This is a genomic window from Microbacterium sp. K27 (genome assembly GCF_004794435.1).
In the GTDB taxonomy this organism is placed as follows: Bacteria; Actinomycetota; Actinomycetes; order Actinomycetales; family Microbacteriaceae; genus Microbacterium; species Microbacterium maritypicum_A.
Map to the genome: position 1 here is coordinate 1 of NZ_SSDK01000047.1, position 113,402 is coordinate 113,402.

Here is a 113,402-nt window from a genome sequence, read left to right on the forward strand (position 1 = left end):
TCCACCGAGCCCACGCCTGCGCCGGAGCCCACGCCTGCGCCGGAGCCGACGCCATCCCCGTCGCCCGAGCCGACGGCCTCGCCGACTCCGGCTCCTACGCCGAGTCCGACGCCGACGCCGACGCCGACGCCGACTCCGACTCCGACTCCGACACCGGTGCCCGAGCCCGAGCCGGTGCCGCCGGGAACGCCGGAGGGCGTGCGCGGGACTCCCGGTGCCCATGCGCCCGGAACGCTCGCCTACGACGCCCCGGCGACGGCGGTCTATGTCGCTCCCTCGGGAGTCGACGGAGCCTCGGGAACCAAGAACTCGCCCGTCAAGACGGTCGCTGCCGCGCTGCGCGTCGTTCCGAACGGAGGGACGATCGTCCTGCGCGGCGGTTCCTACCACGAGGAGATCGTGGTGCCCGCGCAGAAGCGGGTCACGATCCAACCGGCACCGAACGAGTCGGTCTGGCTCGACGGTGCGAAGCCGGTCACGGGGTGGAAGGCCTCGGGACGCACATGGGTCGTCGAGGGCTGGAACACGGCTCTCGACGCCAGTCCGACCTACACCAAGGGGGCGCCGGACAACACTCAGGCCGAGTGGCGCTTCGTCGATCCGGCCCACCCGATGGCCGCACACCCCGACCAGGTCTGGGTCGCCGGGGTGCAGCTGCGGGAGGTGGCCTCTGCATCGCAGGTCTCGGACGGCACCTTCTTCGTCGATGATGCGGCCAAGCGCCTGGTGATCGGAACGAACCCCACGGGCGCATCCGTCGAGGCGAGCGTGCTCACGCAGGCTCTGTCGATCCGCTCGGCAGGCAGCGAGGTGCGTGGAATCGGCGTGCGCCGCTACGCCACCAGCGTTCCGCAGATGGGCACCGTGATCGCGGCAGCCCCGAACGTCGCGCTCACCGACGTGACCATCCGCGACAACTCGACGACGGGCTTCTACTCGTGGGCCCCCGGGACGACGCTGACCCGCGTGTCGTTGATCGGGAACGGCCTGCTCGGAGGAGGAGCTTCGCAGGCGGATGGGCTCAGAGTGGCCCAGATGCTCTCGGTGGGCAACAACATGGAGCACTTCAACGATTCCCCGGTCTCCGGCGCCTTCAAGGTCACGCGGACTCGCGGGGTGACGGTGACGGACAGCGCATTCACCGGCAACGACGGACGAGGACCGTGGTTCGACGAATCGGTGCTCGACATCGCGTTCACAGGCAACGACGTGATCGGCAACACCGGCCACGGCGTCATGGTCGAACTGTCGGAGCGGGCCGTGGTGGCCGACAATGTCATTGCCCGAAACGGCGAGTTCGGGCTGTTCGTGCTCAATTCCGGCAATGTGAAGATCTGGAACAACACCTTCGTCGGCAACGGCAACCGGAACATCAGCATCGGGATGGATGCCCGACGCGCGTCCGACCCGAACACGCCTGGCCACGACCCGCGCACACGGTACGCGCCGCAGGCCTCCTGGATCGTGCGCAACGTCGTGATGTCGAACAACGTCATGGCAGAGAGCGCCGGAAACTGCCTGGTCTGCGTGCAGGACTTCTCCATGCAGTACACCGGGTCCCAGATGGTGTCGAGCGTCAACGGGAACCTCTACCAGCGCACATCGCCGGGGACGCCCCGATGGTTCTCCGCGTGGTCGAAGGGATCGGTCTCCAGGGACCCCGCCGTGAGCGATACGCTCGCCGGGTTCACGGCCACGACGGGTCAGGACCGTCGTTCGCAGTTCATCGAGGGTGCTCCGGTCGTCGATGGCTCCTTCGCGCTGCTTCCGCCGTTCGCCGCCGCCCAGGGCTCAGTTGCCGTCCCGGTGCCGTCTGATATCGCCTCAGTATCACGACTCCCCGGCAGCAGCACGACGCTGGGGGCCCTGCCCCGGTGACGATGTAAGCATGGGCTCTCTTCTCGCCGTCGGCGCGCGTGCGCTGACGATGGTCATCGCGCTGGTCTGTGGCGTCCTCACGACCCGGATGATCATCGGCGGTGCCGGCGTCGACAGCTTCGCCCTGTACACGCTGCTGACGACGATCCCCTCTCTGCTCACGTTCACCGACCTCGGCAGCGGGGCGGTTCTGGTCAACGCGGTCGCGACGAGCGAGAACGTGCGTACAGACGAGAAGCTGCGATATCAGCTCACATCGGTCGGCCGCGTTCTGCTGATGTTCGCGGCGACGGCGATGGCGATCAACACGATCCTCGTGCTCACCGGAGCCTGGGAGCTGGTGTTCGGCGAAGCAGGCGGTCGCCCCGGCGCTTCGCTGGCCGCGTTCTACTGCGTCACCATCTTCTGCCTCGGCATCCCCCTCGGGGTCTGGGCGCGGATCATGCTGGGGCAGCGCCGCAACCACATCGTCATCCTCCTCCAGGGCCTGATCTCACCCCTGACCATGACCGGTGTCTGGCTGATGCTGACGTTCGGCGGTGAGAACCTTCACTCCTTCGTCGCCATCGCCTCTTTCGCGGCCTCCTTCATCGTCTCGCTGCTCGGCATCCTCATCACGGCGCGCACGACGTCCCCCCTGATTCCCGCGGCTGCGCGGATGGTCCTGCGCCCTCGGCGGTATCCGGGAGTCCGGGTGATGGACGTGGGGTGGCCGATGCTGGCGCAGATGGTGACCTATCCCATCGCCGTGGGTTCCCAGCGGTACGTGATCGCCCAGCTCGGTGGTCCCACCGATGTGGCGGAGTACGGAGTGGCGGGACAGGTCTTCTTCGCGCTCAACGGACTGGTGATGGCGGGTGGTCTCGCGCTCTGGCCCCATTTCGCGAAGAGTCGCCACGACGGCGATCTCCGGCGCGGACCGTTCCTGCTGTCGGTCCTGTTCGCGTCCGCCATCGCCGTCGCGACCGTGATGGTGTGGCTCGTCGGTCCGTGGCTGTTCGGCTTCATCACGCAGGGTGAGCTCACCGTGCGGCCGAGCACGATCTTCGCGTTCGGTCTGATGATCATGATGACCGCGGCGGTGTACCCCCTGGGCATGTTCATCATGGACAAGCCGGGCATCCGCTTCCAGGTGATCCCCACGCTGAGCATGGCCGCCGTCGGCATCACGCTCTCGTTCGTGCTGACCCCGGTGCTGGGGATCGCCGGACCGTTGATCGGCGTCGCCTTCGCGCTCGTCGTCTGCCAGCTGATCCCGTTCTCGATCTACATCGTCCGGAACAAGAAGCGGCTGACGGTCGGAGATCTCGACCCGGTGTAGTCCGATCCGGGCGGATCGACGCCGGAGACAGTGTGTCGGCGGCCGTCAGCTCAGGACGTGCGCTGTGATGCTCGAGCGATAGACAGCGGGAGCGTGTCGACGGAGTGCCTCTGCGCGGCTGTCCGCGACGCTCGAGACCATCTCGTCCCAGCGGGTGTCGATATCGGTCAGGGCCGTTGCGATGGAGTCGGGGTCGCCCGCGGTGACGAGCTGCGCAGTGCCGTAGCCGCCTGCTGCTTCCCGAAGACCGCTGCTGTCGCTGGCGATCACGGGGCGCAGGGCGAGGATCCCCTCGACGGCGGTGTTCCCGAAGGGCTCGTCGATCCGCGAGGGGACGAGGAGCACATCGGTCTTCTCCAGGAACGGCCAGATGTCGGTGTGGAACCCGGCGAAGTCGACGGAGACCCCGGCATCGGCTGCCTGTGCCCGCAACTCGGCCTCGAACCACTCGTAGCCTTCGAAGACTGCGCCGAGAAGGGTCACGTCCACAGCGCGTCCGGCGGCGTGCAGTCGGGAAGCCGCCTCGATCACGAGATCGGGCCCCTTGCGAGGGGAGAGACGTCCGATGTAGAGCACACGGAGCGGCCCGTCGGTGTGGGGGCGGGGCGATACCGGATGCGGGGGAGAGGCGACACCGTTGTAGACGACGTGTGAGCGCCGGGCGAGGGCGGGCAGCGCGGCGTGGATCGTGTCCAGACTGAATCGGCTGTTCACCAGGGTGCGGTGGGAGGCCAGGTGTGGGGAGTAGAGGATGCCGTTGACGAGCCGGTTTCCCGAAGCCTCGGCCTCATGGACGTGGCTCACCGTTCGGATGCCCCGCAGTCGGGCGATCAGCGGCCATTCGGGGATGATGATCGTCGACACGTAGACGACGTCCGGGCGTAGGCGTCCGAGCAGGCGCCACGCGGCACCGAGGCCACGGAAGGTGTCACGGAAGAGTTTGGGCAGCCCTCGGGGCGTCAGGAGGACTTTGCGCAGCACGAGCATCGGGACGATGACGACCTCGACCCCGGCAGCACGCAGTTCCTTCACGAGGAGCCCGGAGCTCGGAAGGGCGACGACGACGCGCGCCCCGGACTCGACCAGGCCGATCGCGCTCTCCAGGAGCATGCGGTCGGAACCGAACAGCTCGGCACCCGGATGCACGAGCAGGACGGTGCGCTGCCCTCCGTTGCCGCTCATGAGCCGTCCGCTCCGGCGTCCGCCGCGGCGGGAGCGGGGGCCCAGTCCGTCTGTCGGCGACGTGCTCGTCGCGCCGATGGGTGGATGGTCGCACGCTCGGCGATCCGATGCGCGAGCGTTTCGTACTCGTCCGCGACGTCGTCCCAGCGGAACCGGGTGCGGGCGATCTCCCGCACCGCCGTGCCCCGTGCCGCGGCGAACGCCGGATCGGCCTCGGCCGCCACGACGTGCGCAGCGACATCGGCGGCGTCGGCGAAGAACCACCCGTTGCCGTCGAGTACTTCGCGGTTGAAGGGAACGTCGAAGCCGATCACGGCGGTCCCGGCCCCCATGGCCCGAAGGAGCGAGGGATTGGTCCCGCCCACGGAATGTCCGTGTACGTAGGTGAGCGCATTCGCGTACAGTGCGTCGAGCAGTTCCTGGTCGTACACGCCACCGACGAGGCGGATCCGTTCGTCGCCATCGGCCACGCGCTGTATCTCCTGGGTGTATCCCGCGCTGTACGGCGCGGAGCCCACGACCACGAGAGGGAGCTTCGCGTCGCTGTCGCGGTAGCCCTCCACGATCTCCAGCACGTGATTCTCCGGCTCGAACCGCGCCACGACGAGGTGATAGCCCTTCGTGCTGAGCCCCATCTCGGCCACGCCGCGTTCGGGAAGCTCGTCGAGGATGGGGGCGCCGTAGCGGATGAGTTCGGTGGGCACATCGAACTGGTGCCGGTAATAGTCGGCGATCCCCGGCGCATCGGCGATCAGAGCGTCTGCCGTGCGTACCCCGAACTGCTCGGCCCAGCGGTAGTACGCCTTGCCTCGTGGCCCCCATTTGGAGCGTCGCCATTCGAGACCGTCCATGTGCAGCGCGACCGGTGCACGACGCAGCCGGAAGAGGGGCAGGAACGGCGAGTTGGCCGCGTTGAAGACGAACGTCGCGTCGGGACGCCGGCGGAACACGAGGTGCAACGCCGACAGCCCGGTGTGGCTCAGCGTCTCGATCTGCTTCACGGGGACGGCAGGAAGATGCACGACCCTCATGCCGAGGTACTCCTTCTCACGCCGCTCGGAGCCGCGGGTGTACACGACGACATCGTGTCCGCGGTCCGCGAGTCGGCGTCCGACCTCTTCGATGGCGGTTTCGAAACCGCCGTAGGCCGCGGGCACTCCTCGGGTCCCCACCATCGCGATGGTGAGGCGGTTCGAATTGCTCATCCGATCAGTATGCCCCGCTGGGCTGCACCATGACCTTGGCGGTACGCCACATGATCTGCAGGTCGTTCATCACGGACCAGTTCTCGACGTACCGCAGGTCGAGGCGGACGCTCTCATCCCAGGAGAGGTCGCTTCGCCCGGAGACCTGCCACAGACCGGTGATGCCGGGCTTGATGTAGAGGCGCCGGAAGACGGTGCCGTCGTAGTCGGTGACCTCGCTGGGCAGCGGCGGGCGCGGCCCGACCACACTCATGTCGCCGATGAGGACGTTCCAGAACTGCGGCAGCTCATCGAGAGAGAGTTTGCGCAGAACCTTGCCGACGCGGGTGACGCGCGGGTCGTCCTTCATCTTGAAGAGGAGCCCGGCGCCCTGGTTCTGTTCCTTGAGGGCGGCGAGCTGCTTCTCGGCATCCGTCTTCATCGATCGGAACTTGACCATCTTGAAGCGGCGACCGTCACGGCCGACGCGCTCCTGGAAGAAGAAGACCGGACCGGGGGAGTCCAGTTTGATGAGCACGGCGAGCACGGGAGCCAGCAGACCGATCGGGATCAGCGCCAGCGTCGCCACGGCGACGTCCAGTGCACGCTTCAGGAGGTGCTGGCCGCCTTCGTAGGTGGGGATCTGCACCTGGATCAGCGGCAGGCCCTCCACCGGGGCGAAGGAGATGCGGGGACCCGCCACATCGGTGAGTCGGCTGGACAGCACGAGTTCGGCAGCGGTCCCTTCGAGCTGCCAGCTCAGCTGCTTGACGAACTCGGGCTCACCCTCGGGGCGGCTCGCCACGATGATCGTGTCTGCACCGACTTCGGCCGCGACCGACGACACGGAGTTCACGTTCCCCAGAACCGGGAACCTCGTGTCGTCGATCACGATGTCGCGCGCGTTGCCGTCGAGCAGCGTCGCGCCGACCACCTTGTAGCCGGATGCGCCGATCGGGTGCAGCGTCCGGACCACATACTCCACGTCGTCCCTGTTGCCGACGACGAGAGTGCGGGAGGCGAACCTCCCCTGGGAGCGCTGCTTCTGCAGCCAGTGGCGCCACAGCCACCTGGTCACCAGAAGAGTCAGCACACCGACGGGCAGCCCCAGCAGCAGCGTCAGTTGCATCGACTTCCATGCGAGCAGGACCGCCACGATGGCGATGATCCCGAAGGCGAGTCCCGAGGCGTGCACGACGCCCCGATACTCGGTGGCACTAGCGCGGAACAACGCGGCGTCCCGCGTGTGCATCGCGCTGAGCATGAGGTACCACAGCGCGGCGAGCGGAATGCCGTCGCGCATGACCTCGAGCCCGGAGACGCCGGAGGCCAGCTGGACCGCTGCCGTCAGACCGAGCGCGAACAGGATGACAGCTGCATCCGTCGTCCGCAGACGCATCCGATAGCGCCGCTCCCACTGACGGCGTCTTTCCAGAGTCGCCGAAGCACGCGGTGTGACCACCGTGCGCGTCACCGACTTGGCAGCTCGCGGAGCCGCGACCGGCACGAAGCCCGTCCGAGCGATGCTCAGAGCATCCTCGACGGAAGTCATGCCGAGGCCTCGTGAGCCGTGAATGTACGCAAAAATCCCCAGTGCGACATGTGTTTCCCCAGTTTCCCCAGACCATGAACCCCACGTTCACGGCATTCGTCTGCGTCCCGACCCCTCGGGTCCTGCTGAAACTCTCCGTGATTCCCACATCACGGAGTGCGTTCTCACCGTCCCACACGGTGAGCGCTGACAGCAGGCACTGCAGACCTGATCCACTGTAGCGGAACATCGTCGCCACGGGAAGGTAATTCTGGTGAATGGACGAACGGAGGGGGCGAGGAGCGCCTGGTCGGGGGCTATCCTGTCGCGGTGACCGCGAACACCGACACTCCACGCTTCCAGCTCCGAACGATGCTGCCGCGCGACCCTTCTCAGCCGCATCGCACCGCGAGCCCGCTCGAGCTCTTCTTCGATCTGGTCTTCGTCGTGGCGGTGAGCATCGCCTCCGCACAGCTGCACCATGCCCTCAGCGAAGGGGATTTCCTGCACGGGGTCACCTCCTACGCGATGCTGTTCTTCGCGATCTGGTGGGCCTGGATGAACTTCACCTGGTTCGCCACGTCGTTCGACACCGATGACTGGCTCTATCGCGTCACGACGTTCGTGCAGATGGGAGGAGTCCTCGTCTTCGCCGCCGGCATCCCCGCGGCGTTCAATGAGAGCGACTTCACCATCCCGGTACTCGGGTATGTCGTGATGCGCGTGGCGATGGTGGCGCAATGGCTGCGAGCGTCACGATCGGCCGGTGAACTGCGTTCGGCGACGCGCCGGTACGCGTTCGGCATCGCCGCGGTCCAGGTGCTGTGGATCCTGTTCCTCCTGATCCCGGCGGGACCGCTGCAGTTCGCCGCCTTCGTGGTCTTCGCCCTCATCGAGATCAGTGTTCCGGTGTTCGCCGAATACCGGAGGCAGACGCCGTGGCATCCGCACCACATCACCGAGCGCTACGGGCTGTTCACGTTGATCGTGCTCGGTGAGAGCCTTCTCGCATCCGCGAACGCCATCATCGATGCGCTTCACGAGGTCGAGAGTCTCGGCCCGCTGATCGCGATCTCCGTCCTCACGCTCGTGGTCACGGCGTCGTTGTGGTGGATCTATTTCTGGCCCCCGCATCACCGTGCGATCACGAGCTTCGGCCGCTCGCTGCGCTACGGCTATACGCACTATTTCGTCTTCGCCGCCGCGGCGGCCTTCTCGGCCGGGATCGAGGTCGAGATCGACGTGCTGACCGGCAAGAGCCACCTGTCGAACCTCGCGGCCTCGTTCACGGTGACGATCCCGATCGCGATCTTCCTCGTGGGCATCTGGTGGATCGCGATCCGCCAGAACGCCGATCGCGTGGTGAACACGGTCGTTCCTCTCGGCGCCCTGCTGGTGCTGCTCGATCCGGTGCTGCCCATCCCCGTCACCCTCACCGCGCTCGTCCTTGTCGTGGTCGTGGTGGTGCTGGTGCTTCATCCTCCCGTGGAGTCCACGCGCATGGACCCCACGCGCATAGACAGGGCATAGCGCCGGCAGAGGGTTCTGATCGGAAGCTCCGCGACGCTGGGGGACACGCACCAGACGACCGTCGACGAGGAGACAGATCATGAGCATCCCGGAACCCACCCAGACCCCTGACGGTCCCGCCTACGAGGGGCGTCTGCTCGACCGTGCGGACGAGGAGGTGGTCGATCAGGGGGCAGCCTTCGACATCCGTACGCTGCTGAGCCGGCGCGGGGTGCTCGGACTCGCGGGGATCGGGCTCGGCGCCGTCGTCCTCGCGGCCTGCGCGCCGGCGGCATCGGGCGGATCGACGCGCGCCGCCACGCCGAGCGCGACCGCGGGGACTTCCAGCGGCGATGTCGCGGGCGTGGGTGAGATCCCCGACGAGACGGCGGGCCCCTACCCCGGCGACGGCTCGAACGGCCCCGACGTGCTGGAGGACGCGGGGATCGTCCGTCAGGACATCCGGTCGTCGATCGACGGCGGGGCGACGGCAGACGGCGTTCCGCTCACGTTCGAGTTGCAGGTGCTCGATCTCGCGAACGGGGGAGTGCCCTTCGCCGGAGTCGCGGTGTACGCGTGGCACTGCACGGCGCAGGGTGGGTACTCGATGTACTCCTCCGGCCTGGAGGACGTGACGTACCTGCGCGGCGTGCAGGTGGCGGATGCGGACGGCAGGGTCTCGTTCACCTCGGTGTTCCCGGGATGCTACTCGGGGCGCTGGCCCCACATCCACTTCGAGGTGTATCCGGACGTCGGGTCGATCACCGATTCGACCGCGGCCATCGCCACGTCGCAGCTGGCGCTCCCCGAGGCGGCATGCACGGATGTCTACGCCGAGGCCGCTTACGACGGATCCGCGAGGAACCTCGCGCAGATCACGTTGGCGAGCGACAACGTCTTCGGTGACGATTCCGCTGCGCTGCAGCTGGCCGCGGTCACCGGAAGCGTGCGGGATGGGTATGCGGGCACCCTCGTGGTGGGTGTCGACACCGCGACTGCTCCGGCGACGAGCGGAGGGCAGGGTGGTCCCGGCGGTGGGGGACAGCCGCCGTCGAACTGAGCAGCGAACGGCGATGAGAGGCCCGTGGCATCGATCTGCTATAGTTATCGTGCAGCGTGTGTGCATCGCCCCTCTCGGCCGCCACGTCGCCACTGATCAGGGCCATTACGGACCGCGCACATCGATGCGTGCGGAATCCGCCCTCGGTCTCACATCTTGCGGAGCGCCCACGCGTGTCCGCCACACAGCAATGAGCATCACCATGAGCACCACCACCTTTCCCCCGTCCGACCCGTTGACCTGGAAGCAGGCCGACACCGATGTGCACGTCGCGACGCGCGACGGCGAGTTCGCCGGCTTCGTCGAGTTCGATGGCACTGCGCACCTCGTGCGCGACAACCACGGCGCCGAGCTCGGCGTCTTCGACACGCTCGACGACGCCTTCCGCGCGCTCGAAGACGCGGTCCGTTCCGAGCGGCGCGGATCCGTCTTCCCGACGATCGTGCCGCGCGCCTGGCGTCGCCGGACCCGCCGCGCTCGCGCCTGAGCGTGGCGGGAACCCCTGCACGCCCGCCCGTGACTGGGGGCTCGGCGAGAGGTTCCGATGTATTCCCTGACGCGTATAGAGCTAGGGCTACTGTGAGGTAAGCGTTGGGCAGCTGCCTTGGGCTTTCACAGCTCAAGGGCTCCGATCGTCAGGAGAAGATCATCTCCATCACACAGATCGAACCGACCGCGGCAACGCTGGGTCCGATTCGTCAGACATATTCCGGCAACGCGGACTTCCCTCCCATGGCGAAGGCGTACAAGCAGGTTTCGCAGGTCGTCAAGGAGACCGGGCTGCTTCAGCGCACCCAGTGGTTCTACATCTTCGTGGCCACCGGTATCGCTGTGGCGCTCGGCGGCCTCATCACCGGCTTCATCCTGCTCGGTGACAGCTGGTTCCAGTTGCTCATCGCCGCGGGCCTCGGCATCGTCCTCACGCAGATCGCGTTCCTCGGCCACGAAGCCGCCCACCGTCAGATCCTCTCCACGGGGCCGGCGAACTTCAAGCTCGCCCGCATCGTGATCGCCAGCATCGGCATGAGCTACTCCTGGTGGGATTCGAAGCACACCAAGCACCACGGCAACCCGAACCAGGTCGGCAAGGACCCCGACATCGAGGTCGACACGATCTCGTTCCTCGAAGAAGACGCCGCGAAGGCGAAGGGCCTGATCAAACTGATCACCCGCAAGCAGGGGTGGCTGTTCTTCCCGCTCCTGACGCTCGAGGGGCTGAACCTCCACTTCCTCGGGCTGAAGTACCTCACGACGACGAAGAACGTCAAGGGACGCTGGACCGAGCTCGGCATCATCGCGCTGCGGTTCGCCCTCATCCTGGTGCCCGTGTTCATGATGCTCCCGCTCGGAATGGCCTTCGCCTTCATGGGCGTGCAGTTCGCGGTGTTCGGCGTCTACATGGGCGCCGCGTTCGCGCCGAACCACAAGGGCATGCCGATCATCGAGCCCGGCGCCCGTCTCGACTTCTTCACCAAGCAGGTGCGCACCTCCCGCAACATCAGCGGCGGATGGTGGACGACCTGGCTCATGGGCGGGCTGAACTACCAGGTGGAGCACCACCTCTTCCCGAGCATGCCGCGACCGCACCTGGCGAAGGCGCGCGAGATCGTGCGCGACTACTGCGCGGCGAATGACGTGCCGTACACGGAGACCAGCCTCGGCCGCTCGTACATGATCGTGATCGAGTACCTGAACCGCGTCGGACTGTCTGCCGGCGCCGATCCCTTCGACTGCCCGGCAGTCGCACAGTTCGGCCGGGCATAGCCCCCGCCCGATCTCACCGGGCCCTGATCAGCCCGGGGACGACAGAGGCGCGAGCAGGAATTCCTGCTCGCGCCTCTGTCGTGTGTGCGTCTACTTGGAGGACTTCTTCTTGGTCTCCACCACGTCGATCGTGATCTTCTCGAGAGGGCGATCGTCGTCGAGCTCGTCTTCGAGCACCTCGTCACCGAGGAAGGTCTCCTCCGGCGTCTCGGCTGCGGCGACCTGGTCGGCGACCTCGGCAGGCGCTGCGGTGACGGGTGCATCCGCTCCGGTGAGCTCCGTCGGCAGTGCCTCGTCGGAGAAGATGCCGTCGGGGCGGATCAGCTCGCGCACCTCGGCCATGAAGCTCGACAGCTGCTGCTGCTGCCACCGCAGCTGACGGGTGCGGTCCTCTGCGTCGTGCAGTACCGCCGTGGTGTGGCCGGTGACCGAGTCGACGATCTTCTGCGCCTTCGCGCGAGCGCGCTCGAGGGTCTCGCGCGCACGGACCTGGGCTTCGGCCTCGATCGCCTGCGCCTGCGAGCGGGTCAGACGCTCGTAGTCCTCGGCGCGTGCCGAGATGCGCTGGGCATGCTCGAGCGATGCGGTGACCTGCTCGTTCGCGTCATTGGTGATGCGCTCGGCGTGGGCCACAGCCTGATTGTGCAGCACGAGGAACTCCTGCTGCGCGTCGTCTTGACGGCGGGTGAGGGTCTCCTCGAATTCCAGCACGCGCGCGTTCATGTCGCGGACGTCGCGCTCGGCGTCGGCACGCAGCTGGGTGGTCTCGCGCGTGACGAGGGAGCGCAGCGCGGCCGCGCCCTTCTCGGCTTCCGTGCGGATCGCCGTGGCCTCCTGCGCCGCCTGGTTCACCTTCTCCGCTGCGTGTGCGGCTTCGCGCTCGATGCGCGCTTCGTGTGCCGTGTACTCGGTGTCCATCTTCAGGCGCACCTGGTCGGCGTCGCGCTGCGCCTGGGCGGTGATCCGCTCGGCGTCGGCCTCGGCTTCGGCACGCTGCGCGGCCACCTCCTCACGGGCGGAGGTCATCAGGCGGTCGGCCTGCACCGCCGCGTTCTGGATGAGGACGTTCGCCTGCTCTTCGGCGACCCGCAGGATCGCCTCGAACTGCTGACGGGACGGTGCCTCTTCCCCGTCGGGCTGCGGGGCATCGACGAGCTCGGACGTCAGCGTCGCGACCTGCTGCTCGGCGTCCAACGCCTTGACCTTGGCGGCAGTCAGCTCACTTTCGAGGGCCTCACGGGCCTTGCGCTCCTCTTCACGCACGGCTTCGACGGCGTCCTCTTCACGGGCCTGCGCCTCGGCGACGTCGGCGGCGGCCTGCTTGAGCTGATTGCGAAGGGTCGCCAGCGCGGCGTCGACCTCTGCCTTGTCATAGCCGCGGAAGCCGACGGTGAAGGCGCCCTGCTGGTCGCGCGGGGTGGTCTCGATCAGCTGATCGAAGAAGTCCGGGGAGCGCTCGCCATCGCGGTCGGCGGTTCCGGGGGATTCGCTCATGGTTCTAGCCTTTCTGGCGTGGTCACACCGGGAGCGGCGGCTCCGTCCCGACAGTCGGGACCGTGTGGACCGGAGGAGGTCGTCAGGGCGCACGCCACCACCATGACCCGGCGGAGCCCGGCGGGCAGGGCGCGCTCCCCAGCCTAGTTGCGTCGGCTGTGAGTTGCGCGCCCGTCTTCTGCTCCCGCGGGCGGAGACGGAGATCGCGGTGCCGGGCAGGTCACGTGTCGCGCATCCAGCGCGCGTTCCGGTCGTCGAGAGGGTCGCCGCGTGTGTACCGGACAGGTGGTCCGTCTGCGACCGAGATCCCCTGGGCTCGTGCCGCGGACGCGATGCGCTCCCGCAGATCGACCCAGGGCTGCACCGTCTGCGGAAAACCGAAGTACTCACGGAACGTCTCGATCTGCAGCCGGGTGCCTTCGGCGACGGGGATGAGGCGCACGACGGTGTCGTCCGGCTCGACGAACCGGATGCCGTAGGCGCCGTCATCGCGGATGACGTACTCCCGCTCCTTCTCCACCATCGCCGACGCCACGATCTCGCGAGCTCGACCTTCGGGCGCCTGGATCACCAGCGTGGTGCCGAGCACGCCGAGGGCTGTGTCGAGCCGGTCCGAGGCGAACTGCTTCCCCGCTCTCGCACCGGCTTCGGAGGCACCCCGGCTGAAGCGTTTCCTCAGGAGCGGGCCGCCGACGATCAACGCGAGGATCGGCAGGCCGAGAAGGAGGTAGGGGGCGGGGTCCACGGGCACAGCGTATCCGGATGCGCGTGCGCTCCGGTGCGGTCGGGGAGCGACGTCAGACGGGGGTGACCAGGTGGTCGAGGACCAGCTCGCCCGAGGCGTTGAGGGCCTGCATCATCTCCGCGATCAGCCGGGGGTCGATGGGCGGCTGCTCCGCCGCGTCGTACCCGAACTGGAGTGGGATCGCCGGGTGGATCCAGACGGTGGCGCGCTTGTCGACGCCGTCGGTGACGGGTCGCCACGTCATCATGAAGCTCTCCTGGCGGCGGAGCTTCGTCGAGATGACGATCTTCAGGTGCGCCAGCGTCGCGTCCTCGATGAGGATCGGATCGGAAGTCCCGTCGTAGCGCAGTCTGCCCATGAGAGCACGCTACACCGCGCGCGTACTGCCTCTTCTGAGGTCTGTGCGCAACCCCCTCTGCGAGAGGTGATCCCCTCGATACCGTCGCAGCATGACGACAGCGGAGTGACAACGAGTGGAGGGCAAGGTGCAGACGATGGCGCGGACGCGGATTGCGCTCAACGAATCGGAATTCTTCCTGGCCCAGGGTCAGGACGTCGCCGAGCTGAGAGGGCGCATGGAAGAGGCGATGCGCGCCGGAGGAGGGTTCGTCGAATTCGTCGTGGTGGGCAATCGATCGGTCAGCGTGCTCATCACCGCGGCGACCCAGGTCGTGATCTCGGTCGAGACGGTGGAGTTCGACGCGCGCGACACCGGCGACAGCGCGGTGCCGTACGGCGGCGAGTACGACCTGCTGTGAGCGTGGGGTGAGCACTCCTGGGGCGGATGTGAGGGAGTCCCGGCCGCGCTCGGCGAGGGAACGCCGTGCCCTGCTACGGTGACGACGGTGGGCATCGCGCCCCTGGGGCCGTCGAGCAAGAGGAACTTCGAGATGAAGGGTGTGTCCCGCCTGCGTCTTGGCCGCATCGGGATCGCCACCGTGCTCGTGCTGGTGACCGGGGCGCTTGTGTCCTCACTCGCAGCGGGCGCTCCGGCGACGGCGGCCACCGACGGCCAGATGGTCTACCCTGCTTCGGGAAACATCCAGTCGAAGGTCGGGGATGGCTGTCGCGGAAACTATCGCGCGCATGACGGCATCGATATCTCCGGCGCGGGTGGCACGCCGATCCTCGCCGCATACAGCGGAGTCATCAAGTCGCGAACGGTGAACAGCGGATACGGGAACTACACCGACGTCGAGCACCCGGGCGGTTACGTCACGCGCTACGCGCACATGGCATCGCCCGGTACGTATGCGCCGGGGACCAGGGTGGAGCGCGGACAGCAGATCGGTGTCGTGGGCAACACCGGGAACTCGCCGGCCTACCACCTGCACTTCGAGCTGCGTCTGAACGGAGCGGTGTACACCGCGATCAACGACGGCTTCACCTGCCTCTCGAACATCACACGCGGAGGCCTGCTCCCCTTGCATGTTCCTGGTCTGGGCACGGGCGCGGTGCCTGCGCCGTCGTCCGCAGATTACACGGGTGACAAGAAGGCAGACCTTCTCATCATTGCGGGAAACGGGGATCTCCGGCTTCGCGCAGGCAGCGGAACCGGGGGATTCCAGTCCCCCACCACGGTGGCCAGCGGGTGGGGTGGGATTCGGAGGCACATCACCCACAGCGACTTCAACGGCGACGGCAAGGGGGACATGCTCGCGGCCCGATCCGACGGCACACTCGAGTTCTACGCGGGGCTCGGGAACGGGACTTTCGCCGCACGGGCGGATATCGGTGGTGGCTGGTACGAGTTGCTGCATGTGACTTCCGGGGCCGACTACACCGGTGATGGGAAGCAGGACCTGATAGGCGTCTCGGCGACCGGGTTCCTGACCATCTACCAGGGCAACGGAGCGGGAGGGTTCGGGTCATCGCACCTCACACTGTCATCGGGCGGCTGGGGCGGATTCCACTTCCTCGTCGGCGGCGACTTCGACAACGATGGCCGAGGCGACCTGATGGCGGTCGGCGACGATGGACATCTCTATTTTTATCCCGGATTCTCGTATGGGTTCGGCCAGTGGCGACGCGTCGGCGGGGGGTGGATGGAATTCACCGCCGTTACCGGCGGCGTCGACTACGACGGCGACGGTCGTGCGGATCTTCTGGGAAGGACGTCCGCTGGCGAGCTGTATTTCTATCCCGGTCTCGGCAACGGCACCTTCGGCCAGAACAACAAAGTCGGTGCCGACTGGGCGGAGCACCTCGACCTCGAGTGACGCGGCGTATCGTGGGCGCATGGTCGGCACCACGTTCGAGGAGATCGCGGCCGGGCTGTACTCCGGCCGTCCGGATGCGTTCGTGTCATCGCGCAAGGCTCGAGCCGCAGAGGTCGATGCGGAGCTCGCTCCACGGATCCTCGCCCTGCGGAAGCCGTCGATCGCGGCCTGGGTGGTGAACGTGTTCGCGCAGGAGCGGGCTGGTCAGCTCGGGGAGGCATTGGAGCTGGCGCGAGAGCTTCGCGAGGCACAGGATGATCTCGACGCCTCGGCACTGGCGAAACTCGGCCGAGAGCGTCGCGCGCTGACGAGGAAGCTCGCCCAAGCCGCAGGCGAGTTGGCCGCGGCGAGGGGAGAGCGCGTCACCGCCTCCACGCTCGAGGCGGTCGAGCAGAGCATCTCTGCGGCCTTCTACGACCCGGCAGCGGCCGCGGCCGTCGCCTCCGGACGACTGTCACGTGCTCTGGACCCGTCAGCGACGCCGAGCGACATCCGCGACGCCGTGGCGGGGGACGTGCCCGAACTCATCTCTGCCTCTGCGCCGCCAGCGGACGAACTGCAGGCCCGTCGCGCACGACGGGAGGCCGAGCGCGCGATCGCTTCGGCGGAGAAGGAACAGGCATCCGCCGAACGCGAGCTGACACAGCGAGAGGCGGCGTGGACGGAACTGCGGGCCCGCCGGGACGTGCTCACCGAGCATGTGTCCGAGCTCGAGGCCCAATTGGCTCGAGCTCGCATCGACCTCGTCGAGGTCGAGCGTGAGATTCCGGAGGCGGAGCGGGGTCACACCGACGCGGCAGCGCGGGCGGGAGCCGCTGCAGATGCTCTGGACCGCGCCCGGAAGGCGAAGGACGCGCTCTGAGCAACCGCGTCCTCTGGTCGGGACGCAGCGTCGGGATGTGCCGATCGCTCGGCGGCCGGGCCGGAACACCCCCAGGGAGCGGCGCAGAACCGTGCCTCACCGGGGCAAAGCAAAACCCCCGCCATGTAGAAGCTAGGCGAGGGTTTCTGGGCTGATTGTAATGATCAGCCGTGTGGCTCCGACCGGCATCGATCCGGTGACCTTTCGATTTTCAGTCGAACGCTCTACCAACTGAGCTACAGAGCCGCGCGACCGGCGAACCTGTCGCGTCCTAGACGAAGAGCCCTCTCCGAAGAAAGAGCTCATCGCACGGAGCGACCCTGACGGGACTTGAACCCGCGACCTCCGCCGTGACAGGGCGGCACGCTAACCAACTGCGCTACAGGGCCATACTTGTTTTCAATTATATCGGAAGGTGTGACCCCAACGGGATTCGAACCCGTGCTACCGCCGTGAAAGGGCGGCGTCCTAGGCCGCTAAACGATGGGGCCGAGTCAGTCCCGGGGGACTTCCTTGCCGACGCTCAAGCATAAGGGATGTTTCGGGCAAATCGCGAATCGAGGGCGCGGCGCCGCAACCCGGGCGTGTTCCGGGGGCACGATCGACGTGTCGGGAGTGGACGAAGACGCCGCCATGCCCCCTGGTGCGGATGTGAAGGTTGTTGTTAGTGTGGCAACTGTGAAACCGGCGGAAGGGGCCGTGTGAACGACAAGATCACGCTGGACGCTGCAGTTGCTGCGGCGTCCGAGGACTGCGGCTGCGCGCCCAGCCCGACCGAACGCCGTGCGTTCGGCAAGAACGGCATCAGCCGTCGTGGAGCCCTCGGCATCGGCGCGCTCGGTGTCGTCGCGCTGAGCGCGTTCGGCATCACCAACGGCGTCTCCGCCGCCTATGCCGCCACGTACCCGAGCTGGGACGACGTGCAGCGCGCGAAGAGCAATGAAGCGGCCAAGGCCGCGGAGGTCTCGCGCATCGAGGGACTGATCCAGTCGCTCACGCAGAAGGTGGCCGAGACCCAGGCCGCGGCCAAGGTCGCGTCCCAGGAGTTCTACGACGCGCAGCAGGCTTACTTCGCTGCGGCCACCGAGGCCGACTCCATGCAGGCGAAGGCCGACGAACAGGCGGGGGTCGCCGACAGCTCGGCGCGCAAGGCGGGCCAGGTGGCCGCCCAGCTCTACCGCAACGGCGGCGACGACACGTCGATGGAGCTGTTCTTCGCCGGGTCGGCGAGCAACGCCGATGAGCTGCTCGCGCGCCTGGGCACGATGGACAAGCTCCTCGAGTACAACCAGTCGGTCTACGACAAGGCTGTCGCGGCGCGCAACTCCGCGCAGTCCCTCAGCGATCAGGCCGTCGTCGCGCGGAACGAGCGCGACCGGTTGCAGAAGGTCGCCGAAGAGAAGATGGTCGCGGCTCAGCAGGCGGCGGATGCGGCTCAGGCCGCTCTGGACGAGCAGTCGGCCAACCTCGCCACGATGCAGGCGCAGCTCGCCGCTCTCAAGGACGCGACCACCCAGACGGTCGCCGGCTACCAAGCCGGTGTCGAAGCCGAGGCGAAGGCTCGTCGCGAACGCGAAGCCGCCGAGCGCGCAGCGGCTGCGGCCGCAGCAGCTGCGGGTGGTGGCGGTGGCGGTGGCGGAAGCCAGGGCAGCGGTGGCTGGTGCCGCCCGCACGGCGGAGGAAAGAGTTCGGGATACGGACCCCGTTCCGTGCAGTGCGGCTCTCAGGGCTGCTCCTCGTCGTTCCACTACGGCACCGACTTCGCCAACGGCTGCGGCTCGCCCATCTACGCTGCGAATTCGGGCACGGTCGACTACGCGGGCCCCAACGACGGCTATGGCAACTACATCCGCATCCAGCACGGCGGCGGTGTCGGAACCGGTTATGCCCACATCCGTGACGGCGGCATCCTCGTCCGCAGGGGGCAGAGCGTCAGTTCCGGTCAGGTCATCGCCTACGCGGGGAACACGGGCCGCTCGTTCGGTTGCCACCTGCACTTCGAGGTCTACGTCAACGGTGGCCCCGTGAACCCCGTGGCCTTCCTCGGGGCACGCGGAGTCTCCGCCTGACCAGCTCTCACCTCTGCACGAAGAAGACCCCCGGCCGCTGAGCGGAACCGGGGGTCTTCTTCGTGCAGGCGGAGGGTCAGTGACCCTGCTCGCCGAAGCGGACGATGGCCTCGTCGAGGATGCGCTGCGCCTCGGCGGCGTTGCCCCACTCGTCGACCTTGACCCACTTGTTGGGCTCGAGGTCCTTATAGTGCTCGAAGAAGTGCGAGATCTCCTTCTTCGTGTACTCGGCGATGTCGTCGATGTCCTGGATGTGCGCCCAGCGCGGGTCCTTCGAGAGCACGGCGACGAGCTTGTCGTCTCCGCCGGCCTCATCGCTCATCTTCAGCACGGCCACGGGACGGACCTCGACGACGACACCGGGGTAGATGGCGTGGTCGAGCAGCACGAGCACGTCGAGCGGGTCGCCGTCCTCGCCGAGGGTGTTGTCGAAGTAGCCGTAGTCGGCCGGGTAGCCGAAGGTCGTGTAGAGCACGCGGTCGAGGTGCACTCGTCCGGTCTCGTGGTCGACCTCATACTTCACGCGGCTGCCGCGCGGAATCTCGATGACGGCGTCGTGTGCGCCCATGCGTGTGCTCCTCAGGAAAAGTTCGGTTGGATGCCGCGGACTAGCCTACCCGCGGCGCTCGCGCGCCCGGGGGCCGGCGTGCTCAGGACCCGGCGTGCTCAGGACCCGGCGTCGACGGTCGGCACGTCGTCGTCATTCGATCGTCTGCGGAACAGACGATTCAGCAGTCGGCTCATCGGGTCGCTCAGGAGCAGCAGGAAGAGACCGGCGTATCCGTTCGGCGAGGCGGCGACCGCGATGACGAGTGCGGCGGCGAACAGGATGATCGCCGCGAGGTCGCCGATCGCCCCCAACCGGATGGTCTCGGTCGACACCTCGCCGAGTTCGGGATGACGCGCCAGATAGAGCCAGCCGGCGAGGGTGGTGACCTGGGTCATGATCAGCGTGCCGATGTACACCACGGCCTGCAGCGCGTCGGTGTCCATCTGGCCGATCATCGCGGTGGGGACCGGCAACCAGACGATCGTGGCCATCCACGCCACGTTGATCCACAGCAGTGGTCCGGTGATCCGCTCCACGTCCCGGTACTGGCGGTGGTGCCCCATCCAGAACGTGGCGATGAGGAGGAAGCTCAGCCCGAAGCTCAGCAGCTGCCCCGAATGCTCGTCCAGGAACTCGGCCGTGCTCGTGTGGCCGGATGCGGCCTCGGAGACCGACTCCATGAGGGGCAGGATGAGCAGTGTCATGGCGATCGCCACGACGGCGTCGACGAATGCCTTGAACCTCTCGGTCCGGAACGGACGTGTACGCGTGTTGTCGGTCACGGCGTCAGGATAGCCCCGCCACAGCGCCGCACCGTCGTGCGCGCGCGGATCGGAAGAGCGCCGAGCAGGGGAGTGCCCTAGCGTGGACGGGTGCCGTCACTTCCTCCCGCCATCGCCGAGATCCGCCTCGCCGTGCGCACCGCGCTCGCCGAACTCCCCGAAGGATCGACGGTCATCGTCGCCCTCTCCGGAGGCGCGGACTCGCTCGCGCTCGCCGCGGCCACCGCCTTCGAAGCACCCAAGCTCGGTGTCCGTGCGGCGTCGTTGACGGTCGATCACGGCCTGCAGGACGACTCCGCGGAGGTCGCCTCCGGCGCGGCGCGCACGGCCGCCGAGCTGGGTCTCGACCCCCTGCTCGTGCGCGTCGACGTCGCGGGCGAGGGAGGGCCCGAAGCCGCTGCTCGTGATGCCCGCTACGGCGTTCTTCGCGATGCGGCCATCGATGTCGGTGCCGCCGCGGTGCTGCTCGGGCACACCCTCGACGACCAGGCGGAGACAGTGCTCCTCGGACTCGCCCGCGGCTCCGGCGCCGCGAGCCTGCAGGGGATGGCGCCGGTGCGGGAGGACGACGACGGCGTGCGGTGGGTACGCCCCTTGCTCGGGGTGCGCCGGGAGACGACGCGGGCATTCTGCGCGGCATCGGCCCTCGACCCCTGGGATGACCCGCACAACATCGATGGCCGCTACGCGAGGGTCCGGGTGCGCGAGCGCGTGCTCCCCGTGATCGAGGCAGAGCTCGGTCCCGGCATCGCCGAGGCCCTCGCCCGCACGGCAGAGCAGCTGCGGGAGGACGCGGAGGCGTTCGACGAGATGATCCACGAGACCATCGAGGACATCGTCGAGCATGCGGAGGCGGGGATCTCGGTCAGCGTGGCGGCGCTCGCCGCGAACCCGGCGGCGCTGCGCAACAGGATCATCCGCCTCGTCGTCGACAGCGAGTTCGGGGTGAGCTTGACGCGGGTGCAGACCATCGAGGTCGCGCGACTGGTGACCGACTGGAGCGGCCAGGGACCGATCGACCTCCCCGAGTGCTCGGTCGTGCGACAGGGCGGCCGCATCGTCTTCACGGCATCCGGTCGCTGAGCGCGTTTCGTCCCGGGCGCCTGTGGCGTCTTCGCGAGACGGAACGCGCTCAGCGCGGAAGCTCTACTTCTTGCCGCCGAAGAGGCCGCCGAGGATCCCTCCGAGGTCGATGCCACCGCCGGATGCGCCGTTGCTGCCACCGCCCAGCAGCCCGCCGATCACGTCACCGATGCCGCCGCCGGCGGAGCCGCCCTTGTCGCCGCCACCGAGGATGCCTCCGATGAGGTCACCGATGCCTCCAGAGCTCTCCGCGCCGGCATCCGCCTTCGCGGCCTTGTCCTTGCTCGCGTTCGCGATGAGGCCCATCACGATGGGAGCGAGGATCGGCAGCAGCTTGCCGAAGTCGATGCCGGGGGTCGCCTTCGACTCGGTGAGCTCCTTCGTGACCTCCTTCTCCTTCGAACCGAGGATGTGCGCGACGATCTTGCCGCCGTCGGCCTGATCGATGTCGTCGACCTTCGCGGCGCCGGCGCTGCCCTCGTGCTTCTTCAGTGCGTTCTGGATCGCGGCGGAGCCCTCGTCAGTCTTGGCGTTCTGCGCGAGCCCGCCGAGCAGCACCGCACCGCCCTGCTCGACAGCGACCTTGGCCTCGTCCCGCGAGACGCCCAGCTTCTCGGCGATGTCGTCGATCGGCACCTGCCTGAGGATGTCGTCAAGAGCCATGGTGAATCCTTCCGTCGGGGCGTCCGCCCACATCACCGCTCACAGTAGTGCGGATGGCGCGGGAGGGGGAGATGCCTTCCCGGCCGACCCACCGGGACCGAGCATCCGATCGCGTCGCCTAAAATCGATCCATGCGCGCCGCGGAAATCCAGGACGACCTCACCAGCATTCTCGTCACAGAGGAGCAGATCCTCGCCAAGCTCGATGAACTCGCGGCACAGGTCGCAGAGGATTATGCGGGCAAGGACCTCGTCCTCGTCGGCGTCCTCAAGGGCGCGGTGATGGTGATGGCCGACTTCGCCAGGGCATTGCCCTTCCACGCACCGATGGACTGGATGGCGGTCTCGAGCTACGGTGCGAGCACCAAGTCCAGCGGTGTCGTGCAGATCCGCAAGGACCTCGACACCGACCTGAACGGCAAGCACGTGCTGATCGTCGAGGACGTCATCGATTCGGGCCTGACCCTCAGCTGGCTGCTGGAGAATTTCGGATCCCGCGGAGCCGAGTCGATCGAGGTGCTCGCCCTCCTGCGCAAGCCCGAGGCCGCGAAGGTCGTCATCGACTGCAAGTACGTCGGGTTCGACATCCCGACCGATTTCGTCGTCGGATACGGCCTCGACTACGACGAGCGCTACCGCAACCTGCGCGACGTCGCGGTGCTCGCTCCGCACGTCTACAGCTGACGACCGCGACGCGCTACGCCGTGGGTGAACGCACAGCGACCCCCTAGGGCGCGCGCGATACGCTGATCCGATCATGGATGTGAAGAAGCTCACCCGGAATCCGCTGATCTACGTCGCGCTGATCGGCGTGCTCCTGTTCGGCGGTTTCCTGCTGATCTCGAATCTGGGCGCGCCCAAGCAGATCACGACGCAGGAGGGGCTCAAGCTGCTCTCCGGCACGACGGTCACCGAGGTCGTGAACACCGACGGCGACCAGCGCGTGGACATGACGCTCTCGAAGCCCTTCAAGGGCTCGGAGGACGTGCAGTTCTACTACGTCGACGCCCGCGCCGACGAGGTGGTCAGCGCGATCAACGAGGCGGCTCCGAAGGACGGCTTCAACGACGCCGTTCCTCGTGCGACCTGGTTCGACGGCTTCCTCTCGCTCCTTCTTCCGCTGGTGCTGCTCGGCCTGCTGTTCTGGTGGCTCCTGTCGTCCATGCAGGGTGGTGGCGGCAAGGTCATGCAGTTCGGCAAGTCCAAGGCCAAGCTCGTCAACAAGGAGACCCCCACCGTCACCTTCGCCGATGTCGCCGGTGCCGACGAGGCCATCGAAGAACTCCATGAGATCAAAGAGTTCCTCCAGGACCCCGCGAAGTTCCAGGCCATCGGCGCCCGCATCCCGAAGGGCGTGCTGCTGTACGGCCCTCCCGGAACCGGCAAGACGCTCCTCGCCCGCGCCGTCGCCGGAGAGGCAGGCGCCCCGTTCTACTCCATCTCCGGTTCCGACTTCGTCGAGATGTTCGTCGGCGTCGGCGCCTCCCGCGTGCGCGACCTCTTCGGCCAGGCCAAGGAGAATGCGCCCGCCATCATCTTCATCGACGAGATCGACGCCGTCGGCCGTCACCGCGGCGCCGGTATGGGCGGCGGCAATGATGAGCGCGAGCAGACCCTCAACCAGATGCTGGTCGAGATGGACGGCTTCGACCCGAACGCGAACGTCATCGTGATCGCGGCGACCAACCGCCCCGACATCCTCGATCCCGCGCTGCTGCGCCCCGGTCGCTTCGACCGTCAGATCGGCGTGGACGCGCCCGACCTCAAGGGCCGACAGAAGATCCTCGAGGTGCACAGCAAGGGCAAGCCCCTCGCGAAGAGCGTCGACCTCGAAGTCGTCGCCCGCAAGACCCCCGGTTTCACCGGCGCGGATCTGGCCAACGTGCTCAACGAGGCCGCGCTGCTCACCGCGCGCTCGAACGCGCAGCTGGTCGACAACCGTGCTCTCGACGAGGCCATCGACCGCGTGATCGCCGGTCCGCAGCGACGCACCCGTGTGATGCGCGACAAGGAGAAGCTGATCACGGCTTACCACGAGGGCGGCCACGCGCTCGCGGCGGCGGCGATGAACTACACCGACCCCGTGACCAAGATCACGATCCTGCCCCGTGGCAAGGCTCTCGGCTACACGATGGTGCTGCCGCTGGACGACAAGTACTCGGTCACCCGAAACGAGCTCCAGGACCAGCTGACCTACGCCATGGGTGGCCGCGTCGCGGAGGAGATCGTGTTCCACGACCCCACCACAGGTGCCTCGAACGACATCGAGAAGGCGACCTCGATCGCGCGCAAGATGGTCATCGAGTACGGCATGACCACGCAGGTCGGACCGGTCAAGCTGGGCACCGAGGGCGGCGACATGTTCGTCGCACGCGACATGGGACGCGGTCGCGAGTATTCGGAGAAGGTCGCGGAGCGGGTCGACGCCGAGGTGCGTGCCCTCATCGAACAGGCGCACAACGAGGCGTACGAGGTCATCAGCGAGAACCGCGACATCCTCGACAAGCTCGCTTTGGCGCTGCTCGAGGAGGAGACCCTCGACCACAACCAGATCGCGGAGATCTTCACCGAGATCAAGAAGCTTCCCGAGCGCCCGCTGTGGCTGTCGAGCGAAGGGCGCCCGGTGTCCGAGCGTCCTCCGATCGAGGTGCCGAAGAAGGACGTCTCGCTTGCGGCATCCGTGGAGGCTCCGGCCGGAACGCCGCGCACGCAGCAGGGTTCGGCGGGAGCCGGGCACCCGCGGCCCGCGACGGCGTGACGTGACCGTCGACAGGCAGCGCGTCGAGCGGCTCACGAAGGAGCTGCTCGAAGCGATCGGCGAGGACCCGGACCGGCCAGGGCTGAAACAGACCCCGATGCGGATGGGCGAGCTGTACTCCGAGTTCTTCTCGGGCGTCGGCGAAGACCCGGCCGAGCCGCTCGCGCGCACCATCAGCGTCTCCCGCGGCCCCGCACCGGATACCCTGCCCTCCGGCGCCGTGCTGCTGCGCGACATCCGCTTCCGCTCCGTCTGCGAGCACCATCTGCTGCCCTTCGCCGGTCATGCGCATATCGCCTACCTCCCCGGGGAGCAGGTCGTGGGGCTCGGAGCGCTGGTGCGCGTCGTCGAGATCCTCGCGGCGCGTCCTCAAGTGCAGGAGCGCCTCGGGGAGCAGATCGCCGACACGATCGCAGAGCACCTCGACACCCGCGGGGTGCTGGTCGTGCTCGATGCGGCACACGGGTGCGTCACGATGCGCGGCGGGCGGCAGACCGAGGCATCGACGCTCACCATCGCGGCGCGCGGAGAGTACACGGACGCCGTCGCCCGAGCGGAGCTCATCACCCTGATCGGCGCGTCGGTGCTTCTCGGGGGTGCGGCGCGCTGATGACCGGGATCTGGGGCATCGTCAACGTGACGCCCGATTCGTTCAGCGATGGCGGACGCTATCTCGACGTCGATCGCGCGGTCGCCCACGGACTGCGACTGCGAGCCGAGGGTGCGGCTGTGCTCGATGTGGGCGGAGAATCGACCAGGCCGGGCGCCGACCGCGTCGGCGACGAGGTCGAACAGCGGCGCGTCATCCCCGTGATCGAACAGCTCGCTGCCGCGGGTGTTCCCGTGAGTATCGACACGCTCAGCGCATCGACGGCGGCTGCGGCCGTGCGGGCGGGCGCCAGGATCGTGAACGACGTCTCCGGAGGGCTCGCCGATCCCGAGATGCGCGCGGCTGTCGCGGAGTCCGGGGCCGATTTCGCGATCGGTCATTGGCGTGGCTTCTCCGCCGACATGTACGCGAACGCCGAGTACCGTCGCGTCGCCCGCGAGGTCGCGGGGGAGCTGCAGGAGCGCATCGGCGAGGCGGCGGCCTCCGGAATCGCCCCATCGCGCCTGATCGTCGACCCGGGTATCGGGTTCGCCAAGGCGGGCGCGCAGAACTGGGAGGTGCTGCGGGGGCTCGACGAGATCGTCGCCCTCGGGCCGCGCGTGCTCATCGGCACATCGCGCAAGCGGTTCCTCGCCGAAGCACTGCGCCAGGAAGCCGAGAGCGACGGTGACGTGTCGGAGTCTCGACGCGACCTCGCTACCGCTGTGACCAGTGCTCTCGCGGTCAGGGCCGGAGCCTGGGCCGTGCGTGTGCATGATGTGGCGAGCACGCGCGACGCCCTCGCGATCGCGCACGCCTGGGAAGGCTGAGGGCGCATCGGGGTGGCCCCGTACGCTAGAAGCATGGAGTCCCTCGACGAGATCGTCCTCACCGGTCTGACCGTCTTCGGTCGTCATGGTGTCTTCGAGCACGAACGCCGCGACGGGCAGGAGTTCACGATCGATCTTCGTCTGCGGTTGTCGCTCGCGCAGGCTGCCGTCTCCGACGACGTGAGGGACACCGTGCACTACGGAGAGCTCGCCGAGAAGGTGGCCGCGGTCGTGGCCGGGGAACCGGTGAACCTGATCGAGACGCTCGCCGAGAGGATCGCCGCCGTCGGTCTCGAAGACCGTCGGGTGCAGGACGTCGTCGTGACCGTGCACAAGCCGCATGCGCCGATCGCGCTGGACTTCACCGATGTGGCGGTCACCGTGCATCGCCGCCGAACGCCTGACGCGCTGGAGGACACGACCGTATGAGCCGCAACCTCGCGAACCCGCCCGACATGCCCGCGCCTCGTCCCGGACGTCCGGAGACCACCGCGGTCGTCGCCCTCGGCGCGAACCTCGGCGACCGCCACGACACGATCAGGGCGGCCGCCGAGAGGATCGCGCGGCTCCCGCTGGTCAGCGAGGTGCGCCTCTCCCGGTTGTTCGAGACCGTCGCCCTCCGGCTCGACGGGCCCGATCCCGAGGCACCCGGCTACGTCAACGCCGTGGCTCTGGTGACCACGCGCCTCGCTCCCGAGATCCTTCTCGGGATGCTGCACGCCATCGAGGACGAGAACGGCCGAGAGCGACGGGAGCGCTGGGGCGACCGCACGCTCGACCTCGACCTGATCGCGTACGGCGACGTCATCTCCGACGAACCGCGTCTGCAGCTGCCGCATCCGCGCGCTGCCGAACGCCTCTTCGTGCTCGAACCGTGGCTGGATGTCGACCAGGACGCGGTGCTGCTCGGCCGGGGCAGAGTCGCCGACCTCGTGGCGGAACTGCGGGCCCGGAGCGAGGGATGAGACGCACCTCTGCGGGCGTGCTCGTCGTCCTCGCACTGCTCGCCGGCGGAGGCGGGTTCCTGCTCGATCACCTGTTGACGGCATCGGGACGTGTCACGTTCACCCCCTCGCTCCTGCTTCCGGTGCTCCTCCTGCTGATCGCCGCAGCCTCCCTCGGGGTCGCATGGCCGGTGCGGCGCAGCGTGCGGTCGGGCATCCGCATCGATCCCTTCCGCGCACTCAGAGCGGCGACACTCGCGCGGGCCTCGAGTCTGCTCGGCGCCATCATGGCGGGGTTCGGAGCCGGGCTGCTCGTGTTCCTCCTGTCACGTCCCGTCATTCCGCAGGTAGGGTCGACTGTGGCCATGCTGGCCCTGATCGGAAGCGCGATCGTCCTCGTGATCGCCGCGCTCGTCGCCGAGCAGTTCTGCACCCTGCCGAAGGATCCTGATGACTCAGAACCCAGAGACCGCGCCCCTGAACCCGGCGGAGGGCACTGACCTCGACGCCCTCGACAGGGGGACGTACACCCAGCTGCGCACGGCACGCAACGAGGCCCGCCTCGAACTCGACGGGACGTGGCACCAGATCTCGCCGCGCTATGTCGTGTCGCAGATCGTGCAGAACGTGATCTTCATCGCGATCGTCGCGATCGCCGCCGTCGTGCTGAACGTGGTGCTGAATCAGCAGTGGGTGTGGATCCCCGCCGGGATCATCCTGCTCATCACCGTGTTCGCCCTCATCATCCTCCCGCGCCAGGCGAAGGCGATCGGCTACATGCTCCGCGCCGACGACATCGTCTTCCGCAAGGGCATCCTGTGGCAGCGCATGATCGCCGTCCCCTACGGTCGCATGCAGCTGGTCGACATCACGCAGGGGCCGCTCGACCGCGCGTTCGGCATCGCCCAACTCAAGATGGTCACGGCCGCCGCGACGACCGGCGTGCAGATCCCCGGTCTGACGCAGGGCGCGGCCGAGGCGCTGCGCGACACCCTCATCCAGGTCGCCGAGACCCGTCGGACCGGCCTGTGAGCGAGCAGCAGCCCCCTTTCGCGCCGAGCGCGCCGCTGCCCGTCGAGGAGGGTTCCGCGACGCTCGCGAACGGTGAGTGGCACCGCATGCACCCCCTCACCCCGCTCTTCAAGGGCGGGCTCGCGCTGATCATCATCGCGGGTATCGTCATCGCGAACATGCGGGATCGCCTGATCACCTGGGCCGTGGGCATCTTCACGCCCGAAGAAGCGCACTACGGCGACTACGCCGGTGCCGATCCTGTCGACTGGGTGCTCTCGAACAACCTGATCCTGGTCGCGCTCCTCAGCGTGCTCGGGCTCGTGATCGTGCTGGTGCTGATCTTCTGGTTCGTCTGGCGCTTCCAGCAGTTCCGGATCACCGGCGATCACGTCGAGGTCCGCAAGGGAATCATCTTCCGCTCGCACCGCCGCGCACCTCTCGACCGCGTGCAGGGCGTGAACCTGACACGCCCGTTCCCCGCCCGCATCATCGGTCTCGCGAAGCTCGAGGTGGTCGGAGCCGGCAACGACGCGAACGTCGAGCTCGAATACCTCGCGACGCCCCGCGCAGAGTCGGTGCGTGCCGACATCCTGCGTCTGGCATCCGGTGCTCGTGCGGCGCGCGACGCCGCGCTGAACCCGGCGGCAACGTCGGCCGCACCCGGTCCGACATCCGCCCGGGCGCAGCTGGTCGGTTCGATGAACGCGGGCGTCAACGGCCTCATCTCCGGCGTCGACCTCGCCGATGTCGTCCCCGAGAGCGTCGTGAAGATCCCGACCGGCCGGCTTGTGGGCTCGCAGTTGATCTCCGGGCTGCTGTGGTTCGTCTTCTTCGGAGCGATCTTCGCGATCGCGATCGGCAGCGCGTTGATCGGGATGCTGGCCGATGGCAACTCGGATGGAGGTTTCGTCCTCCTCGGGCTGGGTCTCGGCATGGGCGTCCCCATGGTCATCGCCGTGGTCGGTATCACCTGGGCGCAGATCTCGAAGTCGCTGCGCTACTCGATCGCTCCGACTCCTGACGGCGTGCGCATCACCTACGGTCTTCTCACGACCGTGACCGAGACGCTCCCGCCGGGACGTATCTTCGCGGTGGAGGTGTCGCAGTCGCTGCTGTGGCGCCCATTCGGGTGGTGGACGATCAAGATCAACCGTATGAGCGGCAAGAGCGCAGCCCAGCAGTCGTCGGGGAGCGGACAGCAGTTCAACGTGGTGCTGCCCGTCGGCAAACGCGCCGATGTCGAACGCGTGCTCGCGCTGGTGCTCCCCGACGTTCCTGGGGAGAGCATCCCGTTCCTCTGGGATCAGGGCGTCGTTGGTCCCGCCGATGGCGACACGTATCGGACGATGCCACGGCGTGCAGCGTGGCGGCGTCCGTTCTCCTGGAAGCGACACGGCTACCTCGTCGCCGACTTCGGTCTGCTGCTGCGCCGCGGAAACGTATGGCGCAAGCTCGCCGTGTTCCCGCTGGCACGTCTGCAGGGGGTCTCGCTCAGCCAGGGGCCGATCGACCGGCACCAGCGGGTTTCCGGCGCACAGGTGCACACGGTCCCCGGGCCGATCACCGGGTACCTCTCGGGTCTCGAACGTGCCGATGCGCTGGCTCTGGTCGACGAGGTCAGCCGTGCGGCAGCGGAGGCGGCGTCTCGCGACACCACCCACCGCTGGAGTGCGCACGCGACGGAGATTCCCGTCGCAGCGCCTCCGGCCCCGCCGGCGTACACCGGCCCGCCGCCGGTCTTCCCCGTCCCCGGACAGGCAGGGCCGCCCGCCCCGCCCGTATCGCCGCCTGCACCACCGGTCGCTCCGCCGTCGCCCCCGGTGCTTCCGGTGCTTCCGCCGGCATCTCCGGTGGGACCGCCTTCGGGTGTACCGGCTGCTCCGCCGGCGCCCCCGGTGCTTCCGCCGGTCGGACCGCCCGCGGCTCCACCGGCAGCACCCGCGGAGAACGCTCCGGAGGGTCCACAGGTGCCTCCGAACGTCCCGGCTGCTCCGCCGGCAGCTCCTCCCGCACCCCCGCTGCTCCGGCGGACGAGGCGCGACGATGGCGCGTGACGGACGCCTCGGCGTCGGCATCATCGGGGCAGGGCGCGTAGGGCCGGTCGTCGGGGCGGCGCTCGGCGGTGCAGGACATGCCGTGATCGGGATCACCAGCGGATCCGACGACGAACGCGCCTCGGCCGTGCTGCCGGACGTGCCGGTTCTCGATGCCCTGGAGGTCGTGCGTCGCGCCGAGCTCGTGATCATCGCGGTACCCAGCGAGCAGCTGCCGTCGCTCGTCGCGGGCATCGCCGAGGTGGGCGGCTGGCAGATCGGCCAGCTCGTGCTGCACACCGACCCCGGCTACGGCATCGACGTGCTGCGCCCGGCAGCCGAACGCGGGGCGATCCCCCTCGCCGTGCATCCCGCGATCACCTTCACAGGGACGTCGATCGACCTTCGGCAGCTGCATGCCGGGTTCGCCGCGGTGACCGCTCCGGTCGCCGTGCTGCCGATCGCCCAGGCCCTCGCCGTGGAGATGGGGTGCGAGCCCATCGTGATCGCGGAGGCGGATCGCGCGGCCTACGCCGATGCGATCGCGACAGCCACCGAGTTCTCGCGGTCGATCATCGGACAGTCGACCGCGCGACTACGGGAGATCGGCGTGGAGAACCCCGGCGGCTACCTCTCGGCGTTGGTGCAGTCGACCGTCGAGCGTGCGCTGCGCGAAGCCTCCGACGCGCCCCCGCTGATCTGAACCTTTCGCGGCGGTACCCCGGATGCGGGCGCCAGCGGGACTCACCGTCCGCCGGAGAAGCCGCCGCCTCCGCCGCCTCCGGAGAACCCGCCGCCGAATGACCCTCCGGCACTCGACGAAGAGCCCGCCGAGGGGGCCGAGTACGTCGCGGCTGAGTGCGACGATGCCACGAACGAGGCGAGCTGCGTCCGGAGTGCGAACGATGCCGGGTCGCCGATCCAGGATGCGCCGCGCTTCGCGCTCGCGTAGGCCTTCTCGAGCACATCACCCCACTCGCGTTCCATCCCGAACAGGATCGCGTAGGGGAGAAGCCGTTCGTAGACGTGGATGACATCGGCGGTGCCGTCGGCGCGACGTTCGGCTCCGGTGTACGACTGGAGCATGCGCAGGCGATCGGCGTCGGCGACCCGGATGAACTCCTTCACTCCCTGCAGATACTCGTAGGTGCGTGCGCCTTCGGCGGTGAGCACCGTGTGCTTCGAGAACGGATACACGCTGGAGAGCAGCACGAGGAAAGTCCCGATGGAGATCACGACGAGTGCAGGAATCGCGGACAGGCGTCCGCTGGCGGCGCTCCAGATCCCGAACGCCAAGCCGGCGACGGCGAGGCCGATCGCACACCACTGCAGGATCACAGCACTTCGACTGCGTGCCTTTTCGGTGAGTCCGCGGCTCTGCGCCTCGGTCGTGCCTCTGTGCTGGAGCGCCGTCATCCGCGCGGCGAAGGCTTCGTCGGCGGCGGGGAGATCGACCACCCCGTCGGCGTCCGCATCGAGGAAGAGCGCTTCGAGGGCGTCGACGTCGAGCTGGTCGGGGCTGTGTGCCTCGCCGAGACGACGAACGCGCGGCTCGTCTTCCTCCGTCCCCTCTTCGATGCGCAGCATGCCGCGGACGGCGAGGTGCACGATCTCGGACGGGATCACGTCTTCTGCCCCGGGAACGACGGCGGCGGCGAGCAGCGGGGGCAGCGAGTCCGGCACGTCGTACTGGGCGACCACGATGCCGGTAGCGGCTCGCCGTCTGCGCGCGAAGGCCGACACCGCCACCCAGCTGCCGGCGGCGAGTCCGAGAGCGCCGACCGCGGCGGCGATCGGTGCGACGTCGGCGACCGGATCCGGTGTGCGGGCGAGCGGCTGCGTGGCGGTGCCCGGTTCGAAACCGATGGCCACCGTGACCCCGTCACCGGCGGGACGAGACCCCGATTCGACACGGAAGGTCGCGCTGCGGCCGTCGGTGGTCGGACCCTCCAGCTCGCACTCCTCCTTCGAGCCGGAAGGGCCGGAGTAGCAGCGGGTGGCACCGTCGAGTGCGTTGCTCATCGCAGGATCGAACACGATCTCGGCGCGGAACCGGTCGATGGGCTGCGTGCTGTCGAGGGGGAGCAGGTCCCAGTAGAACTCGTCTGCCGGGGGAGCGGACGAATCCTCGGAACGATCGGTCGCGAGGATCACGTCGCGCATCTCGTACTCGATGACGTAGGTGGTGAGACCCCGCACGAAGTCGTCGTCGTTACCCGTCAGCACGTAGAGGAGCCCGTCCTCCTCGTCCGTCTCGTAGGGCACGTCCGCCCCGTTGCCGTCGGTGACGGACAGGATCGTCGTCTCGATGCTCGCCCCTTCGTATGAAGTCGCGAGTCCGCGGACGATGCCGCGATTCTGGTTGACGTCGGGGAAGCGGGCCACGATGGTCTCCGTCACGCGCATGCGGGCGCGGCCCTCGTCGTCGAGACCGATCTCGTAGACGGCATCCCACGAGCTGTAGGAGAAATCGTCGACATCGGTGGGGACGTCCGCGGGCCGGGGCGCAGCCAGGTGCGACGCGGGCCCGTCGGACGCGGCCTGCGCGGCGGCAGGGGCGAGGACCGCCACCATCGCGAGGGAGAGAGCAGCGAACGCGCGGAGGATCCGTGTGTGGGCCATTCTTCGAGGCTACCCAGCGTGCGCCAAGCAGCGGGATGCCGCCTCGGTAAACTGGGAGGGACTTCCAAGGAGCCCCCCACATGACTGACGCGTCCGCCGCGCCCGAATCGGCCTCGACCGACCCTTCCCTCGAAGAGGACGTCCACGAGCAGAAGGCCGTGCGCCTCGCCAAGCGCGAGCGCCTGATCGAGAAGCGGGCGGATGCGGGCGGCGGGGCGTTCCCGGTCGCCGTTCCCGTCACGCACACGATTCCCGCGCTGCGCGCCGAGTACGGCGAGCTCGAGGCCGGTGCCGAAACCGGTGTCATCGTCGGAGTCGCGGGTCGTGTGGTGTTCAGTCGCAACACCGGCAAGCTCTGCTTCGCCACTCTGCAGGCGGGTGACGGCTCGCGCATCCAGGCCATGATCTCCCTGGCGAACGTCGGCGAGGAGTCGCTGGCCGACTGGAAGGAGTACGTCGATCTGGGGGACCACGTCTTCGTGCACGGTGAAGTCATCTCCAGTCGCCGCGGCGAGCTGTCGATCATGGCGGACGACTGGACGATCGCGGCGAAGGCGATCCTGCCGCTCCCCAATGCCTACTCCGAACTCAGCGAGGAGGGCCGCGTACGCAGCCGCTACCTCGACCTGATCGTGCGCGAGCAGGCGCGCACGACGGTCCGCGCGCGCGCCGCCGTGAATGCGAGCCTGCGTTCGACCTTCACCAGCCATGACTACCTCGAGGTGGAGACCCCGATGCTGCAGGTGCAGCACGGCGGGGCCTCTGCCCGCCCGTTCATCACGCACTCGAACGCGTTCGACACCGAGCTGTACCTGCGCATCGCACCCGAGCTGTACCTCAAGCGCGCTGTCGTCGGCGGGATCGAGCGCGTCTACGAGATCAACCGGAACTTCCGCAACGAGGGAGCCGACTCTACACACAGCCCCGAGTTCGCGATGCTCGAGGCCTACCAGGCGTACGGCGACTACAACCAGATGGCCGCCCTCACACAGGAGCTCGTGCAGAACGCGGCGATCGCGGTCGCCGGCTCCACGACCGTGACCTGGGCCGACGGTACCGAGTATGAGCTCGGCGGCGAGTGGGACCGCATCTCGATGTACGAGTCGCTGTCGGCCGCATCCGGGCGCACCACCACTCCGCAGGACTCGGTCGAAGACCTGATCGCGTTCGCCGAGGCCAACGACGTCGATCTGCCTCCGCAGGCCACTCACGGCAAGCTCGTCGAGGAGCTGTGGGAGCATTTCGTGAAGGGCGACCTCGTCCGCCCCACGTTCGTGATGGATTTCCCCGTCGATACGTCGCCCCTGGTCCGTGAACACCGCTCGATCGCGGGTGTCGTGGAGAAGTGGGATCTGTACATCCGTGGCTTCGAGCTGGCGACCGGGTACTCCGAACTGGTCGACCCCGTGATCCAACGCGAGCGCTTCGTGGAACAGGCCAAACTCGCCGCACGCGGTGACGTCGAGGCGATGCCGGTCGACGAAGAGTTCCTGCGGGCCCTCGAGCACGGCATGCCGCCGTCCGGAGGAATGGGCATGGGGATCGACCGCCTGCTGATGGCGATCACCGGCCTGGGCATTCGTGAGACCATCCTGTTCCCCCTGGTCAAGTAACACGATCACCGACGGTCACTGCGCCGAGTGGCGACGGAACGCCCACTCCGGGAGCATCGCTCCGCCGATCATGGTCTCCAGGAGCGCGGCCAGTGAATAGTGCGGGTCGATCTCTCGCACCATCTCGAGGTATCGGCCCGCGTGGCTGGCGCGTCCCAGAGCCCATGACAACCACGCCGCCACGGTGAGGGGTGCGGATCGCGAGAGCCTCGGAGCCCGTGCCGCCGCTTCGCGTGCGGCGGTGAGGGCGCGTCGGAGGCGGTCGGTGTCGGGAGTGGGGCCGCGCCCGAGGAACACCTCGCCCACCTCGTCGGGGATCATCACCCCGGATTCGGCGTACGCGGTCTGTGCAGCGAGGGTGCGCACGCCGCCTGCCAGGTCGGTCGCCCACTGAGCGATGGCGACGTCCCGCAAAAGGGGCTGCCCGAGGCACCACAGCAGCGTGGCCGTCGCGAACGGGGGCAGAGCCTCGGGTGCCGCCAGCACCGACTCGTAGAAGGCCGGAACGTCGTCGAGCAGGACGAGCGCGGCGATGAGCCGCGGATCATCCCGACTCGTCAGTCGACCTCGACCCTTCCGATCGAGGAACGCCGCGAGTTCGACCGACGCGGTCCCCACACGTTCCTTCTCGGCGAGGTCGACGTGCGGGAGATCCGCCCCGACGCTCTGGTCTCCGGACACGTCGGTCGACAGCGGTAGATCGGCGGGAGTGCGGATCTGCGCCAACGGCCCCAGCTCGGGCTCCTCGTCGAGGTAGCTCGACCACCCGGAGGGGGTCACGCAGAGAGCGTCGACGATGCGGAGGCCCGCCTCCTCTGCGCACCCCAACAGCTCGTCGACGGCGACCGCGTGGGGGAGGACGAGACCGTCTCGCGTCGGGTGCGACTCCTCATCGGTGTAGACGACGACCGCGACGGCATCCGTCGCTGTGACGCGGGCGACGAGGCCGACGGCGGCGTCGGCATAGACCTCGAGGTCAGCCTTCTCCTGCGGGAGATCGAGACGCATGGCTCCGTCGGTGCGGCTGCCTCGGAAAGGGAGGAGCACGATGCTCCGACGGGGCGTGAAGCCCGCGAGGGACGGGACGATGCCGAGGAAAGCGGCGGAATCGGAGGCTCGGAGAACTGTTGTCATCCCGAGAGTGTCGTCGAGGGCGAAGCCCGCCGAGCGCGAAAGAGGAACCTGTGGACGGAGTTCCTGTGAACGCCGAAATGTGCACGAACAGTGGCTCGCGTACCATGGGGTGATGGACAACTTCTGGCTCGCCGCGGCATGGTCGCTTCTGCCGACCGTCGGAGTGAGCATCGTGTTCTTCCTCGTGGTCCGCGGCATTCTCCGCTTCGACCGGACCGAGCGCAAGGTGCACGCGCAGATCGAGGCTGAGGAGCGCGCCGCGCGAGGCCTCCCGCCGCGCGCCTGAGTCCGACCCATCGGCTACTGTGAAGCCAGCGCACCTGTTCGGGTGCGCCTCGGCTGTGATGGTCACTGCGGTGGCGAGGGGGCACGATGACTGCGGAGACCTGGGGATGGTGGATCGCCGCCTTCCTCGTGGTGCTCGACATCATCATCCGCGTCACGGCCATCATCGTCATCCCCCGCAACAGGCGTCCCACGGCGGCGATGGCATGGCTGCTGGCCGTGTTCTTCATACCGTTCGTCGGTGTCTTCCTGTTCCTCGTGATCGGCAACCCGCGCCTTCCCCGCGCGCGTCGGCGCAAACAGGATCAGATCAACGAGTACATCGCCGAGACCAGCGAGCACCTGCATTTCGGCACGCTCCGCCCGAACGCACCCGCGTGGTTCGGGCCGATCGTGCAGATGAATCAGAAGCTCGGCGCCCTCCCGCTCTCGGGCGACAACGGCGCCCACCTCATCTCGGACTACCAGGAGTCCCTCGATGAGATGGCGCAGGCGATCCGCACGGCGCAGGAGTATGTGCACGTCGAGTTCTACATCCTGCAGTCCGACACGTCGACCGACAACTTCTTCCGGGCGCTGGAAGAGGTCTGCGCCCGTGGTGTCGAGGTCCGCGTGCTCCTGGACCACTGGGCCAACCGCGGCAAGCCCCGCTACAAGCAGACCATCGCGCGCCTCAATGCGATGGGCGCCGACTGGCATCTGATGCTCCCGGTGCAGCCGCTCAAGGGCAAGATGCAGCGCCCCGATCTGCGCAACCACCGCAAGCTCCTCGTCGTCGACGGCAACATCGCGTTCCTCGGATCGCAGAACATCACCGATTCGACCTACAACCTGCCGAAGAACATCAAGCGCGGTCTGCACTGGGTCGACCTGATGGTGCGTCTGGACGGCCCGGTCGTGCTGAGCGTGAACGCGATCTTCGTCGCGGACTGGTACAGCGAGACCGACACCGTCCTCGAGGGCATCGACATCGCTCACGCGAACATCGGCTCCGGTGACCTCGACTGCCAGGTCGTCCCGTCCGGTCCCGGTTTCGAGGTCGAGAACAACCTCCGGCTCTTCCTCAGCCTGCTCTATGCGGCGAAGAAGAAGATCATGATCGTCAGCCCCTACTTCGTCCCGGACGAGGCGCTGCTGCTCGCGGTCACCGCGGCCGTGGACCGCGGCGTGCACGTCGAGCTGTTCGTGTCGGAAGAGGGCGACCAGGCGATGGTGTACCACGCCCAGCGCAGCTACTACGAGGTGCTGCTCAAGGCCGGAGTCCGCATCTGGATGTATCGCAAGCCCTACATCCTGCACACCAAGACGCTGACCATCGACGATGAGGTCGCCGTGATCGGATCGAGCAACATGGACATGCGCTCCTTCGGTCTGAACCTCGAGGTCTCGATGCTGGTGCGAGGCGAGGAGTTCGTCGCCGAGATGCGCGAGGTCGAAGACAAGTACCGCTCGCTCAGCCGAGAGCTGACGCTGGAGGAGTGGATGCAGCAGCCGCTTCGTTCGACGGTGCTCGACAACCTCGCCCGCCTCACCTCCGCGCTGCAGTAGGCGACGCAGGCTATCCGCACGAACTTCGTGAGGGCTACCCTGTGACCATGACCTCCGCACTTCGTCCTCTCGTTTCCGTCATGGGCGTCGTCGCCGCTGCGCTCCTCATCGCAGGGTGCACTGCCGGTCCGGGCGCGCAGACGCCGACCAGCTCTCCAGCCCCGAGCGCCGGCGGCATCGACGATCAGAACGACGTCGAGGGTGCACTGCTCGACGAAGGACGCATGTTCGCCGTCATCACGGTGGGCTCCTCCACCTGCGTGCCGCAGGTCGACCAGGTCACCGCGGAAGGACAGACCGTGACCTTCACCCTCGTCGACGCGGAGGGCGAGGCTTCGAAGCCCTGCACGAAGGATCTCGCGCCGCGCGCGAGCCTGGGCACGCTGCCGGAAGGCGTGGACCCGAAGGCCGACATCACCATGAACGTCACCTACGGTGACATCACCGACGATGTGGACCTCGACGGCGATCCGGCGGCGACGGGTACGCCGGGTACGCCCACCGAGTATCTGCCATCGGCCGGCTGGTTCGACGACCGCGGCCTCGTTCTGCTGACCTGGGGATCCTCGTCCTGCCCGCCGGTCGTCGACACACTGGAGGGCTCGGGGAATGCCGGGACCGCGACGTTCGTGACCGACGCGAACCAGGTGTGCACGATGGACATGGGACCGCGTGCGACCATCCTCTCGTTCGGCGATGACACGGTCGACGACGAGGCGGCCTTCACTCTGACCCTCGTCGGCGGCGGGCTCGACGGCACGGTCGAGGTCCGCTGAGCGTCCGGGGTCGCGGCTCTCAGAGGATGTGCACCGGGTGGCCTGACGGCAGTGCCAGGAGCAGAGCCCCAGGATCAGCCCAGCAGGTGATGCGCACCGCTTCACCGAACTCGTCGCCGTCGAGTTCGATCGGGATGGGCTCGGGTGCTGCGGCTTCGGCGGCGGCACCGTGGAAGTAGTGCACCGAGGCGTTCTTGCCGCGGTGCTCGAGTACTCGGCGTCCGGCGCGGAAGCGGCGGAGCACGGAGTTGTCCCACCAGATCTTCCGCCAGACCCCGAACCAGCCGAACATGCCGGTCGGCTGGATGACGGCGACGTCGAGGGCGGCGTCGGTGATCGATGCGTCGGGGATCAGGGAGATGCCGGCGGGGAGAGTGCCGCAGTTCGCGAAGAGCAGGCTGTACGCGCGGTGCGAGTGCAGGCGTCCGTCATCGACCTGGTAGACGGCCCGGAACGGCTTCGCGCGCGGCAGTGAGCGGGCGGCACCGTCGACGTACGCGATCCATCCCACGGACTTCTTCAGGTCGGATCGGGTGTTCGCGATCATGTCGGCGTCGAGCCCCATGCCCGCCAGCACCACGAAGGCGTGTTGGGCCTCCTCGCCGTCTTCTCGTGTGAGGCGGGCCCAGCCGATGTCGATCGGATGCCGGAAGTCGCCGAGCGCGGCGCGGATCATCTCGGTCGGGTCACCGAGGGGGAGGCCGAGATTGCGGGCCAGCAGGTTTCCGGTGCCGCTGGGCAGGATCGCCAACGGCACCCCGCTGTTCGCGATCGCCTCGGACACCGCCCGCACCGTGCCATCGCCGCCGGCGACCAGCACGACGTCCACCCCGCGCTCCAGAGCCTGCGCAGTGGCGAGCTGCCCGGCATCCTCGATCGTCGTGGGATAGAACGCCGGATGCGCCCATCCTGCTTCGCGCGAGAGGTCGCGCACTGTGGCGCGGAGATGCTTGCCGTCGACCTTGATGGGGTTGTAGACGAGCGCCGCCTGTCGCTGGACGGGTGCGCTGGATGTCATGGCGCTACTCTAAACCGGGAAAGACCCGCCCCGTCGATCCGGAGCAGGTGACTCCTGGCGGTCCGCGCATCCGGCGCGCCCGGGCGTTCACCGTAGACTTGGTGGATGATCGACCTCGCACTCCTCCGCGAAAACCCGGAGATCGTCCGCCGTTCGCAGACTGCTCGTGGAAACGACCAGAGCACCGTCGACGTCGCTCTCGAGGCCGATCGATCGCGCAGGTCCGCGCTGTCCGCTTTCGAAGAGCTGCGCGCCGAGCAGAACGCCTTCGGCAAGCAGGTCGCGAAGGCCCCCAAGGAGGATAAGGCGGCGCTGGTCGCGCAGGCGAAAGACCTCGCGGAGCGTGTCAAGCAGGCTCAGCATGCGGCGAACGAGGCTGCGGACGCAGCGGCAGCCGCACTCGCTCGAATCGAGAACGTGGTGATCGACGGTGTCCCCGCCGGCGGCGAGGCGGACTTCGTCGAGCTGCGTCGTGTCGGCGACGTGCCGGCTTTCGATTTCGAGCCGAAGGACCACCTCGAGCTCGGTGAACTCCTCGGTGCGATCGATATGGAACGCGGCGCCAAGGTATCGGGCGCCCGTTTCTACTTCCTGCGCGGCATCGGCGCGCGCCTCGAGATCGCGTTGATGAACCTGGCGCTCGACAAAGCGCTGCAGAACGGATTCGTGCCGCTGATCACCCCGACGCTCGTTCGTCCGGAGATCATGCAGGGCACCGGGTTCCTCGGCGAGCACGCCGACGAGGTCTACCACCTCGACAAGGATGACGACCTGTACCTGGTGGGCACCAGCGAGGTCGCCCTCGCCGGCTACCACAAAGACGAGATCGTCGACCTGTCCGATGGTGCCCTCCGTTATGCCGGCTGGTCGACCTGCTACCGGCGAGAGGCCGGATCGCATGGCAAGGACACCCGCGGCATCATCCGCGTGCACCAGTTCAACAAGCTCGAGATGTTCGTCTACACGACCGCGGAAGAGGCGGAAGCCGAGCACCTGCGCCTCGTCGCGCTGCAGGAGGAGATGCTGACCTCGCTCGGCCTCGCCTATCGCGTGATCGACGTCGCGGCCGGAGACCTCGGATCGAGCGCGGCACGCAAGTACGACATCGAGGCGTGGGTCCCCACGCAGGGCGCGTTCCGTGAACTCACCTCGACCTCGAACTGCACGACCTATCAGGCGCGACGGCTCGACGTGCGTCACCGCCCGGCCGTCGACGCGGCCGATCCCGCGGGCCAGGGCACGGCCAAGACGCAGCACGTGGCCACCCTGAACGGCACTCTCGCCACCACCCGCTGGATCGTCGCCCTGCTCGAGACGCACCAGCAGGCCGACGGCTCGGTGCGCGTGCCGGAGGTTCTGCGGCCGTATCTCGGCGGCCTCGAAGTGATCGAGCCCCTCGCGGCCGGGCGGGCCGCCCGATGACAGGACCCTGGCTGGTCGGCCTCGACGTCGACGGGACGATCCTGCTGCAGGACGAGACGATGAGCCCCGGCGTTCCGGAAGCCATCGCTCGGGTGCGCGACGGAGGGAACGTCGTCACCATCGCGACCGGGCGCAGTTGGATGGCCACACGACGCTATGTCGAGGAGCTCGGCCTGACCGCCGACTACGTGGTGTGCTCCAACGGCGCGGTGACGATGCGGCGCTCCGGCGACGACTGGGAGCGCTGGAACGTCGAGACCTTCGATCCGACCCCGGTCCTCGGTCTGCTGCGCGAGCGTCTTCCCGATGCCCGATACATGGTCGAACTCGCCTCGGGCCAGCGACTGTTCACCGAGCAGCTCGACGACTGGACTCTCGACGGCGGCCGGCAGGTCGACTTCGACGAGCTCGGGGAGCTCCCCGTCTCGCGCATCGTCGTCGTCTCTCCCGGTCACGACGAAGAGGACTTCCACCGTCTGGTGGCGGATGCCGGTCTCAACGAGGTGTCCTACGCGATCGGGTGGACCGCGTGGCTCGACATCGCACCGCAGGGTGTCGACAAGGGCACGGCGTTGGAACAGGTGCGCACGGAACTCGGGCTCGACGAGGGCCGCATCTTCGTCGCCGGCGACGGACGCAACGACATCGGGATGTTCGGCTGGGCCCGCTCGCTCGGCGGACGAGCGGTGGCGATGGGGCAGGCCCCCGACGTGGTGAAGGAAGCGGCGGGCGAGGTCACCGCAGATGTCGTCGACGGCGGCCTCGCGCGGGCTCTCGACACGCTTCCAGCCCCCGCCCAGGTCAGCGCAGGAGAATAGAACTCGGCTAGACTCACGCCTGGTCGACAGAAGCATCTGTCGGGAGGGTTGTCCGAGCGGCCGATGGAGCTGGTCTTGAAAACCAGTGGGCAGAGATGTCTCGTGGGTTCGAATCCCACACCCTCCGCATGTGAGCACGGTGCCCCCGCACCGGCGCTTGATCCGAAAGGACCCGAGTGAGCCAGAACACCCGACGCCGTCACACGATCGCGCGCCATGGTCAGCTGGGCACTCCTGGCACCGTCGGCCAGCTGTTGAAGTTCATCGCGATCGGTCTCGCGGTGGTGCTGGTGAGCGGACTCGGGGTCGGTGCCTACGTCTTCTACGATCTCACGAGCACGGTCTCGGCGAACGCGGTCGAGATCGAGGGTCAGGACCCCATCCCACCGGACATCGGCGAGTACGAGGGCGGCTTCAACATGGTCCTCACAGGCGTCGACACCTGTGAGGAGAAGTACAAGGACCTCTTCGGCGAACGCTGCACCGGAGCGGATTCCGAGGGAACGCTCAACGACGTGAACCTGCTCGTCCACGTCTCGCAGGAACCGCGCCGCATCACGGTCGTCAGTTTCCCTCGTGACCTGATGGTGCCGATCCCCTCGTGCACCGACAAGAACGGCAACGCCACCTCCGCGATGAGCAAGCAGCCGCTCAACACCGCCTACACCGACGGCGGTCTGAACTGCGTCGTGAAGACGATCTCCGAGCTCACCGACCAGGAGATCCAGTTCGCGGCCGGCGTCACCTTCGGCGGCGTGATCGAGATCACCAATGCGATCGGCGGCGTCGACGTCTGCCTCGCCAACCCGATCAAGGACCGCTACACCGGACTGGACATGGCTGCGGGAACCCACACGGTCGAGGGTCTGCAGGCGCTGCAGTTCCTGCGCACGCGTCACGGTGTCGGTGACGGCAGCGACCTGGGCCGCATCGGCAACCAGCAGCAGTACATGTCGAGCCTGGCACGCAAGATGATCAGCGGGGAAGTGCTCGGCAACGTCCCCGTGATGCTGAAGCTCGCGAACACCGCGATCCAGAATCTCGAGCCGAGTGAGTCGCTCACGAACCCGATGACGCTCGTGCAGATCGCCCTCGCGGTCAAGTCGGTGCCGTTCGAGGACATCGTCTTCGTGCAGTACCCGAACGGGACGGACTCGGCCAACCCCAACAAGGTCGTTCCCAACTACACCGCCGCCTCGGCGCTCTGGGACGCACTCGCTGCGAACGCACAGCTGCAGATCACGCACGAGAACAACAAGAACGACGGCGTGGTCGTGCAGGAGCCGACGGCGCCAGTCGAGCAGCCGGCAACGGATCCGGCAGCGACTCCCGACCCGGCAGCGACGCCTGACAACGTCGTGGCGCTGCCCGATTCGATCAAGGGCAACTCCGCGGCGCAGCAGACCTGCTCCAACGGCAACGTCCGCTGAGTCCTTCGCGAGAACGCGCAAACTGCTTGCGCGTTCTTGCAAGGATTTGCGTACACTGACTGCATGTCGAAGCGACTGGCAGAGGTGGCCCGCAAGGTCGGTGTGAGCGAGGCAACGGTCAGCCGCGTGCTGAACGAGAAGCCGGGGGTCTCCGACGCCACCCGGCAGGCGGTCCTCACCGCCCTCGACGTGCTCGGCTACGAGCGGCCGACCAAGCTCCGGGGCGAGCGTGCCCGCCTCGTCGGACTCGTGCTCCCCGAACTGCAGAACCCGATCTTCCCCGCGTTCGCCGAGATCGTCGGAGGCGCACTCACCCAGAACGGCTACACGCCTCTGCTGTGCACCCAGAACGCCGGCGGAGTGACCGAGTCGGACTACGTCGATCTGCTCCTGGCGCAGCAGGTCTCGGGTGTGATCTTCCTCGGGGGAAACTACACGCAGGCGGACGCCGCACACGAGCACTACGAGCGGCTGCGCCAGGTGAACCTGCCGACCGTGCTCGTCAACGCCCGCGTCGCCGAGCTGCACTTCGCGACGGTGTCGACCGACGACGCGGCCGCGGCGGAACAGGCCGTGCTGCACGTGCACCAGCTCGGACATCGGAAGATCGGCCTGCTCCTGGGGCCGGAGGATCACGTCCCCTCCCGCCGCAAGCTCGATTCGGCGCGCCGTCTGCTGGATGCGCTCGGGGCGCCGCTGTCCGACGAGCTCGTGGTGCGCGGCATGTACTCGCTCGAGTCCGGGCAGGCAGGGGCCTCGCGCCTCTTCGCTGCCGGCGCGACCGCGATCGTGTGCGCGAGCGACCCGATGGCACTCGGGGCCGTACGCGCGGCGCGGCGGGCCGGCCTTTCCGTGCCGGGGGACGTGAGCATCGTCGGGTTCGACGACTCGGCTCTGATGAGTTGCACCGAACCTCCGCTGACGACGGTGCGACAGCCGATCGAGTCCATGGGGCGCGCCGTGATCGCCCTGCTGCTCGCGCAGATCGCCGGCACAGCCCAGCCGAGCGACGAACTGCTGTTCGAGCCCGAGCTGGTGCTGCGAGCCTCGACGGGCCCGCTGCGCTGATCTGATCTGCGGACGGCCCCGAGCCGTCCTTGTGCGCGCATGTCAGCCATCGCAATTTTCCAACATTCTGTTTAGTTCTTGCATGGAACGCGCGGAAAAGCTACATTCGACTCATCGCCATCGACGACGAGGAGATCTGTGGACACTGACGTTCTGCGCACGGCGGCACCGGCCCGCACCCGGACGATGCCCGTGGGCGAGGGGTGGTGGCGCACCGCCGTCATCTACCAGGTGTACGTGCGCAGCTTCGCGGACGGCAACGGTGACGGCATCGGCGATCTCGCCGGCGTCCGCTCACGGCTGCCCTACCTGAAGAGCCTCGGCGTCGACGCGCTCTGGTTCACCCCCTGGTACCTGAGCCCGCTTGCGGACGGCGGATACGACGTACAGGACTATCGCCGCATCGACCCCCGCTTCGGCACCCTCGAAGAGGCGGAGCAGCTGATCGCGGAGGCGCTCGAACTCGGCATCCGCACGATCGTCGACATCGTGCCCAACCACATCTCCGATCAGCATGAGTGGTTCCGACAGGCGCTGGCGGCCGGCCCCGGCAGCCCGGAGCGCGAGCGCTTCTGGTTCCACTCCGGTCGGGGCGAGCGCGGTGACGGCATCCCGACCAACTGGGTCTCGAGCTTTCAGGGCGAGACCTGGTCGCGCACTCAGAACCCCGACGGCTCCGACGGCGAGTGGTATCTGCACCTGTTCACCCCCGAACAGCCGGACCTGAACTGGAACCACCCGGATGTGCGGCGTGAGCACGAGGACGTCCTGCGATTCTGGTTCGACCGAGGCGTCGCGGGCGTCCGCATCGACTCCGCGGCGCTCCCGGTCAAGGACCCGACTCTTCCCGACCTTCCGCCGGGCTCCGCTCCCACGGTCGGCCACCCGCACATCGACCGCGACGAGCTGCACGACATCTACCGCCACTGGCGGTCCGTCGCGGATGAGTACGACGGCGAAAGGGTGCTCGTCGGCGAGGTGTGGCTCGACGACGCCGAGCGCTTCGCCCGCTATCTGCGCCCCGGCGAGATGCACACGGCTTTCAACTTCGGATTCATGACGCAGCCGTGGAGCGCCAGGGCGATGCGCGACTCCATCACCCGCACGCTCGCCGAACACGCGCCGGTCGGCGCGCCGGCGACCTGGGTGCTCTCGAACCACGACGTCACGCGTCCGGTCACCCGGTACGGACAGGCCGATTCCTCTTTCGCGTTCGAGCGCAAGCGCTTCGGCACCGCGACGGATGCCGTACGCGGCGCGAGCCGCGCTCGCGCCGCGGCGCTGCTCGTCGCGGCGCTGCCGGGCAGTCTCTACATCTACCAGGGCGACGAGCTCGGCCTTCCCGAAGTGGAACTGCCGCTCGACGCGATCGAGGACCCCATGCACTTCCGCTCTGGCGGGGTCGACCCGGGGCGCGACGGATGCCGTGTGCCGCTGCCGTGGTCCGGAGCGGTGACCCCGTACGGCTTCGGCGGCGCCCCGTGGCTTCCGCAGCCCGAGGACTGGGCGGCGCTCACGGTGGACGCGCAGCACAGGGACCCCGACTCGACCCTCAACCTGTACCGCGCGACGATCGCGCTGCGCCGTCGACTCGACGACCTCGCCGGAGACGACCTGGAGTGGCTCGAGCTCGGCGCCGACGTGCTGGCGTTCCGCAGGGGGGACGGCACGCTCAGCATCACGAACCTCGGATCCGTGCCCGTGCCGCTGCCGGCCCACCACGAGGTACTTCTCGCCAGCGCGCCACTCGACGGTGCGCTCCCTCCCGATTCCACAGCCTGGCTCGCCCTCCGAGCCGTTCCCGCGCACTCGCACCGAGCGCCGAAGTAGCCCTGCACCACCCGATCAGCACCACATGGAAGGACAGACAATGAAGTCATCAACGAAGGCCATGGTCGCCGGCATCGCCGTGCTCGCGACAGTCGGCGCGCTCGCCGGCTGCACGTCCAGCGGCGACGGCGACAGCGGCGACGGACGCCTCGAGCTGCGTGTCGCGACGTTCCCCCCGGGAGCGGACGCTGCCGCCTACGATGCGTTCGCCGCTCAGGAGAAGCAGTTCGAGAAGGAACACCCCGACATCGACATCATCGGCGTCGAGTACGAGTGGGAAGGCCCGACCTTCGCCGTGCAGCTCGCCGGCGGAAGCCTGCCCGACGTCTTCACAGTGCCGTTCACCGACTCCAAGACGCTGCTCGAGAACGGGCAGCTGATGGACGTGACCGACGCGATCGAGAAGCTCGGCTACACCGACAAGTTCAACCCGATCATCCTCGACGGTGTCACCGGCGCCGACGGCAAGATCTACGGCTTCCCGCGCCAGGCGTACGCCGCCGCGCTGCACTACAACCGCGACCTGTTCGAGCAGGCCGGGCTCGACCCCGACAACCCGCCGGAGACGTGGGACGAGATCCGCGAGGCCGCCAGGAAGATCACGGATGCCACGGGCAAGGCCGGGTACGCGCAGATGGCCATCAACAACACCGGCGGGTGGCAGCTCACCTCGCAGACCGTCGCCCGCGGCGGGCGCACCCAGACCGACAACGGGGATGGCACGGCCGAGTCGACGATCGACAACGATGCGACGAAGGCGTCGCTGCAGTTCCTGCACGACGTGAAGTGGGAGGACGGCTCGTTCGGATCGAAGGTCGACCTCGACTGGGGAACGATCAACCAGGAGTTCGCCGCCGGCAACATCGGAATGTACACGTCGGGTTCCGACATCTACACCGCCCTCGTGCGCGACTTCGGCATGGATTCGGACATCTACGGCATGACCGTCGTGCCCATGGAAGGCGACGACCCCGGCACGCTCGGCGGCGGTGACATCGCGGTGATCAGCCCCACGGTCGACGACGCGACGAAGGAGGCGGCGGTCACGTGGATCGACTGGTACTACATGCAGAAGCTGATGGACGAGGACGCGGCGGTGCTCGATGCGAAGACCCTGAACGAGTCCGGCCAGGCGGTGGGCACCCCGCTGCTCCCGGTGCTCAGCCGTGAGCTGTACGACGAGTCGCAGGTGTGGATCGCCGACTACATCAACGTCCCGGTCGAGCAGATGGCGCCGTTCAGCGACCGCATCTGGGACCAGACGCCGGTGGGTGAGCCGAAGGTGAAGACGCAGGAGGTGTATGCCCTCCTCGACGCCGTGGTGCAGAAGGTCCTGACCGACGAGAACGCCGACATCGATGCCCTCCTGGCCCAGGCGCAGACCGACGCGCAGGCGAAGCTCGACGAGTAACGCTTCATGACGATGACGCTGTCTGAGCAGCGGGCGGCGGTGGAGGACTCTCCGCCGCCCGCTGTGCGCCCCTCCCGCCGCCGCTCGCCCCTCACCTGGTTCCGCGGCGGCGGGCTCGCGAACCTCCTGTTCGTGCTCCCCATGCTGTTCGTGTTCGTGTTCTTCTCCTGGTCCCCGATCGTGCAGTCGGTGATCATGAGCCTGCAGAAGACGAACCTGATCGTCTCCGAGTGGGTCGGATTCGACAACTACCTCGCCGTGATCGGTGACCCCGAGCTCGGCCGCGCCGTGATCAACACGCTGTGGTTCGCCGTGCTCGCCCTGCTCTTCGGGTTCCCGCTGCCGCTTCTGATGGCCGTGCTGATGAGCGAGGTGCGCCGCGGCAAGGGCATCTACTCGGCGCTCGCCTACCTGCCCGTCGTGATCCCGCCGGTCGTCGCGGTGCTGCTGTGGAAGTTCTTCTACAGCGCCGACCCCTCGGGGGTGTTCAACACCGTCCTCGGATTCGTCGGCATCCCTCCACAGCCGTGGATCCAGGACGCCGTGCAGGCGATGCCCTCGCTCGTGCTCGAGGCCACGTGGGCAGGCGCCGGTGGGTCGATCATCATCTACCTCGCCGCGCTCCTGGGTGTACCGCCCGAGCTCTACGACGCCGCGGAGGTCGACGGCGCCGGCATCTGGAAGAAGATCTGGCACGTCACGCTGCCCCAGCTGCGCGCCATCCTCTTCATCATGCTGATCCTGCAGGTGATCGCCACCGCGCAGGTCTTCCTCGAGCCGTTCCTGTTCACCGGCGGTGGACCGGCCGGAGCAACCAAGACCGTGCTGCTGTACATCTACGACAAGGCCTTCCGCAACAGCCTGGGCGGCGATTACGGCGAAGCCACGGCCGTCTCGGTGCTGCTCGCGATCGTCCTCGCCCTCCTCTCCTGGCTGTACTTCAAGCTGACCGACCGTTGGAGCACGACGTGAGCCTCACCACCCGCCTCTCGACCCGTGCCGCGGAGAAGGCGGCGGAGAAGGCCGCCGATCGCGTCGGCGACCGCACCGTCATCTCCGACTCCGAACGTCGGCGGCCCGGCATCCGCATCGGGATGTCGCTCACGCATGTCTTCCTCGCCGTCGGACTGGTGGTCGCCGGGCTCGGGCCGATCCTGTGGCTCGCGAAGTCGGCGATCACCCCCACCCAGGACACGCTGCAGCAGCCGTTCGCCCTGTGGCCGAACGGCATGGATTGGGAGAACCTGTCGACCGCGTGGAACGACATCCACATCGACCAGTACTTCTTCAACACGGTGATCATCGCCCTCGGCGCCTGGTTCGTGCAGCTGCTCATCGCGACGACCGGGGGCTACGCGCTGTCGGTGCCGCGCCCGAAGTACGCGCCGATCCTGAACGCCCTGGTGCTGGCGACGCTGTTCATCCCGGGCATCGTGCTGCTGGTGCCGCTCTACCTGACGATCGTGCATCCGCCGCTTCTCGGAGACGTGAGCCTGCTCAACAACTACCTCGCGGTCTGGTTGCCGATGGGCGCGAACGCGTTCAACATCCTGCTCGTGAAGCGGTTCTTCGATTCGCTCCCGCGGGAGGTGTTCGAGGCAGCGCGCACCGATGGCGCCGGACCTTTCCGGCTGTTCTGGTCGATCGTGCTGCCGATGTCGAAGCCGATCCTCGGCGTGGTCTCGGTGTTCGCGATCATCGCCGCGTGGAAGGACTACCTGTGGCCGATGCTCGTGCTGCCCGACCCTGCGGTGCAACCGTTGTCGGTGCGTCTCCCCGCCGTGCAGTCGCAGACCGAGCTCGACGTGTTCCTGGCGGCGCTGGCGATCGCGACCCTGATCCCGATCGCGATGTTCCTGATCTTCCAGTCGGTGTTCCTGCGCTCGGCCGGACTCGGGGGTGCCGTGAAGGGCTAGTCGACGGTCGGCGGCACTGGCGGATGCAGGGCGTCGATCAGGGCACCCATGATGCCGGGCATATCGACGGTCGGGTCGATCATCCATTGCAGCTGGAGCCCGTCGGACGCCGCCTGGATCACCCGCGCGAGCGTGTCCGGGTCGAGAGTGGAGCGTCTGCCGTCGGCGCCGAAGTTGTCGGCGATGGAGTCGCGCAGGCGCGCGCTGCGATCCAGGAAGTAGTCGTGGGCGGGGTGTTCCGGGTCGGCGGCGTCCACGGAGAGGCGTGAGAACAGGGCGACGAGACCCGGGACCTCGGTGTTGTGGCGGATCACGCCGATGAACGCGGCTCTGGCCTCGGCGTCGCTGAGCCCGGCGGGATCGAGGCCGTCGTGCTCGTCGCGCTTGCGGAGCACCTCGGTGAAGAGCTCCTCCTTCGATCCGAAATAGTGCAGGAGAGCAGCGGGGGTGACGCCGACGACTTCGGCGATCTCCTTGAGGGACGCGTTCTGGTAACCCTTGCGTCCGATCACGTCGAGGGCGCTCTCGAGGATCTCCTCGCGTCGCGCCACGCCCTTCGCATACGAACCCCGTCGTGCCATGCTTCGACCCTAATCCTGAATGCCGTTTGAAATCTAATACTGAAGGGCATATGGTTTTCGCAAGGACATCGACGTCGCCCGCGAAAGGAACACCATGACCGAGATCTCGGCTTCCGACCTCACCCTCGAGGAGAAGGCGTCGCTCACCAGCGGTGCGGACTTCTGGACCACGAAGGCCATCGACCGCGCGGGCATCCCGTCGGTGATGATGACCGACGGTCCGCACGGCCTGCGCAAGCAGTCCGGTGCCACCGACCACCTCGGTCTCGCGAGCAGCGTCCCCGCCACCTGCTTCCCACCCGCCGTCGGCATCGGCTCGTCGTGGGATCCGGAGATCATCGAGCGCGTGGGCGCGGCGATCGGCGTGGAAGCCGCGATCGAGAACGTCGCCGTCGTGCTCGGCCCCGGCATCAACATCAAGCGCTCGCCGCTGTGCGGCCGCAACTTCGAGTACTTCTCGGAGGACCCGATCGTGTCCGGCGTCCTCGGCGCCGCCTCGGTCCGCGGTATCCAGTCGAAGGGCGTCGGCACCTCGCTCAAGCACTTCGCCGCGAACAACCAGGAGTTCGACCGCATGCGTGCGAGCTCCGACGTCGATCCCCGCCCGCTGCGTGAGATCTACCTGCGCGGGTTCGAACGCGTCGTGAAGGACGCCTCTCCGTGGACCGTCATGTGCTCGTACAACAAGCTCAACGGCGTCTGGACCTCGGAGGACCCGTGGCTGCTCACCAGCGTGCTGCGCGACGACTGGGGCTTCGACGGTCTCGTCGTGTCGGACTGGGGCGCCGTCAATGACCGCGTCGCCGGCGTCGCTGCAGGCCTCGACCTGGAGATGCCGGCGTCGGGAGGGCGCACGGATGCGCAGCTCGTCGCCGCCGTGCGTGCGGGAACGCTCGAGGAGAGCGTGCTCGACACCGCCGCGGGCCGCGCCATCGAGCTCGTGCGCACGGCCGGGGAGCGCCCGGCCGTGGCAGGCCCGCTCGATGTCGATGCCCACCACGCACTCGCCCGCGAGGCGGCCGGTCGTTCCATCGTGCTGCTGAAGAACGAGGCTGCCCTGCTCCCGCTCGCCGTCGACCAGAAGATCGCCGTGATCGGCGCGTTCGCGACCGAGCCGCGGTTCCAGGGCGCGGGGTCTTCGCTGATCAACCCCACCCGCGTCGACAAGGCGCTCGATGAACTGCGTGCCGTGGGCGGCGAGAACGTCTCCTACGCTGCGGGCTTCGCCGTCGAAGGCGGCGCCATCGCGACATCCGGTCGGACTGCCGACGACCTGCGGGCAGAGGCCGTCGGTGTCGCCGAGGCGGCAGACGTGGCCGTGGTCTTCCTCGGCCTCCCCGCTGCCGAGGAGTCGGAAGGCTTCGACCGCGATCACATCGACCTGCCGGCGCCGCAGCTCGCCCTGCTCGACGCCGTGCTCGAGGTCAATCCCCGCGTCGTGGTCGTGCTGTCCAACGGTGGCGTGGTGGCCCTGCCCTTCGCCGATCGTGTGCCGGCCATCGTCGAGAGCTGGCTGCTCGGTCAGGCCGGCGGCAGCGCGGTGGCCGACGTGCTCTACGGTGCGGTGAACCCCTCGGGAAAGCTCACCGAGACCGTGCCGGTCCGGCTCGAGGACAACCCGTCATTCGGCAATTTCCCCGGCGAGTTCGGACACGTGCGCTACGGCGAGGGTCTGCTGGTCGGCTACCGCTGGTACGACGCGAAGGGTCTCGACGTGACCTTCCCGTTCGGCCACGGACTCTCGTACACGACGTTCGAATACGGTCGAGCGACAGCCGATGTCGGTGCCGACGGCGACATCGTCGTGCGCGTCGACGTCACCAACACCGGTGACCGCGACGGGCGCGAGGTCGTACAGGTCTACGTCGCCCCGGCCGCGTCGATCGTGCAGCGCGCACCTCGTGAGCTCAAGGCCTTCTCCTCGGTCGCGCTCGCTGCCGGGGAGACGCGCACGGTCGAGCTCGTCGTGCGGCGCGAAGACCTCGCCTACTGGGACATCCGCGTCGACCGCTGGGTGGTCGAGGGCGGCGCCTATGCCGTCGATGTGGCCGCCTCCAGTCGCGACATCCGCTCGACCGCGGCGGTCGAGGTCTCGGGTGACGAGGTGCACCAGGAACTGACCATGAACTCCTCCATCGGCGACCTGATCGCGCACCCCGTCGCCGGCCCCCTCGTGCAGCAGGCGCTGGGCGGCCTGATGGGCGGACTCGGCGGCGACGCGGCTGCGGCGTCGATGATGCCGAACGACGAGGCGATGCAGAAGATGATGGCCTCCTTCCCGATCGGACGTCTGGCCGGATTCCCGGGGCTCCCGGTCGACTTCGAGCAGATCGAGCAGCTGATCGCCGCAGCGAACACGGGCGGTCCCGCCGCCGGCTGACTCGTCAGGAATGCAGGGGCACGGCGCGCGCGTGCGCGCCGTGCCCGAGCTCCTCACGGACCGCGCCGGGCAGGTCGAGCTCGGCCGTCGCGCCGACCGGGACCACGAGGTCGACATGCAGCTCGCCCTCGTCGACGCGCCACGCGATCGAGGCGTCACCGTAGGGCGTGCGCTGCATCGCCGAGGCATGGGTGAGCCCGCCACCGGGACGCGGTGCGAAGCGGATGCGGCGGTATCCGGGCTCCGCGGGTGCGAGCCCGGCGACGCTGCGGTGCAACCAGTCCGCGACCGCTCCCAGCGCGTAGTGATTGAACGAGGTCATGGTCCCGGGGTTCACGGTGCCGTCGGGGAGCATCGCATCCCACCGCTCCCAGACCGTGGTCGCGCCCTGCACGACCTGGTACAGCCAGGACGGGCAGCCCTGCTCGAGAAGAAGGTCGTAGGCGGCATCCGCGTGGCCGGTCAGGGTGAGCGCGTCGCAGACGAGCGGCGTGCCCACGAAGCCGGTCGCGATGCGGTTGTCCGCGGCATGCACGAGCGCGGCGAGGCGTGCCCCCGCGATCGCACGCTGCGTCTCGTCGGCGAGCAGGTCGAAGACGATGGCCAGGGCGTACGCAGTCTGGGCGTCGGAAGTCATCGTGCCGTCGGGTTTCACATACGCACCCCGGAAAGCGGCAGCGACCTCGGTGGCGAGCGTGCCGTAACGATCCGCGTCGGCGGAGCGTCCGAGCACACGAGCCATATCGGCGACCGCTCGCGCCGACCGGGCGAAGTACGCCGTGGCGACGAGATACCGATCGGTGCGGGCATCGCCCGGATCCTGCGGGGGCGCCGCGGGATCGAGCCAGTCGCCGAGCTGGAACCCCTCGTTCCACAGGCGGTCGGGTCCGGCCAGTGATTCCACCTTGTCGACCCATCGGCGTGCGCTCTCGAACTGCGTCGCCAGAACGCCCTCGTCTCCGAAGCGCTGGTACAGGGTCCACGGCAGCAGCGTCGCCACATCTCCCCAGGCGGCGCCGGCGCGGATCGGAGACCACACCCTGTGCGACGGGATCACGGGCACGAACCACGGGACCGTGCCGTCGGGCAGCTGGTCGGCCTCCACGTCACGGAGCCATCCCGACAGCATCCCCGAGACGTCGAACAGCGTCGACGCGGTCGGGCCGAACACCTGCACGTCGCCCGTCCACCCCACGCGCTCATCACGCTGCGGGCAGTCGGTGGGGATGTCGACGAAGTTGCCGCGCATGCCCCAGACCACGTTGCGGTGCAACTGCTCGACCAGGGGATCGGAGCAGGTGAACCACCCGGTGCGCTCGAGGTCGGTGTGCAGCACACGGGCGATCAGAGCGCCGGCCGCGACATCCGCATCGAGGTCGCCCGGCCAGCCGGAGACCTCGGCGTATCGGAAGCCGTGGAATGTGAACCGCGGCTCCCATTCCTCGCCGCCGGTGCGTCCGGCGAGTGTGTAGGAGTCGCTGGAGCGTGCGCTGCGCAGCGGCCGCGTGTAGATCTCCCCCTCCTGCAGAACCTCCGCAGTGCGCAGCGTGACGGTCGTGCCGCGCGGACCGGTCACGCTGATGCGCACCCTTCCCACGAGGTTCTGCCCGAAGTCGAGGATGTGGGCGCCGCCGGGTGACGTGAGCACGGCGACGGGGGCGATCTCCTCGGTCACCCTGACAGGTGGCGCCGTCGGTGCGACCAGGGTGCGCGGATCGCGATCGCGCACCGCGACAGGCAGCCACTGCGCGTCATCGAAGGCGGCGGTCGTCCACTCCGAGAGCTCCTCGCGCGCGTCGTAGTCCTCCCCGTCGTAGATGCCGGAGCGGAGGATGGGGGAGAGTGCGCCCTTCCATGAGTCGTCGGTCACGATCGTCTCGCGTCGTCCGTCGACATAGGTGATCTCCAGCTGGCCGAGGAACGAGAGATCGCTTCCGAACACGTTGCGGTACCCGCCGCGCCAGCCGAGACGTCCGCGGTACCAGCCGTCGCCGAGCCAGGCGCCGAGCGCGTTCTCTCCGTCGACGAGCAGGGCGGTCACGTCGTAGGTGTAGTACCGCAGCCGTTCGCGATAGACCGTCCACCCCGGCGACAGCGTGTCGGAGCCGACGCGCCCGCCGTTGATCTCGGGTTCGTACAGCCCGTGCGCGGTGGCGTAGAGCCGGGCGCGGGAGATCTCCCCGTCGAGCCGGAAGCTCCGCCGCACCAGGGTGGCGCGGCGGGCGTCGCTCTCCGGGTCCTCATCGAGGTCGAGCCCGACCGGCCGCGCCGACCAGTCGTCGGGGTGGAGGAGGCCGGCTTCCACCCAGGTCTGCGGGCTCTCGGCCGACCAGCGGCCGTCCGCACCCTGCACCGCCACGCGCACACCCACCCGCTCGCGGGAGTCGAGCGCACGAGTCGGCCAGGGAACCAGGACCTGCTCGGCGGACGTGACCTCGACGGTCTCCTCGGCGTCGTCGCGCACCACCGTGACGGCGTAGCGCTCCTGGCGCCAGCCGGCAGGTGCATCCGTGGTGGTCCAACTCAGGCGTGGTGCGCTCTCGCCGATGCCGAACGGTTCCCGGTGGTGCTCGATGCGGGGTGCGGAGACGGTCGTCATGGTCCTCATCCTCGCCGATCCCGATGGCGATGGCGATGGCGCCGTTCGGACCGGCGTCTCCGCCGGGTCCGCGCTGGTCAGCCGGCCTCCTGGTCAGCCGGCCTCCTGATCAGCCGTCTCCTGGCCGTGCCGTCTGCGGACGGCGTTCGCGTGGGGTATCCCCTTCGAGAAGAAGAGCGACAGCAGACTGATGAGGATGAGCCCGAAGAACGCGATGCGCAGCGACGACAGCTGCGAATCGCGGTAGACCGTGGCGAGAGTGTCGGCGTCGGCATCGTCCAGCCCGGCCTTCTCCGCGATGGCGGCGACGTCGGCCGCGGGCACGATGGTGACTCCGTGCTGCGTGGCGCTCGCCACGGTCGCCTGGGTGGTCTCGGGCAGGTCGCTCGCCGCGACTCCCGAGGCGAACGAGGTCGACAGCGCACCGATGAGGATCGAGCCGATCAGGGCCGTTCCGAGCGACGAGCCGAGGTTCTGGAACACTCCTTGAAGCCCGCCGACCTCGCTCGTCTCCTTCTCGGTCACGCTCGACATGTTCACGTTCCCGAGCTGCGAGGCGAGGAGTCCGAGGGCCGCTCCGGCGAGGAACATCCCGGTCGCGAAGAAGCCGCTGCGCAGGTCGCTGGTGGCGGAGCCGAGAAGGATGAGGGCGCTGACGACCAGTGTCAGCTGTCCGATGCGCACGATCGTCCGCGGAGACAAGAGGCGCGAGAGTCGGGTGCCCACGATCGAGAACAGCACGAGAGCGATGGAGAGGGGGAAGATCCGGATCCCGGTCTCCAGGGCATCGAGGCCGAGGGTCATCTGCAGATACACCGGCACCATGAAGAAGAGCCCTGCGGTCACGGTGTACTGCGCCCCGAGGACGGTGAGTCCGCTGCGGAGCGAGGTGATCGAGAACATCCCCACGTGGATGAGCGGCGACCGGCCGAGGCGTTCGAGCAGGCGCTGACGCGAGAAGAACAGGGCCAGGAGCACGACGCCGAGCACGATGAACCAGGCGGCGGGAGAGATGCCGAGAGGGGCGACCACGACGCCGCCGATCGTGGGCGGGTTCAGCGGCAGCACCCACCCCCACGTCTTGCTCTGCAGCATCCCGAACACCACCGCGACCAGCCCGACCGACGAGAGCGCGACGCTGAGGACGTCGATGCGCACGCTCTGCCGTGGCGTCGGGTCGGTGACGATCCGGGCGCACAGCACCACGCCGACCATGATGAGCACCTCGGCGGCGAACACGTAGCGCCAGTCGAAGTAGGTCGTGACGAATCCGCCGATCAGTGGTCCAGCCGCGACGGCGGCCCCGGAGACGGCGCCGATGATCGCGAACGCCGTGATGCGCTCACGGCCGCGGTAGTTGTCGGCGACGAGGGCGGCGATCGCCGGGATGACGAGCACGGCACCCAGGCCTTCGACGACCGACCAGCCGAGGAACAGGAACTGCACGTTCGGACTCACCGCCGTGATCAGCGACCCCACGGCGTAGATGCACGATCCGATGACGAACGCCCTGCGGCGGCCCCACACGTCACCCAGCCTCGCCCCGAGCAGCATGAACGCCGCCATCGTGAGGGTGTAGAACGTGATGGCGCCCTGCATCGCGGCGACGGTGGTGTCGAGGTCGGACACCACCGTCGATATCGACACGTTCATCACGGTGCCGTCCAGCACCATCACGAACTGCGCGGAGCCGAGGACGGCGATGACGCCCCATCTCTTCATGGTGACTCCTTCGAGCCTGTTCATCGTGGCATCCGACGGGGCGATCCCCGTGCGGGCGTCACCCCTTCCGGATGAGGGCGGCGGGCGGCGGGCACGCCGGAAGGCACTCAGGCGGGCGTGCTCGATCTGCCTTTCGCACTCGCGCCGCGCATGATCCGTGCGACCGCCGTGATCAGGAACAGCTGCCCGGTGATGCCCTCGGCGATGGCGATCCCCTGTCCGGTGGTGCCGACGGGGACCAGATTGCCGTATCCGGTCGTGGTCAGTGCGGTGAACGAGAAGAACAGCTGGTTGCCGAGCGAGTCGAGGCTCTCCTCGCCGAACATCGGGGTGGGGGAGATCTGCGAGATCAGGTTGTAGACGAAGGCGAAGAACATCCCGACCAGGATGTAGGCCGTGATCGCCGCCAGCAGCGCCTCCAGGTCGAGGCCCCGCCGGTTGACCTGATGCGCGATGATGGCCCACGGAGCGACCAGCAGAGCGAGCATCGAAGCGGCCGACAGCGGGATCGCGAGCACCGGGCCGTCGACGCCGAAGAGCGCGGCGATGACGGCGGCGGCACCGGCGACCGAGAGCACCACCCACCACACACGCTGCACGAGATGTCGTGCACGGGTCACGTAGAACACCATCGCCACCGTCGCCAGCATGGCGAGGAAGGCCCAGGGGCTCGGGTCGGTGCTGGGCTGCGCCGCGCAGAAGCCGTACGAGACGATGAGCAGACCGAGGATGATCGCGTAACCGCGCGCCTGGCCGTCCCGCTCGCGATGCGAGGGGGTGTGGGCGTTCTCCGCGTTCACGGTGTCGGTGCGGGGCATGATCGGTCCTCTTCCGCGCGGTGGACGTCGGGTGCCCACGATGTGCGGCAAGTATCCCAGCGCGAGTGCGCATCCCCGCTCAGCCCGCGTGCGCGTCGGTCGGAAGCGAGTTCGGGGGGTGCCGGTTCGTCACCGCTCGTCCGACCCGTTATGATGGCTAGGTGCATCCGTGCTTTCGGGTCGGATGCCTGGAGACGTCGCATAGTCCGGCCGAGTGCACCACCCTGCTAAGGTGGAGTCCCCTCACGGGGACCAGGGGTTCAAATCCCCTCGTCTCCGCAGAAGAACCCCCCGCTCAGGCGGGGGTTTTCTCGTTCCCGGCCCCTGCGCTCCCGCGTCGGGGCAGACTCGAACCATGCTGCGCGACATCACCACGATCGTCTTCGACGTGCTGGGCACCCTGGTCGATGAGCCCGGAGGGCTCCGTATCGCCATCGAGGAGGCGGGCGGCTCCCCCCGTGATTCCGATGAGCTTCTCGGCGTCTGGCAACGTCATATCGAAGGGGAGCAGCGTCGGATCGCACGGGGTGAGCGCGACTATGTCGACTCCGGAATCCTTGATCGCGAGGCGGCGACTCGGGTGGCGCAGACCGCGGGGATCACGGATACCGGGACCATCGATCGCCTTGCCACCGCGACGAGGCGTCTTCCCGCCTGGCCGGATTCGTGCGAGGGCGTCGCGCGGCTTGCGGCCCGCTTCCATGTTCTCGGGCTGTCGAATGCGAACCCGGAGTCGCTGCGCGCGCTCGGGGAGCACGCCGGACTGCGATGGCACGGGGCGCTCTCCGCGGATGCCGTCGAGGCCTATAAGCCCTCACCGCGGGTCTACCGGCTCGCGGTGGAGGTGGCAGGGGGCGACCCGGAGAGAGTGCTCATGGTCGCCGCTCACGCCTGGGACCTCAGAGGCGCCGGAGATGCAGGGATGAGGACCGCGTACGTGCCGCGTCCGGTGGGTGATCCGCCCGCGGAGACCGACGCCTTCGACGGTCGCTTCTCCACCCTGGCCGGGCTGGCGGATGCGTTGGACTGAAGCGGCGGGATCGGCTCGTGTCTGTGTCCGACCCGACGTTCGGCTCGACCCTCAGGTAGCCTCGTCCGCATGGCCACCGCAGCGACGCAGACCCACAAACGTGAAGCCTTCGGCTCGCGCAATGTGTTCATCCTCTCGGCGATCGGCTCCGCGGTCGGCCTCGGGAACATCTGGCGGTTCCCCTACGTCGCCTACGAGGGCGGTGGCGGAGCCTTCCTGATCCCGTACCTGTGTGCTCTGCTCACGGCCGGTATCCCGCTGCTGTTCTTCGACTACGCGATCGGTCACCGATTCCGTGGGTCGGCGCCGCTGGCGTTCCGTCGCATGCACCGTGCGGCCGAGCCTCTCGGCTGGTGGCAGGTGCTCATCTGCGTCGTGATCGCGGTCTACTACGCGGTGATCATCGCCTGGGCGGCGATGTACACGTGGTTCTCGGCCCAGCTCACCTGGGGCGCGGGCAACGAGAACGACTTCTTCTTCATCGACTTCCTGCGATCGGCGGACGTCGCCGAGGTCGGTGTATCGACCGATTTCGTCCCGCAGGTCGGCATCCCGCTCGTCGTGGTCTGGCTGATCGTGATCGTCATCATGGCGCTGGGCGTCAAGCGCGGCATCGGCCGGGCGAACATGATCCTGATGCCGCTGCTCACCGTGATGTTCGCGATCCTCGTGGTGCAGTCCCTGTTCCTCCCAGGAGCCATGGACGGCCTCAACGCCTTCTTCACCCCGAACTGGGAGGCACTGGCCGACCCCGGCGTCTGGGCATCCGCCTACGGACACATCTTCTTCTCGCTCTCCGTCGCCTTCGGCATCATGGTGACCTACTCGTCCTACCTGAAGCGGAAGACCGATCTGACCGGTTCCGGGCTCGTGGTGGCCTTCGCCAACTCCGGTTTCGAGATCCTCGCCGGCATCGGCGTCTTCGCGGCGCTGGGATTCATGGCGCAGGCGCAGGGAACGGAGGTGGCCGGTGTCGCGTCCTCCGGAATCGGCCTCGCCTTCATCGCCTTCCCCACGATCGTCTCGCAGGCCACGGGAGGGTCGATCATCGGTGTGCTGTTCTTCGGAGCCCTGGTGTTCGCCGGCGTCACCTCCCTCATCTCGATCCTCGAGGTGATCGTGGCCGCACTGCAGGACAAGCTGGGATGGGCGCGCGTGCGCACGACCCTCACGGTCGCGATCCCGTTGGCGATCATCTCGATGGCGCTCTTCTCGACGACCACGGCCCTGTCGGTGCTCGACACGGCCGATGCCTTCGTCAACTCCTTTGGCATCATGGCGGTCGCGCTGGTGGCGGTGATCATCGTGGCCTGGCTGCTGCACAAGCTGCCGGTGCTGGTCGAGCACCTCAATCGGCGTTCGAGTTTCCGGGTGGGCACCGTCTGGAAGGTGCTCGTCGGGGTTCTCGCGCCGGTCGTTCTCGGATACCTCTTCGTCAGCGAGCTCATCGCGAAGACCTCCGAACCGTACAGCGGCTATCCCGCCTGGTTCCTCGCCATCTTCGGCTGGGGGATGGTCATCGCCCTGGTCGTCCTGGCGCTGATCCTGTCGGCGCTGCCCTGGAGCACGCGCTCGCATGCGAAGGACGACCCCGAGTACGACGAGTTCCTCTCCGAGGAGCACTACGAACCGGATACCGAGACCTCGGCGATACCGGCAGTCGGCACGACGAAGGGAGCCGGCGCATGACTCCGATCGCGATCGTCATGATGATCGTCGCCATGGTCACGGTGTGGGGTGGCCTGATCGCCGGGATCGTCAACCTGGCGCGTCATCCCGAGGAATCGGAGACCGAACCGGCGCCGCCCGTCGAACTCTGACGTCGATCGAGCGCTGACGTCGATCGAACTCTGGCGCCGATCGAGTACGGGCACTGATCGCATCGGACCGCAGAAGTCGGGTCGCGAGGGGTGCGCGACGGTGACGATGGTGAGGAAAGGAGGACCTCATGATCGGCACGCTGAACGCCTTGATCGACATGGTCGACGCGGGAGACCCGGGTCAGGAGATCGACGTGGCCTCGTTCTCGCATGAGCACGGGACCACCGAGTATCACCTGCGCCGGATGTTCTCGGCACTCGCGGGCATGCCGTTCTCGGAATACGTGCGTCGTCGTCGGATGACCCTCGCCGGGGCGGAGCTCGCTGCGGGTGCCGCGAGTCTGCTCGACGTGGCCGTGCGCCACGGGTACGGGTCGGTCGAGGCATTCGGACGCGCGTTCCGGGCTGTGCACGGCATCAGCCCGGCCGATGCGCGCCGTGACGGGGGTCCTCTCCGCACTCAACCCACGCTCCGGTTCCGCCTGAGCGTCGAAGGGAGAATCCCCATGGACGTCACCATCACCACCCGGCCCGCGTTCGTCCTCGCCGGTCATGCCGCCGAGGTCCCGTTGATCCACGAGGGCGTCAATCCGCACATCCAGGAGCACATCGCCGCGATCCCGTCCGAGGAACACGCGCGCCTCAAGGGTCTCGGCGACGCCGAGCCGTCGGGGATCCTGGCCGTCACGGCCGATATCGAACCGGACGCACCGGAGGGCACGCTGCTCACGTATCTGCACGGCGTCGCCCTGCAGAGCACTACTCCCGTTCCGGACGACCTCGACTCCCTTCCCCTCGAAGCCGGTTCCTGGGCGGTCTTCGCGGCCCAGGGCCCGTTCCCCGAGACGCTGCAGGATCTGTGGGCCGCCACAGCGACCGAGTGGTTCCCGTCGAACCCCTGGAGGCTTCGTCCCGGTCCCTCGATCGTGCGCTACCTCGAGTTCCGGGGTGACTCCGCGTCGTGCGAGCTCTGGCTTCCGGTCGAGCACGGCTGACGCAGGCCCGAGGGCGGGCGGGCGTCCGCGCACCACCCGCCCTCGCCTCGCCGCACCGTGTCCGACGCCCGTGCGACACTGGGCGCACGATCAAGGAGGGCACGTCATGGCGGCGATCGATCCCAAGAAGACGCTCGACGCGTATCGCGCGAAGAGGGGAGAGTTCCGCATCGTCGAGGTGCCGCCCCTGCAGTATCTGATGATCGACGGGGCAGGCGACCCGAACACCGCACCCGCGTACAGGGAGGCCGTGTCTGCCCTGTTCCCGGTGGCCTATGCGCTGAAGTTCGCGAGTCGGAACGAGCTCGGCGTCGACACGGTGGTGATGCCGCTCGAAGGACTCTGGCATGCACCGGACATGGAGTCGTTCACCTCGCGCCGCGACAAGTCGGCGTGGATGTGGACGATGATGATCATGGTCGGCGACCACATCACCGGGGCGATGTGCGCGGCTGCGGTGGAAGCCGTCGCGAAGAAGGCGGCGAAGAAGAAGGAGTCGATTCCGGCACTGGAGTCCGTGCGGTTGGAGACGCTCGACGAGGCCACCTGCGTGCAGACGCTGCATGTGGGCCCGTTCGACGACGAAGGGCCGGTGCTCGACGATATGCATCACCGTTTCATCCCCGAGAATGGGCTGCAGATGCGAGGACTCCATCACGAGATCTACCTGAGCGATTTGCGTCGCGTCGATCCGGCGAAGCTGCGCACGATCCTCCGGCAGCCGGTCATGCCGCGCGCCTGAGCGGTGGATACCGGGAAAGCAAGCCCCTCCTCGGCTTCCGGTGCGACGGATACGCTTCAACGATGAGCACGGTCAAGAATGCGGCACGCGTCGCCAAGAGGTCGTCGACGTTCCGACGGATCGCCCGTGCCGGTTTCGTCGTCCTGGGCCTCATCCACGTCATCATCGGCTCGGTGGCGATCTCCATCGCGGCGGGCGCCTCCGGCGACGCCGACCAGGACGGAGCGATGGAGCAGATCCGCCAGAGCCCGATCGGAGGCCTGCTGCTCGTACTCGTGGCCGCCGGGCTGATCGCGCTTGCCGTATGGCAGATCGCCAGTGCCTTCCTCGCCGCCGACCCGGCCGAGACGAAGAAGTGGGGTCAGCGCGTCAAGCTCTTCGGCATCGCCGCCGCGTACCTCGTCGTCGGAGGCATGGCCCTGATCTACGCGGTGGGTGGCAACGCCGACTCGGAGACGGCCTCGAAGACCTTGAGCGCGGTGCTGCTCTCGGCGCCGGGCGGCGTGGCCCTGCTGGTCGTCGTGGGGCTCTCGGTCGTCGGGGTGGGGGTCGGGTTCGTCGTCGGCGGTTTCACCCGCGGCTTCGAGAAGCTGCTCGACCTGCCATCGGGGGTCGCTCGCGGGGGCATCGTGACGCTGGGAGTGATCGGCTACTTCGGCAAGGGCATCGCGGTGGCCGTGACCGGGGTGCTGTTCGTGGTCGCCGCCGTGACACAGGACCCGGAGAAGGGCGCAGGGCTCGACGCTGCTCTGCACAGCCTGCTCGAGCTGCCCCTGGGAGGACTCGTCCTGGGGTTGGTCGGCGCAGGCTTCGCGGTCTACGGCGTCTTCTGCATCGCTCGGGCCCGCTTCGCTCGCATGTGACCTCCAGGCACGTGTGAGCGTTCAGGCCGCACTCAGGCGGTCGCGGGCTTCTCGCTCCACACCAGAAGGAACGCTCCGAGAGCGATCATCAGTCCGCCGCCTGTCGCGCCCATCGCCTCGATGCGTCGTGGGGAGCGACCGAACCAGTCGCGGGCGGCACTCGCGAGGAGCACCCACACCGCGTCGCACGTCACACCGATGGTGACGACGATCGCCCCGAGCAGGAAGAGCTGCGCGGGGACGGAACCGGCATGCAGATCGACGAACTGGGGCAGGATCGCGAGGAAGAAGGCGATGGACTTCGGGTTGGTCACGCCGACGACGAAGCCTTCGCTGAGGAGTCGCCAACCCGAGCGCCGTGCCGGCGCCGAGAACATGGCCCGCGCCGCATCCTTCCGGTGCCTGATCGCCTGGATGCCGAGGAAGATCAGGTAACCGGCGCCGAGCACCTTGACGATCGTGAACAGCACGATCGACTGTGCGATCACGGTGCCGACGCCGAGCGCGACGGCCACGACGAGGACGATCGACCCGACGGCCGTGCCGAGGATGCTGAGGAACCCGCCCCAGCGCCCCAGCACCATGGCCCGGCCGATCGTGAACAGCACCGTCGGCCCGGGAATCACGACCATGACGAACGCGGCGACGACGAAGGCGAGCAGCGTGTCCGGGGCGATCATGGGATGAGCCTAGAGGCGCGGGCGCCGGGCGGTCGAGGCCCGGCCACCCGGCGCTGCCGGATCAGGTGCTGCCGGAGACGGTGCTGCCGGATCCGGTGCCCTCGATCAGACGGTGCCCCAGAAGCGGTCCTCCGCGTCCTGGTCCTCGCTGATCAACCAGACCTCGACGATGCGGTCATCGGCGACGCGGAAGACGTCGACGCCGTGCTGGTCGAGGTCGTCGCGCCCTTCGCGCTGGGCACGGAAGCGCACGGTCGCTGAGACGAGTGCGCCGCTCTCGGTCGCCGATTCGGTCTCGAGGGCGAAGGTTCCGCCGCTCAGTTGCATGAACCGGCCGAGGTGCGCGAGGATCGCGTCGGGACCGACATGGTCCCCCGAGACCTGGCTCTCTCCGGGCTGGTGCCAGACGGCGTCCGCGTGGAAGGTCGCGGCCAGCGCCTCCATGTCTCCGGCGGCCATGGCCGCACCATACTGTCCTACGACGTCGATTGCCGACATGATGCTCCTCCTGGATGGGTCGGTACTGTGGAGCATCCAGCGTCTCGACCGGGACGCGGTTACTTCAACGTCACCGGGGAAGGAGCGGCGGATGTCGCGCACATGGACGGTGTTCTCCGCCAGTTGCCCGTCGCGCGCGTCCCTCGCCCGCATCGCGAACAAGTGGACCGCGATGATCGTCGTCCTCCTGCACGAGCAGCCGCTGCGCTTCGGCGAGCTGCACAGCCGGATGGACGGGATCACGAAGAAGGTGCTCGTCGACACACTCCGCGCCCTCGAACGCGATGGGATGCTCGAGCGGGCGGTCGGTGACGACGGTCATCCCCGGTACCGACTCACCCCGCTCGGGCGGACCCTGCACGAGCCGCTCCAGGCGCTGCAGGTCTGGGCGGAGTCGCACGTGGAGGATGTCCGCGATGCGCAGGACCGCTACGACGAGGCCGCCGACGCGAAGACGCTCGACGGGCGCTGACGCCTGCGCCCACCCCCTGCTCACAGGTGGGAAACTGGAACGATGAGCGTTTCTCCCGGTGTCGACCTGATCGCCCCCTTGAACGAGGCCGAGGTGCGGCGCATCCGCGGGGACTTCCCGATCCTGGGAGCGCAGGTGCACGGGCATCCGCTCGTGTATCTCGACTCGGGGGCGACGTCGCAGCGCCCGACCGCGGTGCTCGACGCCGAGCGTGACTTCGCGACCTCCATGAACTCCGCGGTGCACCGTGGCGCGCACACGCTCGCCGCCGAGGCGACCGAGCTCTTCGAAGACGCGCGCGCCGCCGTCGCCCGATTCGTGGGCGCCGCCGACGACGAGATCGTCTGGACCTCGAACGCGACCGAGGCGATCAACCTCGTCGCGTACTCGCTGTCGAACGCGTCGCTCGGGCGCGGGGGAGCGGCCGCCGAGGGGCTCCGTCTCCGCGAAGGCGACGAGATCGTGACCACAGAGATGGAGCACCACGCGAACCTCATCCCGTGGCAGGAGCTGGCGGCGCGCACCGGCGCGACGCTGAAGGTCATACCCCTCGACGACCACGGGGGCCTGCGGCTCGACGTCGCGGCGGAGCTGATCACCGCCCGTACGAAGCTCGTCGCGTTCACCCATGTCTCCAATGTGCTCGGTGTCGTCAACCCCGTCGATCAGCTCGTCTCGCTCGCGCGCGAGGTCGGCGCACTGACGCTGCTCGACGCCTGCCAGTCGGCACCCCACCTCCCGCTCGACGTGCGTGCCCTCGGGGTCGACTTCGCCGTGCTGTCCGGTCACAAGATGCTCGGACCGACCGGCATCGGCGCCCTCTACGGTCGGCGCGAGGTGCTGTCAGCGATGCCCCCGTTCCTGACGGGCGGTTCGATGATCACCACGGTGACCACGACCGAGGCCGAATACCTGCCGCCGCCCCAGCGCTTCGAAGCGGGAACGCAGCGCGTCTCGCAGGCGATCGCGCTCGCCGCGGCCGTGGGATACCTGACCGAGGTGGGGATGCCGCGCATCGCCGCGCACGAGGCCGCGTTCGGCCGCCGTCTCGTCGACGGGCTGAGCGCGATCGACGGCGTGCGTGTGCTCGGCGCCGGTATCGACCTGCCCCGCGTCGGCCTCGCGAGCTTCGACGTCGAGGGCATCCACTCGCACGACGTGGGTCAGTTCCTCGACGACCGCGGCATCGCCGTTCGCGTCGGCCACCATTGCGCGCAACCGCTGCACCGCCGCCTGGGTGTGACCTCCTCCACCAGGGCGAGCACCTACCTGTACACGACCGAGGCCGAGGTGGACGCCGTGATCGAGGGCGTCGCCGGAGCGATCGACTTCTTCCGGAGGGGCGCATGAGCGACCTGCAGAACCTGTACCAGGAGCTGATCCTGGACCACTCGCGCACGCCGCACGGCTATGGACTCCGCGACGAGATCCCCGCGCAGTCCCACCAGTTGAACCCGACCTGCGGTGACGAGATCACCCTGCAGGTGCACCGCGATGTCGACGGCAGCGTCGAGGCGATCGCCTGGGAGGGGCACGGCTGCGCGATCTCGCAGGCATCGGCCTCTCTGCTGGCGGAGCTCGCGGAAGGACTCAGCGTCGAAGACCTCGAGGTGCGCATCGCGGCCTTCCGCGAGGCGATGCGATCCCGCGGCACGATCGAACCGGATGAAGAGCTCCTCGGTGATGCCGCTGCCCTCGGTGGGGTGTCGAAGTACGTCGCGCGCGTCAAGTGCGCCATGCTCGCCTGGGTCGCCGCGGAAGACGCGCTCACGCGCAGCTGAGGTGCAGGATGGACGCATGTCCCTGCACCTGACGCCCCTCCCCTCCACCCGCTTCGAGGCGTGGGCGACAACCGCACGGCAGCGCCTGATCGACCGGAACAGGGAGTCGGGGCGACGCCTTGGCGCGGACGCTGTCGGGCACGTCGAGCAGGTGTTCGGCGACCTGTTCCCGGAGGGCGGTGCGACCTCGACGACGCGGGTCATGCGCATCGTCGACGATGCGGACGGCGAACTCGGAACACTCGTGCTGGCCCTGAGTGGACAGAAGATGCTCCTGCTCGACCTCGACCTCGACCTCGACCTCGACGTCGACCTCGGCGGTGCCGAGACGCTGAGCGATGCCCAGAACGAAGGGCTGCTCGCGCTCCTGCTCCCGATCGCGTGCGACATGGGCGCCACCCAGATCGGGGCGCAGCTCTTTCCGCAGGACACGGCCGGACGGGTATTCGCCGAACAGGGCGGATTCGAGGTGGCCTCGATCCAGATGGTGCTCGAACCGCTTCCGGTGCGCGACCCCGCTTCCCGCGTCGAGGTGTCGCCGATGACCGCGGAACGCTTCCCCCGCTTCGCGGCAGCGTCAGAGGAAGGGTTCGCGCACGACCTCGTCGCGTCGGGGCGCTACACGTCCGAGGAGGCGATCGCCGAGTCGCATCGCCAGATGGTCGAGGAGCTTCCCGACGGGCTCGATACCGAAGGACAGGAATTCTTCACCGCTGCTGTCGACGGAACCGAGGTCGGCATCCTGTGGTTCGGGATGCGGCGGCGTGACGGTCGTCCGCAGGCGTTCATCCTCGACATCGAGGTGGCCGCGGATCAGCGCCGGAAGGGATACGGACGCGCGTTGATGCACGCCGCCGAGAGAGAAGCCCGCAGGCTCGGCGCGGACTCGATCGGGCTGCATGTCTTCGGCTTCAACACGGGGGCCGTCGACCTGTATGAGCAGCTCGGCTACCGCCGCACCGAGGAGAGCCTGCTGCGCGAGGTCTGAGCCACGGTCACGCGAGCACTCGACGGGAATAGCCCTGAGCGCGAGGCGTTGGGGCCAACATGACAACTCTCGGAATCATCGGTGCAGGACACATCGGCAGCCAGGTCGCGCGCGTCGCGGTCGCGAACGGCTACGACGTGGTGATCGCCAACTCGCGTGGACCGGAGACACTCGCCGACCTGGTCGCCGAGCTCGGGCCCAGGGCTCGGGCCGCGACGGCGCAGGACGCGGCCGCTGCCGCAGACGTGGCCGTCGTCACTGTGCCCCTCGGCGCGATCGACCAGCTCCCGGCCGAGCAGCTCGCGGGCAAGATCGTCCTCGACACCAACAACTACTACTTCGAGCGGGACGGACACATCGAAGCCCTCGACAAGGGGGAGACCACGACGTCGGAGCTGGTGCAGCGTGCGCTCCCCGGCGCGAAGATCGCGAAGGCGTTCAACCACATCTTCGCCTCGGAGATCACGTCCGACGGAACGCCGGCCGGCACCCCCGACCGTCGCGCGCTGGCCACGGCCGGCGATGACGTGGAAGCCGTGGCCTTCGTGACGCGCTTCTACGACGAGGCCGGCTTCGACACCGTCAACGTGGGTCCGCTCAGTGAGTCCTGGAGGGTCGAGCGCGACCGCCCGGCGTATGTGGTGCGGCAGACTGCCGAAGAGCTCACGGCGAACCTCGCGATCGCGAACCGCCTGCCCTGAGCGTCGTCGGGGGCGAGGGAGGAGCCCTCGTCCCCGCCCGGGCCGCCGCCGCTGCGAGGGCTTGGGATACCAAAAGTTGAGGAACACCGCCGGGAGTGCGAGAATGCCCAGATGGCGGGGGCTATAGCAGGAGGCGGCGAACTCGAGTCGGTGAGGGTCACGCGCATCCTTCGCGATGACATCATCCTCGGGCGGCGGATGCCGGGGTCGCGCCTGGTGGAGCGCGACATCGCGGCAGAGCTCAATGTGTCGCGACTTCCGGTCCGGGAGGCCATCCGCACGCTCGTCGCGGAGGGGATCGTCGTCGCCCGTCCCCGCACCTGGGCAGTCGTGCGGGAGTTCACCCATCGGGACATCCAGGACTTCGCCGAGGTGCGCGAGGCCATCGAGACGCTGATCTTCGTGTTCGCCGCCGAGCGGCACGACGAGGCCGGTATCGCCCGGATCCGCGAGGTCTACGAGCGTGAGCTCGCGGCCGCGAAGGCGCAGGATTCCGAGGCTGCGAGGGTGGCCGCAGCGGAGTTCCACGAGGTCGCCGTCGAACTCGCGGCGAACGAGATGCTCGGAGAGCTCATCGCCGTGTTCCTCACGCGTCTGCGCTGGTTGTTCGGTCAGCACGACGATCTGCTCGCGATGGCGGACGAGCATCGCATCATCCTCGAGGCGATGACTGCGCGTGACACCGAGGCATTGCGCCGGATCGTCCCCGCGCACCTCGCCAGTGGTCAGTCCGCAGCCGAGCGACGCCTCGCCGAGAACAGTGACCTGACGGCCTGAGCTGCCGGTTCGCCCTGACGCAGGTCGGGGGACCGCAGAGTCGGCTCCGGTTGTATATTGGGGCGATCGGAGTCGGTCCGGAACTGTTGCGCTGTCCTGGGGAGCGAGATGCGGAGTCTTGCTGTCGCGGTCGGATGCCTGTTGCTCGTCGGCGGGATCACGCTCGTCGCGATCGCGGATCAGGAGCGCATGGCGTCGATCGCCGCGGTCAAAGCGGAGATCGCACGCGTCGAAGGCGCGCTGGACACGTCGCGCGGCGAGAACCGGGAACTCGCCGAGAAGCTCACCGCCCTGCGGTCGAAGCTCGCTGAGCAGGACGCGCAGATCGCCGACACGACGGGGTTCCTGCCGTGATCCGCCGGGTGCTGGCCGTCACCCTCGCCGCCGCGGTGCTACTCATCTCGGGGATGATCGGCAGAGCTGACGCCCTCGAGCACGAGAGAACGACCGCTGTCGCACAGCTCGTCGCACTGAACGGCCAGTATCGCGACGCCGGCCAGCGCACCGACTACCTCGACGGGGCCGTCGAACGCGCAGAGCAGGAGACCGCCGATCGCGCCGCCGTCCTCGCGCTGCGGCCCGCCTTCCTCGCCGAGGTAGAAGCCCTGACCGCCGCACTCCAGGGGGCCGAAGGTCGGGTGGACACGGCCGCGCACCGCGCCGCCGCCCTGTCGGCACAGCAGGCCGTCGCCGCCGAGAAGGAGAACCCCGATACCGTCGCGGCGGCCACGGCGACCCTGCACGCGCTCACGGAGAAGGTGGGCACAGAGGTCGCGTCCTGGCAGGCGGCACAGAGCTCGGGTCCCGGAGGGCCGATGTGGTCGTCGAGCGGTCCGGAGGGATACGCGCGGGTGCGGGCAGCCCTCGACCTCGTCGGTGGTGGGGGCGTGGGACTCTACGAGTCCTCGTCGTGTGCGGGCGGGAACGCCCCGGCATGCGCGAACAGCAACGGATACATCAAGTACCGCGCCGACATCGCGACCTGGAGTGCCGGCCGGTTGAACTGGGCGATGGCGCATGAGCTCGCGCACATCTACCAGTTCCGCGTATGGGGCGCGCTCACCTCATCCGGGGCGTACGGGGCGCTGTTCGGCGGTGACCCGGAGTTCCTCGCGAACTGCATGGCCGTGGTGCGGGGCTATCCCGGATCGGTCGGCTGCAACGGCGACCAGCAGGCGTGGGCCTCGGCCATCTGGGTGGGCACCGTCCGCTGAGCGGGAGCCTGTCGCCGGCGTCCCCTCAGGTCGCCGGCGTCGCCTCAGGTCGCCGGCGTCGCCTCAGGTCGCCGGCGTCGTGGTGTCGATCGCCGCGCGCAACGGGCGACGCATCACTCGCCAGTAGGAGGCGGGAGCGATGCGGGTGAGCACGTCGATCAGGCGGGCTTCTCGCCCGACCATCGTGCGCGCAGCCCGTCGTTCGGTCGCCCGCACGATCCGGGCCGCGGCATCGGTGGGCTCGGTGTGGTACATCGCGGCCTGCGCGGCGGCGGCCCGGGCCGCCACCTCCGGGTCGATCGCCGCGGCGTAGCGACCGTGCAGGATGATCCCGGTGCGCACCCCCGCAGGGTAGACGGCTCCGACGCTCACCGAGGTGCCCTCGAGCTCGTGCCGCAGAGCCTCGGAGAACGCGCGTACCGCGAACTTGCTGACCGCGTACGGGATGCGGCCGGCGGGGGCGGCGAGTGCGTAGACGCTCGCCAGGTGCGTGATGTGCGCGGCCGGCGCGGCGCGGAGCGCGGGGAGAAGGGCTTTGGTGACCGAGACCGTTCCCCAGAGGTTCACGTCGGTGAGCCAGCGCATCTCCTCCATGGTGAGCTGGTCGATGTCGCCGAGCATCGACGAGCCGGCGCACGTGATCAGGGCGTTGATGCGCGGGTGGGCCTCGGTGATGTCGGCGGCGGTCGCGAACACGGCCTCGTCGTGGCGGAGGTCGACGACATGCGTCGTCACGCGCACGCCCTGCAGTTCGGCCGCGATCGTCGCGAGTGACGCGGCGTCGTGGTCGATGAGCGCGACGTGCACTCCCCGAGCCGCCAGCAGGCGTGCGATATCCGCGCCCATCCCGTTCGCCGCTCCGGTGATCACGGTGGTGCTGCCGGTGAGTTCGAGGTGCTTCATTGCTCTCCTGCACGGCGCGATCCTGGTGCGAACCCGCGGATGTCGGATGGGTGGGGCAAGCTGATTCCGAACCATTCTGGCCGACACCGGGCTGCAGTGATACCGGTACGCTCAAGGAGAGGAGGTACCGGTGGGACGGACAGCGGATGCCATCGCCGAGGGCGTTGCGATCGCGACCGCTGCGGCGCGCCTCGCCGTGAAGAACCACATCCTCATCGGCACCATCGCCGAAGACGGCGTCTTCGACACGGACAAGTACATCGACGACGCGCGTGAGGCGCTTCGTGCCATGGCCGAGGAGTCGGAAGAGGCGGCCGCCACCGTCACCGCGTTGCGCAAGAGGGCGAGGGGCCGGCACTCCGATCCGGTGGGGACGCACGACTACCGCGACCGCGATGTGCGCAACCTCCGCCGACGTGCCAAGCAGTCCACCGGCGTTGCCGTGCGCCTGCGAGAGATCATGCAGGACCGCGATCGGCTCGCCGAGATCGTCGAGGAGGCGCGTGACGCCGCCTGGGCGGATGTGCGCCACAACCTCGACCGCCGACTGCGGGTCGAGGGCATGCGTCCGGATCAGGATCCCGATTACAACCGCATGCGCGAAGCGCGGATGCAGGCCCTTCGACTCGTCGATCTGCAGGCGCTCTCGTCGGAGCAGAGGGCCAAGGCCAAGCGCCGGAAGAAGCAGCAGAAGGCCGCGTCGGTGGAGGACTGAGGCCTCGTTTCGCTTTCGCGTCGGGACTGTTGTAGGCTGTTCTACGGCCCGCTGAGCGGGCTGGGCGCCCGTAGCTCAATGGATAGAGCATCTGACTACGGATCAGAAGGTTAGGGGTTCGAGTCCCTTCGGGCGCACACTGTGTTGAGACAGTGAAGGAACGGCTTCCACTTCGGTGGGGGCCGTTTCTGCGTTTCTGCCCGCTGTCATCGGTCCTCGATGCTGCCGCATCCGCCCACGTCCGCATCCGCCCACGTCGCGAGTTTTTCTATACAGTCTAAAAATCATATGTAGGATAGGCAAACCTAACTTAGGAGTTGTCCATCGTGACTGAGTTGCTCACTTCCTCGACCGTCGACGTCTACCGCTCCCAGATCGCACGCACGGCGTCTCGGGTGGCCGCAAGGTTCACCGAAACCACACAACCCACTTCCGGCGCCTCGCTCGCAGAACTGCAGAATCTCGTCGATCGGGTCGACCTCGCCGGCTCCGGCATCGGCACCGCGTCGGCCATCCGTGAGATCGATGATCTCTTCCTCGCCCACGCCGTGTGGTTTCACCACCCCCTGTATGCGGCGCACCTGAACTGCCCGGTGGCGCTCCCCGCCGTCGCGGCCGAGACGATCCTCGCCGCGGTCAACACCTCGGTCGACACCTACGATCAGTCGACGGTGGGCACGCTGATGGAGCGTCGGCTGATCGAGGCCGTGACGGGATGGGTGGGGTTCGCCTCGGGCGACGGCATCTTCACCTCCGGGGGCACGCAGTCGAACCTCCATGCGCTGTTCCTCGCCAGAGAGGCGGCACTGGCGGCGGTCGGCGGCTCGCGTACGACGTCGATGTCTCGCTTGGTCGTCTTCGCCACGGCATCCAGTCATTTCAGCGTCGGCAAGTCGTCGCTGCTGCTCGGCCTCGCCGACGATGCGGTCATCGAGGTGGCCGACGACAGCGCAGGGCGGATGCTTCCGGCTGACCTCGATGCGGCGGTCTCTGCGGCTGTGGCGGAGGGACGGGTGCCCATCGCTGTCGTCGCCACCGCAGGCACGACGGACCGCGGCATGATCGACCCGCTCGCGAGCATCGCCGCGGTGTGCGACGCCCGCGGTCTGTGGCTGCACGTCGACGCTGCCTACGGAGGAGGACTCCTGGTCTCGTCCCGGCGCCGGCACCTTCTTGCAGGCATCGAACGGGCACGGTCCGTCACCGTCGATTTCCACAAGAGCTTCTTCCAGCCCGTCTCCTCCAGCGCCCTGCTCGTGCGCGACCCCCGGGATCTGGTTGCGGGCGCCTGGCACGCCGATTACCTCAACCCGCGGGAGAACGACGAACCCAATCAGGTGGACAAGTCGCTGCAGACCACGCGCCGTTTCGACGCGCTGAAGCTGTGGGCGACGCTCCGATCGATGGGGACGGCGCAGGTCGGCGAGCTGTTCGACGCGGTCATCGATCTCGCCACGGCCGCCGGCGATCTGGTCGACGCCGATCCCGAACTCGAGCTGGTGGGTCGCACCCAGCTCAGCACCGTGCTCTTCCGCGCGCGTCCCGGGGATGTGCCGCCCGCAGTGCAGGATGAGCTCGTCGCGGGGGTCCGGCGCGTGCTCTTCGAATCCGGCCGTGCACTCGTCGCGAAGACGGTGATCGACGGACGGCCCTGCCTGAAACTGACTCTCCTCAACCCGGAAGCCACCCTCGACGACGTCCGAACGATCCTGGACATCGTGAAGGACGCGGCGACTGCTCTCGCGGGCATATCGCCGGATCTCGTCGCCGCGGAGGCGACGGCATGACCGCGCACGTGCACGACGTCGTCGGCATCGGCATCGGCCCGTTCAACCTGGGGCTCGCCTGTCTCGCGGATCCGCTCGGGGTGGACGCGGTGTTCCTCGACCGTGCGGAATGCTTCCGATGGCACCCCGGGATGATGATCGAGGGCTCGACCATCCAGGTGCCGTTCCTGGCCGACCTGGTCACTATGGCCGATCCCACCTCGCGCTTCTCCTTCCTCAACTGGTTGAAGCAATCGGGGCGGCTCTACCCGTTCTACATCCGTGAGAGCTTCTATGCGCTGCGTACCGAATATGACGCGTACTGCCGCTGGGCGGCCGAGCAGCTGCACCAGCTGCACTGGAATCACGAGGTCGTGCGGGTCGAGCATGACCCTGTCGACGACGTCTACATCGTGCAGGCGATGCGCACCGACACCGGCGAGGAGCGCACACTGCGCGCCCGACACGTCGTCGTCGGGGTCGGCACGAGCCCCACGATCCCGACGGCTCTCCGCGACATCTCCGGCCGTGCCGTGCACAGCTCGGCATACCTGGAGAATCGTGATGCGCTTCGTGCGACGGATTCGATCACGGTGGTCGGCAGCGGCCAGTCGGCGGCCGAGATCTACCGCGATCTCCTCGAGGGTGCGCGCGACGGCGGCTATCGTCTCGACTGGATCACCCGGTCGCCGCGGTTCTTCCCCATGGAGTACACGAAGCTCACCCTGGAGATGACCTCACCGGAGTACACCGATCACTTCCATGGCCTTCCCCTCGCGCTGCGGCAGCACCTGAGTCGGGAGCAGCGGAGCCTCTACAAGGGTGTCTCCGCCGACCTCATCGACGACATCTACGACACCCTCTATCGGCTCAGCGCCGAAGGTCCAGTGCCCACGACGCTCCTCGCCGACACCGAGGTCACCGCCGCCGAGTGGGACGGCGTGCGCTTCCGGCTCTCGTTGCGGCACGGCCAGCTCGGAGAGCAGCACGACAGGGAGACGGCCTCGCTCATCCTCGCCACGGGGTACTCTGCCCAGACGCCGCCTTTCCTGCAGGGCATCGCCGACCGTCTGGACTGGGATGCCCTGGGCAGGATGGACGTCGCGCGCGACTACAGCGTCGACGGCGGACGCGGGCGGGTCTTCGTGCAGAACGGTGAAGAGCACACCCATGGGTTGACCGCCCCGGACCTCGGCTTCGGCGCCTGGCGCAACTCGTCGATCCTCTCGTCGATCCTCGGTCGAGACGTCTACCCGATCGAGCGCCGCATCGCGTTCCAGGACTTCGGTGTCCCCGCCGATGCCCTCCGGGAGTCCACCGTGCCCGGGGCGGTCGTGCGATGACGACGACGACCGGGATCGGAGTATCGCTCACCGTCGCCAGCCCCCTTCGGGACGCGGCTATCCTGCACCGCTGGCTGGCCGATCCCCATTCGGCGTACTGGGGCATGACCGACCTGGATGTCCCCGCCGTCGCGGCCTATCTCGCCGCTGTCGATGCTGATCCCGCCCAGCAGGCGTGGCTCGGGCTGGTCGACGAGGTCCCGCTGTTCTACGCCGAGACCTATGACCCGGCGCAGGTGCTGCTGACAGAGGTCCACGACGCGGTGCCGGGCGACATCGGCATGCACGTCCTGGTGTCGCCTCCGGGCGAGGACCCCCGACACGGGCTGACCGATGCGGTGTTCGCCGCCGTGATGTCGTGGTGCTTCGATGAGCTCGGCGCGGAGCGCGTGGTCGTCGAACCGGATGTGCGCAACGCGCGCATCCGCGCGAAGAACGTGCGCGCCGGCTTCGAAGAGGTGCGCCACGTCGTCATCGACGAGGGCGGGCACCTCAAGACCGCGATGCTCTCGGTGTGCACCCGCGCCGGCTTCGCGGCGTCCGAACTGATCCGCCTCGACCGAGAGGGACGCGCATGATCGCCCCCGCCGCCCACCTGACGATCGATTCGCTGGAGCGCGCACAGCGTCACCTGGTGGCCAAGGCTCTCGCGGAGTTCAGTCACGAACGGCTGATCGCCCCGGAGCCCTCCGGCGATGGTTGGCGCGTCGGTGTGCCTTCCTCCGCCGTCGAGTACCGGTTCCGCGCCATGCGTACCGAGCTGGAGCACTGGATCATCGAGGAGAGCAGCGTCCGTCGCCTCATCGACGGTGCGGATGCCGTGCTGGACGCGCAGCAGCTGATCCTCGAGCTGCAGCCGACCCTCGGCCTGTCGGATGAGCTTCTCCCGTTGTACCTGGAAGAGATCGCCTCCACGCTCGCCGGCTCGATGTTCAAGATCGCGCGGGGTGGGCCGTCGGCGCGGGAGCTGGCCGGCGCCGACTTCCAGACGATCGAGGCGGCAATGACCGAGGGGCACCCTGGTTTCGTCGCGAACAACGGGCGCATCGGCTTCGGTGTCTCGGATCATGCCACCTTCGCTCCCGAGGCCGCCCGGTCGTTCCGCCTGGTGTGGGTCGCCGCGCGGCGGTCAGCATCGCATCTGGCCCTCGGCGCCGATCTCACCGAGGAGACCCTGCTTTCGGGCGAGTTGAGTCCGACCGAACGCGATCGCTTCGCCACCCGTCTTCGCGACCTCGGCGAGGAGCCGGCCGACTTCCACCTGCTGCCGGTGCACCCGTGGCAGTGGGAGAACCGCGTGACCATCACCTTCGCTCCCGACCTCGCCCGACGCGACCTCGTCTACATCGGCGAGAGCGAAGACGACTACCGCGCCCAGCAATCGGTGCGCACCATGTTCAACGTCTCGCATCCGCATCGGCACTACGTGAAGACGGCTCTCGCTGTGCAGAACATGGGGTTCCTTCGGGGGCTCTCTCCGGCGTACATGCGTGTCACACCCGCGATCAACGACTGGGTGGCCGCGCTCGTGGCCGCCGACCCGACATTCGCGGATGCCGGCTTCCGAGTGCTCCGGGAGCGCGCGTCGATCGGCTACACGGGCGACGTGTACCACCGCACCGCACAGCCGTCCGCCCACCGCAAGATGCTGGCCGCCCTCTGGCGCGAGAGCCCGGTGCCGTTGGCAGCCGGGGCTGAGCGACTGGCGACTCTGGCGTCGCTCCTGCATCGCGACAGCGAGGGCGTCTCGGTGGTCACCACGCTCATCCGTGCTTCCGGTATCCCCGCGACCGCGTGGGTCCACCGGTTCCTTCGCGCGTATCTCCGGCCGATCGTGCACAGCCTGCTGGCCCACGATCTCGCGTTCATGCCGCACGGCGAGAACCTCATCCTCATCCTCGAGGGGAACGTGCCGACCGGTGTGTTCATGAAGGACATCGGTGAGGAAGTGGCGCTCCTGTCCGAGCGCACGCTGCCGGAGGAGGTGCGACGCATCGTCGCCCCCGTCGGCGACGAGGAGAAGGCGCTCGCCGTCTTCACCGACGTCTTCGATGGGGTGCTCCGGCACCTGGCGGGCATCCTCCACATCGACGGCACCCTGACTGAGGGGGACTTCTGGCGCCTGGTCGGGGAGACGGTCGATGAGCATGCCGATGGGCATCCCGACCTTGAGTCACTCGTCGACCTGCGGGCCGATGCATTCGCCCATTCGTGCCTGAATCGTCTGCAACTGCGCAACACGCTGCGCATGGTGGACCTCGCGGACCAGTCCGCTTCCCTCATGTACGCCGGAACGCTCGACAATCCCATCGGTCGGGCGCGCAGCTCGTCGCCCATTCCGCTGTCGCCCCAGGGAGGGTGAGCGGATGACCAGCGGTGGTTCGCGATGCCCTCGGCATTCCGCGCATCCGGGTGATGGATGGGCGGGACCGTGGATGTGCGGTCTCGCGGAGCGCGATCAGAGCAGGCTGGTGATCGCCGGGTCGCGGTCGGCGACGTCTGCGGCGGTGGCGACGATCACCTGGCGGATCGCGGCGACGGCGACGGCCGGCGTGACGTCTGCACGGTGGGCGAGGCTCACCGTGCGGGTCATCATGGGGTGCGTCAGTCGCACCGAACGAAGAGCGGGGCGATCGAGCAGAACCATGGCCGGCACCACCGCGACGCCGACGCCGCGCTCGACGAAACGCAGCACCGCATCCATCTCGGCGCCCTCGAGCACATGGGTGGGTCGGAGTCCCTCGGCGCGGAAAGCCGCATCGGTGGTGGCTCGAAGCTCGTAGGTCTCGTCGAGGGCGATCAGGGGGAGGGTGGCGAGGTGGTGAAGCGTCATCGACGCCGAACTCGACACCGGTGGCTCGCTCGCGGCTGAGACGACGACCAGCTCCTCGGTGAGGAGCGGGGTCCGCGTCAGGCTGAATCCCGAGGGAGGAGGTCCTTCGGACTCGGTGATGAGGGCGATGTCGACGGCGCCGACCGCGAGCTCCTCGACGAGCCGGCGAGAGCCGCTCTCCGTCAGGTGCAGATCGATGCCGGGATGCGCGGAATGGAAAGCGCGGATGGCCTCGGCGACCAGGCTGATGCAGAGTGTCGGAGGGGCGCCCAGGCGCACGCGTCCACGGCGGAGTCCGGCCAGCTCGCCCATCTCGTCACGGATGGCGTCGGCCTCGGCGAGCATGCGCTGCGCGCGGGGGAGGAGGGTCTCGCCGGCGGCCGTGAGAGCGATGTGGCCGCGTGCGCGGTGGAACAGTTCCGCGCCCAGTTCGCGTTCGAGCGTGGAGATCTGCCGGCTCAACGACGGTTGCGCCAGATGCAGGTGCTCGGAGGCGCGGGTGAAGTGTCCGAGACGCGCGACCTCGACGAACCCGCGGAGTTGCTCGAGGTTCATGACCATAGCCTACCCGCATCGTTTCAACTCGAACTATGCATTGGAGTTATTAGGATCCCCTAACTAGCGTGGATCGCATGGCTACGCGCGAACGACAGATATCCACCACGGTCCTCGTCATCGGCACTGGGGGGTCGGGTCTGCGGGCGGCGATCGAGATCGCCGAACACGGCGTGGACGTGCTCGCCGTGGGGAAACGACCGCGGCAGGATGCGCACACGTCGCTCGCCGCCGGCGGCATCAACGCGGCACTCGGCACGATGGATGCCGACGACAGCTGGCAGCAGCACGCAGCCGACACCATCAAGGAGAGCTACCTTCTCGCAAACCCGCACACCGTCGAGATCGTGACGCAGGGTGCCGAGCGTGGCATCCGCGACCTCGAGCGCTGGGGCATGGACTTCGCCCGCGAAGACGACGGCCGCATCTCGCAGCGCTTCTTCGGCGCCCACACCTTCCGCCGCACCGCGTTCGCCGGCGACTACACGGGTCTCGAGATCCAGCGCACCCTCGTGCGCAAGGCCGAGCAGCTCGAGGTCCCGATCCTCGACCACGTCTACATCACGCGCCTGCTCGTGCGCGACAACGTCGTGTTCGGCGCCTACGGCTTCGACCAGGCCGACGGCACCCGCTACCTCATCCACGCGGACGCCGTGATCCTCGCCGCGGGCGGACACAACCGCATCTGGCGCCGCACCTCGTCCCGCCGCGACGAGAACACCGGCGACTCCTTCCGTCTCGCGGTGGACGCCGGCGCGCGGCTCCGCGACCCCGAACTCGTGCAGTTCCATCCGTCGGGCATCATCGAGCCGGAGAGCGCAGCGGGAACCCTGATCTCCGAGGCCGCACGCGGTGAAGGCGGAATCCTCCGCAACGCCCTCGGCGAGCGATTCATGGCGAAGTACGACCCCGAGCGGATGGAGCTCTCGACCCGTGACCGCGTCGCGCTCGCCGCGTACACCGAGATCCAGGAAGGGCGCGGCACCGAGAACGGCGGCGTCTGGCTCGACGTCTCGCACCTGCCGCGCGAGACGATCATGACCCGTCTGCCGCGCGTCTATCAGACGATGATGGAGCTGCAGATGCTCGACATCACGACCGATCCGATCGAGATCGCGCCGACCGCGCACTACTCGATGGGCGGCGTCTGGGTGCGTCCGGAAGACCACCAGACCGACGTCGACGGCCTCTATGCGATCGGCGAGGCGTCGAGCGGTCTGCACGGCGCGAATCGTCTCGGCGGCAACTCGCTCATCGAACTCCTCGTCTACGGACGCATCGTCGGTCAGGCGGCAATGGAGCATGCGGCGGGGCTCGACGCGCAGCGCCGGTCGGCGACCGTGGTGGCGGAAGCGCGGGCCGAGATCGACGATCTGCTGGCGGCCGAGGGGCGCGAGAACGTCCGTGCCCTGCAGCGCGCGATCCGCAACCTCATGACCGAGTACGCCGGTGTGGTGCGCTCGGAGGAGGGGCTGCGCGCCGGTCTCGCCGACCTCGACATGATCGAGGGGCGCATGGAGGACATCGGCATCCACCCCGACATCGCCGGGTTCCAGGACCTCGCGCATGCGTTCGACCTCAAGGCATCGGCACTCGCCGCCCGGGCCACCCTCGAGGCCGCGCTGGAGCGGCGGGAGACCCGCGGATGCCACAACCGCAGCGACTTCCCCGACACCGATCCCACGTTGCAGGTGAACCTGGTGTGGTCGCCGAAGGACGGCGTGACCCGTGAGGCGATCCCAGAGATCTCGCCGGAGATCGCGGAGCTCATGCGCGAGGTCGACACCGCGGGCAAGCTCGTCGAGTAAGAGCACACTGCGGCTGCTTCCGGTCGTACCTGCTGTCGTCCCGCCGACGATCGGGCAGCATCAGGTGCGACCGGAGCGGATCCGGTGCGGGAGGATGAGCAGATGCACATTCCCGCAGAACTGCTCCCCGATGGTGCGGACTGGCTGCCCGTGGAGAGCGGCGAGTCGGGCGCGGCCGTGCTTCGCGATGAGGCCGGTGGGCGATACGTCAAGGTGGTCCCCTCGTCGCAGGTGGACGAACTGGCGGCCGAGCGCGACCGGATCGCATGGCTCGCGAGCGTCGGCATCCCCGGTCCGTCGGTGATCGAGTGGCGTCTCACCGCGCACGGCGGTGCCCTCGTGACCTCTGCGGTGGAGGGAGTCCCCGCCGACCGGCTCGATGCGGCCGGTCTGCGTGCGGCGTGGCCGGCGATCGCCGACATCCTGCGGCGTCTCCACGCCGTCCCGGTGTCCGACTGCCCCTACGGCCAGGGAGTGGACGGGATGATGACGGCAGCCAGAGCGACGGTCGCCGAGGACCGGGTGCAGACCGAGTTCCTGCCCGTCGCGCTGCAGGATGTGCCGCCGTCGCGGATCCTCGCCGGCCTCGAGAGCGAGCTCCCGCGACGGATCGTCCAGGAGCAGGCAGAAGCGGTGGTCTGCCACGGCGACTTCTGCCTGCCGAACATCCTGATCGCGCCCGACGGCTCGCACGTCGCCGGACTCATCGATGTCGGCCGGCTCGGGCGTGCCGACCCCTACGCCGACATCGCCCTGCTCCTGGCGAACGCCCGCGAGACGTGGCCCGACGAGAGCACCGCCCGTCGGGCGGACGACGACTTCGCTGCGCGGTACGGCATCGATCTCGACTCTGCCCGTCAGGACTTCTACCTGCGGCTCGACCCGCTGACCTGGTAGCGCGGTTGCGGGTCTCAGCCGGCCTGCGGCTCTTCCGTGTCGACCACGCCGATGCCGACCGCCTCGTGATCGGGCTCGGGCTCGTCGCGCTTCGGGGCCTTGGGTTCCTCGCCCGGGGCCTTCTCGGTGCTCGGCTCTTCGAGGTCTTCGGTGCGGGGCACCTCGTTCGGGTCGGCGTCTTCGGGGGAGTCGGCTTGTGCCGGTGTCGTGACCTCGCCGTCGCTCGTGTCGGAGGTCGGGGTGGGAGTCGGAGTCTGCGCCTCGGCGGAGAGCTCGTCGGTGGGCTCGGGCTCGGGAGTGCTGTCGGTCACGGGGACCCCTTTCGATAATGTCGTCCGCTCAGGATGCCTCGGCGGCGGATGGGGCTGTAGGGGGTTGACGGGACGGCGAGTTAACCTCGGTGAACCGAAGTCGCCGATCCGGCGTAGCCTGGAGGGGTGACTGCGTACGTCTCGGCCTTCGACCTCTTCTCCATCGGAGTGGGGCCTTCGAGCTCCCATACGGTCGGACCGATGCGAGCGGCTCTCGACTTCGCACGACGACTCACTGCGACGGGCGTCCTGCCGCAGGTCACCCGCATCGGAAGCACACTGTACGGCTCCCTCGGCGCGACGGGAATCGGGCACGGGACGCCGGATGCCGTCGTCGCCGGCCTCCGCGGACTCGCGCCGGAGACCTGCGACCCCGCCGAGGTGCGCTCGGCCTGGACCGACCTGCCGGCACAAGCCGTGATCCGCATCGACGGCGCGCACGACGTGCCCTTCGCGAAGGACGACATCGTCTTCGCGCCGCGCACCCGGCTTCCCGGTCACCCGAACGCCATGACCATCACCGCCTGGGACTCCGCGGAGCAGGTCGTCGCCGAGGAGACCTACTACTCGGTGGGCGGCGGGTTCATCCGGCGCGATGGCGAGGAGGCGAAGCTCACGACCTCGGGATTCCCGTACTCGTACGCGGATGCCGCGTCGCTGCTCGCGCTCTGTGACGAGAACGGGCTCTCGATCGCCGAGGTGGCCCGACTCAACGAGACCTCGCTGCGCAGCGAGGAAGAGGTCGCGGCCGGCCTCGACGCGATCTGGGACGCGATGTCGGGGTGCGTGGATGCGGGTCTCCACGCCGACGGCACGCTTCCCGGCATCCTCAAGGTCAAGCGGCGGGCCGGAGTGATCCGCGGCCAGCTCGAAGAGGTCGAGGCCGACGGCCATCGTGAGCTTCCGGGTGAGTGGCTCGGCGCCTTCGCGCTCGCGGTCAACGAGGAGAACGCCGCGGGTGGCCGCGTGGTCACGGCGCCGACGAACGGTGCCGCCGGAATCCTCCCGGCCGTCGCGATGTACTGGTGGCGGTTCCTCGCCGACTCCGGACTCGGGGCGGGCAACGCGGTCACGCCCTACGGCGAGCTGGTCGGCAGCGCACTCCTCGGGTTCGAGTCGGACGTGCGCGCGGTGAGCGACGGGAGCGACCTCGATGAGGAGCAGACCGCCGAGGCGAACCGTCGCCGTGGCATCCGCCGCTTCCTGCTGACCGCGACGGCCCTCGGGTCGTTGTTCAAGGCCAACGCGTCGATCTCCGGGGCGGAGGGCGGATGCCAGGCCGAGGTCGGCTCCGCCTGCGCCATGGCAGCCGGCGGCTTGACGGCGGTGATGGGCGGCACGAACCGCCAGATCGAGAACGCCGCCGAGATCGCGATGGAGCACCACCTCGGTCTCACGTGCGACCCCATCGGCGGACTCGTGCAGATTCCGTGCATCGAGCGCAACGCGATCGCCGCGTCGACGGCCGTGACCGCCGCCCGCCTCGCCCTGCGCGGCGACGGCAGCCATTACGTCTCCCTGGATGCGGTCGTCGAGACCATGCGCCAGACCGGGGCCGACATGTCGACGAAGTACAAGGAGACCAGCGAGGGCGGCCTCGCGGTCAACGTCATCGAGTGCTGACGGTCCTCGGTCGCGCGGGTGTCCCCGGATGCCGGTAGCCTCCACGAGACGACACGCGGAGGATCACGATGGATGAGTTCTGGGAGCCGGCCTCCCGCCGTCGACGTCAGCAGCCCGTCGTGGCGGTGCGCCCGAACGACGACGCCCCCGCACCCGGCGCAGGATGGCCGACGAGCATCCCCGCCGTCGCCCAGGTGCTGAGGGAGGGGATCGACCTCGACCCCGGCGTCACGTTCCTGGTCGGCGAGAACGGCAGCGGCAAGTCGACACTGGTCGAGGGGATCGCGATCGCCTATGGGCTCTCTCCCGAGGGCGGTTCCCGCCAGGCCAGGCACACCACGCGCGCGACCGAGTCGCCGTTGTCGGACTGGCTGCGGCTGCAGCGGGGCGTGGGGGCGAATCGGTGGGGTTTCTTCCTCCGCGCCGAGACGATGCACTCGTTCTACACCTACCTGGAGGAGAACCCCTCGGCCCGCGGCGACGTCCCGTTCCACGAGATGAGTCACGGCGAATCGTTCCTCGCCCTGCTGGAGAGCCGATTCGACGAGCCGGGCTTCTACTGCCTCGACGAGCCGGAGGCGGCGCTGTCCTTCAACTCGACGCTCGCGCTCATCGCCGTGCTCCGTCGCATCGCCGATGAGGGCGGCCAGGTGCTGTGCGCGACGCATTCGCCGGTGCTCGCTGCTCTTCCCGGCGCGAAGATCCTCGAAGTGGGGGAGTGGGGTGTGCGGCCGGCGGAGTGGGACGACCTCGAGATCGTGAACCACTGGCGCTCGTTCCTCGAGCATCCGACCCGCTACCTCCGCCATCTGCTCGACTGACTTGCGCGCCGTGCCCTCGTCGCGCGTCATAGGCTGACGGACATGACCGAGCAGAAGCCCGCGCGGCGGCGTGGCCGCCCCCGGGGCGTCTCCGACTCGCGAGCGCGCATCATCGCGGCTGCGGTCGACGACTTCGGTGAAAAGGGATACGACGGCGCGACGATCCGCTCCATCGCCGCCAGGGCCGGTGTGGATTCTGCCCTCGTGCATCACTACTTCGGCACCAAGGCCGATCTCTTCGCAGAAGCCGTGGGCATTCCGCTGCGACCGGATGTCGATGTGCCGGGGATCCTCGCGGGTCCGCGTGACGAGATCGGCGACCGGCTGATCCGGTACGTCCTCGAGGCGTTCGAGCAGCCCGAGGTGCGACGTCGGGGAGTCATGCTGCTGCGCACTGCGATCGGCAGTCGGCTCACGACCCCGCTGCTGGCGGGCTTCCTGTCGCGCGAACTTCTGTCCCGGGTGGCTCGGCGCCTCGACGTCGACGACGCCGATCTGCGCGCCTCGCTCGTCGCCTCGCAGATCGCCGGGCTGCTGATCGCACGCTATGTGCTCCGGCTGCCGGCGCTTGCGGCGGCACCGATCGATGAACTCGTCTCCCGTCTCGGCCCGACCTTGCAGCGCTACCTCTTCGACTGACGCCGAACGTCGGCATCGGGTGTCTGCGGACCCCGTTGACGCGGACGACGGGCGGGCGCATAATTCATCACATGATGAATAACTCCGCCGTCGAGATCGCGCAGCTGCGTGTGCGTCGCGGGGCGGTGCACGTGTTCGACGGGATCGACCTCGCGATCCCCCGCGGCCAGATCACGGGCCTGCTGGGCCCGTCCGGATGCGGCAAGACCACGCTCATGCGCTCGATCGTCGGGGTGCAGAAGATCGCTTCGGGTGACGTGAAGGTACTGGGTGAGCCGGGAGGGTCGCGACAGCTGAGACACCGCGTCGCGTACGGCACGCAAGGAGCATCGGTGTACGGCGACCTCAGCGTGCGCCAGAACCTCTCGTACTTCGCTTCGCTGCTCAAGGCGCCCAAGGGCGACGTCGATCGGGTCATCGACGAGGTGGGTCTCGGCCCGCAGGCGGGGCAACTCGTGGACTCTCTGAGCGGAGGGCAGGCGACGCGGGTGTCGCTCGCGGTGGCCCTCATCGGTGCGCCCGAGCTCGTCGTGTTGGACGAGCCGACGGTGGGACTCGACCCCGTGCTGCGCGCCGAGCTCTGGACCCTCTTCCGCGCCCTCGCGGATCGAGGGGTGACGCTCATCGTGTCGAGTCACGTGATGGACGAGGCCGTGCGCTGCGACCGGCTGCTGCTGATGCGCGAGGGGCGGATCATCGCTGACACGACTCCGACCTCGCTCCTCGCCGACACCGGCACGACCGACGCCGAGGCCGCGTTCCTCGTGCTGATCGAGCGCGACCGCGCGGCTGGTGTCGGCGACACGAGGCGATCGCGCCGAGGAGCGCGCGACCAGCAGGAGGAGGCCGGAGAATGAACGGCCGCCGGACGTTCGCCACCGCCGGACGCGTTCTCACCCAATTGCGGCACGACCCGCGGTCGATCGCGCTGATGCTCATCGCGCCGAGTCTGCTCGTGGGCCTCTTCGCCTGGCTGTTCAGCGATCAGGACGGCGTCTTCGATCAGTTCGGCGGCGCGATCCTGGCGCTGTTCCCGTTCATCGTGATGTTCCTCATCACCTCGATAACGACCCTGCGCGAGCGCCGTTCGGGCACCCTCGAACGCCTGATGACGACACCGCTCGAGAAGGCCGACTTCATCCTCGGGTACGCGCTCGCGTTCGGTCTGATGGCTCTGCTGCAGGCGGTGATCACGGTGTCGTTCGCCGTCGGGGTGTGCGGGCTCGACGTCGAAGGTCCGCTCTGGCAGCTCGGCCTGGTCGCGGTGGTCGACGCGCTGCTCGGTACCGCGCTCGGTCTGTTCGCGAGCGCGTTCGCGCAGACCGAGTTCCAGGCGGTGCAGTTCATGCCGCTGCTGGTCTTCCCGCAGATCATCCTCGGCGGGCTCTTCATGCCGCGAGATCAGATGCCCGATGTGCTGCACGCGATCTCCGACTGGCTTCCGCTGAGCTACGCGATCGACACGATCAACGCGGTCGCCGCGGGCGACGAGGGGTGGGATGTCTTCGGTCCGCTGCTGATCGTCGTGGCCTTCGCGGTCGGCGCTCTCGTGCTCGCCTCGCTGACACTGCGGCGGCGCACCCGCTGACTCCCGTCCCGGTCGGTGTTCAGCGCGCGGCGCGGTTCTTGGTGTGCTTGGTCGGTGTGGCGGCCCACGGATCCTCGGGCCAGGGATGCCTCGGGTAGCGCCCCCGCATCTCGGCGCGGACCTGTGTGTAGGGGCCGGACCAGAACGAGGCGAGGTCGTCGGTGACCGCGAGCGGACGCCCTGCGGGGGACAGCAGGTGGAACAGCACCGGTACCCGTCCGTCGACGAGGCGGGGGGTCTCCGCCCAGCCGAAGCACTCCTGGAGCTTCACGGCGACGACAGGACGTGACGTCGGGTCGCCGTCGGGTTCGGGGTAGGTGATGCGGACGCGGGATCCGCTGGGCACCTCGAGGCGCTCAGGCACGAGGTCGTCGAGTCGCACCGCTTCGGGCCACGGCAGCAGCCGACGAAGAGCCGACAGCAGGTCCAGGCGATCCACGGGGGTGCCGGATGCCAGGGCGTCGAGCTCGGACGCCAGCCAGGTGTCGAGGGTCTCTATCAGTCCGGCGTCCGAGACATCGGGCCACGGATCGCCGAGCTCGCGTCGTAGCATCGCCAGACGGCGGCGCAGTCCGTCGGCGGCGTCGGGCCAGCTGAACAGCGTGAGTCCGTCGCGCCGGAGCACACGACGCACGGCATCCCGCCCCTCCTGGGCCGATGCCCGCACCGGCACCGATGTGCGCAGGATCGCACCGATCCGGCGTTCGCGTCGGGCCTGGACACGACCTCCGACGAAGTCTGCCTCGACGCGGTCGGTCATCAGGTGGCTGGCGGCCTGCTCCATCTGCAGCTCGGTGAGCGCCGCAGCGGAGCGGATGATCGCACCGGACCCGGCCGCCGCACGGCCGGAGGCACGGGTCACGTCGGCGACGGCGAGCCATTCGACGGCCGCGAGCGGGCCCGTCACCCCTGCGCGTGTCCCGGAGGCGAGCAGGTACGTCGCTCCGGTGGCGGTGCGCTCGACGCGGTGGGCGATGCGCTCGGGAAAAGCCAGCGCGATCACGAGGCCGACCCCGTCGAGGTCCGCGCGCACGCCCGGCGCCGGGCCGATCATTCGTTCGAGGCGGTTCGCGTCGTCTCGCCATCGGCGGGCGTCCGGGGTCTGCCCGCTTCTGAGGGCGATGAGGGCCCGCGCGATGTCGGCCTCGGGGCTTCGCAGATCGCCACCCACGAGCGCGACGACCTCGGCCGCCAGACGGCTGCCGACCGTCGGGCTGCCGTCGCGCAGAGCACGGGCCAGCCGGGGATCGGTCGGGATGCGCGCCAGTGCACGTCCCTCGGCGGTGGCGCGGCCCTCGTCGTCGATCGCGCCGATGCCGTGCAGAACAGCGATGGCGTCGGCCTGGTGGGCGGCGGGCAACGGGTCGATCATCCGCAGGCCGGTTCCACCCGGGGTACCCCAGCACGCGAGCAGGAGCGCGGCATCGGCGAGGTCGACCACGGCCAACTCCGGCACCGGACGGGCGGGTGCCGCCGCGTACGAACGCTCGTCGACGCAGCGGATCACCGCGCCGGGGCCCTGGCGCGTGGCGCGTCCGGCCCTCTGCACGCACGACGAGCGAGGCGCAGCGCTGGTGACCAGGCCCGTCATGCCGCGGGCGGCGTCGCGCTGCGGATACCGCGACAGGCACGTGTCCACGACCAGACGGACGCCCGGCACGGTGAGCGAGGATTCGGCGAGCGACGTCGTGATGATGATGCGCGGACGGTCTTGCGGTGTACGGCCCCGGATCACGGCGTCCTGTTCGGCCGGGGGAATGCGGCCGTGAAGTTCCCGCACGTCGAACCTGTCGCCGGCATCGCGGACGCGGCGGGCGATCTCCGCCACCTCGCGGGCACCAGGGGCGAAGACCAGTACGTCGGCATCGGGCTTCTCGCGGACCAGATCCCGTGCCGCCGATACCGTGACCGCCGCGACGTGGTCGAGGAATCCCCACGTGACACCGCGCTCGTCGAGCCGGGGCACGGGGCTCGGTGCCCAGCGTTCGGCGAGAGGGAAGGCCGGGACGTCGTGGTCGACGATCGGCGCCGGTGTCGCATCCGTGGCGATGACGGAGGCGAGGCGTGTCGCGTCGAGGGTGGCGGACATCGCGATGACCATGAGGTCATCGCGCAGCTCCCGCACCTCGGAGAGCAGACCGATCAGCAGATCGGTCTCGAGCGCGCGCTCGTGCACCTCGTCGATGATCACGGCATCCACGCCGTCGAGCCCTGGGTCGTCGAGCATGCGTCGAAGCAGCACGCCGGCGGTGACGAACTCGACCCGTGTCTCCGGACCGGCCGCGCGCTCGCCGCGGACGGTGAAGCCGACGCGTGCGCCGAGGGGCGAGCCGTCGAGGTGGGCGAGTCGGCGGGCGGCGGCGCGGGCGGCGACACGGCGAGGCTGGGTGACGATCACCCGACCGCTGCGCCGTGAGGCCACGAGCGGCGGTACGAGTGTGGTCTTGCCGGTGCCCGGGGGCGCGGTCACGACGACCGACCCGCTCGTGTCGAGCGCGGCCGAGACCTCGTCGAGGGCGGCCGCGAACGAGAGCCCCGCGCCGATGGCGGCGAGGTCGAATGCGGCGGGGGTCATCCGTCCAGTCTGCCGGGTCGGGCGACGTCCGGAGCCGTTCGGAACTCAGGAGATCTGCGAGGGATTCGGCGGAGCGGACAGTACGGCGCGTCCACGGGGGCAGGTGTCCTGAGTCGTGAACCGGGGACGGCGGTGCCCGCTCCGGAAACAGCGGATGCCGCGACCGGGTCGGTCGCGGCATCCGCCGAAGTGCTCTGCTGCTCCGCCTACTCTGCTGCGGGAGCTGCGGGGGTTGCGGAAGCGGGCGGTGGTGGAGTGGTCGGCGTCGACACTCGGGGCGCGGGTGCGGGTGCGGGCGGCGTAGCCTCGGCGACTCCTGCACCGAAGCCGCGGCCGACGGCCTGACCCTGGATGATCCCGGCGAGGTCGAGCCCTGTTGCCGAGTGGACGCTGTCGAACACCGAGCGCAGGGCCTTCGCGCTGTCGGCGCCGACGACGTTCGACGCGCCGTCTTCGCCGGAGCTGCCGATGATCGACACGTTGCCGATCGCCGCGTAACCCTTGGAGAACTCGGCCATGATCGACGGCAGCACCTCGAGCACGCGCTGCGAGAGGAACGCGTCCTGGTTCGAGGCGATGGCCTTCGCCTCCGCCTCGAGAGCGGCGGCACGGGCATCACCCTCGGCGCGGATGGCGTCGGCCTCAGCGCTGGCGCGCAGACGGCGGGCTTCGGCCTCGGCTTCTGCCTGAGCACGCAGCGCGTTCGCCTCACCGCTGGCCTTGGCGATCGCGGCCGCGGCCTCACCGTCGGCACGAGCCTTGTCGGCCTGCGCCTGCTGCTCGGCGATGCGGGTGCGGGCCTCGGCCTGCTTGACCTGCTCGATCGCCGCAGCCTCGGCGGCGCGCTCGCGCGTGTAGAGCTCGGCCTGTGCGCGGGTCTCGGCCTCATACCGCTGCGCATCGGCGACGCGCTTGACGTCGGCGTCGAGCTGGGCCTGCTTGTTCTCGGCCTGCTGCTGCAGAACGGCCTGCTCAGCCTGAGCACGAGCCAGCGCCTCGGCCTGCTCGGCTTCGGCACGGGCGCGGCCGATCCCGGAGTCGGAGTTGGCCGTGTTGGTGTCGAGCGCGGTCTGCTCGATCAGGTTGGCTTCCTTGTTGGCGATGTTCTTCTGGTTGATCGCACGGTCGGCGTTGGTCTGCGAGATTTCGGCGGCCTGACGCTTCGCCTGGATCTCGGGAGCGCCGAGGGACTGGATGTAGCCGACCTTGTCGGTGATGCCCTTGATCTGGAACGAGTCGAGGATCAGGCCCTGCTCGGCGAGCTCCTGCGAGACGTCGGCGGCGATCTGGTCGGAGAACTTCTTCCGCTCGCGCATCAGCTCGACGACGGAGAGCGTGGCGACGATGCCGCGGAGGGCACCTTCGAGCTGCTCGGTCGTGAACTGCTCGATGGCCTTGTCCTGAGAGGCGAATCGCTCGGCCGCGCGGCGCACGTACAGGGGGTCGGAGCCGATCTTCACGATCGCGACGCCGTCGACGTTCAGTGTGACGCTGTCGAGTGACTGGGCCTCGGCGTTGAGGGACACCTGCCGCGAGCGCAGCGAGATGATCTCGTGGCGCTGCGTGATCGGGTTGACGAGCGACTTGCCGTTCACGATGACCGTGACGGGCGACTCCGCCAGCTCGGAGCTGGTCGTGCCGTCGGCGGCGATGACCGCGCGCTGGATCTTCTGCTTGCGGCCCGAGATGACGAGTGCTTCGTCGGCTCGCGCGACCTTGATCCAGCTGCGTGCGAACAGCAGCAGGATGAGCAGCAGAACGACGGCGACGACGACCGCGATTCCGACGATGACGAGGATGCCGACGATTCCGGCGATCTCCATGAATGACCTCCCTGGTCCCCCGAAGGGGCGGTCCCGAGCGCGCCGTGGTGCGCGCCTTCGCCCCCCACCCTGCCAGAAATGCAGAGAGGCCGTTCCGGGGGGCATCGTGGTGGGCGGGAAACTCCACGTCGGGAGGAAGGTCTTCGGCCATACGTCCGCCCGACGAGGAGATCTCCTCCTGCGGGGGTGCGGGCAGGGGCTGGTCAGGGTGTGCGGGCAGGGGAGGTGCCGAGGCCGAGGCCGAGGGCGTCAGCGGGCGCGGAGCTTCTCCGCGAGGTCGCGCAGGGCGCGCAGCTCGTCGTCGTCGAGACGGGACATGCGGTCGGCGATCGAGCGCCCGTGCACGGTGGCGAGCGAGCGGAAGGCCCGGGCCCCCTCGTCCGTCGCCCGGATCAGCGCACCGCGACCGTCGTCGGGGTCGGCGCACTTCGCCACGAGTCCTCGCGTGACCATGCGGTCGACCAGGCGCGAGACGCTGGGCTGGCTGATCAGCATGTTCGAGGTGATGTCGCGCAGTCGCGCTGTCATGTCGGGGGAGCGGGTGACGGTGAGCAGCACGTCGTACTCTGCCTGCGCGATATCGCTGTGCTCGAAGTCGCTCATCATCTCGGTGAACAGCTCGTGCTGCGCGCGGAACAGGCTCTCCCAGGCCTCCAGGGCGAGCTTGCGATCGGTCATCCTCACAGAATAGTGCGAACAGTAAAGGGCCGGTCGGAGAGGCTCCCGACCGGCCCTTGTCCCTTGCACCAAGAGTGTCCTGCAATCACATGCGGTGAGTGCCACAGCAAACATTCACCGTGTGATCACTGTATAACGGCGATATAACGAATGCAACGGTTTGGTCACGAAATTTCTCGATCTCAGGCGACGGTCGGCGCCTTCACCCTGTCGATTCCGTCGACAGTTGGCAGTACGGACATCACAGTTGGCAGTGACTGTTCGTAGTTGGCAGTAGAGACAACCTTCTTTGTGCATGAGCGGTGTGTCGCGTCTGCCGAGCGGTCGGTGGGTCTAGCTGGCGAAGCGAAAGCACCATGAGGCAACAGGAAAGCACCATGACGCAACAGGTATGACAACCGATCGCGGAGGAGCCCACTTCACATGCTCATGTCCACGGTGTTACCCGCTCGCGAAGCAGGGTCGTCTCGATGCATGGTCGAGGCTGATGTCGGAGGGCGGCGCGTGACGGTCGACGCCCTGGACATGGGCGATTTCGTGGTGGGAAGTCTGCATCAGGTGCGCAGCTCGCCGTCCTGGAAAGGCAAGAAGAACTACTCGGGCTACTACTGGGCTGCCGCGACCCGACGCCACCATTGGTTCGAGTCGCTGTACGAGCAGTCGGCGTTGGCCGCGGTCGATCGTCATCCAGGACGTCGAGAGATCTGCACCCAGCCGTTTGTCCTGACTTGGGATGACGGACGCCTCCACATTCCGGATATCTGTGTTCGATTCGATAGCGGTGCGTTGATGGTGGTCGACGTTCGCCCTCGAACTCGCATCGATGAACGGGCGGCGGAATCCTTCGCGAGGACGAGGGCAGTGTGCGAAACAGCTGGTATCGCCTATCGGTTGTTCGCTGACGCGAGCCCTCAGGAGATCGCGAACCTGCGATTTCTCAGCGGGTACCGCTTCACCCGTTGGCAACTGACAGACGTTGAGCGGAACATCCTCAGCTCTTCTCCCAACAAGATCCGAGCGATCCGCGACTGGATGAGATTCTCAAGTCCTGCGATAGACCGTCGGCGGGTTTGGTGTACTCCGCTCTCTGGGGCGGTGAGCTTGAACCACCGGGGCAAGTGACGCGTCGGATTCTTCGTTCCACCGTCGTGTCCTCCACCTTCTTTCACGGTTGGTTCCAGCCGATTCAGTTCGACTTCGAGAATCTGTCAGGGGTGGTGATCACCAAAGGGTGATCTCGGCTTCCGGACTCCTGACTAGGTTCGTGCCATGAACCTGCACGATTTCTGAACTCCGGCGGAGCCCAGATCACGGGGCCGCGCTGTATGAGTGGCTCGAGGATCGGTGGTCAGTGACACGCCAACTGCGCACGAATGCTCGGGAGTAACGCTGTAGCGCTCACGAAGAGTGGCTGATTCGCTCCTGCCGGGGTGTTCTGACGGGCCGCAGCGCGGTGCGCAGGTGTCGGAGGGGACTGCCAGACTGGCCGCATGGCTGCGATTAGAGGTTTGTCCCCGCTAGTGTCCTTGGCGACGTCAGTGCATTCGCAACCAGGTGTGTATGCGGTGATGTTGGGTTCCGGCGTCTCGACCGGCGCCGGGCTGCTGACCGGCTGGGGCGTCGTGACGGAGCTCGTGGCTCGTGTCGCAGCCGCATCGGCTCCTGATGATGCGGATGCCGTTTCCGCTGCGCGGGCTGACCCGGAGTTGTGGTGGAGCCAGAACGGTGAGGGAGAGCTGGGTTACTCATCGTTGCTGGAGCAACTGGCTCCGTCCGCGGCGGCTCGGCAAGGGTTGCTCGCAGGATTCTTCGAGCCCGGCTCGGATGACGAGACGCCGGTGCGGCAGCCGAGCAAGGCGCATCGTGCGATTGCGGAGCTTGTGCGCCGCGGGTCGGTGAAGGTCATCGTTACGACCAACTTCGATCGACTGATGGAACAGGCCCTGGACGCGGTGGGTGTGTCTCCCCAGGTAGTCTCGCGCCCGGAGGCGGTCAATGGGATGGCACCGCTGGCACATTCAGGCGCGACGGTCATCAAGCTGCACGGTGACTATCGAGATCTGGGGACCCGAAACACGCCCTCCGAGCTTTCGGACTATCCCGCGGAATGGACGGGTCTGTTGGACCAGGTGTTCGACGAGTACGGGCTGATCGTGTCCGGCTGGTCGGCGGACTGGGATGTCGCGTTGGTTGGCGCGTTGGAACAGTCGACGTCGCGACGATATCCGCTGTATTGGGACCAGCGCAGCAGTCGCGGCGACACGGCAAAGCGGCTGCTGGCGGGGCGTGGCGGGATAGTGCTTCCCTCATCGAGCGCTGATGACCTGTTCGGTGAGCTCGTCGAGAGCTTGGAAGCGTTGGATAGGTTGTCGACGCCGCCGTTGACCACGGCGATGGCGGTTGCCCGGCTGAAACGGTATCTGCCCGACCCGGTTCGACGGATAGATCTCCACGACCTCGTGATGGGTATCGTCGATGGCGTGGTTAGCTCGATCGCCGCTCAGCCGATCTCTTCCGTGGACGGTGCGGAGGTTACCTGGCAGGTGGTGGACGACGCGATCGATGCTCATGTCCGTTCCATGGATCAGCTCGCGTTGTTGCTGATCGAAGGAGTGTGGCATGACTCCGACGGGGTGCACGACCGGCTGTGGGTCGACGCGGTGCAGCGACTCGTTGATGCCGGAGCGTCGTTTCCGCCGCAGTTCAACCAGATGCTGCGCTCGGTGCGGCTGATCCCGGCGTTGGTGGCCGTCGCGGTTATCTCGATCACCGCGACCCGGCGAAACCGGGAAGGACTGCTGCTCGCGATCGCGACCGAGGTAGAAGGCCATACCCATGCCGGGTTCGAGCAGCAGTCGAACGCCGCGCAGCTCCTTCACTATCAACGGCTGTTCTCGGACGATTGGGCCAAGAACCTGCCGCGCTGGGCGGGCACGAGCGGTTGGGTCTATCCAACCAGCCACCTGTTCGCGACCGAGATCCGTCGCTTCTTCACGGATCTCATTCCGGACGAGGAAGAGTTCCTGATGGCGTATCGCGGGTTCGAGTATCGGATCGGGCTGATCCAGGAGTACACGCCTGGTCATCACGCGATGAGTGGCGAGTATGTTGGCGAGTGGGCATGGCGGGGTGAGGAGCCCCAGGCCGAGTTGGCGTTGCGCAGGCAGGCCGAGCGCGGTCACGTGGGGGCGTGGGATGCATTCTTCGACGGCCAGCTCACGCTCGATGAGGCGCTCATCACCCATCGGGCAATCTTGAAGCGGTATCAGCGGTGGTGAAGTCCGGATCATTTCCTGTCAACTCCGTGAGATCGGGCAGCCTGAGATGATGTCGACCTCGCGCGATCCTGGAAGCCCAGGGAATCCTGGGAGTCCCGGGGACCCGGGCAGCCCCGGGAACCGAGGCTGCTTCTACCGTGACGTGTTTGAAGATCTGTTCTGAGCCTTCTGCATGCAATATCACTGTGCGCGGATCAAGCCGTATCAGGCGCGGGCCTCACTAGCGGGAGGCCCACCTGTGTCTGAAGCTCGGAGGTCAGCGTGCGGCCCGCGATCTCGAGCGTGAGCGTTTCGTACCGTTGGGTCGGCCAGATTCGGAGCGTGATCTTCTCGCCAGCGGGCCATGAGTTCACTCTCGACGGGACGCCGTCGTAGGTCGTCACACGGGATAGGTCGCTGCCTTCGAACTCGGGCGTCACCTGTCCGGCATTGGATCGGAATCCCACGTGGGATAGATGCCGACCGCCATGCTCGATTTCGACGAAGATCGCCCCGTTGTCCGCGGCTGTCGCACTGAGGTCCGCGATGACTATGGTGTCCGCGGAGAGCGGGTCGGTTGAAAGCGCGTGGGGGAGCTGGGTTCTCGCGCCGCCTTGATACCCGAAAACTCGCTGGGGGCGCTCGCTGAGATCGTGCCGCCACGATCCGCCGTACTCGCTGACCAGCTGGCCAAAGAACGACCTGGGCTCGGGATAGGACCAGGTCGGCTCGATGACCCCCACGGTGCGGCTCTCCGATCGGAGCATCCAGTTGCGGATGACGTGGTTGACGTGCGCGTCCGCGAACCGGTAGCCCACGATCACGAGGTGGTCTGCGCGCTCTATCGCTTCCTCTGCAGCGTGCAGCAGTTCGAGGGTCGGACCGTCGGTCGCAAGCTTCTCCCGGTCACCGACCACGATCCAGGGCTGCTCCACCGCTCCGTCCGAAACCGTGAGTCGCGTCGAAGACTGGCTGTGTGCCTCCAGCTCCCAGTCCAGAGAACCATGAATCTTGTGTAGACGAAGTTTCTGCGCGGCGACATCGAACCTGATCCGCTCGCGGGGCCAATCGCCCACGCCTCGTTCAATTGGCACCGAACGCTCGCTCGCGGCCTGCTCAACCGCGAGATCATAATTGAGCGTCACGACGTCGAGCCCTTCCGGCTGTGCCAGGGCGAGATCGACAAGCGGGTAGAGGTAGTCGACGGGCTTCCGCACGCGGAGAAGGGTACCGAGCAAACGCAGTACCCGCAGATCCGCGGTGCGGTAGTCGCCGCGATGCACCGGCCTCTTGGCTCCGTCGGCGAACTCCGCGATGAAGTATCCGATGTTCTCGATCGCGTCCTTCCTGCTCGCAGCGCCACGCCCGCCGCGGTCGCCCCCGTCTATGCCCAGCGCCTGCGACAGGTTCCGGACAAATCGATCAGAGTTCCACTTGTCCGCATAGACTCGACCCTCCGGCAGAATCGGGTCGCGCCACGAACTCACGAATGGTGCGGCCTCGTGCCCCTCGCGCCCGCGAAGAAGGCGCAGCGCAGAGATCAAGCGCTCGATGTTGACCGCCCCGATTGGGTTGCTGCCGTCTCGGGCCGCGTAGTTGAACATCGCCGCGTGAACGAAGTTGATCGCCTTGACCCAAGGTTCGCGGACGTCTGACGGCTGATTGACGGATGTCAACACCTGCTCCGTGAGGTCGGCAGTGAGCGGTATGCCGGCGTCGAACGACGCGCCCGCGCCGAGCAGCACCGCAACTCTTCGGGTCTCTGTCACGATGACCATTCTGTCGCTTTCCAGCCAACAGGTTGAGTTTGACGACTCGCACCCTGGCTCCCGTCGCGCGTGAGGTCAGGCGAGCGAGTGACGTGCATGCGAAATACTGACAACTCGCCTGAGACAAGATGACGGATGTGTCGATCAGCCTTCCGCGGATTTCCGCGCTTCGCGCGTCGCATTTCGTGACATCTCTCGTGGGATCGGACACACGCGGCTCCGGGTGAGGAATCGGAAGCTGACGTCCCAGACGTACTCGAGCGGTCCCTTGCGGAAGCGGCGCATCCAGAGGTTCGCGAACAGGATCACCAGAGCGGCGATCACGAAGAACATCGCCAGGGTTCCGACCAGCGGGTCGAGCGTCTCCGCAAGCGGCGAGTGGCCGATGATCGACTGCGCCACCCGACCGAGGATGTTCTGGAGCACGTAGCAGCTCAGGGCCATCTGTCCCACAAGGGAGAGCGCGCGTCCGACGAGGCCGATGCGGTGTCCTCGATAGAAGGAGGCCATGAGGGCGAGGATGCCGAACGCGACCAGCGGCGCGGAGAGGAACCTGTTGAGTCCGAACGTCTCTTGCATGAGGAAGAACACGACCTCGCCGGGAATGCCCGCACCGAGGCCGACGATCATGACCCATCTGCGCAGTCGCGCGCCGCGGGCGTCGAACAGTCCGTGGCGGTAGAGCATGGCGCCGAGGGTGAAGACGACGAGACCGAGGGTGAGGATCGAGCCGGTGTCGGTGCCGACCGTCAGGTCGGAGAACACGGTCAGGGTGTTCATCTGCACCTCTTCCCAATATGTCGGCCTGCCGCCGACCGTCGGGGACTCCCCGGGGATCACGAGGCCCGGGAACATCATGACGCTGCCGGTGAAGAGGGGGAGAAGGATGAGCGTGACGTGCGTCACGAGCGCCACGCCGATGAACACCCACTGGCGCTTCTCCGGGAGCAGCAGGACGAATGCCACGACGAATCCGAGGACGGCGTAGGCGCGGAGCACATCGAACTGCACCACGAAGATGTAGTTGAGCATTCCGTCGACGAAGAGCAGGCCGGCACGGACGAGGTAGGTGCCGGGCCATCGCCTTCCGCGCCGGAGGGCTGCCTGGCGCTGGATCTCGAGCCCGATGCCGAACATGATGGTCAACAGGCCCAGGAACTTCCCTTCTGAGAGTGTGGAGACGAGGTCCTGCCACCAGATGTCGACCACCCGCTCGCCGAAGAACGCCTGGAACAGCCAGACGTTGCTGGCGAGAGTGCCGATGATGGCGACGCCGCGGATCACGTCGAGCGAGGCTATGCGGCCAGGCGATGCCATCGCGGTCGTCTCGGGTGACTCGTGCTCGGCCCGCCCGTCCCCTGCCTGCTCCGGGAGGGGGCGGTCGCCGTGGGGCGGCTTCGCCGTACGGCGATAGCGGGGAAGGGCAGCTGGGGCAGAAGTCTCTGTCATACCTCCAGTCCAGGGCGCGCACCGTTGCGTGGCCGTATGCCGTTCTCGATATGAGGACGATATGCCGACCGCGGAGGCGTCGCCATTCCGCATGGAAAGCGCCGGCCGCCGTATGGGTTCCGTCTGTCAGGCGCTCAGAGGCACGCGTCCGGGAGCAACGTGGGAGGCATGTCCGTGTCCCGTCCTCCCCATCACGTCCCCGCGCAGACACTGCCGAGCGCTTCGTGCCCTCCATGCTGGGGCCATCTGTCGAGGACCGTGAGCCACTACGGCACCGTCGCGTGCGTGCTCGCGGTCTATCCGCCCGACTCCACGGACGTGGAGCGGCGCATTGCCGAGGCGCACCGCTGGTTCACTCCGCTGTCGCTCGGCGGTGGCGTCGTCGCGTGGGTGGTGCTGTGCGCCGCGGGTTTTTCTCCGTTGCTCGCTGCGATGCTGCTCGTCGCTGCTCTGCTTCCGATCGGCATCATCCTGTCGCGGCGCTCGCGCAGCATCCGTCGGCGCGTGGTCACGGTATCGGCATGTCGGTCCGGGCTCAGCGAAGACACCGCGGCCGAGCGCGCCCAGCAGCTCCGTCTGGAGACCCTGGCCCAAGCGCTCGGCGACGCCGCTCTCGCCTGCCGTCAGGGAGTGATCGGTCGTGATCGGTTCGACCGGGTGTGGACGGCGGCCTACGCGCAGGCCGCTGTCATCGCGACCGGTTCCGCCCGGTGAATCCCCGGCTTCTCGGCGACTGTCCGAGGCCCCTTCTACTGTGTGTCTCACTCCGCAGACCGGGAAGAGGGAAGAGCCATGACCGCGGCCACGAGCGCAGCCCCGAACGGCTACACGAGCGTCGCCCCCTGGGTCGTCACCGACGACACGGGCGCGCTGCTCGACTTCATCTCCCAGGTCTTCGACGGGGAGGAACTGGCGCGGGTCGACACGGAAGACGGTCTGATCGGACACGGTGAGATACGCATCGGCGACACCGTCGTCCTCGCCTTCGATCGTCGGCCGGAGTGGCCCGTGATGCCGAGCCTGCTTCGGGTGTGGGTGCCCGACGCCGCAGAGGCCTTCACCAGAGCCGAGGCTGCAGGGGCGACCGTGGTGACCGCCCTCAGCGACAACGCCTTCGGCCAGCGCGGTGGGCGTATCAAGGATCCGTTCGGCAACATCTGGTGGGTCGTGAGCCACGTGGAAGACGTCGATGAAGAAGTGATGTGGCAGCGGCTGCAGCAGACCGAGTATGCCGACCAGATGCGCGTCGCGCAGGAGACGCTCGACGCCGAGTTGAGCGGTCGTGCGCACGGGCGCAGCAGTGCGCCGACGCGCTAGTCGGCGAACGGCTCACCCCGATACTTGCGGCACACGCCTCCTGTCTCTTCGACATCTTCCGCGACGGCGTCGACGACCGCGACGGCGGCGGTGCGCGTGCGCGGTGCGACCTGGCTCAGTGCGAGGGCACCGGTGCACGCGAACACGATCAGGTCGCCGGGGGAGAGCGCCTTCGGCAGCCGGGCGTGCAGCCGTGTGTCGTCTTCGTCGGTGCGGAGGACGGTCTGCACCAGGTCTCGAGCCCGGGGCGTGCGCAGTCGCTCGACGTGGGTGACCAGCGGGACGATCGCGCGGAGATCGCAGTCGACGGTCGCCGACGCCTCGCGATGCCACCCCGGAGGCTCTTCGCGGGCGGTGATCCGTGCCACCACCAACGTCACGTGCGAGTCCGCTTCGGGGTGCGCCGCAGAGGGCGCGACGGGCGCGATCAGTATGCAGGGGGTGCGTCGTTCGCGCGCGAGATCGGACAGCGCTCGCCCGGCGACGACGATGTCGTGCGCACCGATCACGGTGTCTTTCGGCCACAGCTGCCGTGCATCGCGTCGCGGGTCGTTCCATACGAATGCGGTCGAGTGCAGCACCGTGTGCAGGACGGTCATCGTGACGCCTCCACAGAGAGCGCGGCGGCGGCGCGTGGACGCACGTTTCGGAGCGTGACAGCACCGACGCAGGGGACGACGACGAGATCGCCTTCCCGGAGGTCGGCAGGAAGAGGCGCGATGGGGTGCGGCCAGGCCACGCCGCCCTCCTCGCCGGGGATCAGCTCGATCTTCGTCATCCGCGCCGAAGAAGCCCGGCCGATGAGGCGGCACTCCTCCCACGCGGCATCCACACCGTCGAACGAGCAGTCCGTGAGCGCGATGCGCTTGTCCTCCTGGGTGTCGACGCGCAGCGTGATCCGGAACAGCAGCACGGTCACGTCGGTTCCCGCGGTCGGCAGCGGCAGGTCGCCCGTGAGGACCGCGGGTGATCCGCTGATCTCGAACAGCCGCAGGAGCGAGATGCCTCCCACCACGACATCGGTGGTCGTCGGGTGCGTGTGCACCGGCCACCTCCATCCGTCGAGGGGAGTGGGAATGCTCTGTCGAAGGGTGGGAAGGATCTCCGTGAGGGTCATGACTCCGTCCTACGCCTGGGTGATCCTGGCGATGAAGGAGTCTCACGGAACCCATGCGCGTCCATCCCGATCACTCACGACGTCCCGACCTCGTCGAAACGACGCCGACCCGGCGACGCCGGCGTGACAGGATCGGGACATGGGCACACAGGACATCCTCTTCATCGGCGGCAGCGGTGTGATCAGCGCGGCTTCGGTGCGACGGGCGGTCGAGCTCGGACATCGAGTCACCGTTCTCAATCGCGGTCGCTCCGAGGAGAGGGCGCTGCCGGAAGAGTCCGAGCTCCTGCAGGGCGACATCCGCGACGCGGACGCGGTGCGGGCAGCGCTCGGGGACCGCGAGTTCGACGTCGTGGCCCAGTTCACCGCCTTCACCCCCGCCCACGTGCAGGCCGACATCGCGCGTTTCGCCGGCCGGACCGGGCAGTACGTGTTCGTCAGCTCCGCGTCGGCGTATCAGAAGCCACCGTTGCGCTTCCCGATCACGGAATCGACGCCGCTCCGCAATCCGTTCTCCGGATATGCGCGCGACAAGATCGCCTGCGAGGACGCCCTCACCGCCGCGTATCGCGACCAGGGCTTCCCCGTGACGATCGTCCGCCCGTCGCACACCTACGACCGCACCAGCATGCCCACGCTGGCCGGGTGGAACGACGTGGCGCGGATGCGCGAGGGTCGGCCGGTCGTCGTCCACGGCGACGGTACCTCACCGTGGACGATCACGCACACGAACGATTTCGCGGTGGGTTTCGTCGGCCTCTTCGGGCGCCGTGACGTGCTCGGCGACGTCTTCCACATCATGGGGGACCACGCGCCGACGTGGGATCAGATCTACACCTGGCTGGGCGAGGCGGCAGGGGTCCGTCCCGAGCTGGTGCACGTGTCCTCCGACACGATCGCCGCAATCCGGCCGTCGTTCGCCGCAGACCTGCACGGCGACAGGGCTCACCCGATGGTGTTCGACACCGCCAAGATCCGACGTATCGTCCCCGAGTTCTGCTCCCGTGTGCCGTTCTGGATCGGTGCGCAGGAGATCATCGAGTATCACGATGCCACGCCGGCCCGACAGGTCGTCGACGCCGATCTCGACGCCGATCTGGACCGGATGATCGCGACCGTCCGCGGCTAGAGGCGGCGGTTCACGACCGCAGCGGCACCCCGATCGCGAGCCGCTGATCCGCGAGCGGGCAACGGAACACGTCGCGCTCGCCGAGACCGACCCGGTTGATGTAGCGAACCACGATCGCGTATGAGGCGAACAGGCCGACCTGGGTGTACTGCACGTCGTGCTCCCGGCAGTACGCGGCGATGATCGGGGCGGCGCGACGCAGATGCGGGCGGGGCATCGAGGGGAACAGATGATGCTCGACCTGGTAGTTCAGTCCACCCATGGCGACGTCGAGGAAGCGGCCGCCGCGCACGTTCCGACTCATCAGCACCTGCCGCCGCAGGAAGTCCAGGGTCATGTCCCGAGGTACGACCGGCATTCCCTTGTGGTTGGGGGCGAAGGCGATCCCCATGTAGAACCCGAACAGTCCCAGTTGCACCGTCAGGAAGACGAAGGCGATTCCGGGGGACAGCACGATGAACACCAGTACCAGGTATCCGATCATGCGGACGCTGAGGAACGTGATCTCGGCCCACCGGCGTTCGAGCCGGCCCCGCGCGAACATCCGCCGCACGCTCGAAGCGTGCAGCGAGAGTCCTTCGAGGAGCAGGATCGGGAAGAACAGCACGCCCTGATGTCCGCGCAGCCACGTGATGACCGGTCCCTGGTGCCTCGTCGCAGCCTCGGCGGAGACGGCGATGACGGGGAGCTCGATGTCGGGGTCGGAGCCCAGCTTGTTCGGGTTGGCGTGGTGGCGGGTGTGCTTGTGCTGCCACCATCCGTAGCTCATGCCGACGAGCAGGTCGCCGAGGATGATGCTGATCCAGTCGTTCCACCGGCCGGACACGAAGATCTGCCGGTGCGCCGCATCGTGCCCGAGGAACGCGATCTGGGTGAACACGATCGCCAGGACGGCGGCGGTGAACAGCTGCCACCAGGTGTCGCCGATCCAGAGGAACGCGAGCAGGCACACGCCCACAGCGATCGGGGCGGCGATGAGCTTCGTCCAGTAGTAGCCGTAGCGCCGGTGCAGGAGCCCGCGCTCGCGTACCTGCTGCGCCAACTCGGTGAAGGCGCTCGGTCCTCGGGACGCGTTGTCGCGCGGACGGGTGTGGACGGTCGGACGGATGACGTCCATGATGACCTCGTCTCCGGCGTCGCCCAGAGCGGGCGGCGGAGGTGTTGTTCTTTCGCGAACGGCCCTTCAGAGCGTCGCGTTCGGATCTTCAGTTGTGCTCGCTGGTGCTGACGGTACGCGCCCAAGCTGGGTGCGCGTTCAGGGTCGGGACGGCGCCCGGCGACTCATGATCGGAAGCCCGATCAGCGTACGCAGCTGTTGGAGTACGTCCCGACAGTGCTCGACGGTCCGCCGGGGCGATGATCGTCGCGGCGCTCAACGCTGCCTGATCAGGCGTGGGATCACCGCGACCATCGCCACCATGACGATCAGCTCCACCATCGTCTGGGTGACGACGACGAGTGGCGTGAGCGTGAACGCGTCGGGCAGGGCCAGAGCGAGCGGGAGCACGACGAGAGAGTTGCGCGTGACACCGCTGAAGACGACCGCGCGGCGGCCCGGCGTGTCCACGCCGGCGACCCGCGCGAGGACTGCGCCGAGGGGCGCGGCGATCACGGCGAAGATCGCGAAGACCGGCACCGTGAGGAACAGACGCCCCCACGCGCCGCCAACGGCGAACACCTGCGAAGCGACGACGGCCGCGAGGGTGAGCATCATCAGCGGCACCATCGCCGTGGCGGAACCGCGTTCGATCACGCGGGCCGAGGCGAACCTCCTGGTCAGCACTTGGGTCAGTGCGGCGAGTGCGAGCGGCAGTGCGATCAGCAGCAGGAACGCGTCGATGAACGGGCGCGGGTCGACGACGCTCATCGCATCGGTGCCGAAGAAGAGGGAGAGGTAGACGGGGAGCAGCAGCATCTGCAGCAGCATGAGCAGCGGTGTCGCGGCCAGAAGTCGGGAGCGGTCGCCGCCCGCCAGGCCCGTGAACACGATCACGTAGTCGACGCACGGGGTGAGCAGCACGAGAAGCACCCCCAGCAGGATCGCCTCATCGGCCGCCACCACTCTGCTCACGCCGAAAGCCAGCGCCGGCACCACCACGAAGTTCAGGAGCAGAAGCGTGCCGAGGAAGCGCCCGTCGACGAATGCCCGTCCGATGTGCGCGAACGGCACGCCCAGGAACGTCGCGAACAGCAGAACGCCGAGGAGCGGGGTGACCGCCGACTCCCACACCGGTGCCGTCGAGGGGGAGAGGAGGCCGACGACGGCGCCGACCGCGATCGACGCCAGGTACAGCGCCACCTGATGCCGTTCTCCCCATGCCGTGAACGCGCGCACGGTCACCTCCACGACCCGGTATTCTCTCGCCCGTTACGTCGGATGCGATACATTGCAGTGTAGGTAGAACTTCAGGCTCTACAGCGATTCCGTGCTCGAGTGGAGGACAAAAGCGGTGGCACTCTCAGGCGGACCCCTCGAGCGCAGGTCGATGAGCGACGAGGCGTACAACCGGTTGCAGGATGCGATCATCAGTGGCGAGCTGCGCCCGGGTGAACGTCTGCGAGACTATGAGCTCGCAGAGCGCCTCGGCACGTCGAAGACCCCGATCCGGCATGCCCTGGACCGCCTCGCCGACCATGGTCTCGTCGAGATGCAGCGCAACCGCTACACCCGCGTCGCCCCGATCGATCTCGATCAGGTCCGCAACGCGGTCGATCTCTTCGGAGACATCTGGATCGGCTCGGTGCGCCATGTGATGCCCCTGATCCAGGACGACGACATCGCCTATCTCACCGAGCTCGCCGACGAGATGTCCGCGGCGGTGAAGGCACGCGATGTGGCGGGGTTCGGTATCGCGCTCCGTGCGGCCGCCACCGGATTCGCGCGCATCGAGGGCAACGCGTCGCGAGCCGTGATCATCGAACGTCTCGGGCCGCAGATCCGGAGGTTCAGCCAGCACTCGCGGGATGCATTCGACTGGGAGGTCGTCGGTGCTTTCGTCGTCTCCCTTCGGGAGGCGATCCTCGAGCGTGATGCGGTGAAGACCCGCGCGGTCCTCGTCACCTTCTTCGACGAGGTGCTCCCCGCCATCATCGATCGCGCCCAGGAACAGGAGCTCATCCGCTCCGATATCCAGGACTAGCGGGCTCATCCAGTTCTAACGGATTGCAGCTCGCTCAGGCCGAGTCGGACGTCTCCGTCGGTTCAGGCGTGAAGTTCGCACCCTGTCGCAGCGCCTGAACCTCGCTGATCCTTCGCCGGGCGAGGAACCAGCCGCCGATCAGTGCGGGGACGATGACGATCAGCGTGCCCACGGTCCAGGTTCCGGTGGGGTAGTCGAACGCCATGAGGACGATCATCGACGCCAGGAAGGCGAGGGTGAGGTAGGACGTGAACGGCGCCCCGAACAGTCGGAACGACGGCCGCACGATGCGTCCCTGCAACGCCCAGGAGCGGAGGCGCAGTTGGCACAGGATGATCGTCGCCCACGCGGCGATGATGCCCAGCGCCGACATGTTCAGCACGATCTCGAAGGCGTCGTCGGGAACCGCGAGATTGAGCAGGACCCCGATCAGGGCGAACCCTGCGGTGAAGAGGATTCCGGCGACCGGGACACCACGCCTGCTCATCATTCCGGCGACCTTCGGGGCCGCACCGGAGGCGGCGAGGGAATGGAAGACGCGGCCGGTCGAGTACAGGCCTGCGTTGAGCCCGGAGATCGCGGCGGTGATCACGACGAAGTTCATGGCGCTCCCGGCGATCGCCCCGATCTCCGGGCCGCTGATGTGGGTGAAGAAGGTCACGAAAGGACTCTCCCCGGCTCGGTAGACCGTATACGGGAGCAGGAGTGCGAGCAGGAGTACCGACCCCACGTAGAAGACGCCGATCCGCAGGATCACGGAGTTGACGGCTCGAGGTACGAGCTTGGCCGGATTCTCGGTCTCGCCGGCAGCCGTACCGATCAGTTCGATCGAGGCGTAGGCGAACACGACGCCCTGCATGACGATGACCGCGGGAAGCACGCCTTCGGGACTGAAGCCTCCGTTCTCGCTGAGCATCTGCAATCCCGTCGGTCCCTGATCCGTCTCCCAGCCCGCGGCGAGGACCACGATGCCGATGAGGAGGAAGGCGACGAGAGCGGCGACCTTGATGATCGAGAACCAGAACTCCATCTCGCCGAACAGGCGGACCGAGACGAGGTTGAGTCCGACCACCACCACCAGCGCGACCAGGGCGAGCAGCCACTGGGGTACGACGTCGAACGCCGACCAGTAATGAACGTACAGTGCGACGGCCGTCGAGTCGACGATCGCGACCATGCCCCAATTCAGCAGGTAGAGCCACCCTGCGGCGAAGGCCAGCTTCTCGCCGTAGAACTCGCGAGCGTAGGAGATGAACGATCCGGATGACGGCCGGTGGAGCACCAGCTCGCCGAGCGCTCGGAGGATGAAGAACGCGAAGACACCGCAGATCAGGTAGGAGACAGCGAGCAGGGGGCCGGCCGTGTGCAGTCGTCCCCCCGCTCCCATGAAGAGGCCGGTGCCGATCGCTCCGCCGATGGCGATCATCTGCAGATGCCGCGCCTTGAGAGAGGTGTGATACCCGGTCTGCTCGTGTGCGAAGTCCTGGACCGACGTCGACACGTCGCCGAGCCTCTCGCGGTCGTTCTCGAGATCAGGGGCCCGGTCTCGGGCGCCCGGCTTCTCGGCGGCATCATCGCTGGCGTGCGGCATCGCGGCTCCTGTCTGGTCGGGTGACGCTCCGCAGCATCGGACGCGACCGAAAAGGGATAGACGGGTAATACGTGAAATGTTACTGATTCACGCGTCGAAACCCGATATGCCGTTCTCTCTCGTGGCGTGACGTTATCAGCAGATCCACAGGAAGAGCAAAGGGTCTTCTCCTAATCTGAAGACACCCAAGGGGAGTACTCCGACACGGTGGGGTCGTCATTACGGATGCACGTCGCATCCCGGGCCACCGGTTCCATGTTCCATGGAATGGAGAAGACTTTGGCGGTACTGTCGTACCCCGAGTCTGGAGTCCGCATTTGGATATCACCCCCCTGATCTGGATCATCACGATCGCGGTCACGATCGCCTTCTTCGTCTACGAGTTCTTCGCTCACGTGCGCACACCGCACGAGCCGACGATCGCGGAATCGGCGCGCTGGTCGATCTTCTACATCAGCCTCGCGCTGCTGTTCGGTGTGGGTATCGGCGTCTTCTCCGGGTGGACGTTCGGCGGCGAGTACTTCGCCGGATACCTCACCGAGAAGGCCCTGTCGATCGACAACCTGTTCGTCTTCCTCATCGTGATGACGGGTTTCGCCGTGCCGAAGAAGTACCAGCAGAAGGTGCTGATGATCGGCATCGTGATCGCGTTGATCCTGCGCGGCATCTTCATCGCCGTCGGCGCGACGCTCATCGAGAACTTCTCGTGGATCTTCTACCTGTTCGGCGCTCTGCTGCTGGTGCTCGCCTATCGTCAGGCGTTCAGCAACCACGAGAGCAACCCCGCGAACGGGCGCTTCATGACGTTCGTCCGTCGGCACCTGCCCGTCAGCGACGAGTACAACGGCGACCGGCTCACGGTCGTGAAGAACGGCAAGCGCTTCGTCACGCCGATGCTCCTCACCATCATCGCGATCGGCTTCATCGACCTGGTGTTCGCGGTCGACTCGATCCCCGCCATCTACGGCCTGACCGACCAGGCCTACATCGTCTTCACGGCGAACGCCTTCGCGCTCATGGGACTGCGACAGCTGTACTTCCTCATCGGCGGTCTGCTCGAGCGCCTCGTCTACCTGGCGCAGGGACTCGCCGTCATCCTCGGATTCATCGGCGTCAAGCTGGTCCTGCACGCTCTGCACGTCAACGAGCTGCCGTTCATCAACGGCGGCCAGGGCGTCGAGTGGGCGCCGGAGATCCCGATCTGGTTCTCGCTGCTGTTCATCGGCGCGACCATCGCGGTCGCCACGGTGGCGAGCCTCATCAAGACGCGCCGTGCACCGGGCGACACCTCCCACGACATCTCATCCGCCGACACCACCACCACCAAGAAGGAGCACTCTTGAGCGCGCAGCGCTGTTCTGACTCTTCGGACTCTGACAGTACGAGCGCCCGGTTCGTCCCGGGCGCTCACCCCACCACAGACGAGGCGGCCCGTTGATGGGCGACCTGCTCTGGAACATCGCCCTCGTCTTCGCGTTCGTGCTGATCGGCGGTGTCTTCGCTGCGACGGAGATGGCGCTGGTCACGCTGCGCGAAAGCCAGATCAATGCGATCGGCCAACGAGGGCGGCGCGGTGCGAAGGTCGCCGCCCTCGCCCGCAACCCCAACACGTTCCTCTCGGCGGTGCAGATCGGTGTGACCGTGGCCGGGTTCGCCTCGGCGGCATACGGAGCGACATCGATCGCGCCGTCGCTGGCGCCGGTCCTCGAGTCATGGGGTCTCGCCCCCGCTCTCGCCCTCACCGTCGCGACCCTCGTGCTCACGCTGGTGATCGCCTACCTGTCGCTGGTGCTCGGCGAGCTCGTGCCCAAGCGTCTGGCGATCCAGAGAAATGCCCAGTTCGCCTACGCGGTCGCGCCTGCCCTCAACGGGTTCGCGACGGTCATGCGGCCGGTGATCTGGCTGCTCTCGGTCTCGACGAACGCCCTCGTCCGAGTGCTCGGGGGAGATCCGCACAAGACGAGCGACGAGATGACCGACGAGGAGGTGCGCGACATCGTGGCGAGCCATCAGGGGCTGCCCGATGATGAACGGCGCATCCTCGATGATGTGCTCTCCCTCCGTGGGCGCCAGGTCAGCGAGGTCATGCGACCGCGCCCCGAGGTCGTCGCCCTCGATGAGGCCGCGAGCGTCGGCGAGGTGATGGCGCAGGTGCGCGACCTTCCCTTCTCGCGTTACCCGGTCTCGGAGACCTCGATCGACGACATCACCGGATTCGTGCACGTGCGTGATCTGTTCGAGGCCGCATCCGACGACCCGGAGCGTCCGCTGAGCGCGCTGATGCGCGACATCCCGTACATCCCCTCGACCGCGCGCGTGCTGCCGACTCTGACGCGCATGCGGGCCGAGGGCCACCACATCGCGGTGGTCGTCGACGAGTACGGCGGCACGGACGGTCTGGTCACCCTGGAAGACCTCGTGGAGGAAGTCGTCGGCGAGATCTTCGATGAGTACGACGCCGAGGTGTTCATCTCTGCGGACGACGGCATCGACGGACGTCTCAACCTGCAGGACTTCGAGGAGGCGACGGGGCTGGCGATGCCGCGCGGTTCATCCGACACCATCGCGGGTTTCGTGACCGAGCAGCTCGGGCGTCTCGCGGTCGTCGGTGACGTCGTGGAGGTGCCCGGAGCCACGATCCAGGTCGCAGAGGTGGACCGCCGACGCATCGCCCGCGTGCGGGTCATGACCGAACCCGTCGTCGAGCCGGAGGCGTGAGTCCAGGCGGTGGCTCTGACGAGTCCGGGCGTCATGAGCCCGGCGGTCAGGAGCCCGGCCGTCAGGAGCGCGGCTGTCAGGGGCGCCGATGTCAGAGGCGCCGACGTCAGGGCCGCCGCACCCGGGTGCCCAGTTCGCCGAGGCCCGCTGTGAGCACCTCGACGAGCAGGCGGGCGTAGCGCCCATCCGGGTCGAGGTCGGGATCGAAGACCGTGATGGAGGCGCCGATCGCGCGCGGCGCGAGTTCCCGCAGCAGTGCGGTGAGTTCCGCCGCGCTGATCCCGCCCGCATCGGGGCTGTCGACCGCGGGCATGATGGTCGGGTCGAGCACGTCGACGTCGAGTTGGAGCCAGTACGCGGGACCGGCGACGGCGGCGCTCTCTGCACCCACGCGAGCGGCTCCGAGAGAGGTGACATCGGCGGCGGGCGTGACGCTGCCGAGGATGCCACGTACCTCGTCGTGATCCTCATCGTCGGCGCGGTGACCGATGTGCGCGGTGTGCGCGGACCGGAAGTAGGGCGCGAGCCCGTCGATGTCGGCGATCGACGGCCAGTGTGCGCCGACCGCGGCGGCGAGGGCCTCCCCGGCCACGCTCGCGCATTCGTCGCTGTTGCCCGGGTGGCGGAAGTCGGTATGGCCGTCGATGTGCACGAGGCCGACACCGCCGCGGCGTGCGGTCGCGAGACCCGCTCCGAGGAGGATCGCGCAGTCGCCGCCGATCACGAGGGGAGCCTCGCCGCGGTCGATGGCCGCGCCGATGCGCGTGGCGAGGCGCTGGGAGTGGTCGATCATCGCGCTCTCGTTGCGCACGCGGCCGGCCGGCCTGGTGTCGTCGTCATCGACGTAGCGGCCGGCGAGGACGACGCCGGAGTCGGAGGCACCGCGTTCGACGAAGCGCGCGAAGAGGCCGGCATCGCGTAGCGCTTCCGGCGCCTTCGCCGCGCCCGGCACGCTCCCGCGCTCCGGCGGGCGCAGGCCGAGGTTCGACGGGGCAGAGAGCAGTGTGATCATGGGCTCATCCTGCCGCGGGGGTCGGACATAGCGGCCCGGATCATGTCGGGAAACGCACCCCGGTGAGGCGCTCTGCCGCGGTCCACAGCTGCGCCCCGATCGCGGCGGAGCGCACGTCGTCCGATGCGGTCACCCGTGTCGGCGTTCCACGGAACTCGAGCAGTCCGCCCGGACCCCAGTAGTCGCCGTCGACGACCTCCGAGGCGGTCGCGGCATGCACGATCGGGAGGGCCCCGCCGTCCTTGCCCTGCACGAGTGCTCGGGTCGGGGAGGCCACGGCACGGACGAAGCCGGAGACCTCGGCGAGGCCCGGTCGTGGGGGAGTGAGGGGATCGACCGCATAGCCCGGGTGTGCGCAGACCGCCGCGCGAGAGGAACCCGACCAGCGTCGCGCGAGCTCGAAGGCGAAGGCCATCAACGATGCCTTCGACCTTCCGTACTGTCGGAGCGAGGAGCCGCTCCACGGTGCGTCGAGGCTGGCGGCATCGAGGGCGGCGGCGTCGAGATGTGCGAATCGGTGCGCGATCGATCCGACGGCGACCACGCGGGCATCCGGGGCGAGGAAAGGCTCGAGCTGGGCCACGAGTGCGAAATGACCGAGGAAGTTCGTGCCCACCATGAGGTCGAGGCCGTCGCTCGTGCGCGCCGAGCGGTCGGCCGCCTTCACCCCCGCGTTGCAGATGACCGCATCGAGTCGCTCGCCGATGCCCGTTGCGGCCAGGGCGATGCTGTCGAGGGAGCCGAGGTCGAGCCCCCGCACGCGCAGGTCGGCAGCCGGAACCCGGCTTCGGATCGCGGCGACCGCGATCTGCGCACGTTCGGGGGAGCGGCAGCCCAACAGCACGCGTGCGCCCCGGGCGGCGAGCTGTTCGGCGCACCAGTATCCGATGCCGGCGTTCGCGCCGGTGACCAGCACTGTGCGTCCGCGCAGGTCTGCGGGCGGGAGGGGAGCGGCATCCATCTCCCCAACCTAGGCGTTGTGCGCGTCAGTGGTCAGTCGTCGTGGTGGTGGTGGTCGTGGTCGTGCGCGTCCTCGTCGTCGAGGAGCATCCCCACCGAGGTCGCGCAGGCATCGCCCTTCCAGGCCTCGATGCCCTCGCGCACCGCGAAGGCGGCGATCACGAGACCGGCGACGGCATCCGCCCACCACCATCCGAGCAGCGAGTTGGCGATCAGCCCGATCAGCACGGCGGCGGAGAGATAGGTGCAGATGAGCGTCTGCTTCGAGTCCGCGACGGCGGTGGCCGATCCGAGTTCCTTGCCCGCACGTCGTTCCGCGAGGGACAGGAAGGGCATGACGGCGACGCTGACCGCGGTCAGGACGATACCGATCGTGCTGTGCTCGGGCCGCTCGGTCGTGACGAGCGCGGCCACGGAGGTGGCTGTCACGTAGAGCGCGAGCGCGAAGAAGGCGACGGCGATCACCCGCAGGGTCGGCTTCTCCCAGCGCTCCGGATCGCGGCGGGTGAACTGCCAGGCGACGGCGGCCGCGGACAGCACCTCGATCGTGGAGTCCAGCCCGAACCCGATGAGCGCGGCGGATGAGGCGACGGAGCCGGCGGCGATCGCGATGACCGCCTCGATCAGGTTGTAGCCGATCGTGATGCCGACGATCAGGCGGATGCGGCGGTGGAGGGTGTCGCGGCGCGCCGCGGTTGCCGTGGCGGTCATCAGCAGGTGCAGCCTTCGCCCGAGCAGCAGTCCGGCTCCACGATGAGGGTGACCCGCATGAGCATGTCGAGGGCTGGAGCGAGGTGGCGATCCGCGAGTCGGTAGCTGCTGCGGCGTCCCTCCGGAACGCTCTCGACGAGCCCGCATCCGCGGAGACAGGCGAGGTGGTTCGACATCGCCTGCCGCGAGACGCCGAGGGCGTCCGCGAGGTCGGCGGGGTAGCGCGGTGCTTCGCGCAGCGCGAGCAGGACGCCGGCGCGGGTGGGGTCCGACAGCGCATGCCCGAGGCGGGCGACGGCGGCCGTGTGGGTGAGGGAGGCCAGAGCAGTGGTCACGCCACTACTGTACAGAAAAGGCTGAATTCAAGAAAACTTGAATTCAGCCCTCTCTGTGAGGGTCTCAGCGGATCGCGTACACCGCGCTTCCGACGATGACGGCCACGACGGTGGTCCAGCCGATGATGGCCAGAGCCTGCCAGAAGAGGATGCGCGCCCTGCCGATGCCGGAAGCCGCGAGCATGGTCGCGGTGAACTGCGTCGGCAGCAGGAGCGGTCCGAGCAGGCTGACCCCCGGAACGCCGTAACGCTCGAACGCACGCTGGAACTTCTCGCGACGCGCGGTGCCGCGGCCCGTCTCGGCCGCATCCGCAGCCGGCTCGTCGATCGTGCCGCCGCCGGCACCGGCGAGCGCCGCGGTCTTGGCGCGCGAACGGTTCACGACGGCCTGTCGGGCTCCGGAGCTGACGAGCACCACCACCAGGACGCAGAGGAAGTTGCCCACGATCGCGGCGATCGCGGCGATCACCGGAGAGATGCCGCCGATGATGCCGATGCTCACCGCCCCTTCGCCCTCGATGAAGGGGATCGCGCCGGCGAGGGCGACGATGAGCGGCTGCACGAGCTCGGGGACCTGGGCGACCAGGTTCTGGAAGGTCTCGATGAGGTTCAAGGGATGCTCCCGGTTGTCGGTGCGAACGGAGTCTCCGCCGCGATGACTCCAGTCCAGCCGAGCGCTCCGTTCGGCGGCAGTGTCGGCCCGTCATCGCTTCCCGGGCGGATCGCACGACGCATCCGTGACAACTGTCACGGCTCTATCGTGGGAGCGTGAGCAGCCGCGTCGAGCCCCTCGCCCCCGTCGAACCGAGTCCGGGGGCGAGACAGCTGTCTCGCGGTATCACGGCGACCTGGTGGTACACCGTGACCGCCGTGATGTTCCTCCAGGTGATGCTGGTCTTCGCGTGGACGGGCATCCTCGCCGCGCAGGGTCAGAACGGTCCGCTGATCCTCGTGGTCGCCGTCGGCGGCCTGGTGTGGTGCGCATCGACGGCGTTGCTCCTGTTCGACTACCGCCACCGTGTCGACGCGGTGCCGGGATTCCGCTGGAGGCGCATCGCCGTCCCCCTGCTCATCGCCGTCGCGTACGGCACCGTCGCCGGGGCGCTTGCCGGGAGCTGGCAGCTCGCGGCGATGCCGATCGTCCAGTCGGTGGTGCTCCTGAACTGGCCGCGAGGCATCCGCATCCGCGTCGTCGTGGCGGGAACGCTGCTCCTGCTGGTGCTGGCCGCCGTCGACTCCTCCGCTCACGCCTTCGGTGCGGTGCTCGCGTGGTGGGTGGCCGTGATCTACACCGCACTCTTCCCCGTGATGACCGTGAGCTCGTTGTGGTGGTGGGATGTGCTCGTCACCCTCGACCGCGCCCGCACCTCGGAGGCGAAGCTGGCCGCGACCCAGGAGCGGCTGCGGGTCGCGACCGACGTGCACGACCTGCAGGGTCACCATCTCCAGGTCATCGCGCTGCAGCTCGAACTCGCCGAGCGTCTCCTGCCGAGCGATCCGGATGCCGGCATGGAGCAGCTGCGCGCCGCGCGGGTCAGCGTCGATGAGGCGCGTCAGGGGACCAGGGACCTCGCGACGCGCTTCCGCTCGGTGCCTCTCGGCGATGAACTCGCCAACGCCCGCGACCTGCTGACCGCGGCCGGGCTCGAGGTGGACGCCGCCATCGGCGCGGATGCCGACTCCGCACCGGCATCGGCCCTCGGCCCGGTCATCCGTGAGACGACGACCAACGTGCTGCGCCATGGCGGCGGGGAACGCGCACGCCTCGTGCTCACGCGCGTCGCGGGCACGTGGCGATACGAGATCGCCAACGACGTCGTGCCCGGCGCGGTCGACGAGCGTGACGGATCCGGATTGGACGGCGTCCGTCGGCGCGTCGAAGAGGTCGACGGCACGCTCGACGTGCGTCGGGACGGGGACGAGTTCGTGGTGGTCGTGACGGTCCCGGCGCGGTCGGAGGAGACACGATGATCCGTGTGCTGATCGCCGACGATGAGGCGATGATCCGCTCCGCGCTCGCAGCCCTCCTCCGGCTGGAAGACGATATCGAGGTCATCGCCGAGTGCGAGGACGGCGAGCAGGCGGTCGTCGAGGCTCTGCGACTTCAGCCCGATGTGTGCCTGCTCGACCTCGAGATGCCCGGGCTCGACGGCGTGCAGGTGGCCGAGAAGCTGCACAGGGCGATCGCGACGCGGTGCGTGGTCGTCACCCGTCACGCGCGTCCAGGCGTGCTGCGCCGTGCCCTGGCCTCCGGTGTCTCCGGCTTCCTGCCGAAGTCCCGTGGGGCCGACGAGGTCGCCGCCGTCATCCGCCGGGTCGCGGCGGGGGCTCGCTACGTCGATCCGGAGATCGCCGCCGATGCCCTGAGCGACGAGCGCTCACCGCTCACGGACCGTGAACTCGA

106 protein-coding genes and 6 tRNA genes (1 of these 112 running past the window's edge) are annotated in these 113,402 nt (G+C 68.1%); 73 read left to right on the top strand and 39 right to left on the bottom strand.

The genetic code is table 11. The annotated features are described in order from the left end of the window. On the top strand, window positions 1–1,878 hold a 1,878-nt coding region (locus tag DW307_RS16765), incomplete at its 5' end, for a right-handed parallel beta-helix repeat-containing protein (RefSeq protein ID WP_205810532.1). 10 nt (window positions 1,879–1,888) lie between these two features. Then, on the top strand, window positions 1,889–3,199 hold the full coding sequence (locus tag DW307_RS16770) for a hypothetical protein (protein ID WP_021198741.1): 1,311 nt from the start codon (window positions 1,889–1,891) through the stop codon (window positions 3,197–3,199). Window positions 3,200–3,244: 45 nt separating this feature from the next. Here DW307_RS16770 and DW307_RS16775 read toward each other — a convergent pair whose 3' ends face one another. From DW307_RS16775 to DW307_RS16785, 3 genes are read right to left on the bottom strand one after another with little or no spacing between them, the layout of a single operon-like run. Next, complete coding sequence (locus DW307_RS16775) at window positions 3,245–4,381, bottom strand: glycosyltransferase (RefSeq protein ID WP_029259644.1); 1,137 nt, start codon at window positions 4,379–4,381, stop codon at window positions 3,245–3,247. Beyond that, window positions 4,378–5,586 (bottom strand): glycosyltransferase, encoded by a 1,209-nt coding sequence (locus DW307_RS16780; protein WP_021198739.1) that lies wholly within the window; start codon window positions 5,584–5,586, stop codon window positions 4,378–4,380. Before DW307_RS16780 ends, DW307_RS16775 begins: the two co-directional genes overlap by 4 nt. A gap of 4 nt (window positions 5,587–5,590) precedes the next feature. Beyond that, window positions 5,591–7,117 carry a sugar transferase gene (locus DW307_RS16785; RefSeq protein ID WP_029259646.1) on the bottom strand — a complete coding sequence of 509 codons (1,527 nt, stop codon included), beginning with the start codon at window positions 7,115–7,117 and terminating at the stop codon, window positions 5,591–5,593. Window positions 7,118–7,468: 351 nt separating this feature from the next. Between DW307_RS16785 and DW307_RS16790 the strand changes: the two genes are divergently transcribed. The 4 genes from DW307_RS16790 (at window position 7,469) to DW307_RS16805 (ending at window position 11,429) form a co-directional block, all read left to right on the top strand. Next, window positions 7,469–8,626 carry a low temperature requirement protein A gene (locus DW307_RS16790; RefSeq protein ID WP_029266282.1) on the top strand — a complete coding sequence of 386 codons (1,158 nt, stop codon included), beginning with the start codon at window positions 7,469–7,471 and terminating at the stop codon, window positions 8,624–8,626. A gap of 79 nt (window positions 8,627–8,705) precedes the next feature. Further along, on the top strand, window positions 8,706–9,665 hold the full coding sequence (locus DW307_RS16795; RefSeq protein ID WP_136025274.1) for an intradiol ring-cleavage dioxygenase: 960 nt from the start codon (window positions 8,706–8,708) through the stop codon (window positions 9,663–9,665). A gap of 202 nt (window positions 9,666–9,867) precedes the next feature. Further along, complete coding sequence (locus DW307_RS16800) at window positions 9,868–10,152, top strand: hypothetical protein (RefSeq protein WP_136025275.1); 285 nt, start codon at window positions 9,868–9,870, stop codon at window positions 10,150–10,152. A gap of 158 nt (window positions 10,153–10,310) precedes the next feature. Next, window positions 10,311–11,429: a fatty acid desaturase family protein gene (locus DW307_RS16805; protein WP_315073595.1), complete on the top strand. Its 1,119-nt coding sequence runs from the start codon at window positions 10,311–10,313 to the stop codon at window positions 11,427–11,429. Window positions 11,430–11,519: 90 nt separating this feature from the next. Here DW307_RS16805 and DW307_RS16810 read toward each other — a convergent pair whose 3' ends face one another. From DW307_RS16810 to DW307_RS16820, 3 genes are all read right to left on the bottom strand, one after another. After that, entirely contained in the window at window positions 11,520–12,923 is a 1,404-nt protein-coding gene (locus DW307_RS16810; protein WP_029259651.1) for a DivIVA domain-containing protein, read from the bottom strand. A 220-nt stretch (window positions 12,924–13,143) separates the two neighbouring features. Further along, complete coding sequence (locus tag DW307_RS16815) at window positions 13,144–13,668, bottom strand: hypothetical protein (RefSeq protein ID WP_231479862.1); 525 nt, start codon at window positions 13,666–13,668, stop codon at window positions 13,144–13,146. 52 nt (window positions 13,669–13,720) lie between these two features. Further along, window positions 13,721–14,026, bottom strand: a complete 306-nt coding sequence (locus DW307_RS16820; RefSeq protein WP_021198731.1) for a DUF7882 family protein — start codon at window positions 14,024–14,026, stop codon at window positions 13,721–13,723. A gap of 136 nt (window positions 14,027–14,162) precedes the next feature. On the opposite strand from DW307_RS16820, the gene DW307_RS16825 reads away from it, so the two are divergent. The 3 genes from DW307_RS16825 to DW307_RS16835 all read left to right on the top strand — a co-directional run bounded on the left by DW307_RS16825 (window position 14,163) and on the right by DW307_RS16835 (window position 16,749). After that, entirely contained in the window at window positions 14,163–14,426 is a 264-nt protein-coding gene (locus DW307_RS16825) for a hypothetical protein (protein WP_208323594.1), read from the top strand. Window positions 14,427–14,513: 87 nt separating this feature from the next. After that, window positions 14,514–15,887 (top strand): FG-GAP-like repeat-containing protein, encoded by a 1,374-nt coding sequence (locus tag DW307_RS16830; RefSeq protein ID WP_029259654.1) that lies wholly within the window; start codon window positions 14,514–14,516, stop codon window positions 15,885–15,887. 19 nt (window positions 15,888–15,906) lie between these two features. Beyond that, window positions 15,907–16,749 carry a hypothetical protein gene (locus DW307_RS16835; RefSeq protein ID WP_029259655.1) on the top strand — a complete coding sequence of 281 codons (843 nt, stop codon included), beginning with the start codon at window positions 15,907–15,909 and terminating at the stop codon, window positions 16,747–16,749. Window positions 16,750–16,922: 173 nt separating this feature from the next. Here the strand turns inward: DW307_RS16835 and DW307_RS16840 are convergent. The 3 genes from DW307_RS16840 to DW307_RS16850 form a co-directional block, all read right to left on the bottom strand. Beyond that, window positions 16,923–16,995 (bottom strand) — tRNA-Phe (locus tag DW307_RS16840). Between the two features lie 69 nt (window positions 16,996–17,064). Beyond that, window positions 17,065–17,138 (bottom strand) — tRNA-Asp (locus tag DW307_RS16845). Between the two features lie 29 nt (window positions 17,139–17,167). Further along, a tRNA-Glu gene (locus DW307_RS16850) sits at window positions 17,168–17,240 on the bottom strand. A 210-nt stretch (window positions 17,241–17,450) separates the two neighbouring features. Between DW307_RS16850 and DW307_RS16855 the strand changes: the two genes are divergently transcribed. Then, the gene (locus DW307_RS16855; RefSeq protein ID WP_021198727.1) at window positions 17,451–18,818 is read left to right on the top strand and encodes a M23 family metallopeptidase; all 1,368 of its coding nucleotides are present in this window, start codon (window positions 17,451–17,453) and stop codon (window positions 18,816–18,818) included. Between the two features lie 76 nt (window positions 18,819–18,894). On the opposite strand, the gene DW307_RS16860 is transcribed toward DW307_RS16855, so the two are convergent. Together DW307_RS16860 and DW307_RS16865 are read right to left on the bottom strand one after the other, a co-directional pair. After that, the gene (locus tag DW307_RS16860) at window positions 18,895–19,386 is read right to left on the bottom strand and encodes an inorganic diphosphatase (RefSeq protein ID WP_021198726.1); all 492 of its coding nucleotides are present in this window, start codon (window positions 19,384–19,386) and stop codon (window positions 18,895–18,897) included. Window positions 19,387–19,484: 98 nt separating this feature from the next. Beyond that, window positions 19,485–20,150: a TMEM175 family protein gene (locus tag DW307_RS16865; RefSeq protein ID WP_021198725.1), complete on the bottom strand. Its 666-nt coding sequence runs from the start codon at window positions 20,148–20,150 to the stop codon at window positions 19,485–19,487. 90 nt (window positions 20,151–20,240) lie between these two features. Here DW307_RS16865 and tilS point away from each other — a divergent pair, with 90 nt between their 5' ends. Next, window positions 20,241–21,233 (top strand): tRNA lysidine(34) synthetase TilS, encoded by a 993-nt coding sequence (tilS, locus tag DW307_RS16870; protein ID WP_136025276.1) that lies wholly within the window; start codon window positions 20,241–20,243, stop codon window positions 21,231–21,233. 63 nt (window positions 21,234–21,296) lie between these two features. Here tilS and DW307_RS18370 read toward each other — a convergent pair whose 3' ends face one another. Beyond that, the gene (locus tag DW307_RS18370; protein WP_021198723.1) at window positions 21,297–21,896 is read right to left on the bottom strand and encodes a DUF937 domain-containing protein; all 600 of its coding nucleotides are present in this window, start codon (window positions 21,894–21,896) and stop codon (window positions 21,297–21,299) included. A gap of 131 nt (window positions 21,897–22,027) precedes the next feature. Here DW307_RS18370 and hpt point away from each other — a divergent pair, with 131 nt between their 5' ends. The 10 genes from hpt to DW307_RS16925 all read left to right on the top strand — a co-directional run bounded on the left by hpt (window position 22,028) and on the right by DW307_RS16925 (window position 30,766). Continuing rightward, complete coding sequence (gene hpt / locus DW307_RS16880; RefSeq protein ID WP_021198722.1) at window positions 22,028–22,579, top strand: hypoxanthine phosphoribosyltransferase; 552 nt, start codon at window positions 22,028–22,030, stop codon at window positions 22,577–22,579. A gap of 73 nt (window positions 22,580–22,652) precedes the next feature. Continuing rightward, on the top strand, window positions 22,653–24,653 hold the full coding sequence (gene ftsH / locus DW307_RS16885; RefSeq protein ID WP_021198721.1) for an ATP-dependent zinc metalloprotease FtsH: 2,001 nt from the start codon (window positions 22,653–22,655) through the stop codon (window positions 24,651–24,653). A gap of 1 nt (window position 24,654) precedes the next feature. Next, complete coding sequence (gene folE / locus DW307_RS16890) at window positions 24,655–25,263, top strand: GTP cyclohydrolase I (protein WP_136025277.1); 609 nt, start codon at window positions 24,655–24,657, stop codon at window positions 25,261–25,263. Beyond that, entirely contained in the window at window positions 25,263–26,072 is an 810-nt protein-coding gene (folP, locus tag DW307_RS16895) for a dihydropteroate synthase (RefSeq protein ID WP_029266118.1), read from the top strand. The genes folE and folP overlap by 1 nt, the downstream gene beginning before the upstream one ends. 33 nt (window positions 26,073–26,105) lie before the next feature. After that, on the top strand, window positions 26,106–26,501 hold the full coding sequence (gene folB / locus DW307_RS16900) for a dihydroneopterin aldolase (RefSeq protein WP_021198201.1): 396 nt from the start codon (window positions 26,106–26,108) through the stop codon (window positions 26,499–26,501). Next, entirely contained in the window at window positions 26,498–27,037 is a 540-nt protein-coding gene (gene folK, locus DW307_RS16905) for a 2-amino-4-hydroxy-6-hydroxymethyldihydropteridine diphosphokinase (RefSeq protein ID WP_136025278.1), read from the top strand. Before folB ends, folK begins: the two co-directional genes overlap by 4 nt. Then, window positions 27,034–27,516, top strand: coding sequence for a DUF3180 domain-containing protein (locus DW307_RS16910; protein ID WP_029259664.1), 483 nt, complete (start codon window positions 27,034–27,036; stop codon window positions 27,514–27,516). The genes folK and DW307_RS16910 overlap by 4 nt, the downstream gene beginning before the upstream one ends. Then, window positions 27,467–28,048: a PH domain-containing protein gene (locus tag DW307_RS16915; RefSeq protein ID WP_021198198.1), complete on the top strand. Its 582-nt coding sequence runs from the start codon at window positions 27,467–27,469 to the stop codon at window positions 28,046–28,048. The genes DW307_RS16910 and DW307_RS16915 overlap by 50 nt, the downstream gene beginning before the upstream one ends. Next, window positions 28,045–30,084 carry a PH domain-containing protein gene (locus DW307_RS16920; protein WP_136025279.1) on the top strand — a complete coding sequence of 680 codons (2,040 nt, stop codon included), beginning with the start codon at window positions 28,045–28,047 and terminating at the stop codon, window positions 30,082–30,084. The genes DW307_RS16915 and DW307_RS16920 overlap by 4 nt, the downstream gene beginning before the upstream one ends. Then, window positions 30,074–30,766, top strand: a complete 693-nt coding sequence (locus DW307_RS16925; RefSeq protein WP_136025280.1) for a DUF2520 domain-containing protein — start codon at window positions 30,074–30,076, stop codon at window positions 30,764–30,766. The genes DW307_RS16920 and DW307_RS16925 overlap by 11 nt, the downstream gene beginning before the upstream one ends. A 41-nt stretch (window positions 30,767–30,807) precedes the next feature. On the opposite strand, the gene DW307_RS16930 is transcribed toward DW307_RS16925, so the two are convergent. Next, on the bottom strand, window positions 30,808–32,685 hold the full coding sequence (locus tag DW307_RS16930) for a DUF2207 domain-containing protein (protein ID WP_136025281.1): 1,878 nt from the start codon (window positions 32,683–32,685) through the stop codon (window positions 30,808–30,810). A gap of 80 nt (window positions 32,686–32,765) precedes the next feature. On the opposite strand from DW307_RS16930, the gene lysS reads away from it, so the two are divergent. Then, window positions 32,766–34,298, top strand: a complete 1,533-nt coding sequence (gene lysS, locus DW307_RS16935; RefSeq protein WP_029259669.1) for a lysine--tRNA ligase — start codon at window positions 32,766–32,768, stop codon at window positions 34,296–34,298. A gap of 15 nt (window positions 34,299–34,313) precedes the next feature. Here the strand turns inward: lysS and DW307_RS16940 are convergent, their stop codons facing one another. Continuing rightward, complete coding sequence (locus tag DW307_RS16940) at window positions 34,314–35,432, bottom strand: DUF4192 family protein (protein ID WP_136025282.1); 1,119 nt, start codon at window positions 35,430–35,432, stop codon at window positions 34,314–34,316. Between the two features lie 112 nt (window positions 35,433–35,544). Between DW307_RS16940 and DW307_RS18190 the strand changes: the two genes are divergently transcribed. The 3 genes from DW307_RS18190 to DW307_RS16950 all read left to right on the top strand — a co-directional run bounded on the left by DW307_RS18190 (window position 35,545) and on the right by DW307_RS16950 (window position 38,041). Beyond that, the gene (locus tag DW307_RS18190; protein WP_021198192.1) at window positions 35,545–35,718 is read left to right on the top strand and encodes a hypothetical protein; all 174 of its coding nucleotides are present in this window, start codon (window positions 35,545–35,547) and stop codon (window positions 35,716–35,718) included. An 86-nt stretch (window positions 35,719–35,804) separates the two neighbouring features. Continuing rightward, window positions 35,805–37,265 (top strand): cardiolipin synthase, encoded by a 1,461-nt coding sequence (gene cls / locus DW307_RS16945; protein WP_021198191.1) that lies wholly within the window; start codon window positions 35,805–35,807, stop codon window positions 37,263–37,265. Window positions 37,266–37,312: 47 nt separating this feature from the next. Further along, entirely contained in the window at window positions 37,313–38,041 is a 729-nt protein-coding gene (locus DW307_RS16950) for a hypothetical protein (RefSeq protein WP_136025283.1), read from the top strand. A 19-nt stretch (window positions 38,042–38,060) separates the two neighbouring features. On the opposite strand, the gene DW307_RS16955 is transcribed toward DW307_RS16950, so the two are convergent. Next, on the bottom strand, window positions 38,061–39,059 hold the full coding sequence (locus DW307_RS16955; RefSeq protein ID WP_136025284.1) for a diacylglycerol/lipid kinase family protein: 999 nt from the start codon (window positions 39,057–39,059) through the stop codon (window positions 38,061–38,063). 105 nt (window positions 39,060–39,164) lie between these two features. On the opposite strand from DW307_RS16955, the gene serS reads away from it, so the two are divergent. The 9 genes from serS (at window position 39,165) to DW307_RS17000 (ending at window position 48,954) form a co-directional block, all read left to right on the top strand. Beyond that, window positions 39,165–40,481, top strand: a complete 1,317-nt coding sequence (gene serS / locus DW307_RS16960) for a serine--tRNA ligase (protein WP_136025285.1) — start codon at window positions 39,165–39,167, stop codon at window positions 40,479–40,481. Beyond that, window positions 40,478–41,299 carry an HAD family hydrolase gene (locus DW307_RS16965; RefSeq protein ID WP_021198187.1) on the top strand — a complete coding sequence of 274 codons (822 nt, stop codon included), beginning with the start codon at window positions 40,478–40,480 and terminating at the stop codon, window positions 41,297–41,299. Before serS ends, DW307_RS16965 begins: the two co-directional genes overlap by 4 nt. Before the next feature lie 42 nt (window positions 41,300–41,341). Further along, window positions 41,342–41,426 (top strand) — tRNA-Ser (locus DW307_RS16970). A gap of 49 nt (window positions 41,427–41,475) precedes the next feature. Further along, window positions 41,476–42,729: an LCP family protein gene (locus DW307_RS16975; RefSeq protein ID WP_029259673.1), complete on the top strand. Its 1,254-nt coding sequence runs from the start codon at window positions 41,476–41,478 to the stop codon at window positions 42,727–42,729. A gap of 63 nt (window positions 42,730–42,792) precedes the next feature. Further along, the gene (locus DW307_RS16980; RefSeq protein WP_029259674.1) at window positions 42,793–43,797 is read left to right on the top strand and encodes a LacI family DNA-binding transcriptional regulator; all 1,005 of its coding nucleotides are present in this window, start codon (window positions 42,793–42,795) and stop codon (window positions 43,795–43,797) included. A gap of 186 nt (window positions 43,798–43,983) precedes the next feature. After that, window positions 43,984–45,627, top strand: coding sequence for a glycoside hydrolase family 13 protein (locus tag DW307_RS16985; protein ID WP_036331330.1), 1,644 nt, complete (start codon window positions 43,984–43,986; stop codon window positions 45,625–45,627). 40 nt (window positions 45,628–45,667) lie between these two features. Continuing rightward, on the top strand, window positions 45,668–47,038 hold the full coding sequence (locus DW307_RS16990) for an extracellular solute-binding protein (RefSeq protein ID WP_029266100.1): 1,371 nt from the start codon (window positions 45,668–45,670) through the stop codon (window positions 47,036–47,038). A gap of 6 nt (window positions 47,039–47,044) precedes the next feature. Next, window positions 47,045–48,010: a carbohydrate ABC transporter permease gene (locus tag DW307_RS16995; RefSeq protein ID WP_029266098.1), complete on the top strand. Its 966-nt coding sequence runs from the start codon at window positions 47,045–47,047 to the stop codon at window positions 48,008–48,010. Beyond that, the gene (locus tag DW307_RS17000) at window positions 48,007–48,954 is read left to right on the top strand and encodes a carbohydrate ABC transporter permease (RefSeq protein WP_136025287.1); all 948 of its coding nucleotides are present in this window, start codon (window positions 48,007–48,009) and stop codon (window positions 48,952–48,954) included. The genes DW307_RS16995 and DW307_RS17000 overlap by 4 nt, the downstream gene beginning before the upstream one ends. Here DW307_RS17000 and DW307_RS17005 read toward each other — a convergent pair. After that, window positions 48,951–49,535, bottom strand: coding sequence for a TetR/AcrR family transcriptional regulator (locus tag DW307_RS17005; protein WP_029259679.1), 585 nt, complete (start codon window positions 49,533–49,535; stop codon window positions 48,951–48,953). The two genes, DW307_RS17000 and DW307_RS17005, sit on opposite strands and share 4 nt — an antisense overlap. A 94-nt stretch (window positions 49,536–49,629) precedes the next feature. Between DW307_RS17005 and DW307_RS17010 the strand changes: the two genes are divergently transcribed. Continuing rightward, window positions 49,630–51,915, top strand: coding sequence for a glycoside hydrolase family 3 C-terminal domain-containing protein (locus tag DW307_RS17010; RefSeq protein ID WP_136025288.1), 2,286 nt, complete (start codon window positions 49,630–49,632; stop codon window positions 51,913–51,915). Window positions 51,916–51,919: 4 nt separating this feature from the next. Here the strand turns inward: DW307_RS17010 and DW307_RS17015 are convergent, their stop codons facing one another. From DW307_RS17015 to DW307_RS17025, 3 genes are all read right to left on the bottom strand, one after another. Then, the gene (locus tag DW307_RS17015) at window positions 51,920–54,514 is read right to left on the bottom strand and encodes an alpha-L-rhamnosidase (protein WP_136025289.1); all 2,595 of its coding nucleotides are present in this window, start codon (window positions 54,512–54,514) and stop codon (window positions 51,920–51,922) included. A gap of 93 nt (window positions 54,515–54,607) precedes the next feature. Beyond that, the gene (locus DW307_RS17020; protein ID WP_136025290.1) at window positions 54,608–56,236 is read right to left on the bottom strand and encodes an MFS transporter; all 1,629 of its coding nucleotides are present in this window, start codon (window positions 56,234–56,236) and stop codon (window positions 54,608–54,610) included. 107 nt (window positions 56,237–56,343) lie between these two features. Next, the gene (locus DW307_RS17025; protein ID WP_021198176.1) at window positions 56,344–57,054 is read right to left on the bottom strand and encodes a potassium channel family protein; all 711 of its coding nucleotides are present in this window, start codon (window positions 57,052–57,054) and stop codon (window positions 56,344–56,346) included. A gap of 190 nt (window positions 57,055–57,244) precedes the next feature. On the opposite strand from DW307_RS17025, the gene DW307_RS17030 reads away from it, so the two are divergent. The 7 genes from DW307_RS17030 (at window position 57,245) to DW307_RS17060 (ending at window position 62,504) form a co-directional block, all read left to right on the top strand. Continuing rightward, a tRNA-Ser gene (locus DW307_RS17030) sits at window positions 57,245–57,333 on the top strand. 76 nt (window positions 57,334–57,409) lie between these two features. Next, a complete protein-coding gene (locus DW307_RS17035; RefSeq protein WP_136025292.1) occupies window positions 57,410–58,084 on the top strand; it encodes a haloacid dehalogenase type II in 675 nt (224 codons plus the stop codon). Between the two features lie 69 nt (window positions 58,085–58,153). Further along, the gene (locus DW307_RS17040) at window positions 58,154–59,773 is read left to right on the top strand and encodes a sodium-dependent transporter (RefSeq protein ID WP_021198174.1); all 1,620 of its coding nucleotides are present in this window, start codon (window positions 58,154–58,156) and stop codon (window positions 59,771–59,773) included. Further along, entirely contained in the window at window positions 59,770–59,904 is a 135-nt protein-coding gene (locus tag DW307_RS17045; RefSeq protein WP_021198173.1) for a methionine/alanine import family NSS transporter small subunit, read from the top strand. The genes DW307_RS17040 and DW307_RS17045 overlap by 4 nt, the downstream gene beginning before the upstream one ends. A gap of 128 nt (window positions 59,905–60,032) precedes the next feature. Then, window positions 60,033–60,899, top strand: a complete 867-nt coding sequence (locus tag DW307_RS17050; protein ID WP_136025293.1) for an AraC family transcriptional regulator — start codon at window positions 60,033–60,035, stop codon at window positions 60,897–60,899. A 106-nt stretch (window positions 60,900–61,005) separates the two neighbouring features. Beyond that, window positions 61,006–61,641, top strand: coding sequence for a GyrI-like domain-containing protein (locus tag DW307_RS17055; protein WP_029266082.1), 636 nt, complete (start codon window positions 61,006–61,008; stop codon window positions 61,639–61,641). Between the two features lie 62 nt (window positions 61,642–61,703). Next, a complete protein-coding gene (locus DW307_RS17060) occupies window positions 61,704–62,504 on the top strand; it encodes a DUF1206 domain-containing protein (RefSeq protein ID WP_021198170.1) in 801 nt (266 codons plus the stop codon). A 32-nt stretch (window positions 62,505–62,536) separates the two neighbouring features. Here the strand turns inward: DW307_RS17060 and DW307_RS17065 are convergent, their stop codons facing one another. Further along, window positions 62,537–63,184 carry a LysE family translocator gene (locus tag DW307_RS17065; protein WP_029259688.1) on the bottom strand — a complete coding sequence of 216 codons (648 nt, stop codon included), beginning with the start codon at window positions 63,182–63,184 and terminating at the stop codon, window positions 62,537–62,539. A 105-nt stretch (window positions 63,185–63,289) separates the two neighbouring features. Further along, a complete protein-coding gene (locus DW307_RS17070) occupies window positions 63,290–63,682 on the bottom strand; it encodes a nuclear transport factor 2 family protein (RefSeq protein ID WP_021198168.1) in 393 nt (130 codons plus the stop codon). Window positions 63,683–63,773: 91 nt separating this feature from the next. Between DW307_RS17070 and DW307_RS17075 the strand changes: the two genes are divergently transcribed. The 8 genes from DW307_RS17075 (at window position 63,774) to DW307_RS17110 (ending at window position 69,615) form a co-directional block, all read left to right on the top strand. Beyond that, window positions 63,774–64,154, top strand: coding sequence for a winged helix-turn-helix transcriptional regulator (locus DW307_RS17075; protein WP_021198167.1), 381 nt, complete (start codon window positions 63,774–63,776; stop codon window positions 64,152–64,154). A 42-nt stretch (window positions 64,155–64,196) separates the two neighbouring features. Then, the gene (locus tag DW307_RS17080; RefSeq protein WP_136025294.1) at window positions 64,197–65,504 is read left to right on the top strand and encodes an aminotransferase class V-fold PLP-dependent enzyme; all 1,308 of its coding nucleotides are present in this window, start codon (window positions 64,197–64,199) and stop codon (window positions 65,502–65,504) included. Next, window positions 65,501–65,935, top strand: a complete 435-nt coding sequence (sufU, locus tag DW307_RS17085; protein ID WP_136025295.1) for a Fe-S cluster assembly sulfur transfer protein SufU — start codon at window positions 65,501–65,503, stop codon at window positions 65,933–65,935. Before DW307_RS17080 ends, sufU begins: the two co-directional genes overlap by 4 nt. Before the next feature lie 16 nt (window positions 65,936–65,951). After that, window positions 65,952–66,923: a GNAT family N-acetyltransferase gene (locus DW307_RS17090; RefSeq protein WP_136025296.1), complete on the top strand. Its 972-nt coding sequence runs from the start codon at window positions 65,952–65,954 to the stop codon at window positions 66,921–66,923. 59 nt (window positions 66,924–66,982) lie between these two features. Beyond that, complete coding sequence (locus DW307_RS17095) at window positions 66,983–67,624, top strand: NADPH-dependent F420 reductase (RefSeq protein ID WP_029259690.1); 642 nt, start codon at window positions 66,983–66,985, stop codon at window positions 67,622–67,624. A gap of 111 nt (window positions 67,625–67,735) precedes the next feature. Further along, window positions 67,736–68,401, top strand: a complete 666-nt coding sequence (locus tag DW307_RS17100; protein ID WP_029266074.1) for a GntR family transcriptional regulator — start codon at window positions 67,736–67,738, stop codon at window positions 68,399–68,401. Window positions 68,402–68,509: 108 nt separating this feature from the next. Further along, window positions 68,510–68,755, top strand: a complete 246-nt coding sequence (locus DW307_RS17105; RefSeq protein WP_021198161.1) for a hypothetical protein — start codon at window positions 68,510–68,512, stop codon at window positions 68,753–68,755. Further along, on the top strand, window positions 68,752–69,615 hold the full coding sequence (locus DW307_RS17110; RefSeq protein ID WP_029259692.1) for a hypothetical protein: 864 nt from the start codon (window positions 68,752–68,754) through the stop codon (window positions 69,613–69,615). Before DW307_RS17105 ends, DW307_RS17110 begins: the two co-directional genes overlap by 4 nt. A gap of 63 nt (window positions 69,616–69,678) precedes the next feature. On the opposite strand, the gene DW307_RS17115 is transcribed toward DW307_RS17110, so the two are convergent. Beyond that, entirely contained in the window at window positions 69,679–70,518 is an 840-nt protein-coding gene (locus tag DW307_RS17115) for an SDR family NAD(P)-dependent oxidoreductase (protein WP_029266072.1), read from the bottom strand. A gap of 130 nt (window positions 70,519–70,648) precedes the next feature. Between DW307_RS17115 and DW307_RS17120 the strand changes: the two genes are divergently transcribed. From DW307_RS17120 to DW307_RS17145, 6 genes are all read left to right on the top strand, one after another. Next, complete coding sequence (locus DW307_RS17120) at window positions 70,649–71,233, top strand: asparagine synthase (protein ID WP_136025297.1); 585 nt, start codon at window positions 70,649–70,651, stop codon at window positions 71,231–71,233. A 64-nt stretch (window positions 71,234–71,297) separates the two neighbouring features. Then, window positions 71,298–71,370, top strand: a tRNA-Arg gene (locus DW307_RS17125). Between the two features lie 189 nt (window positions 71,371–71,559). Beyond that, window positions 71,560–73,020 carry a pyridoxal phosphate-dependent decarboxylase family protein gene (locus DW307_RS17130; protein WP_275090568.1) on the top strand — a complete coding sequence of 487 codons (1,461 nt, stop codon included), beginning with the start codon at window positions 71,560–71,562 and terminating at the stop codon, window positions 73,018–73,020. Continuing rightward, window positions 73,017–74,342, top strand: a complete 1,326-nt coding sequence (locus DW307_RS17135) for a lysine N(6)-hydroxylase/L-ornithine N(5)-oxygenase family protein (RefSeq protein ID WP_136025298.1) — start codon at window positions 73,017–73,019, stop codon at window positions 74,340–74,342. Before DW307_RS17130 ends, DW307_RS17135 begins: the two co-directional genes overlap by 4 nt. Next, window positions 74,339–74,920, top strand: coding sequence for a GNAT family N-acetyltransferase (locus DW307_RS17140; RefSeq protein WP_081859712.1), 582 nt, complete (start codon window positions 74,339–74,341; stop codon window positions 74,918–74,920). Before DW307_RS17135 ends, DW307_RS17140 begins: the two co-directional genes overlap by 4 nt. Continuing rightward, the gene (locus tag DW307_RS17145; RefSeq protein WP_081859711.1) at window positions 74,917–76,704 is read left to right on the top strand and encodes an IucA/IucC family protein; all 1,788 of its coding nucleotides are present in this window, start codon (window positions 74,917–74,919) and stop codon (window positions 76,702–76,704) included. Before DW307_RS17140 ends, DW307_RS17145 begins: the two co-directional genes overlap by 4 nt. A 96-nt stretch (window positions 76,705–76,800) precedes the next feature. On the opposite strand, the gene DW307_RS17150 is transcribed toward DW307_RS17145, so the two are convergent. After that, window positions 76,801–77,736, bottom strand: a complete 936-nt coding sequence (locus DW307_RS17150) for a LysR family transcriptional regulator (protein WP_021198155.1) — start codon at window positions 77,734–77,736, stop codon at window positions 76,801–76,803. Between the two features lie 71 nt (window positions 77,737–77,807). Between DW307_RS17150 and DW307_RS17155 the strand changes: the two genes are divergently transcribed. Beyond that, complete coding sequence (locus DW307_RS17155; RefSeq protein ID WP_136025299.1) at window positions 77,808–79,538, top strand: L-aspartate oxidase; 1,731 nt, start codon at window positions 77,808–77,810, stop codon at window positions 79,536–79,538. A 102-nt stretch (window positions 79,539–79,640) separates the two neighbouring features. Then, the gene (locus DW307_RS17160) at window positions 79,641–80,435 is read left to right on the top strand and encodes an APH(3'') family aminoglycoside O-phosphotransferase (RefSeq protein WP_136025300.1); all 795 of its coding nucleotides are present in this window, start codon (window positions 79,641–79,643) and stop codon (window positions 80,433–80,435) included. A gap of 14 nt (window positions 80,436–80,449) precedes the next feature. Here the strand turns inward: DW307_RS17160 and DW307_RS17165 are convergent, their stop codons facing one another. Then, on the bottom strand, window positions 80,450–80,746 hold the full coding sequence (locus tag DW307_RS17165) for a hypothetical protein (RefSeq protein ID WP_136025301.1): 297 nt from the start codon (window positions 80,744–80,746) through the stop codon (window positions 80,450–80,452). Window positions 80,747–80,872: 126 nt separating this feature from the next. Here DW307_RS17165 and DW307_RS17170 point away from each other — a divergent pair, with 126 nt between their 5' ends. From DW307_RS17170 to DW307_RS17190, 5 genes are all read left to right on the top strand, one after another. Beyond that, window positions 80,873–82,369, top strand: coding sequence for an L-serine ammonia-lyase, iron-sulfur-dependent, subunit alpha (locus tag DW307_RS17170; protein ID WP_021198151.1), 1,497 nt, complete (start codon window positions 80,873–80,875; stop codon window positions 82,367–82,369). 68 nt (window positions 82,370–82,437) lie between these two features. Continuing rightward, window positions 82,438–83,190 carry an AAA family ATPase gene (locus tag DW307_RS17175; RefSeq protein WP_021198150.1) on the top strand — a complete coding sequence of 251 codons (753 nt, stop codon included), beginning with the start codon at window positions 82,438–82,440 and terminating at the stop codon, window positions 83,188–83,190. Between the two features lie 42 nt (window positions 83,191–83,232). Further along, window positions 83,233–83,829, top strand: coding sequence for a TetR/AcrR family transcriptional regulator (locus DW307_RS17180; RefSeq protein ID WP_136025302.1), 597 nt, complete (start codon window positions 83,233–83,235; stop codon window positions 83,827–83,829). Between the two features lie 71 nt (window positions 83,830–83,900). Then, on the top strand, window positions 83,901–84,686 hold the full coding sequence (locus DW307_RS17185; RefSeq protein WP_136025303.1) for an ABC transporter ATP-binding protein: 786 nt from the start codon (window positions 83,901–83,903) through the stop codon (window positions 84,684–84,686). After that, entirely contained in the window at window positions 84,683–85,417 is a 735-nt protein-coding gene (locus DW307_RS17190; protein ID WP_136025304.1) for an ABC transporter permease, read from the top strand. The genes DW307_RS17185 and DW307_RS17190 overlap by 4 nt, the downstream gene beginning before the upstream one ends. A gap of 19 nt (window positions 85,418–85,436) precedes the next feature. Here DW307_RS17190 and hrpB read toward each other — a convergent pair whose 3' ends face one another. From hrpB to DW307_RS17205, 3 genes are all read right to left on the bottom strand, one after another. Then, entirely contained in the window at window positions 85,437–87,992 is a 2,556-nt protein-coding gene (hrpB, locus tag DW307_RS17195; RefSeq protein WP_136025305.1) for an ATP-dependent helicase HrpB, read from the bottom strand. A 206-nt stretch (window positions 87,993–88,198) separates the two neighbouring features. After that, complete coding sequence (locus DW307_RS17200) at window positions 88,199–89,815, bottom strand: SPFH domain-containing protein (RefSeq protein ID WP_136025306.1); 1,617 nt, start codon at window positions 89,813–89,815, stop codon at window positions 88,199–88,201. Window positions 89,816–90,064: 249 nt separating this feature from the next. Continuing rightward, window positions 90,065–90,493: a MarR family winged helix-turn-helix transcriptional regulator gene (locus DW307_RS17205; RefSeq protein WP_021198144.1), complete on the bottom strand. Its 429-nt coding sequence runs from the start codon at window positions 90,491–90,493 to the stop codon at window positions 90,065–90,067. A gap of 474 nt (window positions 90,494–90,967) precedes the next feature. On the opposite strand from DW307_RS17205, the gene DW307_RS17210 reads away from it, so the two are divergent. Then, window positions 90,968–91,615 (top strand): TnsA-like heteromeric transposase endonuclease subunit, encoded by a 648-nt coding sequence (locus DW307_RS17210; protein WP_168441057.1) that lies wholly within the window; start codon window positions 90,968–90,970, stop codon window positions 91,613–91,615. 434 nt (window positions 91,616–92,049) lie between these two features. Continuing rightward, window positions 92,050–93,771, top strand: coding sequence for an SIR2 family protein (locus DW307_RS17215; RefSeq protein ID WP_168441058.1), 1,722 nt, complete (start codon window positions 92,050–92,052; stop codon window positions 93,769–93,771). Between the two features lie 194 nt (window positions 93,772–93,965). Here DW307_RS17215 and DW307_RS17220 read toward each other — a convergent pair whose 3' ends face one another. Both DW307_RS17220 and DW307_RS17225 read right to left on the bottom strand, forming a co-directional pair. Beyond that, complete coding sequence (locus DW307_RS17220) at window positions 93,966–95,519, bottom strand: SIR2 family protein (RefSeq protein ID WP_168441059.1); 1,554 nt, start codon at window positions 95,517–95,519, stop codon at window positions 93,966–93,968. 144 nt (window positions 95,520–95,663) lie between these two features. Continuing rightward, entirely contained in the window at window positions 95,664–96,968 is a 1,305-nt protein-coding gene (locus DW307_RS17225) for a DUF418 domain-containing protein (protein ID WP_168441060.1), read from the bottom strand. Between the two features lie 168 nt (window positions 96,969–97,136). On the opposite strand from DW307_RS17225, the gene DW307_RS17230 reads away from it, so the two are divergent. Together DW307_RS17230 and DW307_RS17235 are read left to right on the top strand one after the other, a co-directional pair. Next, window positions 97,137–97,682, top strand: coding sequence for a DUF6611 family protein (locus DW307_RS17230; RefSeq protein WP_315070093.1), 546 nt, complete (start codon window positions 97,137–97,139; stop codon window positions 97,680–97,682). A 78-nt stretch (window positions 97,683–97,760) separates the two neighbouring features. Next, on the top strand, window positions 97,761–98,285 hold the full coding sequence (locus DW307_RS17235) for a VOC family protein (RefSeq protein ID WP_136025311.1): 525 nt from the start codon (window positions 97,761–97,763) through the stop codon (window positions 98,283–98,285). Here the strand turns inward: DW307_RS17235 and DW307_RS17240 are convergent. Together DW307_RS17240 and DW307_RS17245 are read right to left on the bottom strand one after the other, a co-directional pair. Next, the gene (locus tag DW307_RS17240; protein WP_136025312.1) at window positions 98,282–98,884 is read right to left on the bottom strand and encodes a hypothetical protein; all 603 of its coding nucleotides are present in this window, start codon (window positions 98,882–98,884) and stop codon (window positions 98,282–98,284) included. The genes DW307_RS17235 and DW307_RS17240 overlap by 4 nt on opposite strands. After that, window positions 98,881–99,402, bottom strand: coding sequence for a hypothetical protein (locus tag DW307_RS17245; RefSeq protein ID WP_136025313.1), 522 nt, complete (start codon window positions 99,400–99,402; stop codon window positions 98,881–98,883). Before DW307_RS17245 ends, DW307_RS17240 begins: the two co-directional genes overlap by 4 nt. A gap of 139 nt (window positions 99,403–99,541) precedes the next feature. Between DW307_RS17245 and DW307_RS17250 the strand changes: the two genes are divergently transcribed. Next, window positions 99,542–100,531 (top strand): NAD-dependent epimerase/dehydratase family protein, encoded by a 990-nt coding sequence (locus tag DW307_RS17250; protein ID WP_029259711.1) that lies wholly within the window; start codon window positions 99,542–99,544, stop codon window positions 100,529–100,531. Window positions 100,532–100,541: 10 nt separating this feature from the next. Here the strand turns inward: DW307_RS17250 and DW307_RS17255 are convergent, their stop codons facing one another. Together DW307_RS17255 and DW307_RS17260 are read right to left on the bottom strand one after the other, a co-directional pair. Next, window positions 100,542–101,648, bottom strand: coding sequence for a fatty acid desaturase family protein (locus DW307_RS17255; RefSeq protein WP_136025314.1), 1,107 nt, complete (start codon window positions 101,646–101,648; stop codon window positions 100,542–100,544). 255 nt (window positions 101,649–101,903) lie between these two features. Then, window positions 101,904–102,878 (bottom strand): arsenic resistance protein, encoded by a 975-nt coding sequence (locus DW307_RS17260; protein ID WP_240750736.1) that lies wholly within the window; start codon window positions 102,876–102,878, stop codon window positions 101,904–101,906. Between the two features lie 103 nt (window positions 102,879–102,981). Between DW307_RS17260 and DW307_RS17265 the strand changes: the two genes are divergently transcribed. Next, window positions 102,982–103,671, top strand: coding sequence for a GntR family transcriptional regulator (locus DW307_RS17265; RefSeq protein ID WP_240750744.1), 690 nt, complete (start codon window positions 102,982–102,984; stop codon window positions 103,669–103,671). 34 nt (window positions 103,672–103,705) lie between these two features. On the opposite strand, the gene DW307_RS17270 is transcribed toward DW307_RS17265, so the two are convergent. Continuing rightward, entirely contained in the window at window positions 103,706–105,262 is a 1,557-nt protein-coding gene (locus DW307_RS17270; RefSeq protein ID WP_136025315.1) for an amino acid permease, read from the bottom strand. Window positions 105,263–105,579: 317 nt separating this feature from the next. On the opposite strand from DW307_RS17270, the gene DW307_RS17275 reads away from it, so the two are divergent. Both DW307_RS17275 and DW307_RS17280 read left to right on the top strand, forming a co-directional pair. Then, complete coding sequence (locus DW307_RS17275) at window positions 105,580–106,605, top strand: TerC family protein (protein WP_136025316.1); 1,026 nt, start codon at window positions 105,580–105,582, stop codon at window positions 106,603–106,605. A 94-nt stretch (window positions 106,606–106,699) separates the two neighbouring features. Next, a complete protein-coding gene (locus DW307_RS17280; protein WP_021198116.1) occupies window positions 106,700–107,980 on the top strand; it encodes a hemolysin family protein in 1,281 nt (426 codons plus the stop codon). Between the two features lie 106 nt (window positions 107,981–108,086). Here DW307_RS17280 and DW307_RS17285 read toward each other — a convergent pair whose 3' ends face one another. The 5 genes from DW307_RS17285 to DW307_RS17305 form a co-directional block, all read right to left on the bottom strand. Continuing rightward, window positions 108,087–108,992, bottom strand: coding sequence for an arginase family protein (locus DW307_RS17285; protein WP_136025317.1), 906 nt, complete (start codon window positions 108,990–108,992; stop codon window positions 108,087–108,089). Between the two features lie 40 nt (window positions 108,993–109,032). After that, the gene (locus DW307_RS17290; protein ID WP_029266026.1) at window positions 109,033–109,953 is read right to left on the bottom strand and encodes an SDR family NAD(P)-dependent oxidoreductase; all 921 of its coding nucleotides are present in this window, start codon (window positions 109,951–109,953) and stop codon (window positions 109,033–109,035) included. 32 nt (window positions 109,954–109,985) lie between these two features. Beyond that, window positions 109,986–110,663, bottom strand: coding sequence for a cation transporter (locus DW307_RS17295; RefSeq protein ID WP_029266024.1), 678 nt, complete (start codon window positions 110,661–110,663; stop codon window positions 109,986–109,988). Next, on the bottom strand, window positions 110,663–110,998 hold the full coding sequence (locus tag DW307_RS17300; RefSeq protein ID WP_029259720.1) for an ArsR/SmtB family transcription factor: 336 nt from the start codon (window positions 110,996–110,998) through the stop codon (window positions 110,663–110,665). Before DW307_RS17300 ends, DW307_RS17295 begins: the two co-directional genes overlap by 1 nt. Window positions 110,999–111,062: 64 nt before the next feature. Then, on the bottom strand, window positions 111,063–111,611 hold the full coding sequence (locus tag DW307_RS17305) for a hypothetical protein (protein WP_021198111.1): 549 nt from the start codon (window positions 111,609–111,611) through the stop codon (window positions 111,063–111,065). Window positions 111,612–111,766: 155 nt separating this feature from the next. Between DW307_RS17305 and DW307_RS17310 the strand changes: the two genes are divergently transcribed. Together DW307_RS17310 and DW307_RS17315 are read left to right on the top strand one after the other, a co-directional pair. Continuing rightward, a complete protein-coding gene (locus tag DW307_RS17310) occupies window positions 111,767–112,969 on the top strand; it encodes a sensor histidine kinase (RefSeq protein WP_240750746.1) in 1,203 nt (400 codons plus the stop codon). After that, a protein-coding gene (locus tag DW307_RS17315; protein ID WP_136025318.1) for a response regulator transcription factor crosses the window boundary here: on the top strand, window positions 112,966–113,402 show its 5' portion. The gene runs 166 nt beyond the window's last position; 437 of the gene's 603 nt are visible here — the first part of the coding sequence; its start codon is at window positions 112,966–112,968; the stop codon falls past the right edge of the window. Before DW307_RS17310 ends, DW307_RS17315 begins: the two co-directional genes overlap by 4 nt.

Bases quoted from the DNA above. Each gene is read 5' to 3' on its own strand.
- DW307_RS16770 (WP_021198741.1), top strand. From the start codon at position 1,889: ATGGGCTCTCTTCTCGCCGTCGGCGCGCGTGCGCTGACGATGGTCATC.
- DW307_RS16775 (WP_029259644.1), bottom strand. From the start codon at position 4,381: ATGAGCGGCAACGGAGGGCAGCGCACCGTCCTGCTCGTGCATCCGGGT.
- DW307_RS16780 (WP_021198739.1), bottom strand. From the start codon at position 5,586: ATGAGCAATTCGAACCGCCTCACCATCGCGATGGTGGGGACCCGAGGA.
- DW307_RS16785 (WP_029259646.1), bottom strand. From the start codon at position 7,117: ATGACTTCCGTCGAGGATGCTCTGAGCATCGCTCGGACGGGCTTCGTG.
- DW307_RS16790 (WP_029266282.1), top strand. From the start codon at position 7,469: ATGCTGCCGCGCGACCCTTCTCAGCCGCATCGCACCGCGAGCCCGCTC.
- DW307_RS16795 (WP_136025274.1), top strand. From the start codon at position 8,706: ATGAGCATCCCGGAACCCACCCAGACCCCTGACGGTCCCGCCTACGAG.
- DW307_RS16800 (WP_136025275.1), top strand. From the start codon at position 9,868: ATGAGCACCACCACCTTTCCCCCGTCCGACCCGTTGACCTGGAAGCAG.
- DW307_RS16810 (WP_029259651.1), bottom strand. From the start codon at position 12,923: ATGAGCGAATCCCCCGGAACCGCCGACCGCGATGGCGAGCGCTCCCCG.
- DW307_RS16820 (WP_021198731.1), bottom strand. From the start codon at position 14,026: ATGGGCAGACTGCGCTACGACGGGACTTCCGATCCGATCCTCATCGAG.
- DW307_RS16825 (WP_208323594.1), top strand. From the start codon at position 14,163: ATGGCGCGGACGCGGATTGCGCTCAACGAATCGGAATTCTTCCTGGCC.
- DW307_RS16835 (WP_029259655.1), top strand. From the start codon at position 15,907: ATGGTCGGCACCACGTTCGAGGAGATCGCGGCCGGGCTGTACTCCGGC.
- DW307_RS16860 (WP_021198726.1), bottom strand. From the start codon at position 19,386: ATGGGCGCACACGACGCCGTCATCGAGATTCCGCGCGGCAGCCGCGTG.
- DW307_RS18370 (WP_021198723.1), bottom strand. From the start codon at position 21,896: ATGGCTCTTGACGACATCCTCAGGCAGGTGCCGATCGACGACATCGCC.
- hpt (WP_021198722.1), top strand. From the start codon at position 22,028: ATGCGCGCCGCGGAAATCCAGGACGACCTCACCAGCATTCTCGTCACA.
- ftsH (WP_021198721.1), top strand. From the start codon at position 22,653: ATGGATGTGAAGAAGCTCACCCGGAATCCGCTGATCTACGTCGCGCTG.
- folP (WP_029266118.1), top strand. From the start codon at position 25,263: ATGACCGGGATCTGGGGCATCGTCAACGTGACGCCCGATTCGTTCAGC.
- folB (WP_021198201.1), top strand. From the start codon at position 26,106: ATGGAGTCCCTCGACGAGATCGTCCTCACCGGTCTGACCGTCTTCGGT.
- folK (WP_136025278.1), top strand. From the start codon at position 26,498: ATGAGCCGCAACCTCGCGAACCCGCCCGACATGCCCGCGCCTCGTCCC.
- DW307_RS16910 (WP_029259664.1), top strand. From the start codon at position 27,034: ATGAGACGCACCTCTGCGGGCGTGCTCGTCGTCCTCGCACTGCTCGCC.
- DW307_RS16915 (WP_021198198.1), top strand. From the start codon at position 27,467: ATGACTCAGAACCCAGAGACCGCGCCCCTGAACCCGGCGGAGGGCACT.
- DW307_RS16925 (WP_136025280.1), top strand. From the start codon at position 30,074: ATGGCGCGTGACGGACGCCTCGGCGTCGGCATCATCGGGGCAGGGCGC.
- DW307_RS16930 (WP_136025281.1), bottom strand. From the start codon at position 32,685: ATGGCCCACACACGGATCCTCCGCGCGTTCGCTGCTCTCTCCCTCGCG.
- lysS (WP_029259669.1), top strand. From the start codon at position 32,766: ATGACTGACGCGTCCGCCGCGCCCGAATCGGCCTCGACCGACCCTTCC.
- DW307_RS16940 (WP_136025282.1), bottom strand. From the start codon at position 35,432: ATGACAACAGTTCTCCGAGCCTCCGATTCCGCCGCTTTCCTCGGCATC.
- DW307_RS18190 (WP_021198192.1), top strand. From the start codon at position 35,545: ATGGACAACTTCTGGCTCGCCGCGGCATGGTCGCTTCTGCCGACCGTC.
- cls (WP_021198191.1), top strand. From the start codon at position 35,805: ATGACTGCGGAGACCTGGGGATGGTGGATCGCCGCCTTCCTCGTGGTG.
- DW307_RS16950 (WP_136025283.1), top strand. From the start codon at position 37,313: ATGACCTCCGCACTTCGTCCTCTCGTTTCCGTCATGGGCGTCGTCGCC.
- DW307_RS16955 (WP_136025284.1), bottom strand. From the start codon at position 39,059: ATGACATCCAGCGCACCCGTCCAGCGACAGGCGGCGCTCGTCTACAAC.
- serS (WP_136025285.1), top strand. From the start codon at position 39,165: ATGATCGACCTCGCACTCCTCCGCGAAAACCCGGAGATCGTCCGCCGT.
- DW307_RS16965 (WP_021198187.1), top strand. From the start codon at position 40,478: ATGACAGGACCCTGGCTGGTCGGCCTCGACGTCGACGGGACGATCCTG.
- DW307_RS16980 (WP_029259674.1), top strand. From the start codon at position 42,793: ATGTCGAAGCGACTGGCAGAGGTGGCCCGCAAGGTCGGTGTGAGCGAG.
- DW307_RS16985 (WP_036331330.1), top strand. From the start codon at position 43,984: ATGCCCGTGGGCGAGGGGTGGTGGCGCACCGCCGTCATCTACCAGGTG.
- DW307_RS16990 (WP_029266100.1), top strand. From the start codon at position 45,668: ATGAAGTCATCAACGAAGGCCATGGTCGCCGGCATCGCCGTGCTCGCG.
- DW307_RS16995 (WP_029266098.1), top strand. From the start codon at position 47,045: ATGACGATGACGCTGTCTGAGCAGCGGGCGGCGGTGGAGGACTCTCCG.
- DW307_RS17005 (WP_029259679.1), bottom strand. From the start codon at position 49,535: ATGGCACGACGGGGTTCGTATGCGAAGGGCGTGGCGCGACGCGAGGAG.
- DW307_RS17010 (WP_136025288.1), top strand. From the start codon at position 49,630: ATGACCGAGATCTCGGCTTCCGACCTCACCCTCGAGGAGAAGGCGTCG.
- DW307_RS17015 (WP_136025289.1), bottom strand. From the start codon at position 54,514: ATGACGACCGTCTCCGCACCCCGCATCGAGCACCACCGGGAACCGTTC.
- DW307_RS17020 (WP_136025290.1), bottom strand. From the start codon at position 56,236: ATGAAGAGATGGGGCGTCATCGCCGTCCTCGGCTCCGCGCAGTTCGTG.
- DW307_RS17025 (WP_021198176.1), bottom strand. From the start codon at position 57,054: ATGCCCCGCACCGACACCGTGAACGCGGAGAACGCCCACACCCCCTCG.
- DW307_RS17035 (WP_136025292.1), top strand. From the start codon at position 57,410: ATGCTGCGCGACATCACCACGATCGTCTTCGACGTGCTGGGCACCCTG.
- DW307_RS17040 (WP_021198174.1), top strand. From the start codon at position 58,154: ATGGCCACCGCAGCGACGCAGACCCACAAACGTGAAGCCTTCGGCTCG.
- DW307_RS17045 (WP_021198173.1), top strand. From the start codon at position 59,770: ATGACTCCGATCGCGATCGTCATGATGATCGTCGCCATGGTCACGGTG.
- DW307_RS17050 (WP_136025293.1), top strand. From the start codon at position 60,033: ATGATCGGCACGCTGAACGCCTTGATCGACATGGTCGACGCGGGAGAC.
- DW307_RS17055 (WP_029266082.1), top strand. From the start codon at position 61,006: ATGGCGGCGATCGATCCCAAGAAGACGCTCGACGCGTATCGCGCGAAG.
- DW307_RS17060 (WP_021198170.1), top strand. From the start codon at position 61,704: ATGAGCACGGTCAAGAATGCGGCACGCGTCGCCAAGAGGTCGTCGACG.
- DW307_RS17065 (WP_029259688.1), bottom strand. From the start codon at position 63,184: ATGATCGCCCCGGACACGCTGCTCGCCTTCGTCGTCGCCGCGTTCGTC.
- DW307_RS17070 (WP_021198168.1), bottom strand. From the start codon at position 63,682: ATGTCGGCAATCGACGTCGTAGGACAGTATGGTGCGGCCATGGCCGCC.
- DW307_RS17075 (WP_021198167.1), top strand. From the start codon at position 63,774: ATGTCGCGCACATGGACGGTGTTCTCCGCCAGTTGCCCGTCGCGCGCG.
- DW307_RS17080 (WP_136025294.1), top strand. From the start codon at position 64,197: ATGAGCGTTTCTCCCGGTGTCGACCTGATCGCCCCCTTGAACGAGGCC.
- sufU (WP_136025295.1), top strand. From the start codon at position 65,501: ATGAGCGACCTGCAGAACCTGTACCAGGAGCTGATCCTGGACCACTCG.
- DW307_RS17090 (WP_136025296.1), top strand. From the start codon at position 65,952: ATGTCCCTGCACCTGACGCCCCTCCCCTCCACCCGCTTCGAGGCGTGG.
- DW307_RS17095 (WP_029259690.1), top strand. From the start codon at position 66,983: ATGACAACTCTCGGAATCATCGGTGCAGGACACATCGGCAGCCAGGTC.
- DW307_RS17100 (WP_029266074.1), top strand. From the start codon at position 67,736: ATGGCGGGGGCTATAGCAGGAGGCGGCGAACTCGAGTCGGTGAGGGTC.
- DW307_RS17105 (WP_021198161.1), top strand. From the start codon at position 68,510: ATGCGGAGTCTTGCTGTCGCGGTCGGATGCCTGTTGCTCGTCGGCGGG.
- DW307_RS17115 (WP_029266072.1), bottom strand. From the start codon at position 70,518: ATGAAGCACCTCGAACTCACCGGCAGCACCACCGTGATCACCGGAGCG.
- DW307_RS17135 (WP_136025298.1), top strand. From the start codon at position 73,017: ATGACCGCGCACGTGCACGACGTCGTCGGCATCGGCATCGGCCCGTTC.
- DW307_RS17140 (WP_081859712.1), top strand. From the start codon at position 74,339: ATGACGACGACGACCGGGATCGGAGTATCGCTCACCGTCGCCAGCCCC.
- DW307_RS17145 (WP_081859711.1), top strand. From the start codon at position 74,917: ATGATCGCCCCCGCCGCCCACCTGACGATCGATTCGCTGGAGCGCGCA.
- DW307_RS17150 (WP_021198155.1), bottom strand. From the start codon at position 77,736: ATGGTCATGAACCTCGAGCAACTCCGCGGGTTCGTCGAGGTCGCGCGT.
- DW307_RS17155 (WP_136025299.1), top strand. From the start codon at position 77,808: ATGGCTACGCGCGAACGACAGATATCCACCACGGTCCTCGTCATCGGC.
- DW307_RS17160 (WP_136025300.1), top strand. From the start codon at position 79,641: ATGCACATTCCCGCAGAACTGCTCCCCGATGGTGCGGACTGGCTGCCC.
- DW307_RS17175 (WP_021198150.1), top strand. From the start codon at position 82,438: ATGGATGAGTTCTGGGAGCCGGCCTCCCGCCGTCGACGTCAGCAGCCC.
- DW307_RS17180 (WP_136025302.1), top strand. From the start codon at position 83,233: ATGACCGAGCAGAAGCCCGCGCGGCGGCGTGGCCGCCCCCGGGGCGTC.
- DW307_RS17185 (WP_136025303.1), top strand. From the start codon at position 83,901: ATGATGAATAACTCCGCCGTCGAGATCGCGCAGCTGCGTGTGCGTCGC.
- DW307_RS17190 (WP_136025304.1), top strand. From the start codon at position 84,683: ATGAACGGCCGCCGGACGTTCGCCACCGCCGGACGCGTTCTCACCCAA.
- hrpB (WP_136025305.1), bottom strand. From the start codon at position 87,992: ATGACCCCCGCCGCATTCGACCTCGCCGCCATCGGCGCGGGGCTCTCG.
- DW307_RS17200 (WP_136025306.1), bottom strand. From the start codon at position 89,815: ATGGAGATCGCCGGAATCGTCGGCATCCTCGTCATCGTCGGAATCGCG.
- DW307_RS17205 (WP_021198144.1), bottom strand. From the start codon at position 90,493: ATGACCGATCGCAAGCTCGCCCTGGAGGCCTGGGAGAGCCTGTTCCGC.
- DW307_RS17210 (WP_168441057.1), top strand. From the start codon at position 90,968: ATGGTCGAGGCTGATGTCGGAGGGCGGCGCGTGACGGTCGACGCCCTG.
- DW307_RS17225 (WP_168441060.1), bottom strand. From the start codon at position 96,968: ATGACAGAGACTTCTGCCCCAGCTGCCCTTCCCCGCTATCGCCGTACG.
- DW307_RS17230 (WP_315070093.1), top strand. From the start codon at position 97,137: ATGTCCGTGTCCCGTCCTCCCCATCACGTCCCCGCGCAGACACTGCCG.
- DW307_RS17235 (WP_136025311.1), top strand. From the start codon at position 97,761: ATGACCGCGGCCACGAGCGCAGCCCCGAACGGCTACACGAGCGTCGCC.
- DW307_RS17240 (WP_136025312.1), bottom strand. From the start codon at position 98,884: ATGACCGTCCTGCACACGGTGCTGCACTCGACCGCATTCGTATGGAAC.
- DW307_RS17245 (WP_136025313.1), bottom strand. From the start codon at position 99,402: ATGACCCTCACGGAGATCCTTCCCACCCTTCGACAGAGCATTCCCACT.
- DW307_RS17250 (WP_029259711.1), top strand. From the start codon at position 99,542: ATGGGCACACAGGACATCCTCTTCATCGGCGGCAGCGGTGTGATCAGC.
- DW307_RS17255 (WP_136025314.1), bottom strand. From the start codon at position 101,648: ATGGACGTCATCCGTCCGACCGTCCACACCCGTCCGCGCGACAACGCG.
- DW307_RS17270 (WP_136025315.1), bottom strand. From the start codon at position 105,262: ATGCCGCACGCCAGCGATGATGCCGCCGAGAAGCCGGGCGCCCGAGAC.
- DW307_RS17280 (WP_021198116.1), top strand. From the start codon at position 106,700: ATGGGCGACCTGCTCTGGAACATCGCCCTCGTCTTCGCGTTCGTGCTG.
- DW307_RS17285 (WP_136025317.1), bottom strand. From the start codon at position 108,992: ATGATCACACTGCTCTCTGCCCCGTCGAACCTCGGCCTGCGCCCGCCG.
- DW307_RS17290 (WP_029266026.1), bottom strand. From the start codon at position 109,953: ATGGATGCCGCTCCCCTCCCGCCCGCAGACCTGCGCGGACGCACAGTG.
- DW307_RS17295 (WP_029266024.1), bottom strand. From the start codon at position 110,663: ATGACCGCCACGGCAACCGCGGCGCGCCGCGACACCCTCCACCGCCGC.